The following is a 115,343-nucleotide window of genomic DNA, read 5'->3' on the forward strand; positions in this document are numbered from 1 at the left end:
CTCGATCGGACAGTTATCGATGAAATCGGCGATCCGCTCGTCCACTTAATTCGAAATGCGCTAGATCATGGCATTGAGAGTCCTGAGGAGCGTATTGCGAAAGGTAAGCCGGAAGAAGGCACTGTTACGCTGAGGGCTTATCATTCAGGGAACCATGTATTTATTGAACTGGAAGATGATGGTGCCGGAGTGAATCGTGAGCGCGTATTAGGCAAAGCGATCGAGCGAGGAATTGTAAGTGAAGAAATCGCGCCTACTTTATCCGACCGACAAGTAGCAGAACTGATTCTGGCATCTGGTTTCTCAACTGCTGCAGCGATTACAGACGTCTCGGGACGCGGAGTTGGTTTGGATGTTGTGAAAAGCACAATCGAGTCACTTGGTGGCCATATTTCGATTGATTCCAAAGAAGGTAAAGGCTCGTTATTCCAAGTTCAATTACCGCTAACACTATCAATCATTTCCGTAATGCTAGTGGAATTAGATCAAGAGATATATGCAATCCCTCTCTCTTCAATCATTGAAACGGCAATCGTTCAAAAATCAGATATCTTGAACGCTCACAATCAGCCAGTCATTGATTTCAGAGGAACTATCGTGCCATTGGTGGATTTAAAAGAGATTTTTGAAATGGAAGATCGTCGCGAAGAGGAAGATTTCCAATCCATCGTAATTGTGCGCAAAGGAGAAAGTCTAGCAGGCTTGGTCGTAGATTCATTCATCGGGCAACAAGAAATTGTTTTGAAATCGCTTGGAAACTACTTGCAGAGTGTTTTTGCAATATCAGGCGCCACCATACTCGGAAACGGCCAAGTGGCATTAATTGTCGACTGTAATGCACTGATTAAATAAATCGAGGTGACTAGAAGCATGGCAAAAGCTGTTGAAGTAAGTGATATGAAAGTAATTGTCTTCCAACTGATGAATAAGGAATATGCGATTGGTTTGGATGTGGTGGAATCAATTGAGAAATCTTTATCCATTACACGGGTTCCTAGAATGCCTTCATATGTTAAAGGTGTGTTGAATTTGCGAGGTGTCGTGACGCCAGTAGTAGATTTACGTGAACGCTTTGATATGGAACCAAAAGAATTTGATGAATCAAGCTGCATTATTATCGTTTCACATGCTGATTCGGAAGTTGGTTTAATCGTGGACGACGCCAATGATGTCATGGACGTACCTACAAGCGTGATTGGACCTCAGCCGGAAGTAGTCGGTTCTGTAGAATCAGAATTCATTTCTGGGGTGGCTAAAGTGGATAAACGTCTGCTCGTCATGTTGAATTTAGAAAAAGTGCTTCAACCGATCAAAAAGGTGAATGCAGATGAACTCTGACAATGAAATTACTGAAATGCATCTCGATGTGTTAAAAGAAATCGGCAACATAGGGGCAGCTCATGCAGCGACATCTTTGTCTCAGCTGCTAGGGCATAAGATTGATATGCGGGTCCCAAATGTAGAGTTGGTTTCCTTTGATGAAATGTTCGAACTTGCAGGAGGCACTGAAAAGATTGTTGCTGGGATTTTCTTGCGAATTGAAGGAGATTTGACTGGCAGTATGTTCTTCGTGTTGACGATTGAATCCGCTACAGAGTTTATTCGTAAATTGATCGGCGATCCAACATTTATGTTTTCCCAAGTAGAAGATTTAGGTTTAGGTGCTTCTGCATTGCAAGAATTAGGTAATATTCTTTCAGGTTCTTATTTATCTGCACTTTCCGATTTCACTTCTTTGAATATTTATCCAACCGTGCCTTCTTTGAGTGTGGATATGGTTGGTGCGATCGTCAGTTTTGGGCTGATTGAAGTATCTCAGTACAGCGATGAAGTCATTGTCATCGAAACTGAAATTTTGCAAGAAGGGGAACAAGGTATTTCGAGTTTAGCGGGACATTTTTTCTTATTACCCGACCCACCCTCGTATCGCACGATTTTCAGTTCTTTAGGTGTTTTGTAAATGCTGAATACAAAAACAGTAGTACGTGTCGGGATTGCGGATATGAATATAGCCAAAACACCCCAGACAATCCGTACGTCCGGTCTGGGCTCGTGTGTAGGCGTAGTGCTATACGATAAAACAAAACAAATTGCAGGCATGGTCCACGTCATGTTGCCTGATAGCCAATTAGGAAAATCCACAAAAATAAACGCCGCTAAATTTGCGGATACCGGGATTTACGCCATGATGGAAATGTTAAAAGCCAAAGGAGTTCGGCCATTTAGTCTGAAGGCGAAAATTGCTGGCGGCGCACAAATGTTCCAATTTGGTTCCAATGACACGATCAGAATCGGTCCAAGGAATGTAGAAGCGGTAAAAGCAGAATTGAAAAGACTTTCCATTCCTATTGTGTCAGAAGATACCGGGGGATCGAGCGGACGAACGATTGAATTTGATCCGGAAACTTGTATTCTCCATGTACGTACCGTTAACGCGGGTACGCAGGAAATCTAAGCGTTCAATGTAAAACAGAGGCGGCTATTTCATTAGTCGCCTTTCTTTATGGAGATTTGCTATACTACTAGATAAGAGATAAAAGTAGACAGACGGTAGCTGACAGGAAAGGCGTGAATTCGATGACAAAGCAAGAAACGACTGAACGGCATCAGTGGAAGTTATGGCTCGAAGACCGTGATCCTGATGCAGGTGACGCACTAGTCCAACTATACACACCATTAGTGAACTATCACGTTCAACGAATTAGTGCGGGATTGCCGAAAAATGTCTCGCGAGATGAAATTAAATCTCTAGGCTATCAAGGCCTGTTTGATGCTTTAACAAAATTTGACCCGACCCGAGATTTGAAATTCGATACGTATGCATCCTTTCGTATCCGAGGAACAATTATAGATGGCTTGCGTAAAGAAGACTGGCTATCGCGTTCTTCCAGAGAAAAGTCGAAAAAGTTGGATGAAGAGATCAGCAAACTCGAACAATCTTATTTACGGTCCGTGACGCCTGAAGAAGTCGCAGATCATCTTGGCGTGACAGCGGATGAAGTTTACCAGACTGTTCATGAACAGTATTTTGCTAACGTTTTGTCGATTGATGAAAAGATGAACGATGACGACGAGCAGAATGACCAAACGTTTGTCTTACGGGATGATCACACAAAAACACCAGAACAGTTAGCTGTCAAAGAAGAATTAATTAGGGATCTGGTGATAAAAATTAAAGAGTTGAATGAAAATGAACAGCTTGTTTTAAGTTTATTTTATCAAGAAGATATGACACTAACGGAAATAGGTGAAATTTTAAGTTTATCAACTTCTAGAATTTCTCAGATTCATTCGAAAGCTTTGTTTAAATTGCGTTCATTGTTGGCAGCTGAGATTACGGATGGAGGGATTTTATGAGCTTGAAAAGTATCGAATTGCAAATTGCCATACCTAAAACGTTTGAAGCAGGTAAAATTGCTGAGCAAAAACAGCAACAATCACAAATTGCACAGCAACATGCCAATACGTCGATGGAAAAACAAGTGATTAAAAACCAAGAAACTGTCCTTGAATCCGATCCATATGCCAAGCTGGATGCTGACGACTCCCAACCTGATGAGCAATCTGAACAGCAGAAGAGAGAAAAACAGGAGAAAGCGGAACAGCGAGTTAAACATCCTTTTAAGGGCTCGTTTTTCGATTATAATGGGTGACATATCATGGGAATCGTAGTAGCTATTTTATTTATTTTACAAATCATTAGTTTTATGATTATGACCTTACTGTATATGAAAGTCTCCAAATTCAATAACTTGGAGAAAAAACAGCAAAAACTTATGCACGAGATGGATCAGTCTATCATGGCTTATTTGGCAGAAATCAAAGAAGAAAATGATCGGTTGATTGAACAGTTGAATAAAAGACCGGTGAATAAACCGTCATCTAAGGTTGCTTTTCCACAGACTCATTCACAGAATGAAGAAACTGCTGCTGAACCAGAAAAAGTTCAGCAAAAATCACATCCAGTCCCTGTTCAATTCGCATTGCGTTCGTATCAGAAGAATGCTGCCACGACAGATTCTTTAGAAATGGCTCCATTAAGTGATCGGGACAAGGCGAAACAGCTTCTTGCAGAAGGTAAGTCGGTACAGGAAATTGCAAAGGAGCTTGGAAAAGGTCAGACTGAGATCGAATTATTATTGAAATTTGGCTAAAACAATTGGCTTCTGTTGCAAAAGGTTTATATCTGTGTTATTTTAGTAGATGGTATTACTACACACGTGTGCGGAAGAAAGAGTTGGTGCCATTATGGTCGCTTTTTCGCAGGAAGTACACGGAGGACAAAAACCAATAGGAGGAATTACCATGTCAGTAATCTCAATGAAGCAATTACTAGAAGCAGGTGTTCATTTCGGACACCAAACACGCCGCTGGAACCCGAAAATGAAGAAATACATTTTTGTGGAGCGTAACGGCATTTACATCATCGATCTACAAAAGACGGTGAAAAAATTAGAGGAAGCTTACAACTTCATGCGCCAAGTCGGTGCTGATGGAGGAAAAGTCCTTTTCGTAGGTACGAAGAAACAAGCACAAGAAGCGATCAAAGAAGAAGCAGAACGTGCAGGAATGTACTACATCAACCAACGTTGGTTGGGTGGAACATTAACAAACTTTGGTACAATTCAAAAGCGTGTAGCACGCATGAAAGCTATTGAGAAAATGGAAGAAGACGGCACATTCGACGTACTTCCTAAGAAAGAAGTTTCTCAATTAAATAAAGAACATGATCGTCTGGTGAAATTCCTAGGCGGTATCCGTGATATGAAAGGATTGCCAGATGTAATTTTCATCGTGGATCCACGTAAAGAGCGTATCGCGGTAGCTGAAGCAATCAAATTGAATATTCCACTCGTTGGAATCGTAGATACTAACTGTGATCCGGACGAAATCGACTATGTCATCCCGGCGAACGACGATGCAATCCGCGCAGTACGTTTACTTACAAGCAAAATGGCAGATGCTTTGATTGAATCCCGTCAAGGTGAAGACGATGAAGCGACTGCTGAAACAGCGAACGAAACAGAAACTGTAGCTGCAGACTAATGTAAATGATGAGACGATAAGCGGCGTACCCCTTATCGTCTTTTTTTAAAGTAATATTTGTAAATGAATTTTATTAGGAGGAATTCTCAAATGGCAACAATTACAGCCCAAATGGTTAAAGAACTTCGTGAAAAAACAGGCGCAGGTATGATGGACTGCAAAAAAGCACTAAGTGAAGTTAATGGCGATATGGAAGCAGCTATCGATTTCTTGCGTGAAAAAGGTCTTTCAAGCGCAGCGAAGAAAGCAGATCGTATTGCTGCTGAAGGTGTAGCGAATATTTTAGTTCAAGGTAACGAAGCAGTAATCCTTGAAGTGAACGCTGAAACAGATTTCGTAGCGAAAAACGAAGGATTCCAACAATTAGTTAAAGAACTTTCTGAATTCTTGCTTGCAACTAAGCCGGCAACAGTTGAAGAAGCGAATGAAGCTAAAATGGACAGCGGTTTGACGGTATCTCAACATATCTCTAATGCAGTAGCTAAAATCGGAGAGAAAATCACTCTTCGTCGTTTTGAAATTCGTACAAAAACAGATGCAGATGCATTCGGACCTTACTTGCATATGGGCGGACGCATTGCGGTTCTAACTGTTCTTGAAGGATCAACAGATTCGGACGCAGCGAAAGATGTAGCGATGCACATTGCAGCGATGAACCCTAAATACATTTCACGCGATCAAGTGTCTGAAGAAGAAGTAGAGCATGAGCGTAAAGTATTGACTGAACAAGCGTTGAATGAAGGTAAGCCTGAAAACATCGTAGCGAAAATGGTTGAAGGCCGCCTTGGAAAATACTTCGAGGAAATTTGTGTGCTAGACCAAGCTTTCGTTAAGAACTCTGATCAGAAAGTCCGCGATTTCGTTAAATCAACAGGCGGAACATTAATCGAGTTTATTCGTTATGAAGTGGGCGAAGGTATTGAGAAGCGTGAAGATAACTTTGCTGACGAAGTAATGAGCCAAGTTAAAGGAAACTAAGTCTAAAACCAATCGTACAGAGGGGCACATCCATTATGTGTTCCTCTTTTTTGAGAATAGGGAATTGCAGGAGGGTCTAAATGAGTAATCCAAGATATAAACGGATCGTGTTAAAGTTAAGTGGAGAAGCATTAGCAGGAGAACAAGGGTATGGTTTGTCTCCGGAAGTTGTAAAATCAGTTGCCAGTCAGGTAAAAGAAGTCGTAGAACTAGGCGTAGAAGTTGCTGTAGTTGTGGGCGGAGGTAACATATGGAGAGGTAAAGTCGGAAGTGAGATGGGTATGGACCGTACGACTGCCGACTATATGGGGATGCTAGCTACGGTAATGAACTCTCTAGCATTGCAAGATGCTCTTGAAAAGCTTGGACCTGAAACGCGCGTAATGTCCTCCATTGACATGAGACAAGTGGCAGAACCTTACATACGCCGAAAAGCTATCCGTCATTTGGAGAAAAACCGTGTTGTTATTTTTGCTGCCGGAACAGGAAATCCGTATTTTTCTACTGATACGACAGCCGCTTTACGTGCTGCAGAAATTGAAGCAGATGTTATTTTAATGGCGAAAAATAATGTAGATGGTGTGTACTCAGCAGATCCAATGAAAGATGCTAATGCGACAAAATATTTAGAGCTATCCTACTTAGAAGTGATCAGTCAAGGTCTGGAAGTTATGGACTCAACAGCTTCAACCTTATGTATGGACAATGATATACCGCTCGTAGTATTCTCAATTATGGAAAATGGTAACATTAAAAAAGCCGTGCTTGGAGAAGACATTGGTACGGTGGTCAGGAGGAATAAATAATGACAAAAGAAATTATGAATCAAACGAGTGAACGTATGGAAAAAGCACATAGTGCGTATACAAGACAATTGGCATCGATCCGAGCTGGAAGAGCCAATGCTAGTTTATTGGACAGAATTTCTGTCATCTATTATGGTGCACCGACGCCTCTAAACCAAATGGCTGGGATTTCAGTACCTGAACCACGCCTTATTGTTGTTCAGCCATACGATAAAACGACGATTGGTGAAATTGAAAAAGCAATTATGAAATCTGATATCGGTATCACACCATCAAACGATGGATCAGTGATTCGTTTAGCTGTTCCCGCGTTAACAGAAGAGCGCCGTAAAGAGCTTGTGAAAGAAGTTAAGCGTGAAGCAGAAGACGCAAAAGTAGCTATTCGTAATGTCCGTCGTGATAGTAATGAAGAACTGAAGAAGATTGAAAAAGACGGAGAAATCACAGAAGATGAGTTACGTCGTTACAATGATCAAGTACAGAAAATGACGGATGACTTCATCGAGAAAATCGATCAGACTGCAAAAGATAAAGAAAACGAGATTTTAGAAATTTAAGTATAGAACTTTCTATAAGGAGGAGCGTCCTACTTTTAGGACGCTCTTTTCTGTCTTTTGCATGCTATTTACTATGCAATTTGGTAGGATAGGCTGTAGGAGTATCCGAAAAGAGCCAAGTGGAGGAACGCTATGCTTAGAAAACTAATGCGAAAAAAAACGGCAAACATTCAGTTATTGGATGAACGAATCGACGCCGTAAAAAAAAGACAGATTCCTCTCCATGTCGCAATCATCATGGATGGAAATGGAAGATGGGCGAAGCAAAGGAAAATGCCACGAATTGCTGGTCATCATGAAGGGATGAAAACTGTCCGTCAAATTACCAATTTCGCAAATGAACTGGGTGTTAAAACTCTGACTCTCTATGCATTTTCTACCGAAAATTGGAAACGACCTAAAATTGAAATCGACTTCTTGATGAATCTTCCCGGCGAATTCCTTAATACATATTTACCTGAGTTAATGGAAAAAGGAATAAAGGTAGAAATGATCGGAAATATGGATGCACTTCCTGGACATACTAGAAAAGCCATCACAAAAGCGATCGAAATAACGAAGGATAATAAAGGACTTATATTGAATTTTGCCATGAATTACGGTAGTAGATTAGAATTGGTTCATGTTATGAAGCAGCTTGCACAAGAAGTAACAGACGGCGCATTACAAACGGATGATATAGATGAAAATCTGATCAACTCCAGATTAATGACAGCTCACTTACCTGAACCGGATTTATTAATCCGCACGAGCGGAGAAGTTCGTCTGTCCAATTTCATGTTATGGCAACTTGCATATGCAGAATTTATCTTTACTGATGTGCTGTGGCCAGATTTTAATGAAGAAAGTTTGTTACAAGCGATTGAAGAGTTCCAACATCGAGATCGTCGATTTGGAAGCTTGGAAGGAGATCAGAAGGGATGAAACAAAGAATCATAACTGCAATCGTAGCACTTGCATTTTTTGTCCCAGTCGTCGTAATGGGAGGATTGCCTTTTATTATTGCGATCTATGCAATTTCTACGATTGGTTTATATGAGTTACTTCGCATGCGGAATATGTCCATTTTCTCGGTTCGTGGCTTTCTAGCATGGTTGCTATTACTCGTCATCTTATTGCCTTCCAAATGGACTGAACAAGTGGAAGGCAATCTTCATTTAGAGAAGTTGGAAATGGTATACGTATTGGTCTTATTGCTGTTGGTCTACACGGTGCTAGTGAAAAACCGTTCAACTTTTGAAGACGTCGCATTTTCTGCAATGAGTGCTTTATATGTAGGGATTGGTTTTTATTATTTAATCGAAACGCGTTTATTTGGTTTGGAGTACATCGGTTATGCGTTGTTGATCATCTGGTCGACCGATTCCGGCGCATATTTTGTCGGGCGCAAACTTGGTAAACGTAAACTGTGGCCGGAAATCTCTCCGAACAAAACGATTGAAGGATTTATCGGCGGAATTATATGTGCGGTTCTCTTAACACTTATCTACAATCTATTTTATCCTATCGCAAATTCCTACGTGACGTTCATTCTAGTTACCGTTGTGGCATCTATTGTAGGTCAGATTGGGGACTTGGTAGAATCAGCATTGAAACGATATTATGATGTGAAGGATTCAGGTACTCTATTACCTGGACATGGCGGAATTATGGATCGATTTGACAGTTTGCTGTTCGTCTTGCCATTACTTCATTTTGTTCAGTTCGTAGGTTAATGGAAAGGAAGTTAGAGAAATATGAAGAAAATCAATTTGCTTGGGGCGACTGGTTCGATCGGTACCCAAACACTCGATATTATTGGAGCCAATCCAGAGTTGTTCACATTGGTTTCAATGTCTGCAGGAAAGAACATGGACAAAGTGAGAGAAATTATTGCACAGTTCAAACCAAAGTTGGTATCGGTGTTAGAGCAAACAGATGCAGAGCGTTTACAAGCTGAATTTCCCGATGTAAAGATCGTTTTCGGTGAAGACGGTTTAATCGAGGCAGCAGTAGGTTTTGAAGCGGATGTATTGCTGAACTCTGTAATTGGCAGTGTTGGGCTTAAACCTACACTCGCTGCAATTGAAGCAGGTATGACAATCGCGATTGCCAATAAAGAAACATTGGTTGCTGCAGGGGATCTGGTCGTACAGGCAGCTAAACGCCATAATGTACCTTTGGTGCCTGTAGATAGTGAACACTCTGCATTATTTCAAGCATTGAATGGAGAAAATCCAAAACGTATTACTAAATTGATACTAACCGCTTCTGGCGGCAGTTTCCGAGACTCTACTAGAGATCAACTTCAAAATGTGACGGTTGAGCAAGCTTTGGCACATCCTAACTGGTCGATGGGGAATAAATTGACGATTGATTCCGCAACAATGATGAATAAAGGATTAGAAGTGATCGAAGCGCATCACCTATTTGCAATGCCGTATGATCAGATCGAGTGTTTACTGCATAAGGAAAGCATTATCCACTCGATGGTGGAGTTTGAAGATACGAGTGTCATGGGCCAACTCGGCTCACCAGATATGCGTGTGCCGATTCAATATGCATTGACCTATCCGGACCGTATTCCGATGGCGAATGCAAAGCGTCTTCGATTAGATGAAATCGGTAAACTTCATTTTGAAAAAATGGATTATGAGAGATTTAAGGCCCTAGCTTTTGCATATGATGCAGGTAGGGAGGGGGGCACTATGCCGACAGCGATGAATGCGGCAAACGAAGTGGCTGTTCAGTTGTTCATGGGGGGACATATCTCCTTCATGCAAATCGAAGACATCATTGAACAAATGATGGAACAACATGAGACGATAAAAGAGCCGAATTTAGAAGAGATTTTGGAGACAGATCGCATTACTCGAAAAAAAGTGTATGGTATAGTAAAGTAACGAGATTAATTTTAGGCTGTGATGGCCGATGAAGGTGGTTACTGAATGGAAACCGTTATTGCGTTCATTGTAATATTCGGGACACTTGTAGCATTTCATGAGTTTGGACATTTTCTCTTCGCTAAAAGAGCAGGGATCATGGTACGTGAATTCGCTATAGGGATGGGGCCTAAAATATTAGCGATTCGAAAAGGGGAAACACAATATACCATTCGCTTGCTTCCGCTTGGTGGATATGTGCGGATGGCAGGAGAAGACTTTGATACAGTCGAATTGCAGCCAGGCTTTCGAGTTGGCTTGTTGCTAAATGCACAAGACGAAATAGAAAAGATTTATTTAAATCGCAATGTGTCCAATCCGAATATTTTGAATCTGGAAGTAGAAAAATCAGATTTGGATAAAGAGTTATATATTGAGGGATACGATGAAGATGGAAAATTAGTACGTCTAAAAATTGCTAGAACTGCTATGATTATAGAAAAAGGACAAGAAACATTAATTGCTCCTTATGATCGGCAATTTGAATCCAAGTCACTTGGCAGCAGAGCGATGGCTATTTTCGCAGGACCGCTTTTCAACTTTATTTTAGCGTTCTTTATCTTTCTGGCACTTGGTTTACTGAATGGTGTGCCGACCAATGAACCGATTATTTCTGAAGTGAAACCTGATACGCCAGCACAAATGGCAGGTTTAAAAAAGGATGATCTAATAACAGGTGTCGATGGGAAATCAATAGACTCATGGACAGAGTTTTCTGAAGCAATTCAGGAAAGCCCTGGTGTTCCTATGGCTTTGGAAGTGGAAAGGGCCGGAGAAACAGTTTCGTTAGAAGTAATTCCGGAGACAATTGAAGATGCAGGACGTGAATTCGGTCAAATAGGTGTGATTTACTCTAGTCCTTTAGAAAAAGGTATCATTAAATCTGTGGTGTTCGGAGCAGAACAGACTTATACATGGACTGTGAAAATATTTGAGTTGTTAGGCATGCTCGTAACAGGTCAATTTACAATTGATGCATTGTCAGGACCAGTCGGCATTTATAAAGCGACTGAAGAAGTAGCACAGTATGGTATTTTCAATTTAATGAATTGGGGAGCCGTATTAAGTATCAATTTAGGGATTATGAATTTACTCCCGCTGCCAGCTCTTGATGGTGGAAGATTATTGTTCTTCTTATTCGAAGGCTTACGTGGAAAACCGATCGACAAACAAAAAGAAGGCATGGTGCATTTTGTCGGTATTATGTTGCTGATGGTCTTGATGCTTGTTGTGACATGGAATGACATTCAACGATTTTTCTTCTAAAAAAGGTGGAAGCATATCATGAAACAATCGAAAACATTTATACCAACGATGCGAGAGACCCCGGCAGATGCAGATATTCGTTCCCATCAATTGCTCCTGCGGGCAGGATACATCCGACAGAATGGGAGCGGTATCTACACATATTTAACGCTTGCTCAAAGAGTCTTTCGCAAAATCGAAAAGATCATACGTCAAGAAATGGAAGCGATCGAAGGAGTTGAAATTTCCATGCCCGCGTTGCAACGAGCGGAATTATGGAAAGAAACCGAACGCTTAGATTCATTTGGAGATGAATTATTTCGACTTCGAGATCGACATGATAAAGAATTTGTTCTCAGCCCCACAGATGAAGAAGTAATCATTTCTTTGTTGCGTGATGAAGTAAGATCCTACAAAAAATTGCCTTTGACACTATTTCAAATTCAAACGAAATTCCGCGATGAGGATAAGCCGCGTTATGGCTTGCTTCGTAACCGGGAGTTTATTATGAAAGATGCTTATTCATTCCATGCTACACAAGAAAGCTTGGATGAAAAGTATTTAGAGGTAATGCAGGCGTACACGAATATATTGACGCGCCTAGGTATGCATTTCAGAATGGTCATCTCGGATGGCGGCGAAGGAGCGCATGAATTTATTGCCTTGGCTGAAATCGGTGAGGACAAGATTGCTTATAGTGATAGTTCGACATACGCTGCCAATATTGCAATGGCAGAGGTCAATGTAGAATATGAGACATCAGAGGAAAAACTGAAAGAAACAACTAAGATTGCAACGCCGAACCAACGGACAATTGAAGAATTAATTGAGTTTCTTGCTATCGATCCTGAGTTAATTCTGAAATCGTTAGTTTATAAAATTGACGAAGAACTTTCGGTCGTTGTGTGTCGTGGCGATCATAGTATTAATGAACATAAATTAAAAAAAGCACTGAATGTAGAAAAGGTAGAGTTGGCATCTGAACAAGAAATCGAGGAATTGCTTGGCTGTCATGCGGGTTCAATCGGGCCGGTAAAACTTCCGGTGGGTGTCAAGGTGTTTGCGGACCATGCTGTAGCATCTGTTGTTAATGGAGTAGCAGGTGCCAATGAAGATGATTATCATCTCATTAATGTTAATCCGGAGCGCGATTTTGCTATCGATGATTATTTAGATATCCGCTATCTCCAAGAAGGAGAAGCATCTCCAGATGGTATGGGCTCTATTAAATTTGCAGAAGGTATTGGGATTGGCCACATATGTAAACTGGGCACTTCTTACAGTGAGCAAATGAAAGGGAACTTCTTAAATGAGCATGGAAGAGCTAAACCTTTCATCATGGGAAGTTACGAGCTAGGGATATCTCGTTTAATCGCAGCCATTGCTGAACAGTTCAATGATGAATACGGTTTGAAATGGCCAAAACATCTAGCTCCATTTGATATCCATCTGGTAACAGTCAATGTTAAAGATGAAGTTCAAAAACAACTGGCGGATGAATTGTATGCGGTATTGGAATCCTATCGATATGATGTGCTGTACGATGACCGTGCCGAAAGAGCAGGCGTAAAATTCGCAGACTCTGACTTGATTGGTTTGCCGGTACGAATTACAATTGGTAAAAGAGCCGCTGAAGGAATTGTAGAAGTGACATTCCGTCAGAGCGGAGAGTCTATAGATTGGCAAAAAGAAGAAGTCTTAGAAAAGTTGCAATCCTTCTTCAGTGCAGATTAAAAAGGAAGGGGAGTCCGTTAACGGAACTTCCCTTCTTTTCGCGATAGATTGGAGGAATTTATATTGGATGCTGGAAAGAAGTTTTTAACTTTGTTGCAGCAGTCAGGCTTAACGGATGATCAATTAATGCCTTATTTTCAAAATGGAGAACTGAACCGTGTGACGGTACATAAGAAGTCGAGAGTGTGGAAGTTCAATATCACACTGGATGAAGTGTTACCTCTTGATGTTTTCCGTTTAATGCAACAGCGTGTTCACGAAGCATTTGCATCAATAGCAAATGTCCATCTACAAATAGAAAGCCGTAAAACATCCGCGGATGAGCAGTTGATCAAAGCCTACTGGCCGCTTGTAGTGGAAGAATTGGCTGATATTTCACCGCCCCTTCGTCAATGCTTAGTGGAGCAACTGCCGACGTTACACGGTGAAAAATTATTGATTAATTGTCAGAGTGATTTGGAATGCCAGACATTGAAAAATAAATATGTAGCACCTTTAGCGAATCTTTATCAACAATTCGGGTTTCCTCAATTGACAGTTGATGTGACTATTGAAGAAAATCAAAATGCTAAAGAAGAGCTTCAGCAATTTCTTTCTCAAAAACAACAAGAGGAAGAAGAACTGTCAAAGAAAGCATTTGAACAGTTACAGCAACGTGAAACGATGAAGAGCGAACAAGGAGATTCCGACCGTCCGTTAATACTGGGTACTCCAATTAAGCAGGGCGAGGCGATTGTACCCATTCATGAAATTCAAGATGAAGAACGCAGGCTGATCATTGAAGGGTTTGTATTTGACGCTGAGATTAGAGAACTTCGGAGTGGCCGCTCGCTATTGACGCTAAAAGTAACAGATTATACCGACTCAATTTTAGTGAAGATGTTTTCGCGTGACAATGAAGATGCGGAATTAATGAAATCCTTTAAAAAGGGAATGTGGGTACGCGCAAGAGGAAGTATTCAAAATGATACATTCGTTAGAGATTTGATCATGATGGCGCAAGATTTAGCTGTTATATCTTCGATTGAGCGAAAAGACAAAGCCCCTGAGGGACAAAAACGCGTGGAATTGCATGCCCATACATCGATGAGTCAAATGGATGCTGTCGTGTCAGCTCAAGCCCTAGTCGCGCAAGCCGCCAAATGGGGGCACACCGCGATTGCAATTACGGATCATGCGAATGTTCAGTCCTTTCCCGAAGCTTACAATGCAGGGAAAAAGCATGGAATTAAAGTGTTATTCGGGTTAGAAGCCAATCTTGTAGACGATGGAGTACCGATTGTTTACGAAGAACAACATAGACTGTTAGAGACGGATACGTATGTAGTATTTGACGTGGAAACCACTGGATTATCTGCAGTGTATGATACGATTATCGAGCTTGCCGCAGTCCGTGTACGGGGCGGAGAGATTATTGATCGTTTTGAACGTTTTGCTAATCCCCATCATCCCTTGTCGTCGGTTACAACAAACTTGACAGGTATCACGGATGATATGGTCAAAGATGCGCCTGAAGTATCCGAAGTTATGGCGGATTTTATTGAGTTCATCGGCGATGCTGTGCTAATTGCCCACAACGCTTCATTTGATATGGGCTTTTTCTACGCTTCTTGTAAACGAGCGAAAATTGAAACGCCCGCATATCCAGTGATCGATACATTGGAGCTTTCACGTTTTCTTTACCCGGAATTGCGTAATCACCGTTTGAACACACTCGCTAAAAAGTTCGATATCGAATTGACGCAGCATCACCGGGCGATTTACGATACAGAAGCTACTGCGTATCTTTTCTTAAGATTATTAGCAGACGCGCAGGAAAAAGGAATTGAATGGTTGGATGACCTGAATAAAAACATTGGTGAAGGCGATGCCTATAAACGTTCACGCCCATCTCACTGTACGTTGATCGCAACTGATAATGAAGGGTTGAAAAACTTATTCAAGTTGGTTTCCATTTCACATATGGATTTCTTCTATCGTGTCCCGCGTATCCCGCGTTCTTTATTAGTGAAGCACCGCAACGGGCTATTAGTAGGATCAGGATGCGACAAAGGCGAAGTATTTGAAGGGTTAATGCAAAAACCAATGGAAGAAGTCGAAGAAATTGCAAGTTTTTATGATTACTTAGAAATCCATCCGAAACCTGTCTACTCGCATTTACTGGAACTAGATTTGATTCGTGACGAATGGAACTTAGAAGATATTATGCGTAAAATGCTTAAGCTCGGTAAAAAGACCGGCTTACCGGTTTGTGCCACTGGCAATGTTCATTACTTGGATGAGACGGATGCTACGTATCGTAAAGTCTTGGTTCGCTCGCAAGGAGGCGCCAATCCGATGAACCGTCATTCACTCCCGGCTGTTCATTTCAGGACAACAGATGAAATGCTGAAGGAATTCGAATTTTTAGGTGAAGAAGCGGCGAAAGAGATTGTCGTAGAGAACCCGCTGAAGATTGTAGAGCGTGTTGGTGAAGTTAAACCGATAAAAGATGATTTATATACACCTACGATAGAAGGCGCTGACGATGAAGTCCGTGAGTTGACGTACTCAATGGCTCGACGTATTTATGGAGACACGCTGCCGGAAATTATCGAGGCGCGTATTGAAAAAGAATTGACCTCCATTATTGATAATGGATTTGCGGTTATTTATTTAATTTCGCATAAACTTGTGAAAAAGTCTTTGGACGATGGCTATTTGGTCGGTTCACGTGGATCGGTAGGATCTTCATTCGTCGCGACCATGATGGAAATTACAGAAGTAAATCCGATGCCGCCTCATTACGTCTGTCCTTCGTGCAAAACGAACGAGTTTTTCGATGATGGTTCTGTAGGATCGGGTTATGACTTACCGGATAAAGAATGCGAAAAATGTGGAACGATGTTTAAAAAAGACGGACAAGATATTCCATTCGAAACGTTCCTCGGGTTTGCTGGGGATAAAGTTCCGGATATTGACTTGAACTTCAGCGGCGAATACCAAGCGCACGCACACAACTATACAAAAGAATTATTCGGCGAAGATTATGTTTACCGAGCAGGAACAATCGGGACGGTTGCTGAAAAGACGGCCTATGGGTATGTTCGCGGTTATATGAACGATAATGATTTGCAAATGCGCGGCGCGGAAATCGACCGGTTGGTGCAAGGCTGTTCAGGCGTAAAACGAAACACAGGACAGCACCCCGGCGGAATTATTGTTGTTCCGGATACGATGGACATTTTTGATTTTACGCCCATTCAGTTTCCGGCAGATGATATACAATCCAGTTGGCGCACGACGCACTTTGACTTTCATTCGATCGATAATAACTTATTGAAACTGGATATTCTCGGACATGATGATCCGACGATGATTAAAATGCTGGAGGATTTATCCGGTATTGATGCTAAAACGATTGCGCCAGATGATCCTGGTGTCATGGCATTGTTCAGCGGAACGTCTTCACTCGGCGTAACGGAAGAGCAAATCGATTGTAAGACGGGAACGCTTGGCGTGCCCGAGTTCGGAACGCGCTTTGTTCGACAAATGCTTGAAGAGACCAAACCGTCAACTTTCTCTGAGTTGATTCAGATATCAGGTTTATCCCACGGTACGGATGTATGGCTAGGAAACGCTCAGGAATTGATTCAGAATAAAACTTGTCAGCTTTCCGAAGTAATCGGTTGTCGGGATGATATTATGGTCTACTTGATTTATCAAGGACTGGAACCTTCGCTTGCCTTTAAGATTATGGAGTCTGTGCGTAAAGGAAAAGGGCTGACGCCTGAATTCGAAGCGGAGATGAAAGCGAATAAAGTACCTGGCTGGTATATCAGTTCGTGCAAGAAGATTAAATATATGTTCCCGAAGGCGCACGCAGCTGCATATGTATTGATGGCACTCCGTATTGCGTATTTTAAAGTGCACCATCCAATTATGTATTATGCTACCTATTTCACTGTGCGAGCAACGGACTTTGATTTGATGACGATGTCAAAAGGCTCTGCTTCAATCCGTGCAAAGGTTAAAGAAATAAACGATAAAGGTTTGGATGCCCCACCAAAAGAAAAGAACTTGGTGACCGTCCTGGAAATTGCGCTGGAGATGGTGGAACGTGGATTTACATTTGCAAAACCAGATTTATATAAATCGGATGCAACGCAATTCATCATTGAAGACAACCAATTGATTCCGCCTTTTAACGCGATTCCTTCATTGGGAACGAACGTAGCGAAGACGATCGTGGAAGCACGCAAAGATGGAGAGTTTTTATCCAAGGAAGATTTTCAGAAGAGAGGCCGAGTTTCCAAAACAATTGTCGAGTACTTAGATAATTTTGGCTGCTTGGAAGGAATGCCAGAAGCGAATCAATTATCGTTGTTCTAACGCTTGTAAATGGCTACATCATTTGCATTGTAAATAGCGTTGTGATACGATTGAGACAACTTTTGCTATACGTCTTACGGAAAAGAGTGGGGCTTCCCGCTCTTTTCTGTTGTTTATCTGAATTCAGCAGTGGAAATGCAAGTGTTTTTTTGTTCAATGGGTTTTCAAACTCCGGCTGAATCCAGATAAAGCCTCCGGCGGGTGTCATCAAAGGCGGAGATGGCTGTTTAGCCCCGACAGGCGTTGGAAAGCTAGCAATAAAGGCGCTTTTTGCCTTTACTGCTTAGTCTGAAACGTCCCGAGGGTCTAGCCGTTGCAACTGGATGTCATCAAAGGCGGAGACGGCTGTTTAGCCCCGACAGGCGTTGGAAGGCTAGCAATAAAGGCGCCTTTTGCCTTTACTGCTAGTTTGAAACGTCCCGAGGGTCTAGCCGTTGCAGCTGGATGTCACGGATTTTGTAAGGAGTTAATTGTGCAAGCACAATTCAAAGTCCGGACACAATCACGCCGAGGCGTGATTGATTTTAATTTCGGGAGGGATACATTTGAGTAAAATTACAGAGGAAGTCGAACAGTTGACAAGTCCGATTGTAGAAGAATTGGGCCTTGAACTAGTAGACGTTGAGTTCGTAAAAGAGGGTCGAGATTGGTTTTTACGTGTTTATATTGATACGCCAGAAGGAAATATTGACATCGATCAATGTGCGGCGGTCAGTGAAAAATTGAGCGAGGAACTAGATCGCGTAGACCCGATAACACAGAATTACTTCCTTGAAGTGTCTTCTCCCGGAGCGGAAAGACCATTGAAAAAAGATGAAGATTTTGAAAAAGCAGTCGGCCAATATGTATTCATCAAAACTTATGAACCCATAGATGGTATGAAAGAATTCGAAGGGTATTTACTTGGATACGGGCCAGACTTCGCAAAAGTGGAAATACGAATCAAAACACGAAAAGTCTTAGTAGAAATTGATAAAACCAAAATTGCACTAGCCCGTCTGGCAATTGACTTTTAACTTAAAAGTGGAAGACGCCGTTTAGCCCCGTTAAGAATCGGTACTAAGATTTTTCAAAGAGTTCCATCACTATAAAGTGGCGGGATGATAATAGAATGTAGGAGTGATGAACATGAGTAGTGATCTACTCGAAGCACTGACAGCTCTTGAACAGCAAAAAGGTATTTCAAGAGATGTGTTGGTGGATGCGATTGAAGCGGCGCTTGTAACAGCGTATAAGCGGAATTTTAATCAGGCACAAAATGTCCGTGTTGATTTGAATTTAGATAAAGGTACGATGAAAGTCTATTCACGAAAAGATGTTGTAGAAGATGTGGAAGATGAACGTCTGCAAATTTCATTGGAAGATGCACAAGTCATCAATCCCGTATATGAAATCGGAGACATTGTAGAAGAAGAAGTCACTCCGCGCGACTTCGGACGGATTGCTGCACAAACAGCGAAGCAAGTCGTCACCCAACGTGTGCGTGAAGCAGAACGCGGCTTGATATACGAAGAGTATATCGATCGAGAAGAAGACATCGTGAACGGAATTGTAGAGCGAATGGATGCCAAGAACCTATTTGTTGGTTTAGGTAAAGTAGAAGCAGTCCTGCCTTCTAGCGAGCAAATCCAGACAGAAACGTATGCACCGCACGATCGGATTAAAGTATATATTACAAAAGTTGAGAGAACAGCAAGAGGACCTCAAGTATTTGTATCCAGAACACATCCCGGCTTGCTGCGTCGTTTATTTGAATTGGAAGTACCAGAGATTTATGATGGAACTGTAGAGATCAAATCCATTGCTAGAGAAGCTGGCGACCGTTCTAAAATTTCGGTGTACACGACAAATGAAGAAGTGGATCCAGTCGGTTCTTGTGTAGGTACTAGAGGTGCTCGGGTACAATCTATTTCCAATGAATTGAATGGCGAAAAAGTCGACATTGTTGAATGGTCTGAAGACCCTGTAGTGTTTGTAGCGAATGCATTAAGCCCATCAAAAGTACTCGATGTTCAAGTAGATGAGGAAGAGCGTTCCACAACTGTTGTTGTTCCGGATTATCAATTATCTTTAGCCATCGGTAAAAGAGGTCAAAACGCAAGATTGGCCGCAAAATTGACTGGCTGGAAAATTGATATTAAGAGTGAAACAGATGCAAGAGAGTTGGGGGTCTATCCTCGCACTGAAGAAGAATTGAACGCATACAGTGTAGAGGAGCCAGACGGGGACACTGAAGATACAGGTGACTATCTGGAAGCATATGAGTATGAAGAAGAAACACCTGTCGAAGAGACAGAAGACTATGATTTATACGCAGATGTAGATACCAAAGAAGATTGATTGGAAAGGATTGCATGCTCATGTCGAACAATCGGAAAATCCCTTTGCGTAAATGTGCAGCTACAGGTGAAATGCTACCTAAAAAAGAAATGATCCGGATTGTCCGTACGAAAGAAGGAGAAGTTTCCGTTGATCTGACCGGAAAAAAGTCAGGCCGTGGTACATACGTATCCAAAACGGAAGATGCGGTAGAAAAAGCACGAAAACACCACTCAATTGAACATCAATTGGGTGCGAAAGTTCCTGAGCAAGTGTACGATGACCTCTTACATGCCATTCGGCGAGAGGCGATCAAATGACAGATCCAACGAAGATCTATCAGCTGCTCGGTATGGCAGCCCGGGCACGGAAAATTGTGACGGGTGAAGACTTAGTCGTACGGGAAGTCCGTTCGGGACATGCAGAACTTGTCATCCTGTCAAAAGATGCATCTGCTAATACAATGAAGAAACTTACGAATAAATGTAATACTTACAACGTTGAGAAGCATGATTTCGGGAGTCGTGAAGACCTTGGGCATGCGATTGGTAAAGAAGCGCGAGTGGTCTTGGCGCTAACGGATAAAGGATTCGCCAAAAAATTATCCGAGCTCCTCAACGAATATAACCGGGGGTGGGCTAATGACGAAAATACGAGTACATGAATATGCCAAAAAGGTAAATAAATCGAGTAAAGATATTATTAATGAATTAGGGAATATGAAAGTGGAAGTCACCAATCATATGTCCGTAATTGATCCAGAAACAGTTACGAAGCTGGACAAGAAGTTCTCTGGCAACTCCAGAAACACGACTGGAACGACAAATAAGACAAACAACAACCAAAAATCCGACCGTCCGGCACAACGTCCTGCTGGAAATCGTCAAGGTGGAAATAACGCAGGTAAAAGTGCACCACTGCAATCGAATTCAGGACAGACAGCAGCGATAGGCGGTGCGAACCGTACACAACAGCCTGCGAACCGTTCGAATCAAAATTCAAATCAAAGCAACAACACAGGAGCGAAACGCCCGGCAGGAGCTGGTAACCGAACACAAGGCGGTCAGCAAGCAGGCACAAACCAACAGCCAAAACAAGGTCAAGGTGCGAATCAAGCACGTTCAGGCGGTGGAGCTCGCGGTCGTGGAGGAAGACCACCTGCACGTGGAATTAACCAAGGACGCCGCAGATATCGTCCGGCAGTTCCAGCTCAAAAGATTGAGAAGCCACTACCAGAGAAAATTACTTTCTATGAGTCGCTATCAGTTGGCGAATTAGCTCAAAAACTGGGCAAGGAACCTTCTGAAATCATTAAAAAACTATTCATGCTTGGTGTCATGGCGACAATTAACCAAGAGCTTGATAAAGACGCAATCGAGTTAATCTGTGCTGAATACGGCGTAGAAGTGGAAGAAGAAATCAGAATTGATGTTACGGATTTGGAGATTTATTTTGAAGATCCGGATGAAGAAGAACAGCAGCCGGTCAATTTAGAAGAAAGACCTCCAGTTGTTACAATCATGGGTCACGTTGACCATGGTAAAACGACTTTGCTTGACTCCATTCGCGATACGAAAGTTACGCAAGGTGAAGCAGGCGGTATTACACAGCATATCGGGGCTTATCAAATCAAAGAAAAAGGTAAGAAAATCACTTTCTTGGATACACCAGGCCACGAAGCATTCACTACAATGAGAGCACGCGGAGCTAAAATCACTGACTTGACGATTTTGGTTGTAGCAGCAGACGATGGCGTCATGCCTCAGACGATTGAAGCAATCAATCATGCAAAAGCAGCCGAAGTACCGATCATCGTTGCAGTTAATAAGATGGATAAACCAACAGCAAATCCGGATCGTGTGATGCAGGAATTGACTGAACACGGTTTAGTATCTGAAGACTGGGGCGGCGACACGATCTTTGTTCCGATTTCTGCCTTGAAAGGCGAAGGGATCGACCAGCTTCTGGAAATGGTGCTGTTAGTTGCTGAAGTCGGAGAATTAAAGGCAGACTCTTCGATCAGAGCAAGAGGTACTGTAATTGAGGCACAGCTCGACAAAGGTAAAGGATCAGCTGCAACACTGCTTGTACAAAATGGTACATTGCATGTTGGAGACCCTATAGTAGTCGGGAACACGTACGGTCGTGTACGTGCTATGGTCAGTGACCTGGGACGCCGAGTGAAGGAAGCGGGTCCATCTACACCTGTAGAAATCACTGGTTTAAGCGACGTACCGCAAGCTGGCGACCGTTTTGTCGTCTTTAAGGACGAAAAGACCGCACGTCAAATTGGTGAAGCACGGGCAGGGGAAGCTCTTCAAGAGCAGCGCGTAGAAAAAACACGTGTAACCCTCGACAATTTGTTTGATCAAATGAAGCAAGGCGAAATGAAAGAATTGAACTTGATCGTTAAAGCAGACGTTCAAGGTGCTGTAGAAGCAATGGCGGCATCCCTGATGAAAATTGAAGTGGAAGGCGTTAACGTTAAGATCATCCATACGGGAGCAGGAGCAATCAATGAATCCGACATTTCATTGGCAGCTGCTTCAAATGCGATTGTGATTGGATTTAATGTACGTCCAGATACCAATGCGAAACGTGCTTCTGAAGCAGAAGGTGTCGATATCCGTCTGCACCGCGTCATTTATAAAGTGATTGAAGAAATCGAATCTGCTATGAAAGGATTACTTGATCCTGAGTATGAAGAGAAAGTAATCGGTCAGGCTGAAGTTCGTGAGACATTTAAAGTGTCTAAAATTGGTACGATTGCGGGATGCTATGTGATAGATGGTAAGATTACTCGAGAATCCGGAGTACGGGTGCTGCGTGACAATATTGTCATCTTTGAAGGAGAGCTTGATACGTTGAAGCGATTCAAAGATGATGCAAAAGAAGTAGCAAAAGGTTATGAATGTGGTATCACGATTAAAAAATTCAATGATATCAAAGAAGGAGATATTATTGAAGCGTATGTAATGGAAGAGATTAAGCGAGTATGATTGTATACGCGGAATGTTCGTTTTTCATACCGACAGCCGCTTCTTTGAAAGAGAAACGTGCCGTTTTAAACCGGATGAGAGATCGGGTGAAAAACTCCTATAATGTCTCGGTAGCGGAAATTGATCACCAGGATTTATGGCAAAGAACTACTTTCGCATTAGTGGCGGTGGCATCTTCTAATGATGCTGCTGAACGCGAAGTGAGAAGAGCGATCCGTCTGTTCGAATCCAATCCAGATTGGGAAATGACCGCGTGTACAGTCGATTATCTATGAGATGATCAAATAGTTAATAATGGATAGAGGTGAATTTCCATGTCAGTGCGTGCAAATCGAATAGCCGAACAAATGAAGAAAGAACTGGGCGATATCATCGGCCAAAAATTAAAAGATCCGCGGATCGGATTTGTTACTGTTACCGGTGTAGATGTAACAGGAGACCTACAGCAGGCGAAAGTATTTATCTCTGTTCTAGGTACAGCTAAGGAACGCGAAGACACGTTAATTGGCCTCTCAAAAGCAAAAGGGTTTATCCGTACGGAAATCGGTCAGCGAATTCGTTTGCGTAAAACACCAGAAATCGAATTTGAGATGGATGAATCGGTTGCGTATGGTAATCATATTGAGAGCTTAATCCGTCAAGTGAATGATGAGAATGATGAGAACGAGCAGTAAAAATGAGGAGGAAGTTCATTGTCGCTTTGGCGTAATGACTTCCTCTCTTCTTACATATATCACTAATTTTGAATGGACTTATAGAAAAGAGGAGTAAGATGAACGGCATTCTTCCTTTATGGAAAGAGAAAGGGATGACCTCCCATGACTGTGTCTTTAAATTGCGAAAAATTTTACGCACAAAAAAAGTAGGTCATACAGGAACGCTGGATCCTGAAGTAGAAGGTGTTCTTCCAATCTGTATTGGCAAGGCTACGAAAGTCGCTTCATATGTGACCGATGCAGGAAAAGAATATATCGCGAAAGTGTCGATCGGTCGCTCCACTGAGACGGAAGACGCCCAAGGCGATACAGTAACTAGCGATGACACATATAAAGAATTTAGCAGATCACAGATCCTGGAGGCGCTGGAAAAGCTGACAGGAGAAATTATTCAAATCCCACCCATGTATTCTGCGGTTAAAGTAAATGGGAAGCGATTGTATGAATATGCGAGGAAAGGCCAGGAAGTTGAAAGACCAGCTCGTAAAGTACTGATCGAGCAAATTGAGCTCTTAAATGAAGGAGAAACTTTTTGTGGTGAAGAAGTTACTTTTTCTATTCGAGTACGTTGTGGGAAAGGTACATATATTCGAACTCTGGCAGTTCAAATTGGCGAGCAACTCGGTTTCCCTTCACATATGGAATCATTGGTTCGTACTGTGTCCGGTAACTTTCAACAAGCACAGTGTAAAACATTATCCGAAGTGGCTGAGTTGATGGAAGAAGGCAATATTGATTCAATCTTACGTCCAATTGAAGAGGTCTTGACCGATTTCCCTAGAGTGGAGATTGCTCCGGATTTATTGGAGAAGATCCAAAATGGACAAGTACTGCCGGCAGATCCATTGCTGATAACCTATCCGTCAATTAGTATGACGCATGAAGGCCGTGTGTTGGCTATCTATCAAAACCATCCAACGAAGCCAGGGTTGATGAAACCTGAAAAAATGCTACTGCCTAATGAGTAAGGAGAGATAGAAATGGAAATCTACAGATTACGATATCCTGATCAACTGAACATCCAATTGCATCATGCCTATTCCATGGCTATTGGGTTTTTTGATGGCGTACATAAAGGGCATCAGGAAGTTATCGATTCCACAAAGAAAAAGGCGGATGAGTTAGGAATACAAACAGCTGTCATGACATTTGATCCTCATCCGTCACAACTTTTTTCCGGTAGAAATGTAGGCTACATTACGCCGTTAGAGGAAAAGATTCGGCTCCTGGAAGCGCTTCAAGTCGATACTCTTTTCATCGTTAGTTTTGATTGGGATTTAGCCAGCTTATCCCCACAGCAGTTTATCGATATTTTTGTTAAAGGATTAGGTGTCAAGCACGTGACCGCTGGATTTGACTTTACTTTTGGTATGAAAGGTTCCGGTACGATGAAAGAGATGCATGACCTTTCTGAAGGTTTGTACGGTACGACGACGATTCAAAAAGTCACATATGATCATGATGGCAAAGTATCCTCCACTAAAGTGCGTCAACTGCTGTCAGAAGGTGATGTCGAGGAAGCTGCGCTGTTACTCGGACGACCTTTCCGTACGTTTGGTGAAGTTGTACATGGAGAGAAACGCGGTCGTCAGTTAGGTTTTCCGACCGCCAATATTCAAACAGATGAGGAGAATATCGTGCCTGCCAACGGTGTCTACGCAGTATATTGTTTGGTAGACGGGAAGTGGCATCCAGGCGTTTGCAATCTGGGTGTCAAACCGACTTTTCATAACCCGGAACACCGCGTGGCCACAGCAGAAGTTCATCTCCTAAATGCGAACATGGATCTCTACGGTAAGCAGGTGGCGATTGAATGGCTGCATCGGATTCGGGCAGAGCGGAAATTTGAGTCGCTTGAGGCGTTAAAAGAACAAATCGGCAAAGACAAACAAACCGCCATGGACTTGTTAAATGGCTAGAGTTGAATGTTGCAACTGACAGAATGGCGTGATATGATAAAGTAGTGTTAATGACACAAACCGCTTCTTGGCAATGCGAATCACCAACGATTGCTCGGGAGATGGGGATACTTTTAATTAGGAGGTGAAAAGGATGGCTATTACACAAGAGCGAAAAGCTGAATTGATCAACGAATTCAAGACTCATGAAAATGATACTGGATCTGCTGATGTTCAGATTGCTATCCTTACTGAAGAGATCAATAACTTGAACAACCACTTGCGTACGCACAAGAAAGACCACCACTCACGTCGCGGTCTTTACAAAATGGTTGGTACACGTCGTCGTCTTTTGAGATATTTACGTGAAACTAACGTTCAACGTTACCGTGATCTTATTGCAAAACTTGGCTTACGCCGTTAATAAGACTAAAAAGCGGGCATTGCCCGCTTTTTTCTATGGAATTAAGATGAAAACTTTCGCATAAATGTATCTGGTTTGATACACTACTACTAATTACATACAACTATGATGTACCAAGTTTCACATTAGAGAGGAGTTCTACAATGTCAGAACAGAAAAATGTTTATACACTCGATTGGGCAGGACGTCCGCTGACAATCGAAGCAGGACAACTTGCAAAGCAAGCAAACGGCGCTGTATTGGTTCGTTACGGCGACACAACAGTATTATCCACAGTAACCGCTTCTAAGAAACCAAAACCTCTGGATTTTTTCCCACTTACAGTCAACTATGAAGAACGTTTATATGCAGTCGGTAAAATTCCTGGTGGATTCATCAAGCGTGAAGGCCGACCGTCAGAAAAAGCGGTATTGACAAGCCGGTTAATTGACCGTCCGATCCGCCCGTTATTTCCAGATGGCTTCCGTAATGATGTACAAGTAATTTCACTTGTTATGTCAGTTGATCAAAACTGTTCATCTGAAATTGCTGCTATGATCGGCTCTTCTTTAGCACTGTCTATTTCAGATATTCCGTTTGATGGACCAATCGCAGGTGTGCAAGTTGGACGCATTGATGGAGAGTTTATCGTCAATCCAACACCTGAGCAACTGGAAACATCAGAGATCGATTTAGTCGTAGCCGGTACTAAAGATGCCATTAACATGGTAGAAGCAGGAGCGAAAGAAGTTTCTGAAGAGATCATGCTTGAAGCGATCATGTTCGGTCATGATGAAATCAAGAAATTGATTGCGTTCCAAGAAAAAATTGCTCAAGAAATTGGCAAGGAAAAGTTTGAAATTGAACTATTCGAACTAGACCCAGAAATCAGTGCAGAAGTGAAAAACTTCTGTGAAAACGACTTGATTTCAGCGATTCAAACTGAAGAAAAGCACGCTCGTGAAGAAGCAATCAATGAAGTAAAGACTGCTGTGCTTGATCGTTATATCGCGAATGAAGCTGATGAAGATACGATGAAACAAGTGAAGGCTGTTTTGGAGCAAATGGTGAAAGATGAAGTTCGTCGATTGATTACGGTGGATAAGGTGCGTCCAGACGGCCGTGCGTTGGATGAAATTCGTCCATTGTCATCAGAAACAGGTCTGTTGCAACGTGCTCACGGTTCATCCCTGTTTACACGTGGACAAACACAAGTGTTGAGTGTCTGTACATTGGGTGCGCTCGGCGAAGTTCAAATCATTGATGGATTAGGCTTAGACGAATCTAAGCGCTTCATGCATCATTATAATTTCCCGAACTTCAGTGTCGGTGAAACAGGACCGATCCGAGGACCGGGACGCCGTGAAATCGGACATGGGGCATTGGGTGAACGTGCATTGCTGCCAGTCCTTCCGAATGAAGATGAATTCCCGTATACAATGCGCCTTGTAGCGGAAGTATTAGAATCAAACGGTTCTTCTTCACAAGCATCGATCTGTGCGTCTACAATGGCTATGATGGATGCTGGTGTTCCAATCAAGTCTCCTGTAGCAGGTATTGCAATGGGATTGATCAAAAAAGAAGAAGATTACTCTATTCTAACGGATATTCAAGGAATGGAAGACCATTTAGGCGATATGGACTTTAAAGTAGCTGGTACCGAAAAAGGAATCACAGCCCTTCAAATGGATATCAAAATTGACGGACTTTCTCGTCAAATTCTTGAAGAGTCACTCGCACAAGCCAAAATTGGCCGTATTAAAATCCTTGAACATATGATGACTACAATTTCTACAACACGTGAGGAACTGTCTGAATACGCTCCGAAAATTGTTGTAATTCATATTAATCCAGATAAGATCCGTGATGTCATTGGACCTGGAGGAAAAGTTATCAATAAAATCATTGAGGAAACTCAAGTTAAAATTGATACAGAACAAGATGGTACGATTTACATCGCATCACCGAATTCTGAAATGAATGCGAAAGCTAAGAAGATGATCGAAGACATCGTTCGAGAAGCGAAAGCTGGTGAATACTACTTAGCAAAAGTGAAACGCATTGAAAAGTTTGGTGCGTTCTTGGAAATCTTCCCTGGCAAAGATGGATTGCTTCATATTTCTGAAATTCAAGAAGGCCGCACAAAAGCGGTTGAAGATGAATTGAAACTTGGTGACGAACTATTTGTCAAGGTCATTGAAATTGATAAGCAGGGTCGAGTGAACCTTTCCAGAAAAGTAGTGATCCAAGAAGAAAAAGAAGCACAAGAAAAAGCAAACAAAGAGTAATGTAAAAGCGAACGAGCCTCTTCCTGCACAAGTTGCGGCGAAGGAGGCTTTTTGTACTTTTAGAAGGAGTGAAGTCGATGATTCAAAAATATATTTGTTCAAATGGTGTACGGATCGTTCATGAAAAGATGCCCTATGTAAAGTCAGTAGCTGTAGGATTATGGGTGCATGCAGGATCTGCAGATGAAACAGCAGAACAAGAGGGAATTGCTCATTTTATTGAGCATATGTTGTTTAAGGGAACAGAAAGCCGAAATGCCAGGATGATTGCTGAACAATTCGATCAAATTGGCGGAGATCTTAATGCGTTTACATCGAAAGAAATGACGTGTTACTACACAACCGTTTTAAGTCATCACGCGTCATACGCGTTGACGATTTTATCGGATATGTTTTTCCACTCAGTATTTGATGAAGAAGAAATGGAGAAAGAAAAATCCGTTATTCTAGATGAAATCTCTTCAGTAGAAGATATGCCGGATGAAGACGTCGATGAAAGACTTTGGGCTGCGATGTTCCCAGATGATTCAATCGGTAAACCAGTAGGTGGACGAAGCGAGACGATCAAGCGTTTCACCAAGGAAATGGTAGACGAATTTATGGCGCGAAATTATGGGCCCGATAAGTTGGTCATCTCCATCGCGGGTAATTATGATGTTCGGCTTATTAAGCTAATCGAAGCGCATTTTGGTACGTATCAGAGTAAAAATTCAACAATTGGACCAAATGAAATGCATTTGCCAAATTTTGCAGCAAAACAGACGATCAAAACAAAAGATATTGAACAAGCCCATATTGCCTTTGGTTACCCATCTCTTCCAGCAACGCATGACCGAATTTATGAATTAAGTTTGTTCGACAGTATACTTGGCGGGACAATGTCTTCAAGACTATTCCAAGAAGTACGGGAAAATCGGGGATTGGCCTACTCTGTCTATACGTATTACTCCGCATATGAGAATGCAGGCGGCTTTGTCATATATTGCGGAACCTCCCCTGAGAATTTTCAAGAGACGTATCAAACGATCGAACAGGTCATCGCGGAACTATTGCATGATGGCTTGACGGATAAAGAATTGCGCAATGCAAAAGAACAGCTAAAAGGCAGTTTTGTTCTAGGACTGGAAAACTCAGAGTCCCGCATGTACCGAAATGGCCGCAATGAATTAGTACTGGGTATGCATCAAACAATTGAAGAAGTTGTGGAGCGTATTGATTTAGTGGAGAAAAGAAGTGTTTATCGTCTTGGCCAGCAAGTTTTGACGAGTGCTCGCTCCACATCAATTGTTGCCCCTGAAAAAAACATTCTCCAATTTAAAAACCTGCTCAATTAAGTAGTCGACTTCTCTCTTTCTATACATATGATGATAGAAGATCATAAGAGAGGGTGGATTGTTATGTTGTTATCAGAGCTGGCACAAAAAGAGCTGATTCAAGTGGAGGAAGGTATGCGCTATGGATTTCTTGCGGATACCGATCTCCTTTTCAATCACAAAACGGGTGAGATCATTGGATTTGAAATCCGGAAAAAGCTTGGAAAAAATCTGTTCCGTCAAAAAGATCATGACATTGTCGAATATATTCCATGGCATGAAATTGTGCTCGTAGGAGAGGATCGAATTTTATTCGGCAAAACACATGAACTGGACAGGAAGGATGTGTCTGAAGATGACTAAATGGCTTGTAGTGGGGAAGGATCAGCGGCTGAAGATGGCCAATGATATATTGCTTGAACAAAATTATAGCAGCCGATATGTTGCTGCGGATGCATTCAATGAAGAACTGAAACAGGTGTTGACTGAATGGCAGCCAGATCAAATCATACTTCCGTTATTACCGATGAAAGACCCCATTCCTCCTGAATTACTTGGACCATCAATGAAAGTATTTACTGGCCAGGCTTCACAAGAGTGGCTGAATCAGTTGGATGAAAAAAAAGTACAACACGCAAATTATTTGCACTATGAACCGTTTATTTGGCAAAATGCCCGATTGACAGCGGAGGCTTTTGTCCAAGTGTTTTATGAACAAACGAAGCGGCAAATTGCAGGGAAGCATTTTTATGTAGCTGGCTTTGGCAGAGTAGGAAAGGCTGTGGCACAAGTCTTACGAAACTTACAAGCTACCGTAACCATTGCCGCCAGATCTGATGAACAGCTGGCGGAAGCGGCCATTGCGGGTTATGAACCTTTACGATTAACAGAACGTACAGTATTCTCGAACGGTTACTTAGTAAACACCATACCCTCACAATGGCTTGACCCCGAAAAAAGCGGTGAAACACGTATTTTTGACCTTGCTTCTGCTCCAGGTTGCCTAAAGCCCTCTTATTCTTCTGAATACTATACGATACACCTCAAATTGCCCGGAATTCATTTTCCAGTGGACGCAGCAGCTGCTCTGGTTGAGGCGATTTTGAGAATGGACATAGAAGAAAGGGGAGTTACATGCTTGAAGGAAAACGAATCGGATTAGGAATTACGGCTTCACATTGCACTTATGACCAATTGCTTCCGATGATTAGCTCTCTGCAAAAAGAGGGAGCGACAGTAGTACCGATTATTACGCATTCCGTACTCCATGCAGCCACGCGTTTTGGTACTGGAGAAGAATGGATTAAGCGAATTGAAGAGGCGACAGGTGAAAAAGTTGTGTCTAGTATTGTTGAAGCCGAGCCATTCGGCCCAACAAATCCGCTAGACTGCATGGTTATTTCACCGCTTACTGGTAATTCCATGAGCAGATTTGCAAATGCATCTACAGATTCACCTGTATTGATGGCAGCAAAAGCTACACTGCGCAATGAAAAACCAGTTGTGCTTGGCGTATCAACAAATGACGCCTTAGGGTTGAACGGCATGAATTTAATGAAGTTATTAAATATGAAAAATGTTTATTTTATACCATTCGGACAGGATGACTGTATAAAAAAACCGAACTCATTAATCGCTGATTTCTCTTTACTGCCAGAAACGACAGCGTCCGCTATACAAGGCAAACAATTGCAACCTTTATTAATCCTTCATAAAGATGCATAAAAATAGATTTTTAAATATCGCAAAATATGTTATAATTCGTTCAATAACAATTAACGAGTTCGGAGCAATCTAGATGGCTCCAAATAATTACTTGTTAATCATTGAAAGGAAGAGAGAAATGAAGAATGTAAATGTTGCAATTGTCGGAGCCACCGGGGCGGTAGGAACAAAAATACTTGAAAAATTGGTGGAAAGAAACTTCCCAGCCAAATCCATCAAGTTACTTGCATCTAAACGTTCTGCAGGCAACGAAATCAAAGCTGGCGGCAACACGTACATTGTACAGGAAACAACACCTGAAGCTTTTGAAGGTATCGACATTGCATTCTTTAGTGCGGGTGGAAGTATCTCTGAAATGTTTGCCCATGAAGCAGTGAAAAGAGGCGCGGTCGTTATTGACAACACAAGTGCCTTCCGTATGGATAAAAACACACCGCTTGTCGTACCAGAAGTAAATCCAAAAGAATTAACAAAGCATTCCGGAATAATTGCCAACCCAAACTGCTCTACAATTCAAATGGTGGCGGCGTTGAAACCAATAAAGGATCAATACGGCTTGAATCGAATAATCGTATCAACCTACCAAGCAGTTTCTGGTGCAGGCGTGGAAGCGATTGATGAGTTGTCTGAACAAAGCAAGCAATTCTCTGACCGTAGTGAAATCCAAGCGGAAGTATTGCCTTCTGCTTCTGCAAAACGTCATTATCCCATCGCATTTAATGCAATCCCACAAATCGATTCGTTTGATGAATCTGGATATACTCTTGAAGAATTAAAAATGATCAATGAAACAAAGAAAATATTTAATGATTATGAAATGTCGGTAGCGGCGACTTGTGTGAGACTGCCTGTCGTATCCGGTCATTCAGAATCTGTATATATTGAAATCGATCAGGACAATGTCACGACAAGCGAAATCCAAGCTCTCTTGGAAAAGGTACCTGGAATCGTTCTACAAGATGATCCGACTGCACAGCTCTATCCTATGCCGCTATACGCAGAGGGCAGGGACGAAGTGTTTGTCGGGAGAATTCGCAAAGATTTAAATCATCCAAAGGGCTTCCATTTGTGGGTTGTGTCGGATAACTTGTTAAAAGGCGCTGCATTGAACTCTGTGCAGATTGCCGAAGAATTGATCAACTGATTTGTCGTGTGTTATGAATGAATAAGAAAAGGGATGATCAACGTGGAACTAGGAAATATAGGTACAGCAATGGTTACTCCTTTTTCTCCAGATGGTACCATCAGTTATGAAAACACCGGAAAATTACTTGAACATCTAATCGCAAATGGGACAGATTCTATAATTGTCAGTGGTACGACAGGCGAATCGCCCACACTCACAGTTACGGAGAAAAGAGAATTATTGGATTTTGTCGTGAAAGTTGTGAATAAACGGGTACCTGTAATTGCAGGAACAGGTACAAACAATACAGCGGAATCGATTGAATTGACGAAGGCTGCTGAGTTATCTGGTGCTGACGGCATCATGCTGGTGACTCCTTATTATAATAAACCGGATCAAAAAGGTATGTATGCGCATTTTTCAGCTATAGCAAAAGAAACATTTTTACCGATTTTACTCTACAATATTCCGAGCAGATCGATCGTCAATCTGCTGCCGGAAACGGTCATTGCGTTATCAGAAATTGCTAACATTAAGGCCATTAAAGAAGCGAGTGGAAGTCTTGAACAAATGGCTGCGATCGTTGAAGGAACAGATGATGATTTCCAAGTGTACAGCGGGGACGACAGTATGACGCTGCCACTTCTCGCGATCGGCGGAAGAGGAATTGTCTCTGTTTCGGCTCATGTAGTAGGAAATGAAATGCAAAAGATGATCAAAGCATTTCAAAACGGACAGACGAAAGAAGCTGCAAAGCTACACCGTGCTCTATTGCCTGTATTCAGCGCCTTGTTTTCTTCACCGAATCCAATCCCTGTTAAATATGCACTTGAAAGGTTGGGTATCCCAACAGGCGGCGTACGTTTACCACTCATAGCAATGGACGCAAGTCAATCTGAGCTGATCGATTTGGCACTTGAAAATTTCAGTAAAACACAATCTGTTGCGGAATAAAGTAAAGCCGGATGATGAATCCGGCTTTTTTTGTTTGTACTAGAAGCCCACTATCTCGTATAATGGATTTTAGTCGTTGTGGACGGGAATATATTATAAGATGAGTTAAAGTTTTCATATCAATACTAGACAGCTCGCTAAGAGCAAAAGAAAACTTAGTTGATTGGAATGGAACGCGGTAAAATACAAAGAAGTGCTCACAATGCTTCGCTTATGTCAGTAATAGTGGCTCTCTGCTACAACTTATTCTCATTGATTAGCGTTAGAGAACCGTGCAGGGAGCGAAGTAAATGAGGAGTGGTCCGCCTTCAACGGATATCAACGGAGCATATCTGTACGTTGTATGTAGATTTTATCTCATTATTTATAGATCATTAGGAGGAAACAATGTGACCAAAATACAAAATGAATTAATTAGAGTAATCCCGCTGGGCGGGGTAGGAGAAGTTGGTAAATCCATGTACGTCGTTGAAATTGACGACGAACTATTTATAATGGATTCAGGGCTGATGTTCCCTGAAAACGAAATGCTCGGTATCGACATCGTTATTCCGGATATGACCTACTTAGAAGAAAATAAAGATCGAGTTAAAGGAATCTTCTTGACTCACGGTCATGAAGATGCGATTGGTTCCATTGCGTACTTGTTACAAAAAGTACAAGCGCCTGTCTATGGAACAAAATTAACGTTAGCTCTCGCAAAAGAGCATTTGAAAAAGATGCCGGCACCTTCAAATGTGCGATTCTTTGAAGTGACCAATCGAAGCCGAATGAATTTCAAGCGTACACATGTAACATTCTTTTATACGACGCACAGCATTCCCGACTCATTAGGGATCGTCTTCCACACGAGTGAAGGAGCAATTGTCAATACGGGTGAATTTAAGTTCGATCAGGCAGCAAAGGGCAAATACCGTCCTGATATTGCGAAAATGGCGACGCTAGGTGAAGAAGGTGTCTTCATTTTAATGTCGGATTCGACGGAAGCAGAACGTCCTGGTTATACGACATCTGAATCTGTTATCGAAAAAAGACTATCCAAAACGTTCCATGAAGCGGAAGGGCGAATTTTGGTGGCATTATATGCATCGAATTTCATCCGGATTCAACAAGTTCTGGACCAAGCTGCTGCAAAGGATAAAAAGGTCGCTGTCATCGGCAAGAGCTTGGAAAGTTATTTTGAAGTGGGCTTGCGTCTAGGATATTTGCAAGTAAAAGAAGACATCGTCGTTCCTGTAAAAGATTTGGATCGTTATGACGACCAAGATATCGTGCTCATCATAACAGGTAACCAGGGCGAGCCTCTTGAAGCGTTGGAGAAAATCGTCCGTAAGCATCACAAAGAAATTAATATTAAAGAGACAGATACAGTATTGATCACATTTACTCCGTCACCTGTCATGGAAATTTCCATGTACCAGATGATGAATGAATTGGCGAAGGCAGGCGCAACAGTTTTAACTTCAACTAGAAATGTTCATGTTTCGGGTCATGGTTCGCAGGAAGACTTGAAGATGATGCTAAATTTGATGCGTCCTAAATACTTTATTCCGATTCAAGGAGAATACCGTATGCTCATTGCGCATTCAAAATTAGCGCAAGAGGTAGGTTTGCCGAAAAACCGAATCTTTATCGCGGACAAAGGCGATATTGTCGAATTTAAAAACGACAAACTGCGAATGAGCGGAAGAGTGCAGGCGGGCAATGTCCTTATCGATGGCATCGGTGTAGGCGACGTAGGGAATATCGTGTTGCGAGATCGTAAACTGTTATCTCAAGATGGGATTTTCACTGTCGTCGTGACGTTGAACAGAAAACAAAAACGTATCGCTGCAGGACCTGAAGTCGTTTCGCGGGGCTTTGTCTATGTCCGTGAGTCGGAAGAGTTGTTTGAAGAAGCGACGAAGTTAATTCGCAAGATTGTGGAGAAATACGTTAGTAAGGAAACATTCGAATGGACAAACATTAAACAAGAGATTCGTGAGACGTTAAGTTCTTATTTATATCAACAAACGAAAAGACGTCCAATGATTATTCCAATCATTATGGAATACTGATCGATTGTTTCCGGATTTTTTGAGTTCGCTCGAAAAGCTTCCTTAAAAATCTACAGGATTTCCATGCCGCACAGGCTGGAAATCTTTTTTTCAGAAAGGGGGTAAGCTTATGGCGAAAAAGAAAGGGAAGAAAAAGACCACAGCCAAGAAAAAACAGCAGCAAAAGCAGCAAAGTTCAACGCAGCCGCTCTGGTTCGAAATTCTGGGTGTGGTATTGATTGGCATCGCCATCATCATGATATTTGAATATGGCGTTATCGGCAGAGGATTAGCAGCATTTGCCCGATTTTTATTAGGTAATTGGCATGCCGCCCTGCCATTCTTAATCATCATGCAGGCACTAATATTTATGATAAAAAGGCAAGTGGGGGGATATAAACATCGAATCGTGTTAGGCTGTTTGTTCATTTTAAGCAGCATGCTGTTATTCAGTCATATCCACCTTTTTCAAACGCTCTATGAAAGTAAGGTACTGATGTCCAATTCGGCCTTGAAAGAGACGTGGAAAGTCCTGGTGACAAGCGGTGGAATCTTCAATCAATCAGGAACGCTTGGTGGCGGTATGATCGGAGCTGTACTATTTGCGATGTTCCATTCGTTAGTGGACTCTGCAGGTGCGACAGTGGCGGGAATTCTTTTATTGCTGATCGGGATAATTCTGTTAACAGGAAAAGCACTGATTCCTTACTTAGTCGAGCAAACTCCTTTATTGATGGAGAAAATGAAAGAAAAGTGGACAGCACGAGAGAAAAAAGTCGTTCCGTCACCCGAAGAAAACAGAAAAGAATTGTCACGAAGAAACCGTAAGCAAAAGCCCAAAGCCGAAACTGTGGAACTTGCTGACGAAATGATACATTGTGAAGAGCCGGACGAACAACCAATCATTTCAACCTTCACTTCGAAAATCGAACAGGCACCTGTACCAGAGAGAGTGGAAACAAAAGCGGCGGACGCAAAAGCTTCAGCCTCAGCAGCGAATGAACAACCGGAAGGAACTGCTGATTATCCGGTGATGGGCGGAGAACAGGAAAATGAATCATATATTCTTCCGTCCACCAGTCTGCTTGAACCTCCCGTTGCGAGTGATCAGTCAGGTGACTATGACCTGATTCAAGCAAATGCTAAAAAGTTAGAAAAGACCTTTCTCAGTTTTGGTGTGAAAGCACGTGTGACACAAGTCCATTTAGGTCCCGCTGTGACAAAATATGAAATTTTGCCGGACTCCGGTGTGAAAGTAAGCCGTATTGTCAGTTTAGCTGATGATATTGCATTAGCTTTAGCGGCTAATGGAATTCGTATTGAAGCACCGATCCCCGGAAAATCAGCCGTAGGGATTGAAGTGCCGAATAATGCGGTCGCAATGGTCAGTTTGCGGGAAGTGTTGGAATCTAAAGAAAACAATCGTGCTCAGTCCAAATTACTTGTCGGTCTAGGCCGGGATGTAACCGGACAAGCGATGATGACGGAACTGAATAAAATGCCACATGTACTTATTGCCGGTGCGACAGGAAGCGGGAAAAGTGTCTGCGTCAATGGAATTATCATGAGCATTATCATGCGTGCAAAACCGCATGAAGTGAAAATGATGATGATTGACCCGAAAATGGTGGAGCTCAATGTCTTTAATGGCATCCCTCATTTATTGGCACCGGTTGTCACGGATCCCCGGAAAGCAGCACAGGCATTGCAGAGGGTGGTCTCTGAGATGGAGAGACGATATGAGTTGTTCTCTCACACAGGTACCAGGAATATTGAAGGATACAATAACCATATTGAACAATGGAATGAAGACCATGATGAAAAACATCCACGCATGCCGTATATCGTAGTCATTGTAGATGAGTTGGCGGACTTGATGATGGTCGCTTCCAATGAAGTGGAAGATGCCATCACACGCTTGGCGCAAATGGCTAGAGCAGCGGGTATTCATTTGATCATTGCCACGCAAAGGCCGAGTGTGGATGTTATTACAGGAATAATTAAAGCAAACATTCCTTCAAGAATTGCATTTGCCGTTTCGTCTGCAATTGATTCACGTACTATTTTGGATGGCAGCGGAGCAGAAAAGTTGTTAGGGCGAGGCGATATGTTATTTCTTCCGGCGGGTGCATCCAAACCGACCCGTGTGCAAGGCGCTTTTGTATCGGACGAAGAAGTCGAAGCAGTTGTGGACTTCATTATCGAACAGCAAAAAGCGCAATATCAAGAAGAAATGATCCCTACGGAAGTGGAAATTGTTCCACCGCATGAAGAAACAGATGATTTATATGATGAAGCGGTCCAGATGGTTGTAGAGATGCAAACAGCTTCTGTTTCAATGATCCAGCGCCGTTTCCGGGTAGGCTATGCGCGTGCTGCTCGTATAGTGGATCAAATGGAAGCGCGAGGAGTAGTAGGACCGCCTGAAGGCAGTAAGCCAAGACAAGTCATGATTGGAAAATCAGATCTAGAATCTTGACGTAAAATTGTTGAAATCGACTGAAATATAGAATTTTATTCGTAAGCTTAACTAGATATTTCCTTCTTCTTAAGAAGATGATATAGTTAGGACAGAACGTAATCAGATGTCTGACGTCTGGGGAGGTGGCTAAATGTTCGTGAAGAAAGATCCGCGACATTTATATGTTCAGGTCATCGAGCGATTAAAAAAAGATATAGAATCTGGGCTATTTCAAGAACATGAACGGCTTCCCTCAGAAGCGAAATTATCAGAGTTACTGGGGGTTAGCCGTGCGACACTGCGCGAAGCGCTAAGGGTACTGGAAGAAGAGAAAGTGATCTTCAGAAAGCATGGAGTCGGCACATTCGTCACTTCACAGCCTATGGTGTTGTCAGGAATTGAGCAGCTTTCAAGTATAACGACGATGATCCACAATGCGAATATGGAGCCTGGCACCATTGTTCAAAATTTGTCTATCATCCCATTGACTGAAGAGTTAACTGAACGTTTTAAAACAAATGATAAAAAGATTGTCCAAATCAAACGAATTCGAACAGCAGATGGTGAACCTGTTGTATATTGTGTGGATCACGTGCTGTTGGAATGTTTGCCGGACGGTTTAGAAAGTCAGCTCGACGCATCATTATTCGATACAATTGAGCGGTCCGGAATGACCCGGATTGGACAGGCTGTAGCTGAAATAGAGCCGATTAGCTATCATCCGGAAGCGTTTAAAGCGCTATCTTGTGATACCTCTCAATCCCTTTTATCGCTTTCCCAAGAGCATTTCAGCGAGGAAGGGAAAATGGTTCTTTATTCTGAGAACTATTTTCGTGCAGATAAATTCAAGTTCCATGTAGTGCGAAGAAGGGTATAAGACGTATAACGTCCTGATTTCATACCAAAATTATCAAAGGGGAGGTCATTATTGATGAAGAAAAGAAAATTTGGTTTGGCCATGTCTTTGGTTTTAGCCGCAGGTACGATGTTGGCAGCATGCGGTTCAAACGATAAGGACAATAATGACGCAGGGGAAAAACCTGCAGCCGGAAATGATACCGAAAAGAGTGAATTCTCGATTGCCATGGTTACAGACGTTGGCGGGGTAGATGATAAATCGTTTAACCAGTCAGCTTGGAAAGGCGTCAAAGAATTTGGGGAAGAACAAGGTTGGGCAAAGGGAACTGGCGGATTTGATTATCTTCAGTCTACAGACCCAGCGGATTACACAACTAATTTGAACAACTTGGCTCGTCGTGACTTTAATTTAATATTTGGTGTAGGTTTCTTGATGGAGGATGCAATCGCTGACATTGCAGCACAGCAAAAGGATACTGAATTTGCTATTATCGATGGTGAAGTAGACGCTCCAAACGTCACAAGCATTCTTTTTAAGGAACAAGAGGGCGGATACCTTGCTGGAGTTGCGGCTGCATTGATGACAAAATCAGATAAAATTGGATTTATCGGCGGTATGGATATTCCAGTAATTGAGCGCTTTGAAGCTGGTTTCTTGGCTGGAGTTGCAGCAGTAAAACCAGAGATCAAAGTAGATACTAAATACACTGGGGCATTTGATAAAGCAGAACTTGGTAAAGCAGAAGCTAGCCGTATGTATTCTTCCGGCGTTGATATCATTTTCCACGCTGCCGGCGGTACAGGTAACGGTGTATTCTCTGAAGCGAAAGAACGTAAACAAGCAGATAAAGATGCATATGTTTGGGTAATTGGAGTGGACTCCGATCAGTATGACGAAGGTAAAGTTGGCGATGATAACATCACTTTAACTTCAATGCTGAAACGTGTTGATGTCGCAGTTAAAGATATTGCTCAACAATCTATGGATGGTAAATTCCCTGGTGGCGAAACGAAAGTTTACGGTCTCCATGACAACGGTGTGTCACTTGCTGATTCACGCGGTGCCATTCCACAAGATGTGCTAGATCAGATTGATGAATATGCACAAAAGATTGCTGATGGCGAAGTAGAAGTACCTGAGTTCGTAGAAAAGAAGAAATAATCTTCTGAATAAGATAGAGGCCGGTTTATTGTCCGGCCTTTATTTGATTAAAGTTTGTGAAATAAAGGCTCCTTGATTATTGTACTGGAGCTTTTATTTTATTAATTTTATATTGAATTGAATTTGCATACAGTTTGGCGAAAAGACGACTTGTACGAATAGTAGTAGTGGTAACGCTTACAGATTCATTGTTCTGCAATCGCCTTATACGTGAAGTTAAATCTTAGGAAGAAGCTAATGAACATTCTGCTTTGTGCTCTTGAACTCTATTACTGGCAAGGAAGTGATTGGATTGGATTATGTAATTGAAATGCTGGATGTCTCGAAAAAATTCGGAAACTTCTATGCTAATGACCGCATTACACTGCAACTTGAAAAAGGTGAGATCCATGCACTCTTAGGAGAGAATGGAGCTGGTAAATCCACGTTAATGAATGTGTTGTTCGGTTTGTATCAGCCAGACGGTGGTGAAATTCGTGTAAGAGGAGAAAAAGTAGCGATTACCGATCCGAACGTGGCCAATGATCTTGGGATTGGAATGGTTCACCAGCATTTTATGCTCGTTGAAAACTTAACGGTCACAGAAAACATTATTTTGGGAAGCGAACCGACTAAATCCGGTATGCTCAATATTAAAGATTCCGCTAAAAAGGTAGCGGAGATTTCAAAGGCATATGGGCTGGATGTAGATCCTCATGCGAAAATAGAAGATATATCGGTTGGTATGCAACAACGGGTGGAGATCTTAAAAACTCTTTATCGGGGAGCGGATATTTTAATTTTTGATGAGCCGACAGCTTCACTGACTCCTCAGGAAATTGAAGAGCTTCTCAATATTATGCGCAAGCTCGTTGCGGAAGGTAAATCCATCATTATAATCACTCATAAATTGCAGGAAATCATGAGTGTCTCAAACAAAGTAACCGTCATTCGTAAAGGAAAAGGAATTGGGACTGTCATTACAGCAGAAACGAATCCGGAAGAATTGGCGACGCTGATGGTCGGTCGGCAAGTGACTTTCAAGACTGAAAAAGGACCTTCTAATCCAACAGAAGAAGTATTGAAAGTGGAGGACTTGGTTGTCAATGATTATCGCGGGGTTGCCAAGCTAAAAGGGCTCAACCTCTCCGTACGCCGAGGTGAAATTGTCGGTATTGCCGGGATTGATGGCAATGGACAGTCTGAATTAATCGAAGCTATTACAGGGTTAACGAAAGTGAAGAGTGGTAAAGTCTTGATTAATTCTGTAGATGTTACGAACAAAAAACCAAGAAAAATTACAGAAACAGGGATTGGTCATATTCCGCAGGATCGTCATAAACATGGCCTGATACTGGATTTCTCAGTCGGTTATAATGCCGCATTACAATCCTATTATCATGAGCCATTTTCAAAAAAAGGAATAATGAATTATAAAGAAGTGAATGAAAAGGCTAAAAGTCTAATTGAAGAATTTGACGTAAGAACTCAAGGCGTAGACGAATTGGCAAGAGCGTTGTCCGGTGGAAACCAGCAGAAATTGATCATTGGTCGTGAAATTTTGCGTAACCCAGACTTGCTGATCGCTGCTCTGCCTACAAGAGGCCTGGATGTCGGAGCCATTGAGTTTATTCACAGACGTCTGATTGAACAGCGTGACAGTGGTAAAGCCGTTCTTCTCATAACCTTCGAGCTTGATGAAGTAATGAATGTGTCAGATCGAATTTCTGTCATCTACGATGGAACAATTGTGGGCACTGTGACACCGCAAGAAACAAATGAACAGGCGTTAGGCTTAATGATGGCGGGCCATTCGAAAGATGCGGTATCGAAAGAACAGATAGCTGCTCGGAAAGATGGTGATGAACATCATGTCGAATAAAATGATAAATATATTGGTTCCAGTGATATCTATTATTTTAGGACTGTTAGTTGGCGCTGTCGTGATGCTCATCAGTGATTACAACCCAGTTACAGGCTATATAGCATTGTGGAATGGGATCTTCGGGGATTCTTATGTAATCGGTGAAACGATCCGTCAGATCAGTCCTTATATTCTTGCCGGATTGGCAGTCGCTTTCGCATTCCGGACAGGTCTTTTTAATATCGGAGTAGAAGGACAGTTGATTGTCGGCTGGTTTGCGGCTGCCTATGTCGGAATGGCGTTTGAACTACCTAAAATCATTCACTTACCGCTTGCGTTATTAGCGGCTGCAGTTGCAGGAGCGTTATGGGGGCTGATCCCGGGTATTTTAAAAGCAACATTGAAAGTGCATGAAGTTATTGTGACGATCATGATGAACTATATAGCGCTGCATGTAGTCAATGCATTGATAAAAACCATTTCCGGCGGCGGGTTCAAAACGGAAAGGATCCATGAAACAGCATCACTGCGATCTGAATTTTTGTCCAACCTGACCGATTACTCTACATTGCATTATGGAATTTTTGTGGCCTTAGCGATGGTTGTCGTCATGTGGTTTATTTTAGAGAAGACTAAATCTGGATATGAATTGAAGTCAGTTGGGTTTAATGAAAATGCCTCTCAATACGCGGGGATGAATGTTAACAAAAACATCATTTTAGCAATGGTTATTTCAGGTGCATTTGCCGGTTTAGGCGGTGCGATGGAAGCACTTGGAACATTCGGTAACATGTCCTCTATGGGTGGCTTTACGGGCATCGGTTTTGACGGAATTGCCGTAGCGCTTTTAGGTGCAAATACGCCGCTTGGAGTTATTTTCGGGGCTACATTGTTTGGTTCATTGAAATACGGAGCAAACAACATGCCGAATGCTGCAGGGATTCCAGTAGAAATTGTTTCGATCATCATAGCACTAGTTATTTTCTTTGTTGCCTGCGGGTATATTATCCGTGTCGGATTAATTCGTTTACGTAATAAGAAGGAGGCGAAGTAAGATGTTAGATGTGTTATATTTCATCGTACCTATAACGATTGCTTCTGCCGCCCCTCTTATATTTACAGCAATTGGCGGTGTGTTTTCTGAACGTTCTGGTGTAATTAACATCGGATTGGAAGGTCTTATGGTTATGGGCGCGTTCATCGGGATTCTATTTAACTTATTTTTTGCAGAGTCTTTAGGTGCTTGGACCCCATGGATCGCCTTGCTGGTAGCCATGCTGGTATCCGCTTTATTTGCTACATTACATGCTGTAGCGTCTATTTCATTCCGTGCAGATCAAGTAGTATCAGGTGTAGCGATTAACATGCTTGGTCTCGCAATTGCCTTATTTTCTGTTAAAATGATTTTCGGTAAAGGACAGACGGATTTCATTCAGGAGAAAATTCCGAGATTTAACATTCCGTATTTGCAAGATATACCAATCATCGGACCGATGTTTTTTAAACTGGTATATGGTTCTTCGATCATAGCGATTGCTGTAGCATTTATTGCTTGGTTCGTTATTTACAAAACACCATTCGGCTTGCGTTTGCGTTCTGTAGGTGAGCACCCTATGGCAGCAGATACGATGGGAATCAAGGTGACGAAAATTCGCTATATTGCAGTGATTATTTCGGGTGGACTTGCGGGAATCGGCGGTGCAGTCTATTCACAGACTATCACAAATGATTTCGGGCATGCTACGATAAATGGACAAGGCTTCATGGCGCTTGCCGCAATGATTTTTGGTAAATGGCATCCGCTTGGTGCTATGGGAGCCGCTTTATTCTTTGGTTTTGCACAAGCATTGGCAATCAGTTCGTCGAGTATTAAGATTTTAGCTGATATACCAGCTGTTTATTTCCACATATTCCCTTACGTCTTGACGATCTTGGCGCTTGCTGGATTTCTTGGGAAATCTAGCGCACCGAAATCGCTTGGTAATCCGTACATTAAAGGTAATCGATAATAGTTACGAAAAGCTATCTGGGGAAGTCACTCTTCAGATAGCTTTTCTAGGTTTGTTGAGGCTGGACGGCGCATTCAGCACTTGGTTCATCCGGCTTCGAGCGCCAGCCTCTCGGGGTCGTTTCAGAACTGCCAAAAAGGCAAGGAGCGCCTTTCTGTCATTTCTTCCAACGCCTGTCGAGGCTAACCGGCGCTCTCAGCACTTGGTTCATCCGGCTTCGAGCGCCAGCCTCTCGGGGTCGTTTCAGAACTGCCAAAAGGCAAGGAGCGCCTTTCTGTCATTTCTTCCAACGCCTGTCGAGGCTAACCGGCGCTCTCAGCACTTGGGGTTGCGTTTTATTTTCTATTTCAAAAGCTAAAATGTATAGTGAGGATAGGAATTCATATAATAAGGTAAACGAGAGGTGTTTGTATGTTCAATAAAATAAAGTTACAAGACGGCGTTAATTTGTATATACGAAAAACTGAACAATTTAAAACAGTGAATGTCACGATTAAATGGAAGGCTCCGTTAGAACAGAGTGCTGCTTCAGAAAGGACAGTGCTTGCGAATGTATTGGAAGAGTCTAATGAGAAATATCCTACGCAAATTGCGATGCGTAAAGCGTTAGATGAGCTATACGGTACTGTGTTGTATACAGACGTTTCCAAAAGAAGCTCTCAGCACATCGTTTCTTTGTTTGCTGAATGTGTGAACGATGAGTTTTTTGCAGGTGAAGACGTTCTTAAACAGCTTTTCGAACTTATCCGTGCGGTCGTTTTCGAGCCAAAAGCTTCAGAAGATGCATTTGATCAAACGGTTGTAGAAAGAGAAAAGCGTACAGTACGTGATCGAATCCGTTCAGTTTACGATGACAAGACAAGATATGCTCAAAAGCGTATGCTGGAAATCATGAGACCGGATCAACCGGCTTCTATCTCCGCCTACGGTACAGAAGAAGCTGTTTCTGCTATCACCAATAAAAGTCTTCATCAAGCGTATGAAGACATGATTCAGAATGACTTGATCGATATTTATGTAGTCGGAGACATGGATGAGCAAGATATTGTCACGAAAATTAAAGAATCCTTGCCGTTCAAGGCTCGTAAGGTGAATGAACGGCTTGAAGAAAAGCATGCAAATACTTCTGAAGACGTAAGAACCGTCAGAGAACGTCAGGATATGAAACAAGGTAAGCTGCATTTAGGCTTTAGTACGCCAGTGACATTCCGTCATCCGGATTACAATAAAATGCAAGTGATGAACGGAATTTTTGGCGGCTTTGCGCATAGTAAATTATTTATGAATGTACGTGAAAAAGAAAGTATGGCGTATTACGCAAATAGTGCGTTTGCTTCCCAATATGGTATTGTCTACGTGACAGCAGGAATTGATGCAGAACTTGAAAAAAAAGCAGTTCAATTAATTGTTGAGCAGTTAAAGGTGATGCAGCAAGGTGATATAACAGAGTTGGAATTGAACCAAACGGTTGCATTGCTAGAGAATAGTATTCGCAGCTCCAATGATTCTGCACGCAGTCAAATTGAAATATATGACCAATATAAAGAGTTAGACGAGAATTTCACTGCAGACGAACTGATCAGCAAATGGCATTCCGTTACATTGGAAGACGTGAAGGAAATGGCGAACACGATCCAGTTAGAAGTGGTCTATCTGTTGTCAGGCAAGGAGGATGATTCCAAATGAAAGAAGTAGTATTTGATGAATTACAAGAAAAAATTTATACAGAAACATTAGAAAATGGTTTGAAAGTGGTCATTCTACCGAAACGGGGTTATTCTAAAACATTTGTGACGTTCACAACAAAATACGGTTCAATTGATAGAACGTTCAAACCGCATGGCAAAAACGAATTCATAACAGTGCCTGACGGGATTGCACATTTTCTTGAGCATAAAATGTTTGAAAAAGAAGATGGCGATGTGTTCCAGAAGTTTGGTCTAAATGGAGCATCTGCAAATGCTTACACGACCTTTGGAAGGACTGCATATCTATTTTCAGCAACGAATAAAATCAAGGAAAATACTGAAGTGCTTTTAGATTTTGTCCAAGAACCTTATTTCACTAAGGAGACCGTGGATAAAGAGAAGGGGATTATTGCCCAGGAAATTACGATGTATGACGATCAACCGGATTGGCGTTTATACTTCGGTACAATAGAAAATCTCTATAAAGAGCATCCAGTGAAAATTGATATTGCAGGAACAGTAGAATCGATTCAAGATATTACGGCAGAGCATTTATATACGTGCTATGAAACCTTCTACCATCCGTCCAACATGTTGCTATTCATTGTAGGGGCAGTTGATCCTGAAGAAATGATGGCTTTCGTTAAAGAAAACCAATCTAAGAAATCCTTTGATCAGCCTGAGCCGATCGAACGCCAATTTTCAACTGAAACAAAAGGAGCGGATATTCCGAAACGCACGCTTACGATGGATGTATCAAAGCCAAAGCTCAATGTAGGCATGAAATGTACATCTACAGACCAGCAGGGTCAAGAGATGCTTGAGTCTGAGCTATCTGCCAATTTAGTGTTGGACAGTTTATTTGGGCGTACTTCTCCGTTTTATGAAAAGGCATATGAAGAAGGTTTGATTGATGAATCATTCTCTTATGAGTTTTCAATGGAAGAGGGCTATGGATTTGCAATGGTCGGATCAGATACGGAGGAGCCTGAACGATTAGAGAAGTTAATTCGTCAAACGATTCAAGATTCGAAAGAATACTGGCCTGTCAAAGAGGAAGATTTAGAGAGGATGCGTAAAAAGAAAATCGGACAGTTTATGCGTTCACTGAATTCTATAGAATTTATTGCGAATCAATATACTCGCTATGAGTTTAACGAAATGAATTTATTCGATGTAGTGCCGACGTTGGAAAAGCTCTCTATGGATAAATTAAAGCAAGCCTTTTCTATGTTTTCGGATGACAGCAGCTATACAGTATTTGAAGTAAAGCCAGCAGACAACAAATGAACGAAGCGCGTTTTGCACTCGTCTTAGGGGCATCAGGTGGGATAGGGGAAGCGGTTTGCCGACAGTTGGCGGCCGCTGGTTGGTCTCTTTACTTACATTATAATTCCAATAAGCAACAACTGGCTTTATTGTTGAAGGATTTGCAAAAGGACTATCCTAACCTAGAGTTTCTCAGTGTGCAGGCTGATTTTAGATCAGAGCAGGCGGCTGCTGAGCTAGCCTCGAAAATACAAGGATTACAAGCAATTGTCGTGGCAAATGGGCAAGCGGTCGTTAAGTTATTGTCCGATACGACGGATGTGGAAATGGCTGAGTTATGGAGGGTGCATATGCAAAATCCCGCTCGGCTCGTTTCCTTATTATCTGCTAAGTTGCGTAAACATACGGTCTCTTATGTGCTGTTTATTGGGTCGATCTGGGGCAGCGCAGGTGCTGCGGGAGAAGTGATGTATTCAGCGGTCAAAGGTGCACAACATGCTTTTGTTAAAGCGTACGCCAAAGAAGCCGCTTATTCAGGTGTCAGGGTTAACGCCATCGCACCCGGCTGGATCGATACACGGATGAATCAGGAATTTTCATCAGAAGAACGGCAAATGGTCTTGGAACAAATTCCCTTGCTGTCGGTTGGTACTCCGCAAGAAATAGCGAATATGGTCGAATTCTTGCTCAGTGGAAAAGCCGATTATATGACGGGAGAAATCGTTCAGATCAACGGCGGCTGGTATATGTGATCTCGAGAGAGAAGGACGGTTCGTGAAGTCCTTTTCTTTTTTTCTTTTCTTCACTCCGGCTATCCGTTATTATAGAACTAAGTGCAGACTTATGCGTCCTATATAAAGAAGTCAAACGAGGAGAGTGTCGAATGGGAGAATGGTATGTCGAATATGAGATTCAAGTCAATCGGCCCGGCTTGCTTGGAGATATTGCTTCCCTGCTCGGCATGTTGCGAGTGGATATTGTCACCATCAATGGAGTAGATGGCAGATATCGCGGTATGCTTGTACAAACGGATCACGACCAGCAAATTAAACGCTTTGAATTAATTGCTTCCACTATGGATACGATTGTAATCCATAAAATCAGGGAACCTAAATTGAGAGATGTGTTGGCTGTGCGTCACGGACATTATATCCAGCGCGGCACGGATGATCGGAAAACGTTTCGGTTCATTCGAAGTGAACTTGGGATTTTAGTGGACTTTTTAGCCGAAATTTTTAAGCAAGAAGGTCACAAGCTAATCGGTGTACGCGGGATGCCACGTGTAGGTAAAACGGAATCAGTGGTTGCGGCTAGTGTGTGTGCGAATAAAAAGTGGGTGTTTTTATCTTCCACTATGATCAAACAAACCGTGAGAACGAGTATGATGGGCGAAGAATTTTCAAGCGATAATATCTTTATCCTGGATGGAATTGTGACTCGAAAATCATCGGATGAACGTCATATGCAATTAGTGCGTGAAATGATGAGTTTACCTACGATAAAAGTGGTAGAACATCCAGATATGTTCGTGAAGCAATCCGAGTACACAATTGATGACTTTGATATCATTATTGAATTGCGGTCTAGTGTAGATCAAGAAATTACATATGAGATTCTGGAGAAAAACGACCAGATGTCTGATCGCGGTTCAATGGGCGGATTTAATATGTTCAACTAAAGTAAAATGACTTGACGAATTAGGTAGGTGTTAAAATTGACCGGATTAGGTGCTCGCTTGAAAGAAGCGAGAGTAGCGAAAGGGTATACGTTGGATGATTTACAGGGAATCACAAAAATCCAAAAACGTTATCTTTCGGGAATTGAAAGTGAAGATTATAGTATGATGCCCGGTACATTCTATATCCGTGCTTTTATCAAACAATATGCGGAAGCAGTTGATTTGGATGCGGATGAAATGCTGGCTCTCTATAAAGAGGAGTCAGGCGATACTCCAGAAGAAGAGCAAGAAAATATTGCGCCGCCGACACTTCAGCGCAGCGGCGGACTAAAGAGTAACAGCAAGTTAAAAGAAATCATGCCTAAAGTGATTGTAGCTTTGTTCATTGTGATGATTATCGTCATTGTGTACATTTTATTTAGAGAAAAAGCTGCAGAAACACCATTAGAAAAAGATACACCAACGCAAAATGTTCCACTGATCAAAGAAACACCAGGGCAGCCAGATACTGAGAAACCGGTTGACGAAGATAAGAATGCTTCTGAGGAAACACCAGAGGAGCCGGAAGAGCCGATAGAAGAAACAGAACAGCAGCTGGAATTGGAGTCCAGCGCCGGAGAAACTTCCACTTTTACGTTATCTAATTCTGCTGAGTTGAAGTTGGTCATTAAAACAACGGGCGATTCTTGGATTTCCGTTACCGATCAGTCCGGTACAGAAAGAATGCCAGCGCCTGGAGGTAGAATTATGACAGCCGGCGAAACCATTGAAATTGATGCAACTGAAGCGGTAAGTGTGCGAATCCGGGTAGGACGGACAAATTCTACAGAACTGATCGTGAATGATCAAGTGCTCGAATATCCGAATGAACGTCTTACTCAAAATATTATTATTAAAAAACCGTAGCAAAATAGTCATCCCTAGAGATGACTATTTTGTTATTCACAAGAAATTATGACGCTACAGCTGGAAAGGTGGAATTTTTATGAATTTGCCTAATAAAATCACGTTATCAAGAGTATTGATGATACCGATTTTTATCGTTTTCATGGCAGTTGATTTTGGGTGGGGAATTATTAAGATCGGCGGAGTAGAACTACCGATTGAACATTTAGTGGGCGCGATTATTTTTATTATAGCCTCAACGACAGATTGGCTCGACGGTTATTTAGCAAGAAAAAATAACTTGGTAACCAATATGGGGAAGTTTTTAGATCCGCTTGCGGACAAGTTACTCGTTTCCGCAGCATTTATTTTGTTGGTTGAGATGGGAACAGCACCTGCATGGGTTGTAATTATCATTATAAGCAGGGAGTTTGCAGTGACCGGTCTTCGATTAATCTTGGCTGGCGGTGGCGAAGTTGTAGCTGCGAATCAGTTAGGGAAAATAAAGACGGTTACACAGATCTTGGCTATTTCATTTCTACTATTACACAATATATTCTTTGAAGCGATCGGCGTTCCATTCGGTACAATTATGCTGTATATCGCGCTGCTATTTACCATTTGGTCTGGCGTAGATTATTTTATTAAGAATCGTAAAGTATTAGTGGAGTCAATGTGAGGAGTGGAGTGTATTCATGAAAGCTGAAATCATTGCAGTAGGTTCAGAGCTTTTATTAGGACAAATTACGAATACCAATGCAAAGTTCATCTCTGCTAGATTGGCTGAAGCGGGTATCGATGTATATTATCATACCGTCGTAGGGGATAATCCAGAACGTCTGGCTCAATCCATAAGACTTGCACAACAACGAGCAGATATCCTCATTTTCAGCGGTGGGCTGGGACCAACGAAAGATGATTTAACAAAAGAAACGATTGCTCGTGAATTGGGGCGAGAACTGGTTTCTGATGAAGAAGCACTGGAGACGATTAAGCAGTATTTCAAACAAGTCGGAAAAACGATGACTGAAAATAATAAGAAGCAAGCTCTTGTTCTAGCCGGCGCGACAGTTTTGCCGAATCGTCATGGCATGGCACCGGGAATGGGAATTGAAAAAGATGGCAAGCAATATGTTTTATTGCCTGGTCCTCCTCATGAGTTGGAGCCGATGTTTGAGAATGAAGCCATACCTTATTTATTAGGTGTCTATGGCAAACAAGATATTATCTTTTCTAAAGTTTTGAAACTGCAGGGGATTGGAGAATCTGAATTAGAAGTTCGTATTCAATCATTACTGGAAAATCAAACGAATCCTACTATTGCTCCGCTTGCTTCACCGGGCATGGTCAAGTTGCGAATCACTGCAAAAGCGACATCGGAAGAAGAGGCTGAGCAATTGATCTTGCCGGTAGAACACCAAATACGTTCTATCGTGGGCGAGTATATATACGGAGTCGATGAGGATACATTGGCATCGAAAACTACTGAACTTTTACTGCAAAACGATTGGTCTATTTCTGCTGCTGAAAGCTTAACTTCGGGTATGTTTATGGCAGAACTGGGATCAGAGCCTGGAATTGGCAATGCTTTAAAAGGCGGTGTTGTAGTTTATAATAAAGAGATGAAAATTGAACAGCTCGGTATTTTACCGTCTCTACTCGAATACCACGGAATCGTCAGTTCGGAATGTGCAGAAGCTTTGGCTGAAAGCGTTAGAGAACGATTTGCTACTACATTTGGTGTCGGACTGACAGGTGCAGCCGGACCAGAACCACATGACGGTGAGCCGCCAGGAACTGTCTGGATCGGCATTGCAACTGAAGGTATGGCGACTGAATCTTATAAGCTGCAATTATCCGGCTCGCGCAATTCAAATCGTAAGCGTTCCGTGCAGTTTGCATTGCATTATTTAATACAGAAAATGAAAGAGAAAAAAGAATTGAAGTATTGATTTTTGAGGTCTATTTCTCTGTTGAAAATTAATTTCGCCTCGGTTATACAGACTGTTTTTCAATTTCTGACAACAAATTATCGAATACGCGTTCGTTTATTTGTTGTGTATTCTAACGAAAAAAGGTATAATAGAAATAGAAAAAGAGTTGAGGAGGAATTTTAATTGAGCGATCGTAAAGCGGCTTTAGATATGGCATTAAAACAAATAGAGAAACAATTTGGTAAAGGTTCTGTTATGAAACTTGGAGAGAAAACTGACCGTCAAATTGACACTTCATCTTCCGGGTCATTGGCATTGGATGCAGCACTCGGAATAGGTGGCTATCCACGCGGACGGGTGATTGAAGTCTACGGACCTGAAAGTTCAGGTAAAACGACAGTTGCTTTGCACGCTATCGCAGAAGTTCAAGCGAATGGCGGACAAGCGGCTTTCATTGATGCAGAGCACGCGCTTGACCCTGTGTACGCGCAAAAACTAGGCGTCAATATTGACGAATTGCTATTGTCTCAACCAGATACGGGCGAGCAAGCCTTGGAAATCGCGGAAGCTTTAGTACGCAGTGGCGCTGTAGATATTATCGTAGTAGACTCGGTTGCTGCGTTGGTTCCTAAAGCTGAAATTGAGGGTGAAATGGGAGACGCGCATGTCGGTTTGCAGGCACGTTTGATGTCTCAAGCATTGCGTAAACTTTCCGGTGCAATCAATAAGTCCAATACGATTGCAGTATTTATCAACCAGATTCGTGAAAAAGTCGGTGTCATGTTCGGTAACCCTGAGGTGACTCCTGGCGGTAGAGCGCTTAAATTCTATTCTTCTGTGCGCCTTGAAGTGCGACGTGGAGAAGCGATTAAGCAAGGAAACGACATTATGGGGAATAAGACTAGAATCCGGGTAGTGAAAAACAAAGTAGCACCGCCTTTCAGAACAGCAGAAGTCGATATTATGTACGGTGAAGGAATTTCAAAAGAAGGTGAAATTCTAGATCTAGGTGCAGAATTAGAAGTTGTCCAAAAAAGTGGTGCTTGGTACTCTTACGAAGGCGAGCGCCTAGGCCAAGGACGAGAGAATGCGAAAATATTTTTGAAAGAAAATCCACAAATGCGTTCGGAAATCGCGAGTAAGATTCGGGAAACATACGGCTTGGACAAAACCGATTATGTTATTGCGGCTCATGATGAAGAGGACGAGTTAGAAGAGCTTCTCTTGATTCCTGACGAAAAATAATTTTGCAGCTAGAGTCCGCCAATGAAAATTGGCGGATTTTTTCTGCTCCATTATCTAGCCTATTCCCTAGATTCATATGAAATGAAAGAAGCATCGCGGCGCAACTATTGCAAAATAGTTCAGAACCCCCTTCAATTTCCTTCATCATTCCTTGACACAATAAAAATACAACTATACAATTAAAGTGGCGTATTATATATGCCCTACATTGATCAAACCAATGAATTGTTTTTTTGGCAGTATGTTGATTTTAACTTAATTCAGCAAACACTTTGCTCATCTGAAAAGCAGTAAACTGAATGCCAAACAGTCCCGAAACAGCAGGCTTAAACCTGTTGGATTAAGTTAGTGCCTTCGGCGTTTTCACAGTTAATAGGGACATTACTTATCCAGTAAAATTGGTGATGTGAACACAGCCGCCATGGCAAAATTGATAATACGAGCCGACTGAAAAGAAAAGAATAAGCAGGAGGAGGTGACCTCAATGGGTGTTGAAATACTCATCTCCGTTTTGCTAAGTCTCATCGTCGGTGCAGTTGTTAGCTTTTTTATATTGAAAAATGTGAACGATTCAAAAGTGACTGGTGCCAAGCAAACAGCGAATCAAATCGTCGAAGAGGCGAAGCGTGAAGCGGAGTCAGTGAAAAAAGAGGCACTATTAGAAGCGAAAGATGAAACTCACGAACTGCGAATTGAAGCGGAAAATGAAGTCCGTGAGAGAAGAGCGGAATTACAGAAACAAGAAAACCGTCTCTTACAGCGGGAAGAAAACCTTGATCGCAAGGATGATGCGCTCAATAAACGAGAAGCGAGTCTAGAACGCAAAGAAGATGCGCTTTTAGAAAGACAACAGCATATTGAACGAATGGAACGCAAAGCGGAAGAACTTGTTACCGTTCAGAAGACCGAGCTTGAAAGAATTTCTTCCCTTACAAGAGATGAGGCGAAACGTATCATCTTGGAAGATGTGGAGGATGAACTATCCACTGATATTGCGGTCATGACCAAAGAATCCGAACAGCGGGCAAAAGAAGAATCCGAACGTAAAGCGCGGGAAATTCTGTCCCTAGCATTGCAACGATTTGCAGCAGATCATGTTGCAGAAACTACAGTTTCGGTCGTCAATTTACCAAATGACGAAATGAAAGGCCGCATTATCGGTAGAGAAGGAAGAAATATCCGTACACTTGAGACTTTGACGGGCATCGATTTAATCATCGATGATACACCGGAAGCAGTCATTTTATCAGGATTTGATCCGATACGGAGAGAAACAGCTAGATTAGCGCTCGAGAAACTTGTACAGGATGGAAGAATACATCCTGCGCGTATCGAAGAAATGGTAGATAAGTCTAGAAGAGAAGTGGACGAGCTAATTCGTGAAAAAGGTGAACAAACTACTTTTGACGTAGGCATCCACAACTTACATCCGGATCTTATCAAAATACTGGGACGTCTGCATTTCCGTACAAGTTATGGCCAGAACGTCTTGAAACACTCGATTGAAGTAGCTTATTTATCAGGCTTACTAGCGGCAGAACTCGGAGAAGACGTAACCCTCGCAAGACGAGCAGGCTTGCTGCATGATATCGGTAAAGCAATCGATCATGAAGTAGAAGGCAGCCACGTTCAAATTGGCGTGGAGCTGGCAACGAAATATAAAGAACATCCAGTGGTTATCAACAGTATTGCTTCACATCATGGTGATGAAGAAGCGACTTCTGTCATTGCCGTACTCGTCGCTGCAGCAGATGCACTTTCAGCCGCAAGACCAGGTGCTAGAAGTGAGACATTGGAGAATTATATTAAACGTCTGCAAAAGCTTGAAGAAATCTCCGAATCGTATGAAGGCGTTGAAAAGTCATTTGCAATCCAAGCGGGACGTGAGGTTCGTATCATTGTCCGTCCGGAGCAAATCGATGATATTACAGCACATCGTCTGGCGCGAGATATTCGAAAACAGATCGAAGAAGAATTGAACTATCCTGGGCATATTAAAGTAACGGTCATTCGGGAGACCCGTGCAGTAGAGTATGCGAAATAAAGAATAACTAAGTAAACAGCTTCCGGTTCGATTGGAAGCTGTTTTCATTTTGGAAAGAGGTTTTTTTGATGAAAGTAATTTTTATTGGGGATATTGTAGGGTCGATGGGGCGAGAAATGGTAATAGATTATTTATCTCGCCTGAAAAGAAAATACCAAGCAGATGTGATTATTGCAAATGGTGAGAACGCAGCTTCCGGAAGAGGGATTACGAAAGCAATCTATCATGATCTATTGCATGCAGGCGTGGATGTGATCACGATGGGTAACCATACATGGGATCAAAAAGAGATTTTTGATTTTATTGATGAGGTCGATTATTTGATACGCCCCGCTAACTTTTCGGAGCAAGCACCCGGCAAAGGCATGACCACAATAACCAAGAATGGTGTAACGCTTTCGGTTATTAATTTACATGGCCGAACATTTTTACCTCCCCATGACGATCCGTTTACCAAAGCGGATGAATTGGTAGAAGAAGCTCTAAATTTATCTCCATTAGTCTTCGTCGATTTCCATGCGGAAGCTACAAGTGAGAAAATTGCTATGGGCTGGCATCTGGATGGCAAAGCATCTGTTGTAGTCGGCACACATACCCATGTGCAAACTGCAGATGACCGAATCTTACCAGGTGGCACAGCGTATTTGACAGATGCAGGGATGACTGGACCATATGATGAAATACTGGGCATGAGAAAAGAAGACGTACTCTATCGCTTCCATACAAATTTACCTACTCGATTCGAAGTTCCGAAAAAAGGAAGACCGCAACTCAATGGCTTATTTGTGGAACTGGATGACAAGACAGGAAAAGCTCTTAAAATCGAACGAATCCGGATTAACGAAGACCATCCATTCATAAACTAATCTGAATGGTGTCTAAATCCTCTTTACCTATCATAGGATGACTTATGGAATACACTCTTTCCATAGACATTGCAAAATAAGGAGGAAATATCGTGAGTCCCTTGAAAGTATCTTCCCGATCAAATCCGAACTCTGTAGCAGGTGCGTTAGTTGCTGTGATTCGTGAACAAGGCTATGCAGAAATCCAGGCAGTAGGAGCAGGTGCATTAAACCAAGCAATCAAAGCAGTTGCTATTGCAAGAGGATTTGTCGCGCCAAGCGGTGGGGATCTAATTTGCGCCCCTGCCTTTACTGATATCGAAATCAATGGGGAAGGGCGGACTGCGCTTAAACTTCTCGTTGAAAAAAAGACTCGTTAATAGAATTTCCAGAAGATCATGGCTAAGTCGCCATGGTCTTTTTTTCATGACAAACAAGCAACAATTTGGCCCTTTACTGTCATATCCGCCAAAAGTTCAGTATAATAACATCATGTATGCTTATTTCCCGATAAGTAATAGAAAGGGGCTACTGCAATAATGAATGAAGAACAGCGCTTGCAAGCTGGACTCGCAACAGAAGACGCGCCATCAGGCAAAACAACTGAAAAAGACTATAGTAAATATTTTGAGTCTGTGTATAGTGCACCTTCTCTGAAGGATGCAAAAAAACGCGGGAAAGAAGAAGTGGAATATCACGATAATTTTCAAATAGAGCAACGTTTTAAAGGTATGGGTCAAGGACGTAAATTTTATATCCGTACGTACGGCTGTCAAATGAATGAACACGATACAGAAGTAATGGCCGGTATTTTCATGGCGCTCGGCTACGAGGCAACTGATACCGTAAAAGACGCAGATGTGATCTTGCTTAACACGTGCGCTATCCGAGAAAATGCAGAAAATAAAGTGTTTGGTGAGTTGGGACATCTAAAACCATTGAAACTGGAACGCCCCGATTTATTGATTGGCGTCTGTGGTTGTATGTCACAAGAAGAATCAGTAGTGAACAAGATTCTTAAGACTTACGACCAAGTAGACATGATCTTTGGTACGCACAATATCCACCGCCTGCCGCATATCTTGCACGAAGCGTATATGTCAAAAGAGATGGTCATTGAAGTGTGGTCAAAAGAAGGCGATGTCATTGAGAACTTGCCGAAAGTACGTCATGGCAAAATCAAGGCGTGGGTCAATATTATGTACGGCTGTGACAAGTTTTGCACATACTGTATCGTGCCTTATACCCGTGGGAAAGAACGTAGCCGCAGACCGGAGGATATCATTCAAGAAGTCAGACAGCTAGCAGCGGAAGGCTATAAAGAAATCACATTACTCGGTCAAAATGTCAACGCGTATGGTAAAGATTTTGATGACATTACGTATCGTCTAGGCGATTTGATGGATGATCTTCGAAAAATCGATATCCCGAGAATCCGCTTTACGACGAGTCACCCGCGAGACTTTGATGATCATTTGATAGAAGTGCTTGCAAAAGGCGGCAACTTGGTTGATCACATTCATTTGCCTGTACAATCAGGGTCTAGTGACATGCTGAAAATTATGGCTCGGAAATACACACGAGAAAGTTATTTAGAGCTCGTCAATAAAATCAGAACAGCTATCCCGACAGCTTCACTGACAACGGATATTATCGTAGGATTTCCAAATGAAACAGATGAGCAATTTGAGGAAACCATGTCGCTTTATCGCGAGGTAGGTTTTGACATGGCCTTTACGTATATTTATTCTGCACGTGAAGGGACGCCGGCTGCGAAAATGCAGGATAACGTACCGATGGAAGTGAAGAAAGAAAGACTGCAGCGCTTAAATAAGCTTGTGAACGACATGTCTGCAGAAGCAATGAAGCCTTATAAAGGACAAGTTGTGAAAGTGCTTGTGGAAGGCGAAAGTAAAAAGAATCCTGATGTGCTTGCAGGTTACACTGAGAAAAGCAAATTGGTGAATTTCAGAGCTCCAAGATCTGTGATTGGCGAGATTGTTGAAGTTCGAATCAAAGAAGCGAAAACATGGTCACTCGATGGTGAATTCATCGGAGTAGTTAAAGAAGAAAAGGTGATGTCATAATGGAAAAACTATATACAAAAGACGAAATCATTGCTAAAGCACGAGACTTGGCACATATGCTTGCGAACACGGAAGAAGTGGAATTTTATAAACGTGCAGAAGCACAAATTAACGAAAACCAAAAAGTGCGTGAAAAAATAGCAAGCCTGAAATCGCTTCAGACACAAGCTGTGAATTTCCAGCACTATGAAAAAGAACGTGCACTAAAGAATATTGAAAAGAAAATCGAACAAGTACAAGGGGAGATCGATGAAATTCCATTGGTTCAGGAATTCAAACAATCTCAAGTTGAAGTGAACGATTTGCTTCAGCTCGTTTCAAATACGATCGCTAACAGCGTAACAGATGAGATTATCGAATCTACAGGCGGCGATGTATTACGCGGCGAAACAGGTTCATACGTTGAAAATACAGCACGCAAATCACTTTCCTAATAAAAAATGTCGGCTAAGGAGAAATTCCTTGCCGATTTTTTTCACTTTCTGGGCTGCTGTTGCATAGGATGGATAGAAGCCTAAGAAGGAGGAAGAAAACTGAAAAACTTACGACAAATTGTGACGAAAGCTGTTATTGCCAAAGGGAAGCATCGATCGGATTCTACTGTAACGTTAAAGCCGCCAAATCGCCCTTCCAGCATTTTGGGTTGCTGGGTGATCAACCACACGCATCAAGCGAAGAAGGTTGGAAACCATGTAGAAGTGACAGGGAGCTTCGATGTAAATGTATGGTACTCTCATCACGATCATTCCAAAACGTCGGTCTTTACTGAGTCCATACCATACAAAGATAAAATTGCTCTGCATTATCGAGATGAGCCTACGTCAAGCAAAGAAGAGACGATCGTAACGGTATTGCAACACCCGAATTGCACGGAAGCGAGTATTTCGGAATGTGGCCAGAATTTCTCCATCTCAATTGAAAGGGAATTGCTTGTTGAAATGGTAGGAGAAACGAAAGTATCCGTGACGATTCATCCTCATCCATATGAAGAAGAGTGGCCGATAGCTGAAGCAGAATCATCTTCTGTTGTGATGGAAGATAAAAAGGCCAATGAACCGCATGCTAAAGAGCCGTCACCTCATCCAGTCAGAAGAAAAGATTCACCCTTTTAAAAGCCGGTTTTTCACCGGCTTTTTAATTTTGACCTTATCATGGAAAGAATGAATTTCTTAGAGAGGTGGCTCCTTTTGATTCGTTAACTCCGGATAGGTTTGTTATAATGAAAAGAAAATGAGCGAATAAATGAGGGTTTTACATGTCACAACATACACCGATGATTAAGCAATATTTACAAATTAAAGAACAATACACCGATGCTTTTTTATTTTTCCGATTAGGTGACTTCTATGAAATGTTTTTTGAAGATGCAGTGAATGCATCTTCCATTTTAGAGATCACATTGACGAGCAGGGACTCAGGGGCTAAGGACCGGATTCCGATGTGCGGTATACCTTATCATTCCGCTACCGGCTATATTGAAACACTTATCCAAAATGGCCACAAAGTTGCGATTTGCGAACAGATGGAAGATCCAAGATCAGTCAAAGGCATCGTAAAGCGTGAAGTGGTAAAAGTGATCACACCTGGTACGCTGACAGAAGGCAAAACAATTGATACGGAAGCGAACCATTTTATTGGCGCGATCGACAGCTTAGGAGATCAACGGTTTGCACTCGCTTATCTAGACGTCGGAACAGGCGAAGGGAAAGTAGAATTAATCGAGGGAACTGAGCGCTCGCTGCTAGCGGAAATCGAATCTCTCGGAATGAAGGAAATTGTCGTAGATCAAACACTGCATTTAACTCTCCATGAAATGTTTGAGAATCGTGAAATTATGCTGTCTATTGAAGATGCAGAGCAAAATGCCTCTATTGCAAAAGACACGTATGGACACCTTCCCAATGAACTACAAGAAGCTTGCAATAAGCTACAGTCGTATTTGATGCGCATGCAAAAAATGGTGTTCGGCCATATCCGTCCTTTTGTTTATATTGAAAAGGACGCGAAACTGTCAATTGACGCGAACTCCATGCGGAATCTAGAACTCGTCCAGACGATTCGTTCAGGCAAGAAGGAAGGTACATTATTTTGGGTATTGGATGAAACGGTCACCGCAATGGGTGCAAGAAAACTGAGAATGTGGATCCATCAGCCATTGGCACAGCGTAAAGCAATTGAAGAGCGATTGGAAACTGTCAGTAATTTAGTCGATGAGTTTTTCCTGCGTGAAGAACTAGTAGAGGAATTGAAAAATGTCTATGACTTAGAACGGCTTGCCGGTAGAATCTCAATGGGCAGTGCAACTGCACGAGACTTAGCACAACTGCGAAATTCATTGACACATATTCCTAAATTGCAAAAAATATTAAGTGAATCCAAGCGGCCGATGCTTCAGCAAATTGCGGATAAAATGGACCCATGCGAAGATACGTATCAATTACTAGCGGATGCAATTGCCGAAAATCCACCTTTAACGAGTAAAGAAGGCGGTCTGATCAAAGATGGTTACAACGAAAAATTAGATCAACTGCGTGATGCGTCTCGTAACGGCAAAAGTTGGCTGGCGCAACTTGAGCAAAAAGAACGCCAAGCAACTGGGATTAAAACATTGAAAATCGGGTATAACCGAATATTTGGATACTACATCGAGATAACGAAATCCAATGTTCATTTAGCGGATTTAACACGATATGAACGAAAACAAACATTGGCAAATGCGGAGCGATACATAACGACGGAATTGAAAGAGAAAGAAGAGTTAATATTGAATGCAGAAGCTGATGGTCAAATACTTGAAACGAACTTATTTTTGGCGATCCGCGAACAAGTGAAAGAGGAAGTACAGCGTATCCAGAAACTCGCGTCTGTTGTAAGTGAACTGGATGTGTTGCTGGCATTCGCTGTGGTATCGGAAAGAAATCGTTATATACGTCCAGAATTTCATGACGGACGAGCGCTGGATATCCAAAACGGCAGACACCCTGTCGTTGAAAAGATGATGAATCACTCGCTTTATATACCGAACTCTTGTGAATTAGCCGACTATAGCAATATGTTACTGATCACAGGACCGAATATGTCGGGGAAAAGCACCTTTATGAGGCAAGTTGCCTTAACTGTCGTAATGGCACAAATCGGTTGTTTCGTACCATGCGAAAAAGCAGTGCTGCCGATTACAGACCAAATATTCACACGGATCGGTGCGGCAGATGATGTCGCGTCTGGCCAAAGTACGTTCATGATGGAAATGATGGAGTCACAATATGCGCTCGCTCATGCAACATCCCGAAGTTTATTGCTGTTTGATGAAATTGGCCGTGGTACTTCTACGTATGATGGAATGGCTCTTGCGCAGGCAATGATGGAGCATATACATGAGCAGGTCGGAGCGAATACATTATTCTCTACGCATTATCATGAATTGACGAAGCTCGAAGATGTACTCGCACGCTTATTAAACGTGCATGTCGCCGCAAAAGAACAAAACGGCAAAGTAGTATTCCTACATAAAGTATTGCCTGGCGCTGCGGATCGAAGCTATGGAATACATGTGGCAGAACTCGCAGGATTGCCGGCCGAATTGGTAGAGCGGGCGAAAAAACTATTGCAGCGATTTGAGGAAGAAAGTGCTGCCAATGAATCCACCAGCGTGTCTGAGCAATTGGCGCTATTTGATACTTCAATTGAGTCAGCGACGTCCTTAGAACAACAAAAACTTCTGGATGAAATCAAAGTTGCAGATGTACTGAATATGACACCACTCCAAGCGATGCAGAAAATTGCGGAATGGAAAGAACGTGTATCCGCAGAAATGAAAGGTTGAGGCGAATGAATCACATTCATATTATGGAAGATACACTTGCCAATAAAATTGCAGCAGGAGAAGTCGTCGAGCGGCCTGCTTCCATCGTCAAAGAATTAGTGGAAAATGCGATCGATGCACAAAGCACCCAAATTGAAGTGACTCTTGAAGAAGCGGGACTGACATCCATACGTGTAACAGATAACGGCAAAGGCATGTCTGAAGAAGATGCGATTCGCTGTTTTGAACGACATGCTACGAGCAAGATTTCCAATGAACATGATTTGTTTCGTATCCGTACACTAGGATTTCGTGGGGAAGCGCTGGCAAGTATCGCTGCTGTATCTAAAGTTTCATTATGGACATCCGATGGTGAGGACCAAGGAACCGTCGTAGAAATCGAAGGCGGTAAAGTATTGAAGCATGAACCGGGAGCTTTACGTAAAGGTACTGATTTCACGATCCAACAATTGTTTTTCAATACACCGGCTCGCTTAAAATATATGAAGACGATTCAGACAGAACTTGGCCACACGATTGATTTGCTGAATCGGCTTGCTTTAAGTCATCCGGATATCGCCTTTACATTAACGCATGATCAACATCAAATTTTGCGGACTTCAGGTTCAGGTAATTTATTGAGAGTTCTGTCTGATATTTACGGAGTATCGGTTGCCCGCAAGATGATTCCTTTTGAAAAAGAAGACGCAGATTTCAAGGTTAATGGTTTCATAACATTACCTGAACTGAACAGAGCATCGAAGAATTATGTTTCACTTCTGATGAATGGACGGTGGATAAAGAGTTACCCCGGTACTCAAGCTGTGATCGATGCGTTGCATACGTATTTGCCGATAGGCCGCTTTCCAATTGCGGTTGTAAATATCATGGCGGATCCAATCCTAACCGATGTCAACGTCCATCCAGCTAAGCGCCATATTCGAATCAGTAAGGAGAGTGAATTGTTTACTTTAATAAAAGAGGCAATCAGAGAGGCGATCCAAAAAGCTTCGATTATTCCGGATGCAATTAAAAAAGAGAAACTAACGAAAACAGATTCTGAGCAACAAACGATTTGGTCGCCTTCGTTCCGTCGCCAAGAAGCTCCCGCTCGTCAACAACAAGTTCAAGAGCCTGTCGTCCCTGCAAAACCTGTTCAAAATCCTTTTTCAGAAATAACCGAACCTGAATTTCCAGAGGCTATTTTCGAACAACATGACGAGCCGCCAACAGAAGAGCCAATTCACAATGAAACAGAGACGGAAACCAGTTTGTTTCCTTCCATCGTACCGATCGGACAAGTACATGGTACATATATTGTTGCTCAAAACGAGGATGGCTTTTATATGATTGACCAGCATGCTGCGCAAGAACGTATTAAGTATGAGTATTTCAAAAAGAAATTAGGTCAAGTGAGTGCGGATGAACGACAACAGCTTTTATTGCCGCTTGTTTTCCATTATTCTGCGGATGAGCAGGTGAAAATTGAAGAATGTAAAGAAGCACTTGAACGAGTAGGGGTTTTTTTAGAAGCATTTGGACCCGCTACGTACACAGTCAAAGAATATCCGGCGTGGTTCCCTGACGGCCAAGCAACTGCGATTATTGAGGAAATGATCGAGCAAGTGCTACATAGCCGTAAGGTAGATGTAGAAAAACTAAGAGAAGAGAGTGCCATCCTAATGAGTTGTAAACGTTCCATTAAAGCGAATTATTATTTAACTCAAGCCGATATGGAACGGTTACTCGATGACTTAGGAAAGTGTCACAATCCATATACATGTCCGCACGGCCGTCCTGTATTGATTCATTTTACGACGTATGAATTGGAAAAAATGTTTAAACGAGTGATGTAGCAAATCAGAGAGGAGCAATCAGATGTTTTCAACTATTGAAAGAGCAGACAGTATTGAGGATTTAAAAAGATTTTCATTTGATCTGTTAATAGTAGGTGGCGGAATAACAGGTGCAGGGATTGCGCTTGATGCAGCGACTAGGGGATTTTCAGTTGCTCTCATTGATATGCAAGATTTCGCGGCGGGAACATCCAGCCGTTCGACGAAATTAATTCATGGCGGTTTGCGTTACTTAAAACAGTTGGATGTCAAAATAGTCGCGGAAACTGGGAGGGAACGTGAAATCGTCTATCGGAATTCACGGAACATCACGAAGCCGAGACCGATGCTGTTGCCGATTTATAAAGATGGGACATTTGGAAAATACTCTACCTCAGCCGGGCTGTTGGCATATGATCTTTTGGCTGGTGTAAAACATGCGGAACGCCGTGAAATGTTGAATAAAGAAGAGACGCTGGAGCTGGAACCGCTGCTTAAGAAAGAGCGGTTACAAGGTGGCGGGCACTATGTGGAATACCAGACAGACGATGCGCGTCTGACAATCGAAGTTTTGAAAAAGGCTGCGGAATATGGAGCGCTTTGTGTTAATTATACAAAGTGCGAGCAGTTTAATTTTGAAAAAGATGATGTTGTCGGTGCGGTGCTGAAAGATCAAATATCGGGTGAAAAATTTTCGGTTGCTGCGTCTATGGTCATCAATGCAACCGGTCCGTGGGTGGACGATCTGCAGCAAAAAATCAACAGCAAACCGAAAAAACAGCTTCATATCTCAAAAGGTGTCCATATTGTAGTAGACCAATCTGTATTTCCTTTACAGCAAGCGATCTATTTTGATCATTCGGATGGTCGAATGCTTTTCGCGATTCCAAGGGGAAATAAAACGTATGTCGGTACGACGGATACATTTTATTCAGCGAACAAACAGCATCCAACAGCTACAGAAGAAGATATTCAATACATCATTGGAGCAGTTAATGAAGTCTTTCCTAGCGTGCAATTAACGCGTAGGGCTGTCGAGTCAACTTGGGCAGGATTACGTCCATTAATTGCGCAAGAAGGAAAGGATGCTTCAGAAATTTCAAGACGCGATGAAATATGGGAAATGGTTCCGGGGTTACTGACAATTGCTGGAGGGAAGCTGACGGGATACCGTCAAATGGCAGAAGTCGTCGTCGATAGGGTTTCTGAAAAACTGAAGCATCCTAATATTCTACCGTGTCAAACGAAAAAAATTGCCGTCTCAGGAAGTGATTTTGTGGACGATCAATCACTGCAACACTATATCGATGAGCAATCGGTGAGAGCACCACACTACGGTTTAACTGTACAGCAAGGTGCTCGGATTGCTTCATTTTATGGGAGAAATAGCGATAAAGTATTTCAGTTTGCCCACTCTATTTCTGCGGAAACGAATAGCTTGCCAATTAGTTTACGGGCAGAAATTCTATATGGCATTCATTATGAAATGGTCACATCACCAAGTGACTTCTTTATTCGCCGAAAAGGCGATTTGTATTTCCAAATCGATGTCGTGGAGACTTTTGCGGAGCAAGTAACCGACTATATGGCAAATTTGCTGCATTACACGGATAATGAGAAAACGGTATATGTAAATGATCTGATGAATGCAATTGCGGAAGCGAAAGGAAGTGGCGCTAATTGGAAGAGTATTGGATAGAGGCGAGAGACGGGACAAAACTGTATAGTAGCTTCCATAAGTCTGCTGAATCCGGAAAAGCACGTGTACATCTTATACATGGAATTGCAGAGCACAGCGGACGATATGGAGAGTTCATTAATTATTTAGTAGAACAGGGCTATGTTGTGGTGATACATGATCAAAGAGGGCACGGCAAAACAGCTGGAGGAAATAAGCTGCCATACGGTGATCTTGGCGATCAAGTCTCTTTTGATCATTTAATTGATGATGTGTTTGAAGTCATCCAGTTTTATCAGCACGAATATCCCGACCTTCCAGTAGTTCTTTTTGGACATAGTATGGGGTCATTTGTAGCCAGACGTTTTATTCAGTTGTATGGAAATGTAGTGGATAAAGTGATCTTATCCGGAACTGGAAGTAATTCGAAAATCATCAGTTACGCCGGAAAACTGCTGGCTGAGTGGAGAGAAGATCATTTGCCGAATAAACAACCGGATGAATTCTTGAATCAATTGGTTTTCGGCAACTTTTCGAAACCATTCGCTGAAGACGGTTCATCATTTGCTTGGTTATCAAGGGATCGTGAAACAGTCAGAGGATATGAACAGGATGAGGCTTGTGGTTTTGTTCCCACTTCACAATTGTTTCGCGTTTTATTGGAAGGTTTGAATACAATTGAAGATCAAGAATCCGTACGAAATATCCCGAAGGAGCTGCCGATTTTATTGGTATCCGGTACAGACGATCCAGTAGGTGATCGAGCGAAAGGTGTTTGGAAAGTGGCAAAGCAGTTCAACGAGGCGGGGCTGCAATACGTGACTGTTCAGCTATATGAAGGCGGACGCCACGAAATGCTTCAGGAAACGAATCGCCTTGAAGTATTCCAGAATATAATTGGATGGATGAAACACTATGAATGAATCAATTGACGTAATTGCAGTGGTAGGCCCGACCGCATCCGGTAAAACTGCATTGAGTACAGCTCTTGCGCTTGCTCTTAATGGAGAAATCATCAATGGCGATGCGATGCAAGTCTATAAAGAATTAAATATCGGAACCGCAAAGATCCACCCTTCTGAAATGAGAGGAGTACCACATCATTTTTTTGATGTGAAAGAACCGACAGAAAGTTTTTCCGTAGCGGAATACCAAGAAGCCGTTAGAGAGTGGATTGCGGATATCCAGTCACGAGGAAAATTGCCAATTATCGTAGGTGGCAGCGGAATGTATATACAAGCAGTCTTATTTGATTATCGTTTCACGGAGCAGGCAGCCGATCCAGTAATTCGTCAAAGGTTGGAAGAGGAATTGGAATCGTCCGGGTCAGATGATTTATATGCCAGGCTGCGAATGTTGGATCCGAAAAGTGCAGAAAGTATCCATCCGAATAATCATCGACGATTAATTCGTGCGCTTGAAATAGTGGAGGTCACTGGCCGAACAAAGCAAGAGCACGAACAGCAACAGGGAAATCAGCCAATGTACCGTGAGTTGCTGATCGGGTTGGATTTACCTCGAGAACAGTTATACGAACGGATTGACCGACGCGTTGACTTGATGGTGGAGGCGGGATTGTTTGCGGAAGTCCATGCTTTATGGGAGCGCGGAATCAGGGATACACAAGCGGTTCAGGCGATCGGTTATAAAGAGTTGATCGCGCATTTTAATGGACAGCTAACGAAGGAACAGGCGATTGAAGCCGTCAAAAAAAACACTCGGAACTATGCTAAAAGGCAATTGACATACTTCCGCAATAAATTACCTATCCAATGGGTCGAAGCGAATCAATCGAATGATGAAATTTTCAGAAGAACCTCTAAAATAATAGAGGATTTTCAGAAGTGAGTATGGAATAACTAGATAACAGAGACAGGGAGGCAATTGAATGGCACAAGGAAATATGCAAGATACGTTTTTGAATGCATTACGCAAGAACAACACATTCGTTACAATTTTTTTGTTAAACGGTTTTCAACTGAAAGGCCTTATTAAATCCTATGATAATTATACGGTCTTACTTGAATCGGAAGGCAAGCAGCAGCTCATTTACAAACATGCAATTTCAACATTTGCTCCTGCGAAACCCGTAATTTTAAAAGATGAACAATAAACAGGCGCTTGCCTGTTTTTTTGTGGTCTTTAGTAGGTCAACTGCAGTCCTTCTGTTAAACTAGATGATGAACAAATTGAAAAGAGGTACTACAAATGCAAATAGCACCAATTAATGATGAATTACTCATGAAATCTCAAGAAGCAGAGCAGTTGATTGCACCGTATGTAAAGGAAGTAGAAGACATTGCGTTCTACAATCAACGAAAGGTTCTTCAGGCTTTCAAGCAAAACCGTGTCAGTGATTTTCATTTATCTGGATCAACGGGCTATGGGTATGACGATAGCGGCCGTGACGTACTGGAACAGGTATACTCAGATGTCTTCGGCGCTGAAGACTGTCTGGTCAGGAATCAAATCATCTCTGGGACCCATGCGATCACGATCAGTTTATTCGGGATTCTGCGTCCGGGCGATGAGTTAATTTATATTACGGGTAAGCCTTATGACACGTTGGATTCCATCGTGTCAGGAAACGGAAAAGATACTGGATCACTGGAAGATTATCAAATTTCCTATCAGCATATTGACTTGCTGGAAGGCGGTGCTGTTGACTATGTCAAGGCTAAACAAGCAATTTCATCAAAAACCAAAGTGGTTGCGATTCAGCGCTCAAAAGGCTATTCGAGCAATCCATCCTTCCGTATACATGAAATAGAAGAAATCATCAAGGAAATCCGCAAAATAAAAGAAGACGTCGTGATATTTGTAGACAACTGCTACGGTGAATTCGTCGAGAAACAGGAACCGACTGAAGTAGGGGCGGATCTGATGGCGGGTTCACTAATAAAAAATCCAGGCGGCGGACTAGCTAGAACGGGCGGCTATATTGCAGGCAGGAAAGAACTCGTTGAAAAATGTGCATATCGCATGACATCACCGGGACTAGGGGCAGAAGCAGGGGCTTCATTGGATACGCTGTTGGAAATGTATCAAGGTTTCTTTTTAGCGCCGCACGTAGTCAGCCAGGCCGTTAAAGGAGCTTTGTTTACAGCTGCATTTTTCGAGCAGTTTGGAATGGATACTACACCGCATTATAGTGAACGGAGAACTGATCTCATTCAATCTGTCAACTTCTCATCAGCAGAACAAATGATCAAGTTTTGTCAGATGATCCAGGATAACTCACCGATCAACGCGCACTATGCTCCTGAACCATCTTATATGCCCGGCTATTCGGATGATGTCATCATGGCTGCAGGCACATTTATACAAGGCTCCAGTATTGAGCTGACAGCTGACGGTCCGATTCGACCTCCTTACACCGCTTACATTCAAGGCGGTTTAACGTATGAGCATGTAAAAACAGCTGTACTCACTTCCATGGAACAATTATTAGAGCGAAAATTAATCTAAAGAAAAAAGTGTATCAAGAACCTATAGGGGTTCTTGATACACTTTTTTTAATGGATCATTCGGTAAACACCGACGACTTTACCAAGTATGGACACATGATTCACGATAATAGGATCCATGGAAGAATTTTCAGGCTGTAAGCGGAAGTAATCTTTCTCTTTAAAAAAACGTTTTACAGTAGCTTCATCTTCCTCTGTCATCGCCACCACGATTTCTCCATTGGAAGCTGTATGTGTTTGTCTGACGATGACACGGTCGCCATTCAAAATACCTGCCTCGATCATACTGTCACCGACGATTTCCAACATGAAGATCTCATCATCTGAAGAACCGAACGTATCTGGTAATGGAAAATATTCTTCAATATTTTCTACAGTTGTAATCGGAGTCCCTGCTGTAACTTTACCGATCAAAGGAACATGCATGACGCCGCTCTTTAATTCGTCTAGTCCTTCCGGGTCTAAGACTTCTATTGCACGCGGCTTAGTAGGGTCCCGGCGAATAAACCCCTTGTTTTCCAATCGAGATAAGTGACCATGTACAGTGGAGCTAGATGCCAGTCCTACTGCTTCCCCGATTTCACGCACGGATGGCGGATATCCTTTTAGCCGTACTTCATCTTTAATAAAAGCTAATATTTCTTCTTGTCTTTTAGATATTTTCTTCAATCTATTCACCTCTTCAAATTGTTTACTAATAAATAGAGATACAGCTCAAGTATTTTGAATATAGTATAACATGTGTTCGATTAGTAATCAAACAAAGGTTCGAATTCTGCTTGACAGCCAATCGTACGTTCTCTTATAATAGAGAACAAGCATTCCGAACATGCATTCTAAAAAGTAGACTACTAGGGGGATTTATCATGAAATTTCTTAAAGAAAATTATTACTTTATCGTACTATTAATCGTTTTTCTTAGTGTTGCAGCTTATCAATTGGACAAACTGTCTGAAGAAGATAATTATCTAGAAATTGTCATCAATGACGGGGACACATTATGGGGGCTGGCAACCAACTATTCAGATGGAACACCTGCGCACCATTGGATTGAACAAGTTAAATCATTAAATGAATTGCAGACTGATCAAATTAATTCGGGTGAATTATTACGCCTTCCTGTTAAAATGAACCCACAAGCTGAACATCGTGTGGCTGAGATGGGGGAGGAAGCGGATGAATAAAAAAAAGTGTGTAATTTATTGTCGGGTCAGTACCGAAAAGGAGAGTCAAGAACAATCTATTGTCAGACAGCAGGAAGAGCTGGAAATATTGGCGGCAGAAATGTTTTATGAATGTGTAGGTATATTCACTGATCGCCAGAGCGGTTATGATATGGACCGTGAAGGTCTGTTGAATTTATTGGATCGTATACAAGCAGAACCAATCGATGCTGTCTTTATTCAAGATGAGACAAGATTAGGAAGAGGCAATGCGAGGGTGGCCATCCTGCATGTCATTGCTAAATCGAACACAGCTGTTATTTCAAACCATACAAATGGAGCACTGGAGTTAAATGAAATGGATACGATGCTGCTGGAGATTTTAGCGATTGTAGAAGAATACCAACGGAAACTCCATAATGCCAAAATACGAAGAGGAATGAAAAGAGCGGTTCTAAGAGGTTACGACCCTTCCCGTAACTTGCATAATATCGACCGGGGCCCAGGAAGAGAACGACTCGAATTGCCTATTGAAGAAATTGTCGCGTTGCGCAACAAAGGAATGACATTCGATGAGATTTCGAGAGTATTGAACGGACTTGGCCATTCGGTTAGCAAAGCAACTGTCCATAGAAGATATAAAGAGTTTCAAGAGCAGGAACACTAATCGTTTGCACTTTTCCTTCAGGTTGTTTACATTTTAGTAAATGAAGAAATTTTGGAGGGTGTAAAGATGTTATCTGAAAAAAAGATTAAGCGTATTAATGAGTTGGCAAATAAATCCAAGACTACAGGGTTATCTATTGAAGAGGCAAAAGAACAAACTCAATTGCGTAAAGAATACTTGGAAACTTTCCGTTCAAGCATGCGTGAAACAATTGAATCTGTAAAAGTGATCGACGCAGAAGGAAATGATGTAACTCCTGAAAAGGTCAAGGAAGCAAGAGAGAACCAAAAGCCGTTAAATTAAGTCTCAACTGCTGATTAATATTGTAATTCATTAAGTAATTGACTACACTATAGAAGGAATACTTATAAAAATAATCAGAAGAGACAGGACGGAAAGGATGTACAGAATGACCGGAAAAATCGATCAACTGGCAATAACAACAATCCGAACATTATCAATCGATGCGATTGAAAAAGCAAATTCAGGTCACCCGGGATTACCGATGGGTGCGGCTCCAATGGCTTATACCTTATGGACAAAGTTTTTACACCATAATCCAACAAATCCGCAATGGTTTAACCGAGATCGCTTTGTGCTATCTGCTGGTCACGGCTCTATGCTGTTGTATAGTTTACTGCATTTAAGTGGCTATGGCTTAACGATTAATGACATTAAGAATTTCAGACAATGGGATTCTAAAACACCTGGACATCCAGAATACGGCCATACAGTAGGTGTGGAAGCGACTACTGGTCCATTAGGTCAAGGTATCGGAATGGCTGTGGGAATGGCTATGGCGGAAAAACATCTAGCCGCAACTTACAATAAACCTGGTTTTGATATTGTTGACCATTACACATATGCGCTTTGCGGAGATGGTGATTTAATGGAAGGCGTTGCTGCCGAAGCGATCTCATTAGCTGGTCACTTACAATTAGACAAGCTGATTGTACTTTATGATAGCAATGATATTTCTCTTGACGGCGATTTAGGTATGTCCTTCTCTGAAAATATTAAGAAACGCTTTGAATCCTACGGTTGGAATTACTTGCGTGTGGATGATGGCAATGACACCGATTCACTATCTGAAGCCATTAAAGAAGCTAAAGGAAAAACGGGCGGTCCTACAATTATCGAAGTGAAAACGGTCATCGGCTATGGTTCACCGAATAAATCTGGTAAAGCAGATGCGCACGGTGCACCGCTTGGCGAAGATGAATTAGCATTAACAAAAGAGTACTATAAATGGACATTTGATCAAGACTTCCATGTTCCGGAAGAAGTATATGACCGTTTCAAAGAAGCGTCCGAAGAACTGGGTGTTAAACAAGAACAACAATGGAATGAATTGTTTGATCAATATGAGAACGAACATAAGGAATTGGCAACACAGTTGAAAAAAGCAATTGCCAATGAACTTCCCGCTGACTTGAAAGAAAGCTTGCCTATCTATGAGGCAGGAGCTTCCGTAGCTACTCGTTCAGCTTCAGGAGAATCCATTAATGCGCTGGCTTCAACTTTACCATCTTTATTTGGCGGAAGTGCGGACCTTGCAGGATCAAATAAAACATCTATCAAAAATGCAGGAGACTTCTCTTCTGAGAACTATGAAGGTCGCAATATTTGGTTTGGTGTTCGGGAATTTGCAATGGGAACTGCATTGAACGGTATGGCTTTACACGGCGGAGTTTCTGTTTTTGGTGGTACGTTCTTCGTATTTAGTGACTATGTAAGACCGGCAATTCGACTGTCTGCGTTAATGGGCTTGCCTGTAACGTACGTTTTCACACATGATAGTGTGGCGGTAGGCGAAGACGGTCCTACACATGAACCAGTCGAGCAGTTGGCTTCATTACGCGCTATGCCAGGGTTATCAATCATTCGTCCTGCTGATGGTAATGAAACGTCTGCAGCTTGGTATGCAGCCGTCTCTTCAAAAGACACACCAACGGTTCTAGTACTATCTAGACAAAACCTGAAAGTGTTGCCAAAATCTAAAGAACTGGCTATGGACTCTGTACAAAAAGGTGCATACATCGTATCGCCAGCTTCTAAAGAACAAGCGGACGGTATTTTGATTGCGAGCGGTTCCGAAGTCAGCCTCGCGGCAGAAGCACAGCAAGTGCTGAAAGAACAAAACATTGACGTCAGCGTAGTCTCCATGCCGTCTTGGGATCTGTTTGAGAAACAAGATCAGGCTTATAAAGATTCCGTGCTTCCAAAGCAAGTGAAGAAAAGATTGGCTATCGAAATGGGAGCTTCCCTTGGATGGCATAAGTATACAGGCGACGAAGGCTCCGTTTTGGCAATCGATACATTCGGCGCAAGTGCACCTGGTGATCTAGTTATTGAAAAATATGGCTTTACTGTTGACAATGTTGTGAAGCGAATGAAAGAATTGCTAGATCAATAAGTAAAGCACTCCACACATCTCTTAGTTATCTGACTGAGAGATGTGTTTTTTGTTTTATATCGCCAAATTCAATTCGTAACTTTCCGACAATAATAGTGAGGAAGTTTTCCGCAATGTGACATGATTTTGAAGGGACAAGCTCTATCATAGGTTCTAGGAGGTGTTCGCTATGAGGAAATATGAAATTTTTAAGATTAAGGCAGAATATCAATCCTTCATAATGGGACGTGAACGCTTATTGTTTGATTTGTTAGCCATGGGTCCTTCGACGAACTATCAAGAGATTGAATATTTATGTGACCGGCTAAATGAAATGGAACTGGATCAATTGATCCAACGTAAATTGGGAAAAAGTTTCGATGAATTGGACTCCTATCATAATGAATATCGATTGACACATCTAATTAAAGGCGAAGTTTTCATTAAAATGGGCACTCACTGCATACAGGTTTACTGTCAAGGCTCCAGGATGTTAGATTTAGATTTATTTGTTGCGCTTTCTAGTTCGACGGATCGATTTTTCGCGGTAATGAATGAGCAAGAGGAATGTGGATGGCTGAAGCCGGTTAAATATTCAGAGCGTATGCTCTTAGAAGATGTCGTAATGTAAAAATTTCCGCATAATTTATGAAGAGTCATTGCTATTCACTGCTGCTATGTTGTATAATCCTTCTTGGTAGTATGTAATCGAACTATTTTTAGTGAAGGAGGTATAGCAGCAATGAATTTAGTACTAGCGATTGTCTTAATCGTCGTCGCATTGATAGGCGGGGTAGCACTCGGCTTTTTCATCGCTCGTAAATATATGATGAATTATTTGAAGGAAAATCCACCGATCAATGAACAAATGCTACGTATGATGATGATGCAAATGGGACAAAAACCTTCACAAAAGAAAATTAATCAAATGATGGCTCAAATGAACAAAGTACAAGACAAGCCTGATAAAAAAAAATAAGCAAAAACTCCGTTGCTGGCTCTATGGCCCTCTTATACGGAGTTTTTTTATTTTTATTCAGCAGAAGACCACCTCAAAAGGTTGCGAGCTGAATGTAGTTTTATATTCTGCTCAGTGGATGTTCAAACGACCGCTGAACGAAGAGAAAGATTCAAGTTCGGTCAAGAAAGTCGGAAACGATTCAGGAATGTCTGGACAACACGCAAGTATTCTTCAGGATTGTCATTATAAGATTTCGCATGTGCACCTTTCTCAAATAGTTTCATCATTTTATCGCCCTTTTTTAACGCATACAGTTCTTCCGTCATATGAGGGAGGATAAATTTATCTTCTAAACTGTGTATAAATAACACGGGTTTATCGATATACTTCATGACTTCTCGTGGCGATACTGCAGCCGATGTGTAACCGTCGCGTATTTTTAAGAATAGGTTGGCAATACGCAAACTCATCGCTGTTTTAAGAGGTAATTCCGTTCGAATGATATGCAATAGCTGTTCAGAGAAATCTGAGAAAGGGCAATCGGAGATATAGAAATCTGCCTCATCCTCATAAGTCCCAGCGTATAAAAGAGTCGTTGCCGCACCCATGGATTCACCATGGATGCCGACCAATGCACGCTTGCCTACGCGCTTTCGTACAGCAGCTACTACTTCCTTTAAATCAATTTTTTCATAAAAGCCAAAGCTAGTCGTCTTGCCTCCAGAATCGCCATGCCGTCGATGATCAAAAATCACCGAATTAAAACCGAGACGCTCAAAAAGTCGAGCGTATTTTATGGAATTTACTTTGTTTTCAGTGACGCCGTGGCAAATTACGACAGTTCTCGTTGTGTCCAAAGGGCGTAAGAAGACTGCCCGTAAATTGTAGCCATTCGGCGAAGGGATCCAAATATCATCTTTCCGAACGGTTTCGTACCATTGTCGGTCAAAACGTTTTGCCAGCGTTTCCCGCTGCAAAATGAATTCGGAATCTTTTATTTTGAGATACATCATCCGGTTGGTTACCAAGATGCCAAAAACAGTAAAGATGGCCGTGAAAATGCTTGAGACAATACCTGTAATGTACATGACTCTCCGTTTCAACAAAATTACTCCTTTCTTTCTAACTGTTCCCTTTTATATAATTGATACATAGCCGTTTCAATTGGCCGTGAAAGATAGGGAGCTACTTCATCTACAGCTAAGCAAATTCCAGTCAAATCTATTCCTGTTTCGATGTGTAAAGACTGCAGCAAATATAAAACATCCTCAGTCGCTACATTACCTGTAGCTCCAGGAGAAAATGGACAGCCACCCAGCCCGCCCGCAGACGTATCAAAGCGGTCAACGCCTGCTTGTAGAGAAGCATAAATATTCGCGATACCCATTTTTCGCGTATCGTGAAAATGAGCAGTGATCAGTACTTCAGGGAACTGCGTTTTCAGATTACTGAATAATGAATGACTAGCCAACGGGTTCGCCATCCCATCTGTATCGGCCACACTCAATTCATCGACACCCATTTCAACAAATTGTCTACATAGCGCGACTGTTTGTTCAGGTCGTATGAAGCCCTCATACGGACAGTGAAACGCAGTCGAGATGCAGGCCCTGACATAATGCCCATCTTGCTTTACTTGCTGAATTAAAGGTCGTAGCGCAGTCACACTCTCGCTAGTGGAGCAATTAATATTCTTCTGATTGAATGTATCACTGACACCAACAAAGACAGCCAAACTTTCAGCACCGGCATTGATTGCAGCGTGAATACCTTTTTTATTGGGAGTCAGAACGAGCTGCCGGCCATTCTTACTTACTCGCTGTACTATTTCTTGTGCATCCTTCATCTGCGGTACCCATTTGGGAGACACAAATGAGGTGAGTTCCAATTCCTTTATCCCAGCTTCATGAAGCGCCTGGATAAAGGTTAATTTCACTTCTGTCGGGATATTGTTTTTTTCATTTTGTAAACCATCTCGCGGTCCAACCTCGATTAGTGTAACGTTTTTTGGTAAACTAAACATAAACATCCCTCCCTTATCTTATTGTACGTAATAAAGAAGATATAGGGCAATCCATAAACCTTAGTAATTTTACAGCTGCGTAATAGCAAGTGCAAATTACATAAAAAAGAGAAAGCAGGGTTAACTATGGCTAAAAAAAGAAATAACGTTCAACCGAAACAGCAAAAAGCGGATACAGAAGCAGTAGGCACATCCCTTTCCGACTTAGTGAGTGAAGACATGCTGGCGAAATTAAAAAGTGCCAAGCAAGAACTTACAGCAGCGGAGCAAACGAAAAAAGAGCAAGATAAAGAAAAGAGAATTCAAGAACGCAAAGAGCGTGAAAAGAATAAAAGCTTTGAAGAGCTACTTGAAGAATATGGTGACCAAGGAACTAAGTATTGAAAAGTAATATAAACTTGAGCAGTCTGCTGTATAATTAGTGTACAGGCACTGTATAAATTATTTAGTGGGTTGATCTATAATCTTCTGTTTGAGGAGGCGTACTGTGAAATTCTTACACATTGTTTATGCTGATAAAAGCGAAATGAGGGGCCGCCGAACTTTAGGGAAAAGTCTTGGAGAAGTTCATCGAGCTCCAATTGAACACCCGATTGTAGACTGGATCAGGAAGAATTTAATCCCTGTCGCAGAGCAAGGGCAGATTCATTATTTTGATCTTCCGAAAGAAAAAGTCGAACTTCTTAACAATTTATTGAATGAAGCTCATGCTGAGAAATCAAAAGATACACCGCGGCCTTGGAAGTATCTACCTATTCCTGATGATGAACATTATCCTTTTATGATCGCGCAATATGAAAAAGAGTACGGAACTATTTACTATGAGTCTTTATATAAATATGTCACTGCACTTGGAGTGATTTTGAATATTTTTGACTTTGAAAAAAACCGCTTACTCGTATTTATTCAATGAACAAATTCTTCTAAAAAGGAGAAGTTAAAAGTATAACGAGAACAGCAGTGGAGGATATAGAATGAAAGAGATTGATGTTAAGCTGTATGAATACTTATTGTCTGAATTTCCAAATATAACTGAGTCGTGGCTTGCGATGAGAAAAGTGGAGGAAGGCTCCGTTTATTCTTTAAGCGCCAGTCAGTCAATGGAAGAGACGCTTCGGGAACAAAACAGATTAACCAATTTGACGGTTACCAGCAGTCTGTTGGATGACAAAGAGATATTTCTGAAAAATAAAAAACAGTGGGCAGCAGTAGTTGCACCGAGCAGGGTCAATAGTAAAACGCCAATTGAAGATGTATTAGATGCATTAAGCAAAGTACGCCTAACTTATTGGGGTGTAATTAAAGAATTTTACGTCGCTAATGAGGAAAGCATAACAATTGAAGATTATGTACGTTGGAGCGAGACAATTAACAGTGCGTTTGATCAGATTTATGTTGATTTTGCTGAGACATATAATAAATTTGTTAACAGTAGATTTGATATGCAGCAAAGTTTGATTAATGAATTGAGTTCTCCTGTGATTAAATTGACGGATCAGATTGGAGTCGTTCCATTGATTGGAGATATGGATGAACTGCGTGCTCAAATCATGTTAGAAAGCATACCAGAAAAATGTATGGAAACCAATATCCTTCATTTATTTATTGATTTATCAGGAGTATCAGTTATCGATACATTGGTTGCGCAACAGATTTATCAAATTACACAAGTGTTGGCTTTGCTTGGTACGAAGTCTACTATTACTGGAATTCGTCCAGAAATTGCGCAAGCATCGACAGAACTAGGTCTTGATTTTAGTAATGTCGAGACCTTCAGTTCTCTGCAACAAGCATTTTCAAAGGAATTCAGTGTAGTCCTCAATTAGAAAACCAGGTCACTCTTATATTAGAGTGCCTGGTTTTTTAGTATTATTGATTTTTCGCTTGAAAGTTTAACATGAATTGCTGTAATGCTTGGCAAGCTGCGAACGGCACTGCATTGTATGCAGAAGCACGGCATCCGCCTACGGAGCGGTGTCCATTCAGCCCAACGAAACCTGCCTCTCTTGCTTCCTGTAAAAATTGTTTTTCAAGCTGTTCATCAGCCAAACGGAATGTAATATTCATAAGTGAACGGCTGTCTTTTTCAGCATGTCCTGTATAAAATCCATTACTTTCATCGATGACGTCGTAGATTAGCTTAGCTTTCGCTTCATTATTTTTAGCGATTTGCTCAAGGCCGCCTTGCTGCTCCATCCAGCCTAAAACTTCACCTAACATATATATACCGAATGAAGGCGGAGTATTGTATAGTGAATTGTTTGAAGAATGCGTGCTGTATTTTAGGATAGCAGGAATTTCTACATTCGCATTTTCCAATAAATCTTTACGGATAATTGCAACTGTTACGCCGGAAGGACCGAGATTCTTTTGCGCCCCTGCATAGATCATGCCGAATTTGCTGACGTCTATAGGTCTTGAGAGAATATCACTCGACATATCCGCAATCAATGGAACATCTCCAGTGTCAGGAAACTCTTGGAATTGTGTACCGAAGATCGTGTTGTTGGATGTGATATGAACATATGCATCCTTGTCATCAAACTGGATGTCCGCAAGGGATGGTACTCTATTGTAGTTTGTTTCTTTAGTGGAAGCAGCTTCAAACACATCGCCGATTGTTTTACCTTCTTTTAATGCTTTGTCAGACCAAGCTCCTGACATAATGTAGCCGGCTTTTTTTCCGGAAGTAAGAAAGTTCATTGGAATCATAGCAAATTGAAGACTTGCTCCGCCTTGCAGCAAAAGAACTTCATAATTCTCAGGTATAGCGAAAAGTGATCTCAAGCGTTGGATTGCTTGATTATGTACTTCTTCATAAGCCGCGCTGCGGTGACTCATTTCCATAATGGACATTCCGGAATTTTTAAAATCCACTAGCTCTTTTTGTGCTTTCTCCAACACTTCACGTGGAAGAGCTGATGGACCCGCGTTGAAATTATATACAGACTTCTGACTAATCAACAAAATCACTCCTTCATAAATGTAAGACACTATTATAAAGTATATATGAAAAAATGAACATGTGAAATAGATAACAGTCAATTATCAATAATTTCATCATAATCTGGTGCAGCCGCCTTGTTTGTCTCCTTACCAATTTGGGTATGTTGAAATAAAGTGCAAGTACATGCTCATTAAGCCTTCCACTAAACTGGAAGAACGAGTGGAGGAGATGTCATGAAGACAGATGGACGCAGGAAAAGTTCCAATGTGGAGGATCGAAGAGGTAGAAGCGGTGGCGGCGCGATTGCATTAGGCGGTGGTGGCCTAGGTATCGTGGGAATCATCTTATTTTTATTGCTGGGTGGAAACCCGACTGATTTACTGGATAATGCATCCGTGTCTGAACCCGAGCAACCGTATGTTGAGACGGAACAAGATAAAGAATTGGCGGATTTTGTATCGGTCGTATTAGCCGATACGGAGGATATTTGGACAGAGCTATTCCAGCAACAAGACCTTCAATATGAAAATCCTACGCTTGTCCTCTTTACCGGTCAAGTACAGACTGCATGCGGCTTTGGAAGTGCTGCGGCAGGTCCGTTCTATTGTCCAGGAGATCGTAAATTATATATTGATTTAGAGTTTTACGATGAATTGCAGAGTTCTTTCAAAGCTCCGGGAGATTTTGCGATGGCTTATGTTATAGCGCACGAAGTCGGTCATCATGTACAAACTTTACTTGGAATATCGGATCAAGTTATGCCTTTACGTCAAAAAATGAGTGAAACAGAATTCAATAAATACTTAGTAAGATTTGAATTACAAGCCGATTATTTTGCTGGCGTATGGGCGCATCATGCACAAGGTCTTGGCTACTTGGAGCAAGGAGATTTACAGGAAGCGATTACAGCAGCTGGTGCGGTTGGAGACGACACGATCCAAAAACGTGCGAGAGGCTATGTAGTACCGGAAAGCTTTACGCACGGAACTGCAAAGCAGCGGATCTATTGGTTTGAACACGGATTTGAACTTGGCACCATCAAAGGCGGAGACACGTTTAGTGAAACGGAAAGATAAAATAGCGCATCTCATTCAGAATTCATGAATGAGATGCGCTTTTCATTATTTCGTAGCCGCTATTTGTGGAACTGCGGATGGATCGATTCCAGCTTGTTCATTACGCAGTCGCTTCATGTCAACACGAATCAAAAGAGAGATTACAAATGCCACAACGAATAATCCGGCGAAAAATAATAAACTGCTTTCGTAACTGCCAGTAGTATCCTTCATCCAAGCCGCAAACATCGGGCCTGCTACTCCGGCAGCGGACCATGCTGTTAAAATATAGCCATGGATCGCTCCGAGTTGCTTCGTTCCAAAAATATCACCGATAAATGCCGGGATGGATGCGAAACCACCACCGTAACATGTATAGATGATTGCTAAAATCACTTGGAAAATGATCGCGTTTGTTGTAAATGGCAACACTGAGAATAATATAAGCTGAACGACAAAGAATGTAGTATAGGTATTCGGACGGCCAATATAGTCTGAGATTGCAGCCCAGCCCAGTCTTCCGGCCCCGTTAAATACTCCAAGTACTCCAACTAAAGCGGCTGCCTGAACGGTAGTCATTCCGATGCTATCAATCGCCAGCGGTTTAGCAGCGGACAGAATCGCAATTCCACAGGTGACATTAATAAATAACATGAACCATAAATAATAAAATCGCTTCGTTTTAATAGCTTCGTTCGCTGTTAGCTGTGCAAGATCTTTTTTGATTTCAGTTTTTCCAGAACGAACTTTTTCGATAAATCCAGGTGGTGCCCATCCTTCTTCAGGTTTTTCAAGATAAAGAGAAGAAAGCAACATGATGATAAAATAAGAGATTCCAAGAATATAAAAAGTGTTTTGCAGCCCCACATTGACAATTAAATATTCCATAATCGGACTGCTGACCGCAGCCGCGAAACCGAAGCCCATAATTGCCAGTCCAGTTGCTAAGCCTCTTCGGTCAGGGAACCATTTAACAAGTGTAGAAACAGGGGCTATATACCCGACGCCCAACCCAATTCCACCGAGCATGCCGTAAGAAATATAAAGCAGCGGCAAAGAAGATAAACTAACTGCGAGACCGGCTCCGGTAACTCCGACACCAAAGAAAGTTGCTGCCAGCAACCCGGCTTTTCTAGGACCATACTTTTCTACGAAGTGTCCGAGAAAAGCAGCTGACAATCCTAGGAATAAAATAGCGATACTGAACGTCAGTTGTACTTGGCTTGTTGTCCAGCCGAATTCATCGATCAATGGATTGGTGAAGTTACTCCAAGCATAAACCGATCCAATGGAAATATGAATCCCAACTGCAGACAATGCGATCAGCCATCTGTTCTTTGTCTTTTTCATTCATAAACCTCCCTTTTTTACTGATAAATTCAGCGAGCGGTTTCTGTGATGTCTAATAAGCCACGTAACATGTGCAAGAGCCCAGTGTCTCGTTCTTTGTCGAAAAAGCTAATTTTACAGCTTTTCTGCCATGTTTATTACAGAGGTCTTTACAAATTTTTCATAGATAAAGAACGTGATTTGGGATTAAGCTGTATATTATTATCAATTCACATTATTGTCAATATTAATTTTTGTCCGCTCTTGAAAAAAGGTTTTTAATTATTTAAGACAATTCTTTCCGGATGTGTGTATAGGTTGAATGAATTTCCTCGGATAAAACCTACGGTAGTAATACCGAGTTCTTCGGCTAATGTCAGTGCCAACTCAGTTGGAGCCGACTTCGATAAAACGATTTCACAACCGATTTTTGCCACTTTCAATAAAATTTCGGATGAGATCCGCCCACTGAAAACAATAATTTTATTTCTTACGGAAATTTTATTTCTTAAACAGTGTCCGTAAATTTTATCTAAAGCATTATGCCTGCCGATATCCATTCTAGATAGCAATAAACGGTCTGGCGCGCAAAGGGCGGCATTATGGACGCCGCCTGTATGCCTAAACATGTCCGCTTGCTCTTCCATTTCGTTCATCAGCGAAAAGATTTGTTCGGTTGTTAACTGCACGGAGACACTGCTCATTTTTTTTGCGGTCAAAACGTCACTAGCAAAGACAAAGCCTTGTCTGCTCATACCACAACACGAAGTGATATAGCGCTTGTTCTGTAATTGCTCGAAAAAGGGATAGATAGTGTCTGTTTGCACATGAATAAAACCATTTTCTGTGTCCAAGTGAATATCTTTTATTTGCTCCCATTTCGGGACAATGCCTTCAGACGCTAAAAACCCCACCACCATATCCTCGATATACTCTGGTGTGCAGACAATCGTTGCGAATTCCTTTTCATTCAGTTTAATGGTAATTGCATATTCTACTGCCACCAGATCTTTTTTTTGAGTAAAATGCCCATTTTGAAAACGAATGATCGGCCGCTGATGTTGCTGTTCCATACTATTTTCCCCCTTTCAATCAATCGAACGATCAAATAAAAAAACCGATACAGCAATATCATCATCAATTTTAAAATCACTGAACAAGTGTAAAAATTTAGCTTCCATCAATTCTTCAAGCCCTTCGGGGGGGGCCTTTGCGTATACAGCTTGAATCATTCCTGTACGCGCCCTGTGAACCATTTCTTTTCCTTCAGGCGTGCTGGCGATAAATTTTTCTGTGGGAGTAAGATTTCCATAAAGCGTCGACACAGCCATATTGTCAACAAATATTGTATGAATTCTTTCGGGCCCTTTGCCGAATAGGTCTTTTCGTAACTTCCTGATAATATCATTGAACATGTGGATTTTTTTCATATCATTTCCTCGATTCATTTAGCAGAATAGTCTAACATTTTTATTACAGGCATTGTATTACATGCTATTTTACTTTATACTAAAGTAAGAATTGATGAGATTCTAGTACGTGATTGCTAGGTTCTTATCGCCTACATGTAATAGTAAGTATGGATTGGTTCTTTAGCAAGTCCTGTTAAGAAACTATTCCACCATGAAAATTGCCGCTTACGCCGGTTTTTTTCATGGTGGATTTTTATCTTTGTTTAAGAAAGGGGACGTGAATATGTCTATTTCAATTAACGGCAAGCCCTTTGACTTCGCAGAGGGGTCAACATTAATCCAAATTATAAATGCGAATAAAATAGAACATCCGCAAATATGTCATTTGCCAGAAGTGGATCCAATTGAAACTTGTGATACATGTATCGTGGAAGTAAACGGTGAATTAATGCGAGCCTGTTCTACAAAAGCAAGAGACGGTATGAATATAGAGCTGGCTTCACCGCGTGCAAAAGAAGCACAGACAGAAGCGATGGATCGGATACTCGAAAACCATTTACTGTATTGCACCGTATGTGACAACAATAATGGCAACTGCAAGGTGCACAATACAGTTGCACTGATGGAGGTCGAGCATCAAAAGTATCCTTACGAGCCAAAATGTTCAAAGGACGCAGTGGATTTCACCCATCCATTTTACCGGTATGATCCGAATCAATGTATCGCCTGCGGTCAATGTGTGGAAGTCTGCCAGAACTTGCAAGTGAACGAGACGTTATCAATTGACTGGGAACGGGATCGCCCAATTGTTCTTTGGGACGGCGGAGCAAAAATCAATGAGTCTTCATGCGTTGGCTGTGGACATTGTATAACAGTTTGTCCATGTAATGCTTTGATGGAAAAGACGATGCTCGGAGAAGCCGGCTTTATGACGAAAATGGATGACGAATTGATGGAACCAATGATTGACTTGATCAAAGATGTGGAGCCTGGCTATAGCAGCATTATGGCAGTATCCGATGTAGAGGCCGCAATGAGAGAGTCTAAAATCAAAAAAACGAAAACCGTCTGTACATTTTGCGGTGTCGGCTGTTCATATGAAGTATGGACGAAGGATCGTAAAATATTAAAGATCCAACCGGTTTCTGATGCGCCGGTGAATCAAATTTCCACATGTATCAAAGGGAAATTTGGTTGGGACTTCGTTAATAGCGAGGAACGGATTACATCGCCGCTCATTCGAAAAGGTGATGAGTTTGTCGAAGCTTCTTGGGAAGAAGCATTAGACTTGGTCGCCTCAAATTTAGGGAAAATCCGTAAGAAGCATGGCCGAGATGGTATTGGTGTGATTTCTTCTTCGAAAATTACCAATGAAGAAAACTATGTTATACAGAAATTTGCACGGCAAGTATTCAAGACGAATAACGTAGACAATTGCTCTCGTTATTGTCAGTCACCTGCGACAGACGGATTGTTCCGTACGGTCGGAATGGGTGGGGATGCAGGAACGATTAAAGATATTGCGGAAGCCGGACTTGTCATTATTGTCGGGGCAAATCCCGCAGAAGGTCATCCCGTTCTTGCTACGCGTGTCAAACGAGCACATAAATTGCATGGTCAAAAACTGATTGTCGCGGATCTTAGAAAGCATGAAATGGCGGAGCGCGCGGACATCTTCATGACGCCGCAGCAAGGAACAGACCAAGTGTGGTTGATGGCTGTTACGAAATATTTAATCGATCAAGGTTGGCACGATCAGAAATTTATTGATGAAAACGTCTTGCATTTTGAAGATTTTAAAGAAGTGCTCGACCGATATACTTTGGATTATGCTGTAGACGTAACCGGTATTTCGAAAGAAGTATTGATAAAAACAGCCGAAATGATCCGTGATGCAGATGGAACATGTATATTGTGGGGAATGGGTGTTACACAAAATACAGGTGGCTCTGATACATCAGCAGCGATCTCGAATTTGCTGCTCGCATCAGGAAATTATCGACGTCCGGGAGCAGGGGCTTATCCTTTGCGCGGTCATAATAACGTGCAAGGTGCATGCGACATGGGAAGTTTGCCAGGTTGGCTGCCGGGTTATCAGCATATTACAGATGACGCAGCGAGAGAAAAATTTGAACGTGCTTATGGCGTGGAAATAGAAGGCAAGCCAGGCCTCGATAATATTCAGATGCTTCATTCGATTGATGAAGGCGTTATGAAAGGTATGTATATTGTCGGAGAAGATATGGCACTTGTTGACTCCAATGCGAACTATGTGCACGATGTATTATCAAAGCTGGATTTCCTGGTAGTACAAGATATTTTCTTCTCACGAACAGCGCAATATGCCGATGTGATTTTACCGGCTGTTCCTTCACTTGAAAAGGACGGAACATTTACGAATACGGAACGACGTGTTCAGCGTCTATATAAAGCACTGCCGAATAAAGGTGACTCGCGTCAGGATTGGTGGATCATTCAAGAGGTAGCAAATCGTCTAGGCGCAAACTGGAATTATACGCATCCTAGCGATATTTTTGAAGAAATGACGAGCTTGAGCCCGATTTTCGCTCAAGCGTCTTATGAAGAGCTAGAAGGATGGGGAAGTTTCCTTTGGGGCAGCCTGGATGGGGAGAGTACACCTTTGTTATATACAGATGGATTTAATTTTCCGGATAAAAAAGCCCGTTTTGCTTTATCCGATTGGGTAGTGCCGGTTAAGTTCCCGGATGAATATGATCTTCATATTAATAACGGACGGATGTTGGAGCATTTCCATGAAGGGAATCTGACGAATAAATCAGAAGGAATTCAAGAGAAAGTTCCGAATATTTACGTTGAAGTATCACCAGAATTAGCGAAAGACCGCGGCGTGGTATCCGGTACATTTGTACGTCTCATTTCACCGTATGGTGCGTTGAAGCTACCGGCACTTGTCACAGATCGAGTACAGAAAAATGAGCTGTTCCTGCCGATGAACTCTGTAGAGAAAAAGTCTGCCATCAATTTTCTAACTGGTCCGGCAACCGATCAACGGACGAATACACCAGCTTACAAGCAGACAATGGTACGTATGGAAGTTTTACCTCAAGAAGGTGAGAATCCATTGCCGAAGAGCAATCACCGTGATAAGAAAAGGCATCCGCAAAACGGAGTGGAAGTAGAGCGTAAGTGGAAAAGGCCGGGGTATGTGCAATTAACAGATCAATGAATCGGGAGGTGAATGGGAATGGCAACACCGATTACTTCTATTAAACAAACCGAACGGACGGAAATTGAAGTTCAAGAAGAAAAATTAGCTGAACTGCAAAAGTTACTAGCAGAGCAAGAAGATTCTATCCAGAAAATAATGGAAATCACCGGTGAATTGCATGATATCGGTGCCTTAGATGCTTTGCAAGCCATGCTTCAAGCAAAAGAAAAAATTGCAGGGATAGCGGTCGGTCAAGTGTCTAGAGAGCCGGTCACCAATATGTTGAATAACTTAATGGCCGCAGCCGGCACTCTAACTGCAATTGATCCGGCCACGATCCAAAAACTATCTCAAAGCGTGCAACGTGGTTTGCATGAAGCAGAGTTGGGTAATGGAGAAAACCAAAAAACCGGAGCCTTGCAATTAATGAAGTCCTTAAACGATCCCGACATCAACCGTGCCCTGACATTTGGCATGAACTTCCTTAAAGGAATGGGAAAAGGATTGAATGAACCAGCCGAATAACAAACCTTTGCGAAAAAGCGCCGAATCCTTCATACTGTAAAGAAGAGTCACGCTTCATTAGAATAGGTTTTCGAAAACTATACGAAGCAAAAACCTTCTCCAACTTTCTTTTATTAGATGGTTGGAGAAATTTATTGATTACAGGAAGTTGGATTGAAACCATTTACAAAGCTATACAACAACCTAGTTGATTTATCGTTGAGAGCAGCGACTTCAACGGGATTAGCGTGACAGGTGAGCCCTCCAGAAGCGACGAGGAGGCTAACCGCATGCCCCCGTGGAAAGCGTTCACTTGCAACGGAAATCAACGGTTTTCAGCAGCAATTCAACGTATCAAATCAACTTATCAAGTAGGAGATGGAGAATACATGTCAACAAGAAGTAGAATGTCAACACACCTAGCAGAACAATCATCTGCACTACAAAATATCGGAAGATTGCTCGTCCAATGCTCCGACAGACCCGGAATCGTTTCAGCGGTCTCTACATTTTTGCTGAATCATCAAGCAAACATCGTGGAATCCAGCCAATACTCGACCGACCCTGAAGGCGGAACGTTCTATCTTCGCATCGAATTCCATGCAGATAATCTCTTGGAGAAAAAGCAGGAATTAGAAAAAGACTTTCAAAAGATCGCCGATGCGTATGAGATGGAATATCGTTTTTCATACGCCGTAGAACTTAAACGCACAGCTATTTTCGTCTCGAAAGAACCTTACTGCTTGATGGAATTGCTCTGGGAGTGGCAAAATGGCGACTTAAACACGGACATTGTCGTCGTGATCAGTAATCATGAGGATGCACGAGAAATGGTCGAAGCGCTCGGAATTCCTTTTCACTACATTCCGGCGAATAAAGACATTCGTCAAGAAGTAGAGCAGCAGCAGATTCAGTTAATGGAAGAATACGACGTCGACGTCCTCGTGCTAGCGCGTTATATGCAAATATTAACACCGAACTTCGTCAGTCACTTCCCGAATCAAATCATTAATATCCACCATTCATTCTTACCTGCCTTCATCGGTGCCCGTCCTTACGAAAGAGCTTTCGGGCGAGGAGTAAAATTGATTGGCGCAACGTCACATTATGTCACAAACGATTTGGATGAAGGTCCGATTATTGAACAGGACATCGAACGCGTAGATCATCGTGATGACACAGTCCAATTAAAGAAAATTGGTCGCCAAATCGAAAGACGTGTTCTTGCGCGTGCTGTGAAATGGCATCTTGAAGATCGTATTATCGTTGAAAACAATAAAACGATTGTCTTCCATTAATAGATGAAACAACCTCTCCGGAATTTTTCGGAGAGGTTGTTTCTATTATATAGAAGGTACTTGTTAATGAATCGCCGATTTGAATGTGGCTCCATGCGTTTCTTGAGTATTCATGATGGTCAAAAATGCAGAGGGATCGATATCTTGTGCGATTTGCTTGAGCTTTGAAATCTCCAGTCTGGTCACCACAACATAGATGACATCTTTTTCATTGTCTGTATAGCCGCCTCGACCATGCAGCTTCGTAATACTTCTGCCCAGTCTCAATCGAATCGCTTCACCGAGTTCCTCATATTCATCAGAAATAATGATGACTGCTTTTGTCTCATCCAACCCTTGAATAACAATATCGATTGCTTTGGACGCGATATAGTAAGTAATGATCGAATACATCGCTTTCTCAGGACCAAGCACAAAACCAGCCCATGTAAAGATAAAGAGATTGAAGGACATAACAAATTCCCCGACGCTGTACGGAATCTTTTTCGTCAATAAAATCCCCAGAATCTCTGTACCATCCAAGGCTCCTCCATTCCGAATAATCATTCCAACACCTGCACCCAATAGTAATCCACCGAAAACAGTAGCAAGCAACGGATCCGTGACGAACGGACCGATAGTCTTTAGCGGGAACTCCACAATTGCAAGTAACGCGATGGCAAACGATGAAGAAATGAAGAAGTTCCTCCCGATATGCTTGTAGCCGAAAAATAAAAACGGAAGGTTACAGATCAATATAAGAACTCCAAATGGTACGCCTGTCAAAAAGTTCAATATGAGTGCTATACCAATAATCCCTCCATCAATGACGGAATTTGGTATGAGAAATAAATCCAATGCGACAGCGGTCAGCACAACGCCAATTGATATAAACAAATATCTCCTGATCAAATGGCCGGCTGCTTCTTTTTTATGCTGCTTGTTCATAAAATTCCCCTTTTCCGTAACTTATACTTTCTATTTTAAAGGAATCTAAAAAAAGAACAAAGTATGAAATCAAGTAAATTTATTTTTCCTCGTTCCAACGATAAGAATCATTTTTCTTCTACGGGCATACGATAATACATCATAGCCTAATTGGAGGAGAGACGTTGGATATTATTAATCAATTGCATAATTATCGCAGAGAAGAAAATGAGTTGAAGTGGGAAGGGACGTTCAAGGAATACTTGGAATTATTGAAGGAACGTAAAGAAGTTGCGCAGACTGCTCATTCACGAATTTATGAGATGATCGAAAGTGCAGGAGTTGAAAAACAAAATGGACGGAAAGTCTATCAGTTTTTCAATGAAGAATTATTTGGTTTAGAAGAGTCAATTGAACGGCTGGTAGAAGAGTATTTTCATCCGGCAGCTAAACGTTTGGACGTTAAGAAGCGTGTACTATTATTGATGGGACCAGTCAGCGGGGGGAAATCGACGATCGTTACAATGCTTAAACGCGGGCTTGAGCAATATTCACGCACGAACGAAGGAGCTGTGTATGCGATCAAGGGCTGTCCGATGCACGAAGACCCACTGCATCTCATTCCAATGCCATTGCGTGATTCATTTTTTGAAGAATACGGTATACGGATTGAAGGAAGCCTATCCCCGTTGAATAGCTTGCGTCTTGAAGAGGAATATGATGGCAAGGTTGAAGATGTTATAATAGAAAGAATTTTATTATCCGAAGATAAAAGAGTAGGAATTGGTACGTTTACACCATCCGATCCTAAATCACAAGATATTGCGGACTTAACAGGAAGCATTGATTTCTCCACAATCGCAGAATTTGGTTCTGAATCCGACCCTCGAGCGTACCGGTTTGATGGTGAATTGAATAAAGCAAATCGAGGAATGATGGAATTCCAAGAGATGTTGAAGCTTGATGAAAAGTTCCTCTGGCATTTATTGTCTTTGACGCAGGAAGGAAACTTCAAAGCAGGACGTTTTGCGTTGATCAGTGCAGATGAATTAATTGTTGCGCATACGAATGAAACGGAGTATCGATCATTCATTAGCAATAAAAAGAATGAAGCATTACATTCTCGACTCATCGTCATTCCAATTCCATACAATCTAAAAGTGAGTGCGGAAGAAAAAATTTATCAGAAAATGATTCGTGAAAGCGATATGGCGCATGTCCACATTGCGCCTCATGCGTTGCGTGTTGCCGCGATTTTCTCTGTGTTGACTCGTTTGAAAGCTTCTAAAAAGCAAGGGATTGATCGCTTGAAGAAGCTGCGTCTTTACGATGGACAGAGTGTAGAAGGCTTTAACGATGCGGACACAGAAGAATTGAAAAATGAATTTATGGATGAAGGAATGGATGGGGTCGACCCACGTTATGTGATCAACCGAATTTCCTCCGCCATTATTCGTAAAGAAGTACCTAGTATCAATGCGCTTGACGTACTGCGGTCATTGAAAGACGGATTCGATCAGCACGCGTCAATTTCTGCCGAAGACCGTGATACGTATATGAATTATATTTCCATGGCGCGTAAGGAATATGATGAAATTGCCAAAAAAGAAGTGCAAAAGGCATTTGTGTATTCTTACGAAGAGTCGGCTAAAACGCTGATGGATAACTATTTAGACAATGTTGAAGCCTATTGCAATAAAAATAAATTACGTGATCCATTAACTGGAGAAGAAGTAAATCCGGATGAAAAATTGATGCGCTCGCTTGAAGAGCAAATCGGTATTTCTGAGAATGCCAAAAAAGCATTCCGTGAAGAGATTTTAATTCGCATTTCCGCTTATGCAAGGAAGAATCAGCGCTTTGATTACCGTTCGCACGACCGCTTACGGGAGGCTATACAGAAGAAGCTGTTTGCTGATTTAAAAGACGTCGTCAAGATCACAACGACTTCTGCTACGCCAGACGAGACGCAGCTCAAGAAGATGAACGAGGTAGTGGCTCGACTGATTGATGAGCATGGGTATAATTCAGTTTCCGCCAATGAACTTTTGCGTTATGTAGGCAGTTTGCTGAATCGTTGACGAAAGAAACAAGGTCCCAGAAATAGGGACCTTGTTTTTTAGTCAATATTCAAACTTCTGCCGCATATGATAGGGAAACAAATTGTTCGAGAGATAGGCGGGGATTCGAATGGAAGAAAACCAGAAAAGTCGTTTTGTTGTCACTGAGGAAAATTGGTCTCTCCATCGCAAAGGGCATCAGGATCAGCAACGCCATCTAGATAAAATTAAAGAAGTGTTGCAAAGTAATTTGCCTGATTTAATTAGTGAAGAAAATATTATTCTTTCGAATGGAAAAGACGTAGTGAAAATACCGATTCGTTCATTGGATGAGTTCAAAATTCGTTACAACCATGAGAAGTCCAAGCACGTTGGACAAGGAAAGGGAGACAGTAAAGTTGGAGATGTCGTGGCGCAAGGAGAGCAAAAGCAAGCACAACAAGGCAACGGCAAAGAAGCGGGAGACCAACCAGGGCAAGATATCTATGAAACTGAAGTGTCGATGGAAGAGTTGGAAGAGCTTTTCTTCAAGGAGCTGGAGTTACCGGATTTGGAACAAAAAGAACAATCCGTGACGACAATTGAAGATATTGACTTTACGGATATTCGAAAAAAAGGATTGATTGGCAATATAGATAAAAAACGTACTTTACTATCTGCCATTAAACGAAATGCGATGAAAGGGAAAGCGGAAATTGCTCCGATCATAGAAGATGATTTGCGGTTTAAAACGTGGAATCCTGTTGAGAAGCCCCAATCAAAGGCAGTCGTACTTGCGATGATGGATACGAGTGGTTCGATGGGGAAATTTGAGAAGTATATGGCGAGAAGCTTTTTCTTCTGGATGACAAAATTTCTACGCACAAAATATGAAACAGTCGAAATCGAATTCATTGCACACCATACTGAAGCAAAAGTTGTGACGGAAGAGAATTTCTTCAATAAAGGAGAGAGTGGCGGGACGAAATGCTCTTCAGCTTATGAAAAAGCTTTGCAAGTGATCAAAGAATCGTATCCGCCAGCCAGCTATAATATTTATCCGGTACACTTTTCAGACGGAGAAAACATGACAAGCGATAATAGGAAATGCCTGGAGTATGTAGACGAATTACTGTCGATATCTAATATGTTCGGCTACGCAGAAGTGAATGAACACCGTAGAATGTCCACGTTAATGTCCGCGTATAAATCGATAGAGCATCCGAAATTTAATTATTACATTTTACAGAAAAACCGAGATGTTTACTTTGCACTTAAGAAGTTCTTTGAAAAGCGAACGGAGGGATTACGCTGAATGATCAGCTAGCATTAGAGCGAGCAATTGAAGAAATAACCGAGATTGCCAGTGGATTTGGTTTAGATTTTTATCAGATGCGCTATGAAGTGTGTCCTGCAGATATCCTTTACACATTCGGGGCATACGGCATGCCGACCCGCTATACGCATTGGAGTTTCGGAAAGCAATTTCATAAAATGAAACTCCAATATGACATCGGATTAAGCAAGATTTATGAGCTAGTGATTAATTCGAATCCGTGTTATGCATTTTTATTAAATACGAATAGTTTGATTCAAAATAAGTTGATCATTGCCCATGTGCTGGCTCATTGTGATTTCTTTAAAAATAATATTTATTTTTCCAAGACGCGTAAAGACATGGTGGAAAGTATGGCAGCGACAGCAGAGCGCATCGCGGAATATGAAATACGCTATGGTAAGCAAAGAGTTGAAACGTTTTTGGATGCCGTATTGGCTATCCAGGAGCATATTGATCCAAGTATCGTACGCGACATTAAACCATCCTCTTCCTCATTTGATGAGCCTATTGCGAGACGAACAGCTTACGATGACTTATGGAATTTAGATCAGCATCCTGTCCTTGGACAGCAAGCGATCGAGATGAATAAAAAGTTTCCCGAACAGCCGGAGAAGGATGTACTGCTTTTCATATTGGAAAACAGCAGAATTTTAACAGATTGGCAAGCTGATATTTTAACGATGTTGCGTGAGGAAATGCTATATTTCTGGCCGCAGCTGGAAACAAAAATCATGAATGAAGGATGGGCTTCTTATTGGCATCAACAAATACTTCGGGAAATGGATTTGACGCCCTCTGAGACGATTGAATTTGCAAAGTTGAATGCTAATGTTCTCCAACCTTCCAAGACTTCCATCAATCCATATTATCTTGGAGTGAAAATTTTTGAGGATATTGAAAAGCGATATGATTTACTTGCGCAAGGAGCAGATGGAAAAGGTGAACGTCCTATGACAGGGCGAGAAAAGATTTTTGAAGCGAGGGAAATAGAGAATGACACATCGTTCATCCGCAATTATTTGACCGATGACTTTATTAAGCAAGAGAATATGTATGTCTTTCAGAAACAGGAGAATATGTACAAAGTTTCGGATCTGCAGGCAGAGAATGTCCGAAATCAGTTGATCGGGATGCGGGTGAATGGAGGGTTTCCGTATATCGTAGTGGAAGATGGCGATTATATGAAAAATGGTGAGTTGTATCTTGTGCATCGTTACGAGGAGACGGAGCTTGATCTGCCCTATTTAGAGCACGTCCTCCCGCATATCCACCGGCTGTGGGGCCGCATTGTTCATATGGAGACGGTACTTGAGAACAAGTCACTCATATTTTCATATGATGGGCATAAAGTGTTCCGGCGATCTAAATAACGCGGAAGAGAATAGACGGACGTCTATTCTTTTTTCTATGATTAATTTAAATTTAGTAAAGTAGGGGCTTTTCATTTCGGATATCTAATGGTATTTTAGTAATACGTTAATTCTTTAGCGTATTAAAGAGAGAAAGAAAGAGGGGAAATAACATGAAGAAGTCGTTCATATTCCTGTTCGCCGTCTTACTACTAGTTATGGCAGGCTGTTCGGACAAGTCCGCTGAAGGGGATAGTCCTGCAACAAGTGCAGACACAGGGAAAGACAAAGAAGTTAAAGAGATCATCATTGGCGTGGATGATAAATTTGCACCAATGGGGTTCCGAGATGATAAAAATGAGCTAGTAGGATTTGATATCGATATGGCAAAAGCAGCGGCTGAGCATATGGGAGCTGAGGCGAAATTCCAGCCAATCGACTGGAAAACGAAAGAAACCGAATTAAGCAGTGGACGAATTGATTTAATTTGGAATGGTTATACGATTACTGATGAGCGAAAAGAAAAAGTATTATTTACAAAGCCGTACTTGGATAATAACCAAGTGGTTGTAACATTAGCGGATTCAGATATTGGAAAAGTAGAAGAGCTAGATGGGAAAGTAGTTGGCTTGCAAGCTTTGTCTTCAGCAGGACCGGCACTGGAGAGTCACCCGATCCATGAAAAATTAAAAACCGTAACCGAGTTTGCAGATAATGTATTGGCACTGACAGACCTTAAAACAGGCCGTCTCGACGCGGTCGTACTTGACGAAGTTGTCATCGACTACTATATGACAAAAGAAGAAGGAGTCTTCAAGAAACTAGATGGTTCTTTAGCGGTTGAAGAGTACGGAATCGGTGTCAAGAAAGGCAATGAAGAGTTACTCGAAAACTTGCAAAAAGCTTTAGATACGATGAACGAAGATGGCACTTCCGCTGACATCTCCACTGAATGGTTTGGAGAAGATAAAGTGCTTCGTTGATTCGAAATTATATATGTTGTATTAAAGTTTTTATATGAGTTTGCTCAGAAATCAACGGGTTCTACGTTGTACTTTGAGTGTAAGTTATTTATTTTAGCGTATATAGCAAAAAAATAGTGTATCAACTGTGTTGCAGAAATTTGAGAGTACTGACTTTCTGCAGCATTTTATAATGGAAGTCCAAGAGTTTTTAACTGTGTTTTTGGAGGAATTAAACGATGAATTTTGACTATTTTATGTCTATGCTGATCCCAATGCTCGAAGGAGCTAAAGCGACCGTCCTATTATTCGTGCTCGCTATCGTTCTTTCGATTCCACTTGGTTTTTTGCTGACACTTGCCGTAAGAAGTAGTATGAAACCAATTTCTTTTTTAGCGCAAACTTATATTTATATCATGCGTGGGACCCCATTGTTATTGCAGCTATTGTTTTTTGTCTTTGGTTTGCCACTTCTTCCGGTAATTGGGGAGTTTCTCGTGTTAGACCGGTTCGTCGCTGCCACATTGGCGTTTATTTTGAACTATGCGGCCTACTTTGCTGAAATCTTTCGCGGTGGCCTCCTATCCATTGATAAAGGACAGTACGAAGCTTCGCAAGTCCTCGGATTATCAAAATGGCAAACGACTACGCGTGTCATTCTACCGCAGATGTTCCGAGTGACGTTACCACCGATTGCTAATGAGTCTGTCTCCTTAGTAAAGGACACAGCCTTATTGTATGCAGTGGCGGTACCCGAGCTGCTCCACTACGCGCAGACCGTGGTCAATCGAGATTTTACGATCATTCCATTTTTCATTGCAGCGGGGATCTATTTATTGATTGCCTTTGCATTGACGATTGTTTTCAAGTATTTAGAGAGAAAGCTGCAATACGATTGAGGAGAGAAAATTATGTCTTTCATTGAAGTACGTAACTTAAAGAAATCATTTGGACCATTAGAAGTATTGAAAGACTTAACTTTTAATGTAGAGAAAAATGATGTTTTGGCAATCATCGGACCTTCAGGTTCAGGTAAGAGTACAATGCTTCGAAGTTTGATTCAGTTGGAGGAAGTAGAAGGGGGCAGTATTGCTGTGGATGGCGATCATCTAGTGAAGGATGGTCTTTATGCTAAATCGGCAGACAGTAAAAAAATCATCGCGAAAATGGGAATGGTATTTCAGCAATTCAACTTATTTCCGCATTTGACAGTCAAACAAAATTTAGAATTGGCACCGAAGCTTGTAAAAAAAGAACAAGCGAAAGAATATAGTGATAGAAGCATTGAATTATTAGAGAAAGTCGGTCTGGCTGACAAACGAGATGAGTTTCCTTCTAGGCTTTCGGGAGGCCAAAAACAACGTGTGGCCATCGCGAGAGCTTTGATGATGAATCCGGATATTTTATTGTTTGATGAACCGACGTCTGCATTGGATCCGCAGCTGACAAAAGAAGTACTGCAAGTAATGAAAAAGCTTGCGGAAGAACATATGACGATGATAGTTGTTACTCATGAGATGGAATTCGCGAGCAATGTCGCAAACCGAGTGATTTTTATGGATAAAGGATTGATTGTCGAAGAAGGGAACCCACAGAAAGTTTTAAAATCGCCAAAGGAACTGCGCACGAAACAATTTTTAAACTATGAATTAAGTGAATAAAAGATAAGAGTAATTTTTTTGTTTAGCCAAGCGAGGTAACTAGCGCTTGGCTAATTACAGTTTAATTATCTCTCTGCTTCTATAATTTTCTTAATTAATACATAATAATGACAAGAAGATCTTCGATTTATGGGAATTTACTTAAAATATCGAATAATGCATTGACGGATAACTTAGTAGAGTGTACGATAACGTATAATTATTGCCTTTTCTGAATATATCGACAAGGTAATAGAGAGAAAAGTATAGGGGGATTTTCTATGAAGAGACGTTGGATGACTTATGCAGCAGCGCTATTTAGTATCGTGCTCATCTTAGCTGCATGTGGAGGGAAAAAGGAGTCATCAGGTTCATCGGCAAACGATCAAAATGATGATAATGAAAAAGAGGGAGAAAAATACACGATCGGCGTGACACAAATTGTTGAACACCCATCTTTAGATTCTGCACTAAAAGGTTTTGAAAAAGCGATTGAAGATGCAGGGTTAGATGTTGAATACGATAAACAAAATGCGCAAAATGACAATAGTTCAAACTCTACGATTGCTAATAACCTGGCAGGAGCTGGAGTAGATTTGATTTTCGCCAACTCTACACCAAGTGCTCAGGCAGCGGCAAGCGCTACACAAGATATCCCAATTGTCTTTACATCTGTTACGGATGCAGTAGCGGCAGAACTGGTTGCTTCCAATGAAGAACCTGGTGGAAATGTGACGGGCACAATTGATAACCATCCTGATGCAATCTCGAACACAATGAAATTTTTGAAAGAACAAATTGGTGCCAAAAAAGTAGGTATGATCTTTAACTCTGGAGAGCAGAATTCACGTCTTCAAGTAGATCAGGTGAAAGAAATTTTGAAAGATATGGACATGGAAGTAGTCGAAGCTTCTGTTGCTACATCTGCTGACGTGAAACAGGCAGCTGAGTCATTGGTTGGTTCAGTCGACTCACTGTATATCATTACAGACAATACAGTAGTTTCGGCTTTGGAATCCGTCGTTTCTGTTGCAAATGATAATAAGATTCCGATGATGGTTGGGGAATTCGATTCAGTTGAAAGAGGAGGCCTGGGGGCTTACGGCTTCGAATACTACGATATCGGTTATGAAGCGGGTGAAATGGCAGCGAAGATTCTAAAAGGGGAAGCAACTCCTGATTCTTTACCTGTACAAGTTCCCCAGAATTTAAAATTAGTAGTGAATAAGAAGACTGTTGAAACAATCGGTCTTGAAATCCAAGACGATTGGAATGCCGAAACGGTAGAATAAGTTAGGAGATGATCTTGCATGTTTTCAGCTGTATTTGGCTCAGTTGAGCAGGGCATCATCTATGCGATCATGGCGCTCGGAGTGTATCTTACATTCCGAGTGCTTGATTTTCCAGATTTGACGGTGGACGGAAGTTTTGTGACAGGAGCAGCAGTGGCGGCCACGATGATTGTATTTGATTACCATCCACTCGTTGCAACACTAACCGCAATTGTCGTCGGTTTTTTTGCGGGATGTATAACAGGCTTATTACATACCAAAGGAAAAATCAATCCACTTTTATCCGGAATCCTCATGATGATAGCTCTCTACTCGATAAACCTTCGGATAATGGGACTGACTACTGAAAGTTCAGTAGGACGCCCGAACATCCCGCTCTTGAATGCAGAAACGATTTTCAGCAAGTTCCAAGGTTTTTGGAGCGACCTTGGAATTGATGGGGCTATAAATGGCTTCCTGTCAGGCCTGGGTATTGAACATTTACCTGCGACATGGGGCACTTTGTTCTTGATGATCTTGGTGACGATCCTGATTAAATTGATTGCCGATTGGTTTTTGCAGACGGAAGTCGGATTGGCTATACGTGCGACGGGAGATAATAAAAAAATGATTCGCAGCTTTTCCGCGAATACAGATACTCTCGTAATTTTAGGATTAGGAATTTCCAATGCATTGGTGGCATTTTCAGGCTCATTGATAGCCCAGTATGGTAAGTTCGCTGATAATGGAATGGGAATTGGAATGATCATCATAGGTTTGGCTTCTGTCATAATTGGTGAGGCGATATTCGGAACAAAAACAATTTTCCGTACGACATTGGCGGTCATCTTCGGAGCTGTCATTTATCGAATTGTGTTAGGTCTTTCCTTGCGAGTGAAGTTTCTTGACTCCGGCGATATGAAATTGATTACTGCGATCATTGTGATCGCGGCATTGATTATCCCGCAAATTTTAGAAAAGAGACGGGAAAAAGCCCGAAAAGCACGTAGACAAGCCGAGCGAATGGAAATGAAAGCAGCACAAGGGGGTCATAGGATTGTTGAAACTGGATCAAATCAATAAAACGTTCAATGAAGCTACCCCAGACGAAAAAGTGGCGCTCGACCAGATTAATCTTCATTTGCATCCTGGTGATTTTGTTACAGTAATCGGGAGTAATGGAGCAGGGAAGTCCACGATGATGAATATGATATCAGGTGCATTGACGCCTGACTTTGGTAGTATTTTCATCAACGGTAAAGACGTAACGAGATTAGCCGAGTTTAAGCGTTCGAAAATGATCGGGCGGGTGTTTCAAGATCCGATGGCAGGCACGGCGCCGACAATGACGATAGAAGAGAATTTGGCGATGGCTTATTCACGTAATAAACGTCGTTCGCTTCATCGCGGTGTAGACAAAAAGCGGAAAGAATTGTTCCGTACGTCTCTTGAAACATTGCACTTGAATTTAGAAAACCGAATGTCCGCTAAAGTGGGATTGTTATCTGGCGGGGAGCGGCAAGCGCTGTCGCTGTTAATGGCTACGTTTACTCAGCCGTCAATTTTATTGCTGGATGAGCATACGGCGGCACTAGACCCTTCTCGTGCAGAGTTGATCACGGATTTGACGAAGAGGTTAGTCGAGCATGATAAGTTGACAACTTTGATGGTAACGCATAATATGCAGCAGGCCCTGGACCTTGGAAATCGTTTGATCATGATGGATAAGGGACAGATCATATTAGAAGTGGAAGAAGAAGAAAAGCAAGGCTTGACAATTGCGAAGCTGATGGATGAATTCCAACGAATTCGTGGTGAGCAGTTGACAAGTGATGCTGCGTTGCTATCTGTATAAATAAGAAATAGCCCCTATCCATGGATAGGGGCTATTTCAATCTTGGTCAAGCAAGTTGAGCAATATGTTTTTTGATTTCGTAGACCCAATTGAAAGGATCGTTTTCTTTGCCTGTTTGGATATTTGTCAGTGTGTCGTACAGTTTTTTTGAAAGCTCTCCAGTTTCTCCATTGCCGATGATCATTTTATAGCCATCCCAATTCAGTTCGCCTACTGGAGAGATGACAGCGGCTGTTCCAGTACCGAAAACTTCTTCTAGCTGCCCATTTTCATAGGCATTTCGAATTTCGTCCATCGAAATTTTTCGTTCGGCCACAGGTACATCCCAATGACGCAGTAGCTGTAGGATAGACTTCCGTGTGATACCTTCCAGAATACTGCCGTTGATTGCAGGCGTCACGACTTCTCCATTGATTTTGAAGAAAATGTTCATGCTGCCGACTTCCTCTACGTACTTACGTTCCACACCGTCTAACCAAAGCACTTGTGAGTAGCCTTGTTGGTCGGCTACTTCTTGCGCTTTTAATGCGGAAGCATAGTTGCCCGCTGTTTTCGCGCTTCCTGTTCCGCCTTTTGTGGCGCGAACAAATTCATTTTCAACCAGAATCTTTATAGGATGGATTCCCTCTTTATAATAAGAACCTACCGGAGAAAGAATCATGAAAAATTGATATTTCTTTGCCGGTGCTACGCCAAGGAAAGCTTCCGTTGCAATTACAAATGGTCGAATATATAATGAAGTCCCATCGAGAGTCGGAATCCAATCTTTGTCGATTTGCAGAAGCTGGTTTAGTGCGTATAGGGCATTCTCTTCATCGATTCGCGGCATGCACAAACGATCCAATGAATAATTGAGGCGTTTCATATTTTCTTCAGGACGGAACATACGGATCGTTCCTTCTTCCGATTTATATGCTTTCATTCCTTCGAAAACTGTTTGCCCATAATGGAAGACGATAGCTGCAGGATCAAGCGTCAGTGGTGCATAGGGTACGATACGGTGACTGTGCCAGCCTTTGCCTTCCTCGTAATCTACGATGAGCATGTGATCCGTAAATGTTTTCCCGAAAACTAAAGTTGCTGGATCTGGCTTTTCTTTTTTGCTTTGTGTAAGTTGTATTTGCATAGGTACTCTTGTCATAATCATCAGATCTCCTCTGGATGTAGAATATTCCGAAAAATCTTTCGAATAGAATCATTATACTGCTTTTTCAGAAAAAATAAAGTGAAAAATTTGTCGAATTTGAAAAGTATATAAAAAGGAGTTAATTTAGTATGAAGAAAATCATTATTATCGGTGCGGGGATCGTCGGAATTTCTGCTGCGTATCATCTATCCAATCAAGATGTGGAAGTCATTGTAATCGATCGACAGGAACCAGGGCAAGCGACGAGAGCGGCGGCAGGCATTATCTGTCCTTGGGCTTCGCAGCGACGAAACAAGGCATGGTATGCACTAGCAACAGCAGGAGCAGCCTATTATCCCGAGTTGATTCGATCACTGGAAGAGGAAGGAGAAACTGAAACAGGATATAAGAAAGTTGGAGCCTTGGCTATCCATACCGAGCGTGAACGTTTACATAAGAAAATAGATTTATTGGAATGGCGCAAAAAATCATCTCCCGAAATCGGAGAAGTGGAGTTATTGGACATGACGCAAACGGCGAAATATTTCCCTGCGCTCTCAGACGAATATAGTTCTGTTAGAATCACAGGGGCTGCCAAAGTGGATGGCCAGGCGTTGCGCGAAGCCTTAGAGCGAGTCGTGGTAAAAAGAGGGGTGCAGTTGATTAAAGGTTCTGCCGTTCCTTACATGACAGGTGGGAGTGTCAGTGGTGTCATCGTTAGAAATCAGATAATCGAAGGGGATCAAGTCATTTTAGCTGCAGGTGCATGGGCCAGTGAATTTACAGAGCCTTTAGGGAAGAAGCTGCTAGTCTATGGCCAGAAAGCGCAAATCCTTCACTTGCAGACATCATACAAATCATCAGGGGATTGGCCGGTCATCATGCCACCTGCCACACAATATATCGTGCCTTTTGAAGATGGGAAATTTGTTGCAGGGGCAACACATGAAAATACAGACAATTTTGATACTCGGCCAACAGCTGGTGGTATACTAGAAGTATTGACGAATGTTTTACCGGTGGCGCCGGGTTTGAAGGAAGCTGAAATTGCTGAGGTTAGAGTTGGAATTCGACCACACACACCGAATTTCATGCCGGTCATTGGCCGATTGCCCGATCATCCGATGATTTGGGTAGCCAACGGACTCGGGTCTTCAGGCTTAACAGTGGGCCCGTTCGTCGGTAAATTGTTGTCCCAGTTGGTGTTGGATCAACCGACGGGATGGAATCTGGAAAGCTATCAGGTCGAACAAATCATTGCTGAAGAACATTGAACAAATGATAGAGTATGTTTATCTTTGGTATGGGGGGTAAAGTTATTGAACGGTAAAGGGGGAACTCAGATGAGAAGATATGTATCTTATTCGGAAGAAGTCAAAGAAGCGATGAAATATGGCAAACCTTTAGTTGCGTTGGAGTCGACAATCATCACATATGGAATGCCTTATCCAGAAAATGTGAAAGCTGCACGTGAGGTTCAGCAGATTATTCGTGAAAACGGAGCAGTACCTGCCACGATTGCAATCATGGACGGCAAGATTAAAATAGGGTTGTCGGATGAAGAGCTGGAACGTTTCGGAGATAGCAAAGGGGTTATCAAAGCGTCCAGAAGAGATATAAGTTATCTTATCGCTACCAAGCAGCCTGGCGCTACGACTGTAGCAGCATCTATGTTTTTCGCGGATTTGGCGCGTATACGTGTATTCACGACAGGTGCAATTGGTGGGGTTCATCGTGGTGTCGAGGAGACGATGGATATTTCTGCGGACTTAGAGGAATTTGCCTGTACGAGTGTAGCGGTCGTTTGTTCAGGGGCTAAATCTATACTTGATTTAGGTAAGACACTCGAATACTTGGAGACTAAAGGAGTACCAGTAATGGGCTACCGTACGGATATTTTTCCTGCTTTTTATACGAGAGGCAGCGAACATCGTGTAGACTATCAAGTGGACGATATCGAATTAATGGCGGAAATGCTGCGTGTCAAATGGAATCTCGGTCTAGAAGGCAGTGCGATAATTGCCAATCCAATTCCGGAAGAATATGCGATGGATCAGCTCCATATGGATCAGCTTGTATCGAATGCGTTGATTGAGGCGAAACAATTAGGCATAAGCGGTAAAGAACTTACCCCGTATATGTTGAAGAAAGTCCAAGAGTTGACGGACGGAAAAAGTTTGGATGCGAATATCGCATTGGTGAAATCGAATGCGGCACTGGCTGCAAAATTAGCTGTTAGTTTCAATGGCAATTAAATTAGATAGGTTGTGTAAAGTTGAAAGTAGTATCTTGGAATGTCAATGGCATACGGGCTTGTGTGAAAAAAGGCTTCAATGACTTTTTTGAGCAAATAGAAGCGGATATTTTCTGTGTCCAGGAAATCAAATGCCAGGAAGGGCAAATTGAACTGCCGTTTGAAGGATATGAACACTATTGGAATTATGCGGAGAAAAAAGGGTATTCCGGTACGGCTGTTTTTACGAAGCAACGACCGCTTTCTGTCCAATATGGATTGAATGGGAAAGATAGCGAAATGGAAGGCCGTGTACTGACGCTAGAGTTTGAAGAGTTTTACTTAGTAAACTGTTATACTCCGAATTCACAGAGAGACTTGGCACGTCTTTCCTACAGATTAAAATGGGAAGATGAAATGCTCGCTCATTTAACAGAACTTGACGCACAGAAACCTGTTATTTACTGTGGGGATTTGAATGTTGCACACGAAGAGATTGATATTTGCAATGTGAAATCCAACTATGGCAATTCAGGGTTTACGAAAGAAGAGCGTGCGAAGATGACACGTTTGCTTGATTCGGGATTCATTGATACGTTTCGCTATTTGCACCCTGACCAAGAAGGGGCTTATACGTGGTGGTCCTATATGCGGGATGTCAGAGCCCGTAATATTGGCTGGCGAATTGACTATTTGCTCATTTCAAATCGTCTTCAGTCCGCTCTTCAAACTAGTGAAATCCATGCAGAGATCTTAGGAAGTGATCATTGTCCAATTTCTGCAGAGTTTGTATTTGAATGAAAAAAGAGCAAGTGCAACAGCACTTGCTTTTTTAGTCATGAAGTCTTTGGATCTTGAGATATGATTCGATTTTTTCCTGCATACATTCCGCTTACGAATACCAAGAATGCGATAAACATGAATGCATAGAGCGGAGTTGTCCAAGATCCTGTCCAGTCGTGCAAATAACCGAAAAGAACAGGACCGACCGCTGCAAGTAGGTATCCGACGGACTGTGCCATGCCGGAAAGAGAAGCGGCTTCTTCTGGTGTGCTGGTCCGCAATGTGAAGAACATCATCGATAGACCAAATGCGGAGCCTCCACCTAGTCCGATGAAAATCATCCATAACGCAGTCAAGTTTTCGCTGCCAAATTGCACGCCGGCATATCCGATAAAATAACATGCAAATATAGCGACGACAAGCACGCGTTGATTTTTCAATCTATCTGCAATCATCGGTATGATAAACAACATAGGTAACTGTGCGAATTGGACCAGAGACAGCATCCAGCCGGCTGCTTCGTTCGATAAGCCGGTCGTCTGAAGAACCACGGGTATCCAGGAGGAAGTTGTATAGAACAAAAAGGATTGGAAGCCCATGAAAAAAGTGACGCTCCAGGCAATTGGCGAACGCCAAAGCGGAGTTTTCGGACGTGCATTCAAGTCATTCGTTACTTCTTTTTCGGTTTCCGGTTTTTTTCGGATTTGCGGAATCCACACGATGATAGCTATAAATGTAATGACACCCCAGATGCCGAGCGCACCTTGCCATCCATATGTAGTGTTATTGGCAATGGGTGCAGCGATCCCGGACGCGAGTGTTGCGGATATATTCATGGAAACGGAATACAAGCCTGTCATCAATCCGATATGTAATGGAAAACTCAGTTTCAGCAAGCCGGGAAGTAGAACATTCGCAAAAGCGATGCCTACACCTATTAAAAATGTACCAATTAGTAGTAAGCTGCTAGATCCTACAGAGCGCAGAGTAATACCTGCCATTAGTACAATCAACGAATAAAAAAGAGTGGGCGCCATGCCGTATTTTTTTGATATACGAGGCACGAATGGTGAAACAATAGCAAAAGCGAGCAACGGAATCGTTGTCAAGAAGCCCGCTAGCGAATTGGATATTTGCAATTGGTCTCGAATGGTCCCGATAATAGGTCCTACAGATGTCAGTGGTGATCGAATCGTTGCGGCGATAAATAGAATGCCGGCTAACAGGATCCACTGACTCTTTGGAAAATGTAAATGTTTGTTCGGTCGTACGTTTTTTGAATTCAAAATAGTGAAGCCTCCTATTAATGAAGATCGATCCAAGAAGTATATGGCTATAAGAACAGAAAGGAGATCTCCTAGTGGAATATTTACTCATAGTCTTCGTAAATGTTATCACACCGATGCTAATTTTATTAGCAATTGGGGTTGTTTTGCAAATAAAATTTACTTTTAACGTTAAGGCGTTAGGGAATATCTTAACGTATTGTCTCATCCCGGCTGCTGTATTCATGAATTTATACCATACGGTGATCAATGTGAAAGTCTTGCTGGATGTTTTATTTTTTGTTGTATTATTCAGTACTTCGCTGATTGTCATAGGTCATCTATTCAGTAAAATGCTGCGTCTAAACCGCCAGCAATCCGCAGTAATGAAAAATAGTATTGTCCTCATTAACTCTGGTAACTATGGATTGCCGGTCAGCCAATTGGTTTTCCATGCAAATCCGCTCGGTGTCTCAATTCAAATTGTCTTGATCGTCTATCAAAATCTCCTGACGTATTCCTATGGTTTATATAATCTAGTTTCTGCGACACAATCAGGAGCGGCCATTCTGAAACAATTTATTAAGATGCCGATCATTCATGCACTTTGGCTCGGGGGATTTCTGAACTTGGCAAACATCCAATTACCTCTCTTCGTTGAATTGCCGATCGAACATTTATCCAACGCGTTCATCGCGATTGCGCTCATTACATTAGGCGCACAATTAGCGCAAATAAAAGTGAAGGCGCTATGGAATCGACTGATTTTCCTTAGCGCATTTGGGCGCCTCATTCTTTCACCGACTGTTGCGCTTCTTTTTATCTTACTGTTGAAGATTGACGGTGTCACAGCCCAGTCTTTATGGATCGCAAGTTCATTCCCGACGTCAAGGAACAGTTCCACTCTGGCATTGGAGTATGACATAGAGGCTGAACTGGCAGCGCAAATTGTCTTGTTCACTACTGTGATCAGCAGCTTTACAGTCGGCTTGGTGATTTATTCGTCCTCTATCATTTTTATTTGAGTAATGGGAAAAAAGAGAGTGGAATAGCAGTCATTGCTTTTTGTTACGCCTCGACTGAAGTTATGATACATATTTTTTTGACAGGAATATGTCCAAGCTCCAAAAGGAAAGGATCCAATGAGTTTAATTGGAAGAATTAAGTATTGAAATGTTGTCGAATCATGCTATACTATTACCATTCAGTTAAATAGAACTCATATAATCGCGGGAATATGGCCCGCAAGTTTCTACCGATCTACCGTAAATGGGTCGCCTATGAGGAGTATGAAAAGCAGATTTCTTTGTCGTTCGACAGGAAAATGCTTTTTCATCTTTAAAAGCGTAGATGCCGCTCTCTCATAGTTTATATGGGGAAATGGCATGTACGCTTTTTTTATTCGTACATTTGAAGGGAGCAAAACACAAGTGGAGTTGTTAAAAGAAAAGATTCGACAAGAAGGTAAAGTATTATCGGAAGAGGTATTGAAAGTCGATTCGTTTTTAAATCATCAAATCGATCCAGTACTGATGCAGGAAATCGGGAAGGAATTCGTTGCGCGGTTTAGTGACCAGAACATCACAAAGATCGTCACGATTGAATCTTCAGGAATTGCTCCTGCCACGATGGCTGGCCTAATTTTAGGTGTACCTGTCGTCTTTGCGAGAAAACGAAAATCTCTTACATTGACGGATCATCTCTACTCCGCAAAAGTACATTCATTCACGAAAAATGAATCAAATGATATTTCGGTTTCTAAAGATTTCATTTCCAATGAAGACACCGTGTTGTTGATCGATGATTTCTTAGCGAATGGACAAGCAGCACTCGGATTAATAGATATTGCAGAACAAGCAGGCGCAAAAATCGCTGGTGTAGGTATTGTCATTGAAAAAGCATTCCAACCAGGCGGGGAATTAATACGTAAGGCCGGGATTCGACTGGAATCATTGGCGGAACTACAGTCCTTGCAGGATGGAAAAGTGCAATTCGTCGGGGAGGAAACCTTCTAATGAAAACTACCTTGCTTGGTTTTCAACATTTACTAGCTATGTATGCTGGAGCTGTATTAGTCCCTCTGATCGTTGGGAACGCTATCGGTTTGACACCAACACAGCTGACGTATCTCGTGTCGATTGATATTCTGATGTGCGGAATTGCAACGATTTTACAAATTTCGCGTAATAAATATTTCGGTATTGGCTTGCCTGTTGTGCTCGGCTGTACGTTCACGGCAGTCGGCCCAATGATTTTGATTGGAAATGAATATGGGATTTCGGCTATTTACGGTGCGGTCATCGCTTCTGGAGTGATTATCTTTTTCATCAGCCGGTTTTTTGGAAGCTTAGTTCGTTTCTTCCCTCCAGTTGTGACAGGTTCGGTCGTGACAATTATTGGAATTACATTGATTCCAGTTGCGATAAATAATATGGGTGGCGGTCAAGGGGCTGCTGATTTTGGCTCACTGACGAATATTGGTTTGTCATTTGGTACCTTGTTGTTTATCGTGCTGATGTATAGATTCTCTACAGGTTTCTTGCAGTCGATTGCGATCTTGCTTGGATTGGTAGGAGGTACTGTGGCGGCTGTATTCTTAGGCATCGTGGACTTTTCAAATGTACAAGATGCTTCCTATGTGCATATGGTGCTTCCGTTTTACTTAGCGACACCAACTTTTCACTTGTTGCCGATTGCAATCATGACGTTGGTTGCAATGGTTTCATTAGTAGAGTCGACAGGTGTGTATTTCGCGCTTGGAGACATTTGTGATGAAGAGATTGATAAAAGTAAACTGGAAAAAGGTTACCGTGCAGAAGGATTGGCTTCTGTCATCGGTGGAATTTTCAATGCCTTTCCATATACGACGTTTTCACAAAATGTTGGTTTAATGCAGTTGTCAGGTGTCAAATCACGCCGCGTCATTTTAGTGACAGCGGTCATGCTGATTTCATTGGGCTTCTTACCGAAAGTTGCAGCACTTGCTACAATCGTCCCGAATGCTGTCCTTGGAGGGGCGATGGTTGCGATGTTCGGAATGGTGGTCGCTCAAGGAATTAAAATGCTGAGCCCAGTCATATCGAAATCTCAGGACAATGCGATGATCGTTGCGTGTTCGATTGGAATTGGTCTAGGGGTCTCAGTTGTACCGGATCTGTTTGCAAAATTGCCAGACAGTGTGCAAATTTTAACGAGTAATGGGATTGTGTTAGGGAGTTTAACTGCGATTTTCTTAAATATCATCTTCAATATGGTGCCTTCGGGAAAGAAGCAGACAAAACAGAAAGCTAGTGAAACGAAGACACAGCCAGTTACGATGAAAGAAGGTCCTTCTTCCGTATTGGTAAGTGCTTCTGTTCAAAGTGAATAAGTGAAAAATGTATAACCAATAAAAGAGGCTGGGACAAAAGGGTTCAAAACGATAAAAAACCGAACAATTACAAAACATTCCAACGAAGTTTTGTAAAATTGTTCGGTTTTTTCTAATGCAAAGGTATTGCAGACTTGGAGCTGCCTATGGGATTTCCGCTGCGGGCAGGGACGCTTTCCGCGGGGCGCAGGTGAGCCTCCTCGTCCGCTTCGGAAACCGGTGCTCCTAACGCTTCGCTTATACTCGCAAAAGCCGTTCTTCGTTACGGCTTTTCCTGCGGGGTCTCACCATTTGCGCTACATTCCGCAGGAGTCGCCCTGCCCTCCGCTTCAATCCCGATTTTTCGTGTACAAGGCAGTTTGATAGCAATTTTACATAATTGTAAACCCTGAAATACGGAGTAAGCACCGAGTTTCTATGCTTTATAATTGAACATAGCCAAACTTTCTGTATTTGGGACAAAGGCAACTGCCCTACCGAACAAAACGTAGGATTTGCCCGGAAGGCAGGGCGACTCCGGGAGGATCAGCGTGTGTCTTGAGACCCTGGACTGAGCGAAAGCCGTAGCGAAGGACGGCTTTTGCGAGTAAAAGCGAAGCGTTAGGAGCACGTGCTGTATAATTTCTGCAAAGAAGCGCAGAAATTATACAAATCGAACCCTTCGCTGTTCGATTGGCTCAAGCCACGCCCTCCGGAAAGCGTCCCGGCCTGGAGGGCAAATCCCTAACCGCACACTAAGTAACCCGAACCTTTTTGTGTTTTTTGCGATCGTTCGTCTTTCATTATGAACAAATTAGTTTTGTCCCAGCCCCTTTTTTATTGGTAAAAATATCAGGGGGGTAAGTGGCTGGTATGGTATAATTATGGAAAGGTTCGACTTTTGAATTAACTTCTGTCTTTCCTTAGGACTAAAGCAGAGGAGGATGAAAATGGAGGATATAAATTGGTTGAAACAAGCTATCTCTAAATTAGATGAGCAAGAAGCAAAGGCGCTATTGCATGTGTTGCTAGTGCGTTCTGAACAGCATGAAGAAAATGAACTGAGCGAAATACTGCAGTCGGTGAAAGAATCATTGCGTCGTCTTTCAAAAAATGATGGGAAAATAGAAGGTCTGGAGACTGTACATATTGTGTTCGGAGATTCTACGGGAGGGAGTTTAAAAGCTTCATTTCGTGAAACTTCATACGAATTAACAGAGGAGATTATCGTATTGTCCGACAACTTTTCGGTCGGTCCTATAGAATCCCTTCATACAAGAAAAGGGCTTGAATCTCGTTTTCAATGGTTTAAGGAGAATTATCATCCGTTCTTCGATGATTTTGAACAGTATAAAGCAGGTATGGTAAAAGCGGTTGAGAAAATAAAAGCAATAACACCTGATCAACAGGTCGTTATTTGGACCGGTGAGAACGCTGCAGAGCAAACAGGGTTACGCATCGTACTTTATTTATTGGACAAGAAACCAAATAAAGTCCTAGAGCTCAATACATTTAAAGCTTTCCATGAAAACTTTATGTATTCGCAACTTGAAGAGGAGTTGTTTCCTCGTACATCTGGCGAACTGACTCCCGAGCGACTTCTGCTATTCTATGAACAATTTGAACTTAGACCAATGCGTTTAGCGAAACGGCATGCGCTTTGTGACGAAGGGAAGAACTTATTGCGAATGGAAAGTCTTTTGAGAACATGGGAGCATGGGGAACTGTGGCACTCAAATGTCGATCGAGACGATGATATCATTATTCGTTGTGCAAAGTACCTGCATAAAGAACAAAGTACATATAATTTTATGAAATCAGCTCGCTTGATTGGCGAAGTGATCGGTCATATGCAGCAATATACGGGAGATGAGTGGATAGAATTTCGACTCCGAGCGTTGATTTCCAAAGAAGTTTTTGTATACAGAGGGGATCTTCAGGCAATGCGGCTATATGAAGTAAAATTAAATGAAGAGTTCCTGCGTTGAGTTTCATAAAGTACTGAATTTTTTTAATACGAAATAATTAGGAGGAAATATCATGACAAAACATAAGATTTATACAATGAGTGTTGCAAAGGTCTATCCCCATTATATTGTGAAAGCGGAGAAAAAAGGGCGTACCAAATCAGAAGTCGATGAAATCATTCGTTGGTTGACAGGATACAGTCAAGAAGAGTTTGAAGTACAACTGGAAAACCAGACAGACTTTGAGACCTTCTTCGCGGAAGCTCCTCAATTGAATCCTGCAAGGGCTTTGATCAAAGGAGTAATCTGTGGTATTCGAGTGGAAGAAATTGAAGAACCGATAATGCAGGAAATCCGCTATTTGGATAAGTTAATCGATGAGTTGGCAAAGGGAAAAACGATGGAGAAGATTTTGCGGAAAGGATAATTAAAAGCTAGGGATAGTGATTTTTAATTGTGCTTTCTTTTGTTAGGAATACAGGATCTGTAAAGAAGTAACGTCATATTTTATGAAAATTATTAAAATCGAAAATGACTGAGGTGAAAATTATGGTGTTTAAAAAAGTTTCACTCCATATGATATGGCCAACCTTATTTTTTATCGTACTTGTTTCCAACTTTGCATTATACCGTTCTTCTTTGGGAATCAGCATATTGCCGGCTAATACCAATCCTGTGGTTCTTGGTTCACTAATTGACCTAACCATTGTAGCCCCGATTTTATTTTTAGCTTGGCAACGAAAATTAAGTTGGAAGTCTCTTCTTACCTTGATGGCAGGAGGACTGATCGTCGCACGATTTATGATTCCGATGCAATATCTAGCCCCCTTTAAGACGCTTACACTAGTAGGTTTTGTTATGGAGGGTGCGATCGTTTTACTCGAGGTATTATTGTTGTTCACTCTCTTTAACTATTTACCTGAAATCATCCGCATTGTAAAGAAGAATCCAATTCCGCTTTTATTCTCTTTTTCAAATGCGGTAGAGCAAAAAGTAAGAAAACATCCGATTATACAAGTTATATGTTCCGAAATGCTTATGTTCTATTATGCTTTTAGTCTTTGGAAAAAAGAACCTAAGTATAAAGAAAATACGTTTACTCTCTATAAAAATTCAAGTTTAATAGCATTTCAAGTGATGATGATCCACGCCATCGTGGTGGAAACACTGGGTGTTCATTGGTGGTTGCATGATAAATCTTTGATTTTATCGCTAATATTGTTAGTTTTAAATATATATTCTGTTGTTTTATTTTTAGGCGATATTCAGGCAATGCGCTTTAATCCCCTGCAAATTGAAAATGATCGTATGTATGTTTCATTGGGATTAATGAAACGTATGGAAATAAGGTGGGAGGACATCGAAGAGGTAATAGAAGATCGTTCTATATTGGAAAAAAAGCTGTCAAAGAACACTATTGATTTTGTGGCCCGCGATTTTGAGAAGACTTATCCAGATGTCATAATAAAATTAAAGCATCCAGGAGAAGCAACTTTGCTAATGGGCATAAAGAAAAAATATGAGCAAGTTGCTATACGAGTGGATGACTCAGTCAAATTTAAAGAAGTATTAAGAACAAAATTATAAGCCAAAAGCATTAATACTGATCTGCCGGCGTTTCCGAGATAATATATTTAACTGAACTTAAAACTATGAACTGTAGATGCGGTAGTAAATCTCCCGCAAATGGTCGTGCTTGTTGGACAAAATTATACCTGAAGCGGATCGGAGTACAATGTTAATCTAATCAAGAAAGGATTGATTAACGATGAGTGTTCACCTTTTTAATTTCTTGTTTTATATTTTCCCGACAATCATTTTTGTCATTGCTTTAATTGGGATTGGATGGAGTGTGAGGAAAAGTAAGAGATATTTGATCGGTTATATTCTACTCTTGCTAGGTGCGGGAACCCATTACTATGGGTTACTAATCGTGCGGGCATGGGATGGGATGGCAATATCCCTGTTTTTGGGGGGTGGCTCTATTTTACTTGGTTTGTTAGTTCTTTTTATAACTTTAATTTATACGAAACTGGCAGCTAAACTAGTTTAAAATAAAATCCTCGTTCAACAGTAGTATCTGTGGCAGATCATTGGTCAAATATTTGTGGGTAGTTTCATCCTTTTATTATGTAGTGCAAAATTTATTAGGAAAGGAAACTGCGTAATGAATCTAATCATCGTGTTGTTCAGCTCCATACCTAGCTTGTAAGTAGCTCTATAATCCTTTGAGGCACCTTGCAAGCTTGGGTTGATCAAAGGAGCTGAATATATGTGAAAGACCGGTCAAGAGCGTATACTCGCCACCAACGCGAGCGAATTATTAAAAAGAAAGTATCGATTTTACGGGATATTCTTGGATACGAAGAACGGCATTTGCCCATTCGGGGGACCTTAAGCAAAGGAAAAGTACACTGTTCATGCAAGCTTTGTCGATATGAGCAAGTTCATGGTATACCTAAAGCCAAACATCGGGTGATATGGGAGGCGATGGAGAAGGAAATGGACATCTAGTCAATAAAGAACTGCCCGAAAAGTCAGGTAGAACCGACCGTTCGGATAGTTCTTTTTATTATTATCTTAACTTTCAACTCTATGCTGTTCATATCGATGCTGTGCCGTCGCGCGCGTCAGTTCATCTAGCAATTGCGGGTCAATTACTGTCTCATAGGCATTCAGTGTTTGCTGTAGTTGCTCAGGAGTTCGAGCGCCAATTAATGCAGAGGCTACAGCTGACTGCTTCAATGCAAAAGCAATAGCGGCTGCATGCAGATCCGTTGTTTTTTCAGAAAGCGCCTGCACAGTCTTCTGAAGATCCGTTTCTGAATAGGACGCGAAACCATTCATCTTTTCAGCTCGTGCATTGCCTTCATCTGTCAACAAGCCTTTCGCAATTGTACCTCGTGTAATTACGGATGCACCGTGCTGTTCAATCATCGGGAAATATTCTTCAGGTCTACGGTCCAGTAGGCTGTATTGCATCATAACAGAGACTGCACTGCCCTGTGCCAGAAACCGCTGAATGACAGTAGGGCGTATGGAAGAAATGCCGTATTCCCGAATGATCCCTTCTTTTTTCAACATCTTGAACGCTTCAATCGTTTCTTCCACGTTGTCTTCCATCGTGCCTCCATGTAGTTGGTACAAATCAATATAATCGAGTTGTAAACGCTGTAGGCTTTGCTTTACTGCTTTCATGATATGTTGCTTTGATGGATCCCACTTCCAGCCTTCCTCGCCTGCTGTCCATTTATTACCCGCTTTCGTCGCAATAATCAGATCTTTTCGTCTTTCTTTTAAAATAGTTCCTACAAGTTCTTCATTTGTTCCTTTATCATACAGATCTGCCGTATCGAAATAGTTGATGCCATTATCAATGGCAGCATCGAGTACCGATTGAGCCGCTTTCAGGTCAGTAGGTAATGACATACAGCCGAGTCCAAGTTCGGAAACTTGTAAATCACTGGAACCTATTTTTCGCTTCTTCATTTGCATCCCTCCTATACCTTTCATGGTACAATGAATTCGAGATAGAAAACCAATGGAAAGGGTTGAAAGTTTTGAAGTTTGAAGAACGCACCCTATCGACAGAAAAGATCTTTACAGGTAAAGTGATTTCAATGCAAGTGGATGAGGTCGAACTGCCTGACGGAAAAATTGCGAAAAGAGAACTGGTGAAACATCCGGGCGCTGTCGCGATCATCGCAATTACCGCAGAACGTAAACTGGTCTTAGTGGAACAGTTCAGAAAAGCGCTGGAACGAACGATGCTTGAAATCCCGGCAGGAAAAATCGAGCCAGGAGAAAAACCGGAACTGACAGCGATCAGGGAACTGGAAGAAGAAACTGGCTACCGTGCGAATTCATTTAAATATCTCCAAACCTTTTCCACCTCACCGGGCTTCGCGGATGAAATTATTCATTTATACATAGCGGAAGATTTGGAAAAAGTCGATCAACCTGCTGCAGGTGACGAAGATGAATTTATCGATGTACTGGAAGTGACAGTCGAAGAAGCAGAAGAATTGATCGCGAACGAACGAATCTATGATGCTAAAACGGTTGTCGGGGTTTGGTATGTAAAAAGTCTTCAATTTGATTAAAATTGAGCTAATTTAGGACGGACAAGCATATGTTGTAAAAACGATGCGGAGGTGTCCTAATTATGGCTCGATCATTGTCTTTTATTTATTTATTCGTTATACTCGCAATCAGTTATATTGGAGGGGCGTTGTTATTCAGGGAGTGGCCGATCAATGCATTGGAAACAATCGTCGGATTATATGATCAGCGAGTAGTGAAAGGGGCAGAAGCGTCCATCTGGTCTCCTATAATCGTGACGTTTACTTTCATTACGTTGATCATCATTCTGTCTAAATATAAGAGAGTCCGTTTTATCCTTCCGTTGATCGGGGCAACGAAGTGCGTACTCTTCGGCCTTTCCTCTACATATTTACTGTCGACTGGCATGAAGCTTATAATGTATGCCGTTTGGTGGTTCCCGTTTCAATTGGTCGGTTGCTTTCTTTACCTTATCTTATGCACCGTATTGAACCCGCCATTCTTTGTTGCACCGGCACTCAAGAAAGATCGTCCGCTTTCTGCTATTCCGTTGCTGATCGGATTGCTTTTAATCATCCAGCTATTGGAACTATCGATCTTTTATTTTATAAAATAAGCTCTATTAATAACCAGATAGAACTGATCATTTCCTTTCTATTGTCAACTTGAAAGACAGTTTGGTATAATGGAGACAATTTGAGGGGGGCGTCGTATGGAAAGCCGAATCGAACGGATCAAGAAGCAATTGCACGGGGCCAGCTATAAGTTGACGCCTCAGCGTGAAGCGACTGTAGCCGTTCTTCTTGAGAATAAAGAAGACCATTTAAGTGCGGAGGATGTATTCCTCTTAGTAAAAGAGAAAGCTCCAGACATTGGGCTTGCTACTGTTTACCGCACGTTGGAATTACTGACTGAATTAAAAGTTGTCGATAAAATTAATTTTGGCGATGGCGTGGCACGCTATGATTTGCGGGAAGAAGGCGCAGCGCGTTTCCATCACCATTTGATTTGCCTGGAATGTGGCGTCGTTGATGAAATTCAAGAAGACTTACTTGGTGAAGTGGAAAAAGTAGTGGAGAGCCGTTATGGATTTACGGTGAAAGACCACTGGCTGACCTTCCACGGAATTTGCAAACGTTGTAAAGATACAGAAAAGAAGAAAGAGGACGATGGGATGGCATAAGTGCTATCCTTTTTTACTTTTTCATTAGAAAGGGGTCACCTTTTATGAAAGAAGCACGGTTTGCGCTGGAAGACTATGTACACTTTTTGACAGTGGAGCGTCAGCTAGCACAGAATACAGTGAAATCCTATCAGCGAGATCTGACTTCCTACATACGCTATCTAGAAAGTTTACAGTTGGAAACGCTTAATTCGATTGAACGTTCCACTGTTTTACAGCATATAAAAAAGCTAAAGGAAAGCGGCAAGTCTTCTCGCACACTTTCACGACATATTTCTTCAATCCGTTCGTTCCATCAATTTTTAGTGAGAGAACAACTCACGACACATGACTGTACCATCCATTTGGAACTTCCGAAAATTGAACAGAAGTTGCCGGATGTCTTGTCCATCCCAGAAATAGAGCAGCTGATGGATGTAGTGGATTGTACTGCACCCCAAGGATTACGAGATTTAGCACTTCTGGAGTTGTTATACGGGACCGGAATGAGGGTAAGTGAATTGATAGCGATTGATTTGGCTGATCTTCATTTGACAATGGGATTTGTCAGGGTCTTTGGTAAGGGAAGCAAAGAACGGATTGTGCCATTGGGACGTTCTGCAATTGATGCTTGTGGCAGTTATTTGAATGACGCGCGCCCGAAGTTTATTGGAGCCGGGCAGGACCCGGATGCTTTATTCGTCAATATGCATGGAAAGCGATTGACAAGACAAGGCTGTTGGAAGATTCTCAAGGATGCGGGGCAGAAAGCGAATATTCAAAAGGTGATTTCTCCGCATTTGTTGCGCCATTCATTCGCCACTCATTTAATCGAAAATGGAGCAGATTTGAGGGCAGTCCAGGAA

Annotated in this window: 110 protein-coding genes and 1 riboswitch (2 of these 111 running past the window's edge); of the genes, 99 read left to right on the plus strand and 11 right to left on the minus strand. The window is 41.9% G+C overall.

Annotation, left to right across the window (positions count from 1 at the left end):
• From MKY93_RS06240 to MKY93_RS06550, 63 genes are all read left to right on the plus strand, one after another.
• Window positions 1-852, plus strand: the 3' portion of a protein-coding gene (locus tag MKY93_RS06240) for a chemotaxis protein CheA (RefSeq protein ID WP_340758554.1). It extends 1,224 nt beyond the left edge of the window; only the last 852 of its 2,076 coding nucleotides appear in the window; its start codon lies beyond the left edge, outside the window; it ends in the stop codon at window positions 850-852.
• 18 nt (window positions 853-870) lie between these two features.
• The gene (locus MKY93_RS06245) at window positions 871-1,338 is read left to right on the plus strand and encodes a chemotaxis protein CheW (RefSeq protein WP_221836061.1); all 468 of its coding nucleotides are present in this window, start codon (window positions 871-873) and stop codon (window positions 1,336-1,338) included.
• Entirely contained in the window at window positions 1,328-1,960 is a 633-nt protein-coding gene (locus MKY93_RS06250) for a chemotaxis protein CheC (protein WP_340758555.1), read from the plus strand. Before MKY93_RS06245 ends, MKY93_RS06250 begins: the two co-directional genes overlap by 11 nt.
• Entirely contained in the window at window positions 1,961-2,455 is a 495-nt protein-coding gene (locus tag MKY93_RS06255) for a chemotaxis protein CheD (RefSeq protein WP_340758556.1), read from the plus strand.
• A 122-nt stretch (window positions 2,456-2,577) separates the two neighbouring features.
• Complete coding sequence (locus tag MKY93_RS06260; RefSeq protein ID WP_340758557.1) at window positions 2,578-3,357, plus strand: FliA/WhiG family RNA polymerase sigma factor; 780 nt, start codon at window positions 2,578-2,580, stop codon at window positions 3,355-3,357.
• The gene (locus tag MKY93_RS06265; RefSeq protein ID WP_009497372.1) at window positions 3,354-3,653 is read left to right on the plus strand and encodes a hypothetical protein; all 300 of its coding nucleotides are present in this window, start codon (window positions 3,354-3,356) and stop codon (window positions 3,651-3,653) included. The genes MKY93_RS06260 and MKY93_RS06265 overlap by 4 nt, the downstream gene beginning before the upstream one ends.
• 6 nt (window positions 3,654-3,659) lie before the next feature.
• Window positions 3,660-4,154, plus strand: coding sequence for a YlxL like protein (locus tag MKY93_RS06270; RefSeq protein WP_009497371.1), 495 nt, complete (start codon window positions 3,660-3,662; stop codon window positions 4,152-4,154).
• Between the two features lie 151 nt (window positions 4,155-4,305).
• Window positions 4,306-5,046, plus strand: coding sequence for a 30S ribosomal protein S2 (rpsB, locus tag MKY93_RS06275; protein ID WP_040758243.1), 741 nt, complete (start codon window positions 4,306-4,308; stop codon window positions 5,044-5,046).
• A gap of 90 nt (window positions 5,047-5,136) precedes the next feature.
• Window positions 5,137-6,024, plus strand: a complete 888-nt coding sequence (gene tsf / locus MKY93_RS06280) for a translation elongation factor Ts (RefSeq protein ID WP_340758558.1) — start codon at window positions 5,137-5,139, stop codon at window positions 6,022-6,024.
• Window positions 6,025-6,104: 80 nt separating this feature from the next.
• Window positions 6,105-6,830: a UMP kinase gene (gene pyrH, locus MKY93_RS06285; RefSeq protein WP_221836048.1), complete on the plus strand. Its 726-nt coding sequence runs from the start codon at window positions 6,105-6,107 to the stop codon at window positions 6,828-6,830.
• The gene (gene frr, locus MKY93_RS06290; protein ID WP_009497367.1) at window positions 6,830-7,387 is read left to right on the plus strand and encodes a ribosome recycling factor; all 558 of its coding nucleotides are present in this window, start codon (window positions 6,830-6,832) and stop codon (window positions 7,385-7,387) included. Before pyrH ends, frr begins: the two co-directional genes overlap by 1 nt.
• A gap of 132 nt (window positions 7,388-7,519) precedes the next feature.
• Window positions 7,520-8,311 carry an isoprenyl transferase gene (locus tag MKY93_RS06295; RefSeq protein WP_009497366.1) on the plus strand — a complete coding sequence of 264 codons (792 nt, stop codon included), beginning with the start codon at window positions 7,520-7,522 and terminating at the stop codon, window positions 8,309-8,311.
• The gene (locus MKY93_RS06300) at window positions 8,308-9,102 is read left to right on the plus strand and encodes a phosphatidate cytidylyltransferase (protein WP_221836047.1); all 795 of its coding nucleotides are present in this window, start codon (window positions 8,308-8,310) and stop codon (window positions 9,100-9,102) included. Before MKY93_RS06295 ends, MKY93_RS06300 begins: the two co-directional genes overlap by 4 nt.
• 21 nt (window positions 9,103-9,123) lie before the next feature.
• Window positions 9,124-10,269 carry a 1-deoxy-D-xylulose-5-phosphate reductoisomerase gene (gene dxr, locus MKY93_RS06305; RefSeq protein ID WP_340758559.1) on the plus strand — a complete coding sequence of 382 codons (1,146 nt, stop codon included), beginning with the start codon at window positions 9,124-9,126 and terminating at the stop codon, window positions 10,267-10,269.
• A 45-nt stretch (window positions 10,270-10,314) separates the two neighbouring features.
• Window positions 10,315-11,574, plus strand: coding sequence for an RIP metalloprotease RseP (gene rseP / locus MKY93_RS06310; protein ID WP_009497363.1), 1,260 nt, complete (start codon window positions 10,315-10,317; stop codon window positions 11,572-11,574).
• Between the two features lie 18 nt (window positions 11,575-11,592).
• Complete coding sequence (locus tag MKY93_RS06315; protein ID WP_340758560.1) at window positions 11,593-13,287, plus strand: proline--tRNA ligase; 1,695 nt, start codon at window positions 11,593-11,595, stop codon at window positions 13,285-13,287.
• Between the two features lie 60 nt (window positions 13,288-13,347).
• On the plus strand, window positions 13,348-17,658 hold the full coding sequence (locus MKY93_RS06320; protein ID WP_445683506.1) for a PolC-type DNA polymerase III: 4,311 nt from the start codon (window positions 13,348-13,350) through the stop codon (window positions 17,656-17,658).
• Between the two features lie 313 nt (window positions 17,659-17,971).
• Complete coding sequence (locus MKY93_RS06325) at window positions 17,972-18,211, plus strand: hypothetical protein (protein ID WP_078817734.1); 240 nt, start codon at window positions 17,972-17,974, stop codon at window positions 18,209-18,211.
• Window positions 18,204-18,674 carry a ribosome maturation factor RimP gene (gene rimP / locus MKY93_RS06330; RefSeq protein ID WP_009497359.1) on the plus strand — a complete coding sequence of 157 codons (471 nt, stop codon included), beginning with the start codon at window positions 18,204-18,206 and terminating at the stop codon, window positions 18,672-18,674. Before MKY93_RS06325 ends, rimP begins: the two co-directional genes overlap by 8 nt.
• 112 nt (window positions 18,675-18,786) lie before the next feature.
• Complete coding sequence (nusA, locus tag MKY93_RS06335) at window positions 18,787-19,998, plus strand: transcription termination factor NusA (protein ID WP_040758240.1); 1,212 nt, start codon at window positions 18,787-18,789, stop codon at window positions 19,996-19,998.
• 20 nt (window positions 19,999-20,018) lie between these two features.
• Window positions 20,019-20,297, plus strand: a complete 279-nt coding sequence (rnpM, locus tag MKY93_RS06340) for an RNase P modulator RnpM (protein WP_040758238.1) — start codon at window positions 20,019-20,021, stop codon at window positions 20,295-20,297.
• Window positions 20,294-20,641: a YlxQ family RNA-binding protein gene (locus MKY93_RS06345; RefSeq protein ID WP_009497356.1), complete on the plus strand. Its 348-nt coding sequence runs from the start codon at window positions 20,294-20,296 to the stop codon at window positions 20,639-20,641. The genes rnpM and MKY93_RS06345 overlap by 4 nt, the downstream gene beginning before the upstream one ends.
• On the plus strand, window positions 20,619-22,976 hold the full coding sequence (gene infB, locus MKY93_RS06350) for a translation initiation factor IF-2 (protein WP_340758562.1): 2,358 nt from the start codon (window positions 20,619-20,621) through the stop codon (window positions 22,974-22,976). Before MKY93_RS06345 ends, infB begins: the two co-directional genes overlap by 23 nt.
• Window positions 22,973-23,251 carry a DUF503 domain-containing protein gene (locus MKY93_RS06355; protein ID WP_009497354.1) on the plus strand — a complete coding sequence of 93 codons (279 nt, stop codon included), beginning with the start codon at window positions 22,973-22,975 and terminating at the stop codon, window positions 23,249-23,251. The genes infB and MKY93_RS06355 overlap by 4 nt, the downstream gene beginning before the upstream one ends.
• A 39-nt stretch (window positions 23,252-23,290) precedes the next feature.
• Window positions 23,291-23,650 (plus strand): 30S ribosome-binding factor RbfA, encoded by a 360-nt coding sequence (rbfA, locus tag MKY93_RS06360; protein WP_340758563.1) that lies wholly within the window; start codon window positions 23,291-23,293, stop codon window positions 23,648-23,650.
• A 98-nt stretch (window positions 23,651-23,748) separates the two neighbouring features.
• Window positions 23,749-24,660: a tRNA pseudouridine(55) synthase TruB gene (gene truB, locus MKY93_RS06365; RefSeq protein ID WP_340758564.1), complete on the plus strand. Its 912-nt coding sequence runs from the start codon at window positions 23,749-23,751 to the stop codon at window positions 24,658-24,660.
• Window positions 24,661-24,672: 12 nt separating this feature from the next.
• On the plus strand, window positions 24,673-25,611 hold the full coding sequence (ribF, locus tag MKY93_RS06370) for a riboflavin biosynthesis protein RibF (protein ID WP_340758565.1): 939 nt from the start codon (window positions 24,673-24,675) through the stop codon (window positions 25,609-25,611).
• Between the two features lie 133 nt (window positions 25,612-25,744).
• Complete coding sequence (rpsO, locus tag MKY93_RS06375; protein WP_009497350.1) at window positions 25,745-26,014, plus strand: 30S ribosomal protein S15; 270 nt, start codon at window positions 25,745-25,747, stop codon at window positions 26,012-26,014.
• Between the two features lie 143 nt (window positions 26,015-26,157).
• Window positions 26,158-28,281 carry a polyribonucleotide nucleotidyltransferase gene (pnp, locus tag MKY93_RS06380; RefSeq protein ID WP_009497349.1) on the plus strand — a complete coding sequence of 708 codons (2,124 nt, stop codon included), beginning with the start codon at window positions 26,158-26,160 and terminating at the stop codon, window positions 28,279-28,281.
• Window positions 28,282-28,358: 77 nt separating this feature from the next.
• Complete coding sequence (locus MKY93_RS06385) at window positions 28,359-29,615, plus strand: M16 family metallopeptidase (RefSeq protein ID WP_340758566.1); 1,257 nt, start codon at window positions 28,359-28,361, stop codon at window positions 29,613-29,615.
• Between the two features lie 27 nt (window positions 29,616-29,642).
• On the plus strand, window positions 29,643-29,957 hold the full coding sequence (locus tag MKY93_RS06390; protein ID WP_009497347.1) for a YlmC/YmxH family sporulation protein: 315 nt from the start codon (window positions 29,643-29,645) through the stop codon (window positions 29,955-29,957).
• On the plus strand, window positions 29,950-30,756 hold the full coding sequence (locus MKY93_RS06395) for a dipicolinate synthase subunit A (protein WP_340758567.1): 807 nt from the start codon (window positions 29,950-29,952) through the stop codon (window positions 30,754-30,756). Before MKY93_RS06390 ends, MKY93_RS06395 begins: the two co-directional genes overlap by 8 nt.
• Window positions 30,729-31,319, plus strand: a complete 591-nt coding sequence (locus MKY93_RS06400; RefSeq protein ID WP_009497345.1) for a dipicolinate synthase subunit B — start codon at window positions 30,729-30,731, stop codon at window positions 31,317-31,319. Before MKY93_RS06395 ends, MKY93_RS06400 begins: the two co-directional genes overlap by 28 nt.
• A gap of 118 nt (window positions 31,320-31,437) precedes the next feature.
• Complete coding sequence (locus MKY93_RS06405) at window positions 31,438-32,463, plus strand: aspartate-semialdehyde dehydrogenase (protein ID WP_340758568.1); 1,026 nt, start codon at window positions 31,438-31,440, stop codon at window positions 32,461-32,463.
• A gap of 42 nt (window positions 32,464-32,505) precedes the next feature.
• Window positions 32,506-33,399, plus strand: coding sequence for a 4-hydroxy-tetrahydrodipicolinate synthase (dapA, locus tag MKY93_RS06410; RefSeq protein ID WP_445683480.1), 894 nt, complete (start codon window positions 32,506-32,508; stop codon window positions 33,397-33,399).
• A 389-nt stretch (window positions 33,400-33,788) separates the two neighbouring features.
• The gene (locus MKY93_RS06415; RefSeq protein WP_040758229.1) at window positions 33,789-35,456 is read left to right on the plus strand and encodes a ribonuclease J; all 1,668 of its coding nucleotides are present in this window, start codon (window positions 33,789-33,791) and stop codon (window positions 35,454-35,456) included.
• Between the two features lie 109 nt (window positions 35,457-35,565).
• On the plus strand, window positions 35,566-37,914 hold the full coding sequence (locus tag MKY93_RS06420) for a DNA translocase FtsK (RefSeq protein WP_340758570.1): 2,349 nt from the start codon (window positions 35,566-35,568) through the stop codon (window positions 37,912-37,914).
• A 133-nt stretch (window positions 37,915-38,047) separates the two neighbouring features.
• Window positions 38,048-38,773, plus strand: coding sequence for a GntR family transcriptional regulator (locus tag MKY93_RS06425; RefSeq protein WP_009497337.1), 726 nt, complete (start codon window positions 38,048-38,050; stop codon window positions 38,771-38,773).
• A 54-nt stretch (window positions 38,774-38,827) separates the two neighbouring features.
• Entirely contained in the window at window positions 38,828-39,916 is a 1,089-nt protein-coding gene (locus MKY93_RS06430) for a BMP family lipoprotein (protein WP_009497335.1), read from the plus strand.
• 292 nt (window positions 39,917-40,208) lie between these two features.
• The gene (locus MKY93_RS06435; RefSeq protein WP_078817728.1) at window positions 40,209-41,777 is read left to right on the plus strand and encodes an ABC transporter ATP-binding protein; all 1,569 of its coding nucleotides are present in this window, start codon (window positions 40,209-40,211) and stop codon (window positions 41,775-41,777) included.
• Window positions 41,767-42,813 (plus strand): ABC transporter permease, encoded by a 1,047-nt coding sequence (locus MKY93_RS06440; protein ID WP_340758571.1) that lies wholly within the window; start codon window positions 41,767-41,769, stop codon window positions 42,811-42,813. The genes MKY93_RS06435 and MKY93_RS06440 overlap by 11 nt, the downstream gene beginning before the upstream one ends.
• A gap of 1 nt (window position 42,814) precedes the next feature.
• Window positions 42,815-43,768, plus strand: coding sequence for an ABC transporter permease (locus tag MKY93_RS06445; RefSeq protein ID WP_009497329.1), 954 nt, complete (start codon window positions 42,815-42,817; stop codon window positions 43,766-43,768).
• A gap of 411 nt (window positions 43,769-44,179) precedes the next feature.
• Window positions 44,180-45,454 carry an EF-P 5-aminopentanol modification-associated protein YfmF gene (yfmF, locus tag MKY93_RS06450; protein ID WP_340758572.1) on the plus strand — a complete coding sequence of 425 codons (1,275 nt, stop codon included), beginning with the start codon at window positions 44,180-44,182 and terminating at the stop codon, window positions 45,452-45,454.
• Window positions 45,451-46,746, plus strand: coding sequence for an EF-P 5-aminopentanol modification-associated protein YfmH (gene yfmH, locus MKY93_RS06455; RefSeq protein WP_340758573.1), 1,296 nt, complete (start codon window positions 45,451-45,453; stop codon window positions 46,744-46,746). The genes yfmF and yfmH overlap by 4 nt, the downstream gene beginning before the upstream one ends.
• Entirely contained in the window at window positions 46,743-47,477 is a 735-nt protein-coding gene (gene ymfI, locus MKY93_RS06460) for an elongation factor P 5-aminopentanone reductase (RefSeq protein WP_009497321.1), read from the plus strand. Before yfmH ends, ymfI begins: the two co-directional genes overlap by 4 nt.
• Window positions 47,478-47,608: 131 nt before the next feature.
• On the plus strand, window positions 47,609-48,403 hold the full coding sequence (locus tag MKY93_RS06465; RefSeq protein ID WP_009497318.1) for a DUF3388 domain-containing protein: 795 nt from the start codon (window positions 47,609-47,611) through the stop codon (window positions 48,401-48,403).
• Between the two features lie 36 nt (window positions 48,404-48,439).
• Window positions 48,440-49,309 carry a helix-turn-helix domain-containing protein gene (locus MKY93_RS06470; protein WP_050804631.1) on the plus strand — a complete coding sequence of 290 codons (870 nt, stop codon included), beginning with the start codon at window positions 48,440-48,442 and terminating at the stop codon, window positions 49,307-49,309.
• A gap of 79 nt (window positions 49,310-49,388) precedes the next feature.
• Window positions 49,389-49,967 (plus strand): CDP-diacylglycerol--glycerol-3-phosphate 3-phosphatidyltransferase, encoded by a 579-nt coding sequence (gene pgsA, locus MKY93_RS06475; protein WP_009497314.1) that lies wholly within the window; start codon window positions 49,389-49,391, stop codon window positions 49,965-49,967.
• Between the two features lie 16 nt (window positions 49,968-49,983).
• Window positions 49,984-51,240, plus strand: a complete 1,257-nt coding sequence (locus MKY93_RS06480) for a competence/damage-inducible protein A (RefSeq protein WP_340758574.1) — start codon at window positions 49,984-49,986, stop codon at window positions 51,238-51,240.
• Between the two features lie 165 nt (window positions 51,241-51,405).
• Window positions 51,406-52,467: a recombinase RecA gene (recA, locus tag MKY93_RS06485; RefSeq protein ID WP_009497310.1), complete on the plus strand. Its 1,062-nt coding sequence runs from the start codon at window positions 51,406-51,408 to the stop codon at window positions 52,465-52,467.
• Between the two features lie 484 nt (window positions 52,468-52,951).
• Window positions 52,952-54,511: a ribonuclease Y gene (rny, locus tag MKY93_RS06490; protein WP_078817724.1), complete on the plus strand. Its 1,560-nt coding sequence runs from the start codon at window positions 52,952-52,954 to the stop codon at window positions 54,509-54,511.
• Window positions 54,512-54,579: 68 nt separating this feature from the next.
• Window positions 54,580-55,377 (plus strand): TIGR00282 family metallophosphoesterase, encoded by a 798-nt coding sequence (locus MKY93_RS06495; protein WP_009497306.1) that lies wholly within the window; start codon window positions 54,580-54,582, stop codon window positions 55,375-55,377.
• A 92-nt stretch (window positions 55,378-55,469) separates the two neighbouring features.
• Window positions 55,470-55,736 carry a stage V sporulation protein S gene (locus tag MKY93_RS06500; protein ID WP_009497304.1) on the plus strand — a complete coding sequence of 89 codons (267 nt, stop codon included), beginning with the start codon at window positions 55,470-55,472 and terminating at the stop codon, window positions 55,734-55,736.
• 159 nt (window positions 55,737-55,895) lie between these two features.
• The gene (miaB, locus tag MKY93_RS06505) at window positions 55,896-57,443 is read left to right on the plus strand and encodes a tRNA (N6-isopentenyl adenosine(37)-C2)-methylthiotransferase MiaB (protein WP_009497302.1); all 1,548 of its coding nucleotides are present in this window, start codon (window positions 55,896-55,898) and stop codon (window positions 57,441-57,443) included.
• Window positions 57,443-57,877 (plus strand): RicAFT regulatory complex protein RicA family protein, encoded by a 435-nt coding sequence (locus MKY93_RS06510; protein ID WP_009497300.1) that lies wholly within the window; start codon window positions 57,443-57,445, stop codon window positions 57,875-57,877. Before miaB ends, MKY93_RS06510 begins: the two co-directional genes overlap by 1 nt.
• 120 nt (window positions 57,878-57,997) lie before the next feature.
• Window positions 57,998-58,555: an outer spore coat protein CotE gene (cotE, locus tag MKY93_RS06515; RefSeq protein ID WP_009497298.1), complete on the plus strand. Its 558-nt coding sequence runs from the start codon at window positions 57,998-58,000 to the stop codon at window positions 58,553-58,555.
• A 143-nt stretch (window positions 58,556-58,698) separates the two neighbouring features.
• Window positions 58,699-61,266 carry a DNA mismatch repair protein MutS gene (gene mutS, locus MKY93_RS06520; RefSeq protein WP_340758575.1) on the plus strand — a complete coding sequence of 856 codons (2,568 nt, stop codon included), beginning with the start codon at window positions 58,699-58,701 and terminating at the stop codon, window positions 61,264-61,266.
• 5 nt (window positions 61,267-61,271) lie between these two features.
• Window positions 61,272-63,101: a DNA mismatch repair endonuclease MutL gene (mutL, locus tag MKY93_RS06525; RefSeq protein WP_340758576.1), complete on the plus strand. Its 1,830-nt coding sequence runs from the start codon at window positions 61,272-61,274 to the stop codon at window positions 63,099-63,101.
• A gap of 22 nt (window positions 63,102-63,123) precedes the next feature.
• The gene (locus MKY93_RS06530; protein ID WP_340758577.1) at window positions 63,124-64,779 is read left to right on the plus strand and encodes a glycerol-3-phosphate dehydrogenase/oxidase; all 1,656 of its coding nucleotides are present in this window, start codon (window positions 63,124-63,126) and stop codon (window positions 64,777-64,779) included.
• Window positions 64,761-65,681 carry an alpha/beta hydrolase gene (locus tag MKY93_RS06535; protein WP_009497290.1) on the plus strand — a complete coding sequence of 307 codons (921 nt, stop codon included), beginning with the start codon at window positions 64,761-64,763 and terminating at the stop codon, window positions 65,679-65,681. Before MKY93_RS06530 ends, MKY93_RS06535 begins: the two co-directional genes overlap by 19 nt.
• Complete coding sequence (gene miaA, locus MKY93_RS06540; RefSeq protein ID WP_009497288.1) at window positions 65,674-66,606, plus strand: tRNA (adenosine(37)-N6)-dimethylallyltransferase MiaA; 933 nt, start codon at window positions 65,674-65,676, stop codon at window positions 66,604-66,606. The genes MKY93_RS06535 and miaA overlap by 8 nt, the downstream gene beginning before the upstream one ends.
• A gap of 40 nt (window positions 66,607-66,646) precedes the next feature.
• A complete protein-coding gene (gene hfq, locus MKY93_RS06545; protein ID WP_009497286.1) occupies window positions 66,647-66,871 on the plus strand; it encodes an RNA chaperone Hfq in 225 nt (74 codons plus the stop codon).
• 95 nt (window positions 66,872-66,966) lie between these two features.
• Window positions 66,967-68,226 (plus strand): methionine gamma-lyase family protein, encoded by a 1,260-nt coding sequence (locus MKY93_RS06550; RefSeq protein ID WP_009497284.1) that lies wholly within the window; start codon window positions 66,967-66,969, stop codon window positions 68,224-68,226.
• A gap of 47 nt (window positions 68,227-68,273) precedes the next feature.
• On the opposite strand, the gene lexA is transcribed toward MKY93_RS06550, so the two are convergent.
• On the minus strand, window positions 68,274-68,894 hold the full coding sequence (gene lexA, locus MKY93_RS06555; RefSeq protein WP_040758222.1) for a transcriptional repressor LexA: 621 nt from the start codon (window positions 68,892-68,894) through the stop codon (window positions 68,274-68,276).
• 197 nt (window positions 68,895-69,091) lie between these two features.
• Between lexA and yneA the strand changes: the two genes are divergently transcribed.
• From yneA to MKY93_RS06585, 6 genes are all read left to right on the plus strand, one after another.
• Window positions 69,092-69,409 carry a cell division suppressor protein YneA gene (gene yneA / locus MKY93_RS06560; protein ID WP_009497280.1) on the plus strand — a complete coding sequence of 106 codons (318 nt, stop codon included), beginning with the start codon at window positions 69,092-69,094 and terminating at the stop codon, window positions 69,407-69,409.
• The gene (locus MKY93_RS06565) at window positions 69,402-70,055 is read left to right on the plus strand and encodes a YneB family resolvase-like protein (RefSeq protein ID WP_340758578.1); all 654 of its coding nucleotides are present in this window, start codon (window positions 69,402-69,404) and stop codon (window positions 70,053-70,055) included. Before yneA ends, MKY93_RS06565 begins: the two co-directional genes overlap by 8 nt.
• A gap of 66 nt (window positions 70,056-70,121) precedes the next feature.
• Window positions 70,122-70,358, plus strand: a complete 237-nt coding sequence (locus MKY93_RS06570; protein WP_009497277.1) for a DUF896 domain-containing protein — start codon at window positions 70,122-70,124, stop codon at window positions 70,356-70,358.
• A gap of 106 nt (window positions 70,359-70,464) precedes the next feature.
• Window positions 70,465-72,471 carry a transketolase gene (tkt, locus tag MKY93_RS06575; RefSeq protein ID WP_340758580.1) on the plus strand — a complete coding sequence of 669 codons (2,007 nt, stop codon included), beginning with the start codon at window positions 70,465-70,467 and terminating at the stop codon, window positions 72,469-72,471.
• Window positions 72,472-72,640: 169 nt separating this feature from the next.
• On the plus strand, window positions 72,641-73,081 hold the full coding sequence (sirA, locus tag MKY93_RS06580; RefSeq protein ID WP_009497273.1) for a sporulation inhibitor of replication protein SirA: 441 nt from the start codon (window positions 72,641-72,643) through the stop codon (window positions 73,079-73,081).
• Window positions 73,082-73,192: 111 nt separating this feature from the next.
• Entirely contained in the window at window positions 73,193-73,429 is a 237-nt protein-coding gene (locus MKY93_RS06585) for a YneF family protein (protein WP_009497271.1), read from the plus strand.
• A gap of 161 nt (window positions 73,430-73,590) precedes the next feature.
• Here the strand turns inward: MKY93_RS06585 and MKY93_RS06590 are convergent, their stop codons facing one another.
• Entirely contained in the window at window positions 73,591-74,514 is a 924-nt protein-coding gene (locus tag MKY93_RS06590) for an alpha/beta hydrolase (RefSeq protein WP_040758220.1), read from the minus strand.
• 5 nt (window positions 74,515-74,519) lie between these two features.
• Window positions 74,520-75,434, minus strand: a complete 915-nt coding sequence (locus MKY93_RS06595; RefSeq protein WP_340758582.1) for a hydroxymethylglutaryl-CoA lyase — start codon at window positions 75,432-75,434, stop codon at window positions 74,520-74,522.
• A gap of 126 nt (window positions 75,435-75,560) precedes the next feature.
• Between MKY93_RS06595 and MKY93_RS06600 the strand changes: the two genes are divergently transcribed.
• The 3 genes from MKY93_RS06600 to MKY93_RS06610 all read left to right on the plus strand — a co-directional run bounded on the left by MKY93_RS06600 (window position 75,561) and on the right by MKY93_RS06610 (window position 77,260).
• Window positions 75,561-75,818 carry a YqkE family protein gene (locus MKY93_RS06600; protein ID WP_078817719.1) on the plus strand — a complete coding sequence of 86 codons (258 nt, stop codon included), beginning with the start codon at window positions 75,561-75,563 and terminating at the stop codon, window positions 75,816-75,818.
• Between the two features lie 103 nt (window positions 75,819-75,921).
• The gene (locus MKY93_RS06605; protein ID WP_340758583.1) at window positions 75,922-76,347 is read left to right on the plus strand and encodes a hypothetical protein; all 426 of its coding nucleotides are present in this window, start codon (window positions 75,922-75,924) and stop codon (window positions 76,345-76,347) included.
• Window positions 76,348-76,408: 61 nt separating this feature from the next.
• Window positions 76,409-77,260, plus strand: a complete 852-nt coding sequence (locus tag MKY93_RS06610; protein WP_078817717.1) for an STAS domain-containing protein — start codon at window positions 76,409-76,411, stop codon at window positions 77,258-77,260.
• Window positions 77,261-77,303: 43 nt separating this feature from the next.
• Here MKY93_RS06610 and serC read toward each other — a convergent pair whose 3' ends face one another.
• A complete protein-coding gene (serC, locus tag MKY93_RS06615) occupies window positions 77,304-78,401 on the minus strand; it encodes a 3-phosphoserine/phosphohydroxythreonine transaminase (RefSeq protein WP_445683481.1) in 1,098 nt (365 codons plus the stop codon).
• 213 nt (window positions 78,402-78,614) lie between these two features.
• Here serC and ypfJ point away from each other — a divergent pair, with 213 nt between their 5' ends.
• Window positions 78,615-79,457, plus strand: a complete 843-nt coding sequence (gene ypfJ, locus MKY93_RS06620; protein WP_340758584.1) for a KPN_02809 family neutral zinc metallopeptidase — start codon at window positions 78,615-78,617, stop codon at window positions 79,455-79,457.
• 45 nt (window positions 79,458-79,502) lie between these two features.
• Here ypfJ and MKY93_RS06625 read toward each other — a convergent pair whose 3' ends face one another.
• From MKY93_RS06625 to MKY93_RS06635, 3 genes are all read right to left on the minus strand, one after another.
• Entirely contained in the window at window positions 79,503-80,786 is a 1,284-nt protein-coding gene (locus MKY93_RS06625) for an L-lactate MFS transporter (protein ID WP_078817714.1), read from the minus strand.
• Between the two features lie 257 nt (window positions 80,787-81,043).
• Window positions 81,044-81,838, minus strand: a complete 795-nt coding sequence (fdhD, locus tag MKY93_RS06630; protein ID WP_078817713.1) for a formate dehydrogenase accessory sulfurtransferase FdhD — start codon at window positions 81,836-81,838, stop codon at window positions 81,044-81,046.
• 15 nt (window positions 81,839-81,853) lie between these two features.
• Window positions 81,854-82,195 carry a DUF2294 domain-containing protein gene (locus tag MKY93_RS06635; protein WP_078817712.1) on the minus strand — a complete coding sequence of 114 codons (342 nt, stop codon included), beginning with the start codon at window positions 82,193-82,195 and terminating at the stop codon, window positions 81,854-81,856.
• A 265-nt stretch (window positions 82,196-82,460) separates the two neighbouring features.
• On the opposite strand from MKY93_RS06635, the gene fdhF reads away from it, so the two are divergent.
• From fdhF to purU, 3 genes are all read left to right on the plus strand, one after another.
• Entirely contained in the window at window positions 82,461-85,385 is a 2,925-nt protein-coding gene (fdhF, locus tag MKY93_RS06640; RefSeq protein WP_340758585.1) for a formate dehydrogenase subunit alpha, read from the plus strand.
• A gap of 18 nt (window positions 85,386-85,403) precedes the next feature.
• Complete coding sequence (locus MKY93_RS06645; RefSeq protein ID WP_340758587.1) at window positions 85,404-85,892, plus strand: DUF1641 domain-containing protein; 489 nt, start codon at window positions 85,404-85,406, stop codon at window positions 85,890-85,892.
• Window positions 85,893-86,278: 386 nt separating this feature from the next.
• The gene (purU, locus tag MKY93_RS06650; protein ID WP_050804657.1) at window positions 86,279-87,169 is read left to right on the plus strand and encodes a formyltetrahydrofolate deformylase; all 891 of its coding nucleotides are present in this window, start codon (window positions 86,279-86,281) and stop codon (window positions 87,167-87,169) included.
• Between the two features lie 63 nt (window positions 87,170-87,232).
• Here purU and MKY93_RS06655 read toward each other — a convergent pair whose 3' ends face one another.
• Window positions 87,233-88,096, minus strand: a complete 864-nt coding sequence (locus MKY93_RS06655) for a YitT family protein (RefSeq protein WP_340758588.1) — start codon at window positions 88,094-88,096, stop codon at window positions 87,233-87,235.
• Between the two features lie 164 nt (window positions 88,097-88,260).
• On the opposite strand from MKY93_RS06655, the gene MKY93_RS06660 reads away from it, so the two are divergent.
• From MKY93_RS06660 to MKY93_RS06700, 9 genes are all read left to right on the plus strand, one after another.
• Window positions 88,261-90,156, plus strand: a complete 1,896-nt coding sequence (locus MKY93_RS06660; RefSeq protein WP_009497237.1) for a PrkA family serine protein kinase — start codon at window positions 88,261-88,263, stop codon at window positions 90,154-90,156.
• A 109-nt stretch (window positions 90,157-90,265) separates the two neighbouring features.
• On the plus strand, window positions 90,266-91,429 hold the full coding sequence (gene yhbH, locus MKY93_RS06665; protein ID WP_009497235.1) for a sporulation protein YhbH: 1,164 nt from the start codon (window positions 90,266-90,268) through the stop codon (window positions 91,427-91,429).
• Window positions 91,420-92,823, plus strand: a complete 1,404-nt coding sequence (locus tag MKY93_RS06670) for a SpoVR family protein (RefSeq protein WP_340760912.1) — start codon at window positions 91,420-91,422, stop codon at window positions 92,821-92,823. The genes yhbH and MKY93_RS06670 overlap by 10 nt, the downstream gene beginning before the upstream one ends.
• A gap of 152 nt (window positions 92,824-92,975) precedes the next feature.
• Complete coding sequence (locus MKY93_RS06675) at window positions 92,976-93,785, plus strand: amino acid ABC transporter substrate-binding protein (RefSeq protein WP_340758590.1); 810 nt, start codon at window positions 92,976-92,978, stop codon at window positions 93,783-93,785.
• A gap of 218 nt (window positions 93,786-94,003) precedes the next feature.
• Window positions 94,004-94,663 (plus strand): amino acid ABC transporter permease, encoded by a 660-nt coding sequence (locus MKY93_RS06680; RefSeq protein ID WP_340758591.1) that lies wholly within the window; start codon window positions 94,004-94,006, stop codon window positions 94,661-94,663.
• 12 nt (window positions 94,664-94,675) lie between these two features.
• Complete coding sequence (locus MKY93_RS06685; RefSeq protein WP_340758592.1) at window positions 94,676-95,425, plus strand: amino acid ABC transporter ATP-binding protein; 750 nt, start codon at window positions 94,676-94,678, stop codon at window positions 95,423-95,425.
• Window positions 95,426-95,685: 260 nt separating this feature from the next.
• Entirely contained in the window at window positions 95,686-96,696 is a 1,011-nt protein-coding gene (locus MKY93_RS06690; protein ID WP_340758593.1) for an ABC transporter substrate-binding protein, read from the plus strand.
• Between the two features lie 18 nt (window positions 96,697-96,714).
• On the plus strand, window positions 96,715-97,758 hold the full coding sequence (locus tag MKY93_RS06695) for an ABC transporter permease (RefSeq protein ID WP_078817708.1): 1,044 nt from the start codon (window positions 96,715-96,717) through the stop codon (window positions 97,756-97,758).
• Entirely contained in the window at window positions 97,733-98,530 is a 798-nt protein-coding gene (locus tag MKY93_RS06700; protein WP_340758594.1) for an ABC transporter ATP-binding protein, read from the plus strand. The genes MKY93_RS06695 and MKY93_RS06700 overlap by 26 nt, the downstream gene beginning before the upstream one ends.
• A gap of 46 nt (window positions 98,531-98,576) precedes the next feature.
• Here the strand turns inward: MKY93_RS06700 and MKY93_RS06705 are convergent, their stop codons facing one another.
• Complete coding sequence (locus MKY93_RS06705) at window positions 98,577-99,677, minus strand: branched-chain amino acid aminotransferase (RefSeq protein WP_445683482.1); 1,101 nt, start codon at window positions 99,675-99,677, stop codon at window positions 98,577-98,579.
• 128 nt (window positions 99,678-99,805) lie between these two features.
• On the opposite strand from MKY93_RS06705, the gene MKY93_RS06710 reads away from it, so the two are divergent.
• From MKY93_RS06710 to MKY93_RS06720, 3 genes are all read left to right on the plus strand, one after another.
• Window positions 99,806-100,930, plus strand: a complete 1,125-nt coding sequence (locus tag MKY93_RS06710) for an NAD(P)/FAD-dependent oxidoreductase (RefSeq protein ID WP_340758596.1) — start codon at window positions 99,806-99,808, stop codon at window positions 100,928-100,930.
• Between the two features lie 69 nt (window positions 100,931-100,999).
• Window positions 101,000-101,911 (plus strand): pseudouridine-5'-phosphate glycosidase, encoded by a 912-nt coding sequence (locus tag MKY93_RS06715; protein ID WP_340758597.1) that lies wholly within the window; start codon window positions 101,000-101,002, stop codon window positions 101,909-101,911.
• A gap of 20 nt (window positions 101,912-101,931) precedes the next feature.
• A complete protein-coding gene (locus MKY93_RS06720; RefSeq protein WP_340758598.1) occupies window positions 101,932-102,690 on the plus strand; it encodes an exodeoxyribonuclease III in 759 nt (252 codons plus the stop codon).
• Between the two features lie 35 nt (window positions 102,691-102,725).
• Here the strand turns inward: MKY93_RS06720 and MKY93_RS06725 are convergent, their stop codons facing one another.
• Entirely contained in the window at window positions 102,726-103,958 is a 1,233-nt protein-coding gene (locus MKY93_RS06725; protein ID WP_340758599.1) for a CynX/NimT family MFS transporter, read from the minus strand.
• A 74-nt stretch (window positions 103,959-104,032) separates the two neighbouring features.
• Here MKY93_RS06725 and MKY93_RS06730 point away from each other — a divergent pair, with 74 nt between their 5' ends.
• The 7 genes from MKY93_RS06730 (at window position 104,033) to MKY93_RS06760 (ending at window position 111,306) form a co-directional block, all read left to right on the plus strand.
• Window positions 104,033-104,962 carry an AEC family transporter gene (locus MKY93_RS06730; protein ID WP_340758600.1) on the plus strand — a complete coding sequence of 310 codons (930 nt, stop codon included), beginning with the start codon at window positions 104,033-104,035 and terminating at the stop codon, window positions 104,960-104,962.
• A 174-nt stretch (window positions 104,963-105,136) separates the two neighbouring features.
• A riboswitch (purine riboswitch) is annotated at window positions 105,137-105,238 on the plus strand.
• Window positions 105,239-105,322: 84 nt separating this feature from the next.
• Window positions 105,323-105,952 carry a xanthine phosphoribosyltransferase gene (locus MKY93_RS06735; RefSeq protein WP_445683483.1) on the plus strand — a complete coding sequence of 210 codons (630 nt, stop codon included), beginning with the start codon at window positions 105,323-105,325 and terminating at the stop codon, window positions 105,950-105,952.
• Window positions 105,952-107,307 (plus strand): nucleobase:cation symporter-2 family protein, encoded by a 1,356-nt coding sequence (locus MKY93_RS06740; RefSeq protein ID WP_340758601.1) that lies wholly within the window; start codon window positions 105,952-105,954, stop codon window positions 107,305-107,307. The genes MKY93_RS06735 and MKY93_RS06740 overlap by 1 nt, the downstream gene beginning before the upstream one ends.
• 929 nt (window positions 107,308-108,236) lie before the next feature.
• Window positions 108,237-109,274: a DUF1835 domain-containing protein gene (locus MKY93_RS06745; protein WP_340758602.1), complete on the plus strand. Its 1,038-nt coding sequence runs from the start codon at window positions 108,237-108,239 to the stop codon at window positions 109,272-109,274.
• Between the two features lie 52 nt (window positions 109,275-109,326).
• The gene (locus tag MKY93_RS06750) at window positions 109,327-109,680 is read left to right on the plus strand and encodes a DUF2200 domain-containing protein (RefSeq protein WP_340758604.1); all 354 of its coding nucleotides are present in this window, start codon (window positions 109,327-109,329) and stop codon (window positions 109,678-109,680) included.
• 122 nt (window positions 109,681-109,802) lie between these two features.
• Window positions 109,803-110,840, plus strand: coding sequence for a beta-carotene 15,15'-monooxygenase (locus MKY93_RS06755; protein ID WP_340760914.1), 1,038 nt, complete (start codon window positions 109,803-109,805; stop codon window positions 110,838-110,840).
• A gap of 181 nt (window positions 110,841-111,021) precedes the next feature.
• Window positions 111,022-111,306, plus strand: a complete 285-nt coding sequence (locus MKY93_RS06760; RefSeq protein ID WP_009497196.1) for a hypothetical protein — start codon at window positions 111,022-111,024, stop codon at window positions 111,304-111,306.
• Window positions 111,307-111,833: 527 nt separating this feature from the next.
• Here MKY93_RS06760 and MKY93_RS06765 read toward each other — a convergent pair.
• On the minus strand, window positions 111,834-112,742 hold the full coding sequence (locus MKY93_RS06765) for an aldo/keto reductase (protein ID WP_340758605.1): 909 nt from the start codon (window positions 112,740-112,742) through the stop codon (window positions 111,834-111,836).
• A 62-nt stretch (window positions 112,743-112,804) separates the two neighbouring features.
• Between MKY93_RS06765 and MKY93_RS06770 the strand changes: the two genes are divergently transcribed.
• The 4 genes from MKY93_RS06770 to xerD all read left to right on the plus strand — a co-directional run.
• The gene (locus MKY93_RS06770) at window positions 112,805-113,356 is read left to right on the plus strand and encodes an NUDIX hydrolase (RefSeq protein WP_009497193.1); all 552 of its coding nucleotides are present in this window, start codon (window positions 112,805-112,807) and stop codon (window positions 113,354-113,356) included.
• A gap of 62 nt (window positions 113,357-113,418) precedes the next feature.
• The gene (locus MKY93_RS06775; RefSeq protein ID WP_340758606.1) at window positions 113,419-113,931 is read left to right on the plus strand and encodes a hypothetical protein; all 513 of its coding nucleotides are present in this window, start codon (window positions 113,419-113,421) and stop codon (window positions 113,929-113,931) included.
• A 96-nt stretch (window positions 113,932-114,027) separates the two neighbouring features.
• A complete protein-coding gene (gene fur, locus MKY93_RS06780) occupies window positions 114,028-114,498 on the plus strand; it encodes a ferric iron uptake transcriptional regulator (protein WP_009497191.1) in 471 nt (156 codons plus the stop codon).
• A gap of 44 nt (window positions 114,499-114,542) precedes the next feature.
• Window positions 114,543-115,343: the 5' portion of a site-specific tyrosine recombinase XerD gene (gene xerD, locus MKY93_RS06785; RefSeq protein WP_221836751.1), read on the plus strand. 99 nt of this gene lie beyond the right edge of the window; 801 of the gene's 900 nt are visible here — the first part of the coding sequence; its start codon is at window positions 114,543-114,545; the stop codon falls past the right edge of the window.

It is taken from the genome of Sporosarcina sp. FSL W7-1283 (genome assembly GCF_038003105.1).
Taxonomy (GTDB): domain Bacteria; phylum Bacillota; class Bacilli; order Bacillales_A; family Planococcaceae; genus Sporosarcina; species Sporosarcina newyorkensis.

What these genes read in the sequence shown, in the direction of transcription:
- MKY93_RS06245 (WP_221836061.1), top strand. Translation starts at nt 871, where the DNA reads ATGGCAAAAGCTGTTGAAGTAAGTGATATGAAAGTAATTGTCTTCCAA.
- MKY93_RS06250 (WP_340758555.1), top strand. Translation starts at nt 1,328, where the DNA reads ATGAACTCTGACAATGAAATTACTGAAATGCATCTCGATGTGTTAAAA.
- MKY93_RS06255 (WP_340758556.1), top strand. Translation starts at nt 1,961, where the DNA reads ATGCTGAATACAAAAACAGTAGTACGTGTCGGGATTGCGGATATGAAT.
- MKY93_RS06260 (WP_340758557.1), top strand. Translation starts at nt 2,578, where the DNA reads ATGACAAAGCAAGAAACGACTGAACGGCATCAGTGGAAGTTATGGCTC.
- MKY93_RS06265 (WP_009497372.1), top strand. Translation starts at nt 3,354, where the DNA reads ATGAGCTTGAAAAGTATCGAATTGCAAATTGCCATACCTAAAACGTTT.
- MKY93_RS06270 (WP_009497371.1), top strand. Translation starts at nt 3,660, where the DNA reads ATGGGAATCGTAGTAGCTATTTTATTTATTTTACAAATCATTAGTTTT.
- rpsB (WP_040758243.1), top strand. Translation starts at nt 4,306, where the DNA reads ATGTCAGTAATCTCAATGAAGCAATTACTAGAAGCAGGTGTTCATTTC.
- tsf (WP_340758558.1), top strand. Translation starts at nt 5,137, where the DNA reads ATGGCAACAATTACAGCCCAAATGGTTAAAGAACTTCGTGAAAAAACA.
- pyrH (WP_221836048.1), top strand. Translation starts at nt 6,105, where the DNA reads ATGAGTAATCCAAGATATAAACGGATCGTGTTAAAGTTAAGTGGAGAA.
- frr (WP_009497367.1), top strand. Translation starts at nt 6,830, where the DNA reads ATGACAAAAGAAATTATGAATCAAACGAGTGAACGTATGGAAAAAGCA.
- MKY93_RS06295 (WP_009497366.1), top strand. Translation starts at nt 7,520, where the DNA reads ATGCTTAGAAAACTAATGCGAAAAAAAACGGCAAACATTCAGTTATTG.
- MKY93_RS06300 (WP_221836047.1), top strand. Translation starts at nt 8,308, where the DNA reads ATGAAACAAAGAATCATAACTGCAATCGTAGCACTTGCATTTTTTGTC.
- dxr (WP_340758559.1), top strand. Translation starts at nt 9,124, where the DNA reads ATGAAGAAAATCAATTTGCTTGGGGCGACTGGTTCGATCGGTACCCAA.
- rseP (WP_009497363.1), top strand. Translation starts at nt 10,315, where the DNA reads ATGGAAACCGTTATTGCGTTCATTGTAATATTCGGGACACTTGTAGCA.
- MKY93_RS06315 (WP_340758560.1), top strand. Translation starts at nt 11,593, where the DNA reads ATGAAACAATCGAAAACATTTATACCAACGATGCGAGAGACCCCGGCA.
- nusA (WP_040758240.1), top strand. Translation starts at nt 18,787, where the DNA reads ATGAGTAGTGATCTACTCGAAGCACTGACAGCTCTTGAACAGCAAAAA.
- rnpM (WP_040758238.1), top strand. Translation starts at nt 20,019, where the DNA reads ATGTCGAACAATCGGAAAATCCCTTTGCGTAAATGTGCAGCTACAGGT.
- MKY93_RS06345 (WP_009497356.1), top strand. Translation starts at nt 20,294, where the DNA reads ATGACAGATCCAACGAAGATCTATCAGCTGCTCGGTATGGCAGCCCGG.
- infB (WP_340758562.1), top strand. Translation starts at nt 20,619, where the DNA reads ATGACGAAAATACGAGTACATGAATATGCCAAAAAGGTAAATAAATCG.
- MKY93_RS06355 (WP_009497354.1), top strand. Translation starts at nt 22,973, where the DNA reads ATGATTGTATACGCGGAATGTTCGTTTTTCATACCGACAGCCGCTTCT.
- rbfA (WP_340758563.1), top strand. Translation starts at nt 23,291, where the DNA reads ATGTCAGTGCGTGCAAATCGAATAGCCGAACAAATGAAGAAAGAACTG.
- truB (WP_340758564.1), top strand. Translation starts at nt 23,749, where the DNA reads ATGAACGGCATTCTTCCTTTATGGAAAGAGAAAGGGATGACCTCCCAT.
- ribF (WP_340758565.1), top strand. Translation starts at nt 24,673, where the DNA reads ATGGAAATCTACAGATTACGATATCCTGATCAACTGAACATCCAATTG.
- rpsO (WP_009497350.1), top strand. Translation starts at nt 25,745, where the DNA reads ATGGCTATTACACAAGAGCGAAAAGCTGAATTGATCAACGAATTCAAG.
- pnp (WP_009497349.1), top strand. Translation starts at nt 26,158, where the DNA reads ATGTCAGAACAGAAAAATGTTTATACACTCGATTGGGCAGGACGTCCG.
- MKY93_RS06385 (WP_340758566.1), top strand. Translation starts at nt 28,359, where the DNA reads ATGATTCAAAAATATATTTGTTCAAATGGTGTACGGATCGTTCATGAA.
- MKY93_RS06390 (WP_009497347.1), top strand. Translation starts at nt 29,643, where the DNA reads ATGATGATAGAAGATCATAAGAGAGGGTGGATTGTTATGTTGTTATCA.
- MKY93_RS06395 (WP_340758567.1), top strand. Translation starts at nt 29,950, where the DNA reads ATGACTAAATGGCTTGTAGTGGGGAAGGATCAGCGGCTGAAGATGGCC.
- MKY93_RS06400 (WP_009497345.1), top strand. Translation starts at nt 30,729, where the DNA reads ATGCTTGAAGGAAAACGAATCGGATTAGGAATTACGGCTTCACATTGC.
- MKY93_RS06405 (WP_340758568.1), top strand. Translation starts at nt 31,438, where the DNA reads ATGAAGAATGTAAATGTTGCAATTGTCGGAGCCACCGGGGCGGTAGGA.
- MKY93_RS06420 (WP_340758570.1), top strand. Translation starts at nt 35,566, where the DNA reads ATGGCGAAAAAGAAAGGGAAGAAAAAGACCACAGCCAAGAAAAAACAG.
- MKY93_RS06425 (WP_009497337.1), top strand. Translation starts at nt 38,048, where the DNA reads ATGTTCGTGAAGAAAGATCCGCGACATTTATATGTTCAGGTCATCGAG.
- MKY93_RS06430 (WP_009497335.1), top strand. Translation starts at nt 38,828, where the DNA reads ATGAAGAAAAGAAAATTTGGTTTGGCCATGTCTTTGGTTTTAGCCGCA.
- MKY93_RS06440 (WP_340758571.1), top strand. Translation starts at nt 41,767, where the DNA reads ATGTCGAATAAAATGATAAATATATTGGTTCCAGTGATATCTATTATT.
- MKY93_RS06445 (WP_009497329.1), top strand. Translation starts at nt 42,815, where the DNA reads ATGTTAGATGTGTTATATTTCATCGTACCTATAACGATTGCTTCTGCC.
- yfmF (WP_340758572.1), top strand. Translation starts at nt 44,180, where the DNA reads ATGTTCAATAAAATAAAGTTACAAGACGGCGTTAATTTGTATATACGA.
- yfmH (WP_340758573.1), top strand. Translation starts at nt 45,451, where the DNA reads ATGAAAGAAGTAGTATTTGATGAATTACAAGAAAAAATTTATACAGAA.
- ymfI (WP_009497321.1), top strand. Translation starts at nt 46,743, where the DNA reads ATGAACGAAGCGCGTTTTGCACTCGTCTTAGGGGCATCAGGTGGGATA.
- MKY93_RS06465 (WP_009497318.1), top strand. Translation starts at nt 47,609, where the DNA reads ATGGGAGAATGGTATGTCGAATATGAGATTCAAGTCAATCGGCCCGGC.
- pgsA (WP_009497314.1), top strand. Translation starts at nt 49,389, where the DNA reads ATGAATTTGCCTAATAAAATCACGTTATCAAGAGTATTGATGATACCG.
- MKY93_RS06480 (WP_340758574.1), top strand. Translation starts at nt 49,984, where the DNA reads ATGAAAGCTGAAATCATTGCAGTAGGTTCAGAGCTTTTATTAGGACAA.
- rny (WP_078817724.1), top strand. Translation starts at nt 52,952, where the DNA reads ATGGGTGTTGAAATACTCATCTCCGTTTTGCTAAGTCTCATCGTCGGT.
- MKY93_RS06495 (WP_009497306.1), top strand. Translation starts at nt 54,580, where the DNA reads ATGAAAGTAATTTTTATTGGGGATATTGTAGGGTCGATGGGGCGAGAA.
- miaB (WP_009497302.1), top strand. Translation starts at nt 55,896, where the DNA reads ATGAATGAAGAACAGCGCTTGCAAGCTGGACTCGCAACAGAAGACGCG.
- MKY93_RS06510 (WP_009497300.1), top strand. Translation starts at nt 57,443, where the DNA reads ATGGAAAAACTATATACAAAAGACGAAATCATTGCTAAAGCACGAGAC.
- mutS (WP_340758575.1), top strand. Translation starts at nt 58,699, where the DNA reads ATGTCACAACATACACCGATGATTAAGCAATATTTACAAATTAAAGAA.
- mutL (WP_340758576.1), top strand. Translation starts at nt 61,272, where the DNA reads ATGAATCACATTCATATTATGGAAGATACACTTGCCAATAAAATTGCA.
- MKY93_RS06530 (WP_340758577.1), top strand. Translation starts at nt 63,124, where the DNA reads ATGTTTTCAACTATTGAAAGAGCAGACAGTATTGAGGATTTAAAAAGA.
- miaA (WP_009497288.1), top strand. Translation starts at nt 65,674, where the DNA reads ATGAATGAATCAATTGACGTAATTGCAGTGGTAGGCCCGACCGCATCC.
- hfq (WP_009497286.1), top strand. Translation starts at nt 66,647, where the DNA reads ATGGCACAAGGAAATATGCAAGATACGTTTTTGAATGCATTACGCAAG.
- MKY93_RS06550 (WP_009497284.1), top strand. Translation starts at nt 66,967, where the DNA reads ATGCAAATAGCACCAATTAATGATGAATTACTCATGAAATCTCAAGAA.
- yneA (WP_009497280.1), top strand. Translation starts at nt 69,092, where the DNA reads ATGAAATTTCTTAAAGAAAATTATTACTTTATCGTACTATTAATCGTT.
- MKY93_RS06565 (WP_340758578.1), top strand. Translation starts at nt 69,402, where the DNA reads ATGAATAAAAAAAAGTGTGTAATTTATTGTCGGGTCAGTACCGAAAAG.
- MKY93_RS06570 (WP_009497277.1), top strand. Translation starts at nt 70,122, where the DNA reads ATGTTATCTGAAAAAAAGATTAAGCGTATTAATGAGTTGGCAAATAAA.
- tkt (WP_340758580.1), top strand. Translation starts at nt 70,465, where the DNA reads ATGACCGGAAAAATCGATCAACTGGCAATAACAACAATCCGAACATTA.
- sirA (WP_009497273.1), top strand. Translation starts at nt 72,641, where the DNA reads ATGAGGAAATATGAAATTTTTAAGATTAAGGCAGAATATCAATCCTTC.
- MKY93_RS06585 (WP_009497271.1), top strand. Translation starts at nt 73,193, where the DNA reads ATGAATTTAGTACTAGCGATTGTCTTAATCGTCGTCGCATTGATAGGC.
- MKY93_RS06595 (WP_340758582.1), bottom strand. Translation starts at nt 75,434, where the DNA reads ATGTTTAGTTTACCAAAAAACGTTACACTAATCGAGGTTGGACCGCGA.
- MKY93_RS06600 (WP_078817719.1), top strand. Translation starts at nt 75,561, where the DNA reads ATGGCTAAAAAAAGAAATAACGTTCAACCGAAACAGCAAAAAGCGGAT.
- MKY93_RS06610 (WP_078817717.1), top strand. Translation starts at nt 76,409, where the DNA reads ATGAAAGAGATTGATGTTAAGCTGTATGAATACTTATTGTCTGAATTT.
- ypfJ (WP_340758584.1), top strand. Translation starts at nt 78,615, where the DNA reads ATGAAGACAGATGGACGCAGGAAAAGTTCCAATGTGGAGGATCGAAGA.
- MKY93_RS06625 (WP_078817714.1), bottom strand. Translation starts at nt 80,786, where the DNA reads ATGAAAAAGACAAAGAACAGATGGCTGATCGCATTGTCTGCAGTTGGG.
- fdhD (WP_078817713.1), bottom strand. Translation starts at nt 81,838, where the DNA reads ATGGAACAGCAACATCAGCGGCCGATCATTCGTTTTCAAAATGGGCAT.
- MKY93_RS06635 (WP_078817712.1), bottom strand. Translation starts at nt 82,195, where the DNA reads ATGAAAAAAATCCACATGTTCAATGATATTATCAGGAAGTTACGAAAA.
- fdhF (WP_340758585.1), top strand. Translation starts at nt 82,461, where the DNA reads ATGTCTATTTCAATTAACGGCAAGCCCTTTGACTTCGCAGAGGGGTCA.
- MKY93_RS06645 (WP_340758587.1), top strand. Translation starts at nt 85,404, where the DNA reads ATGGCAACACCGATTACTTCTATTAAACAAACCGAACGGACGGAAATT.
- purU (WP_050804657.1), top strand. Translation starts at nt 86,279, where the DNA reads ATGTCAACACACCTAGCAGAACAATCATCTGCACTACAAAATATCGGA.
- MKY93_RS06655 (WP_340758588.1), bottom strand. Translation starts at nt 88,096, where the DNA reads ATGAACAAGCAGCATAAAAAAGAAGCAGCCGGCCATTTGATCAGGAGA.
- yhbH (WP_009497235.1), top strand. Translation starts at nt 90,266, where the DNA reads ATGGAAGAAAACCAGAAAAGTCGTTTTGTTGTCACTGAGGAAAATTGG.
- MKY93_RS06675 (WP_340758590.1), top strand. Translation starts at nt 92,976, where the DNA reads ATGAAGAAGTCGTTCATATTCCTGTTCGCCGTCTTACTACTAGTTATG.
- MKY93_RS06680 (WP_340758591.1), top strand. Translation starts at nt 94,004, where the DNA reads ATGAATTTTGACTATTTTATGTCTATGCTGATCCCAATGCTCGAAGGA.
- MKY93_RS06685 (WP_340758592.1), top strand. Translation starts at nt 94,676, where the DNA reads ATGTCTTTCATTGAAGTACGTAACTTAAAGAAATCATTTGGACCATTA.
- MKY93_RS06690 (WP_340758593.1), top strand. Translation starts at nt 95,686, where the DNA reads ATGAAGAGACGTTGGATGACTTATGCAGCAGCGCTATTTAGTATCGTG.
- MKY93_RS06695 (WP_078817708.1), top strand. Translation starts at nt 96,715, where the DNA reads ATGTTTTCAGCTGTATTTGGCTCAGTTGAGCAGGGCATCATCTATGCG.
- MKY93_RS06705 (WP_445683482.1), bottom strand. Translation starts at nt 99,677, where the DNA reads ATGATTATGACAAGAGTACCTATGCAAATACAACTTACACAAAGCAAA.
- MKY93_RS06710 (WP_340758596.1), top strand. Translation starts at nt 99,806, where the DNA reads ATGAAGAAAATCATTATTATCGGTGCGGGGATCGTCGGAATTTCTGCT.
- MKY93_RS06715 (WP_340758597.1), top strand. Translation starts at nt 101,000, where the DNA reads ATGAGAAGATATGTATCTTATTCGGAAGAAGTCAAAGAAGCGATGAAA.
- MKY93_RS06735 (WP_445683483.1), top strand. Translation starts at nt 105,323, where the DNA reads ATGTACGCTTTTTTTATTCGTACATTTGAAGGGAGCAAAACACAAGTG.
- MKY93_RS06740 (WP_340758601.1), top strand. Translation starts at nt 105,952, where the DNA reads ATGAAAACTACCTTGCTTGGTTTTCAACATTTACTAGCTATGTATGCT.
- MKY93_RS06745 (WP_340758602.1), top strand. Translation starts at nt 108,237, where the DNA reads ATGGAGGATATAAATTGGTTGAAACAAGCTATCTCTAAATTAGATGAG.
- MKY93_RS06750 (WP_340758604.1), top strand. Translation starts at nt 109,327, where the DNA reads ATGACAAAACATAAGATTTATACAATGAGTGTTGCAAAGGTCTATCCC.
- MKY93_RS06755 (WP_340760914.1), top strand. Translation starts at nt 109,803, where the DNA reads ATGGTGTTTAAAAAAGTTTCACTCCATATGATATGGCCAACCTTATTT.
- MKY93_RS06760 (WP_009497196.1), top strand. Translation starts at nt 111,022, where the DNA reads ATGAGTGTTCACCTTTTTAATTTCTTGTTTTATATTTTCCCGACAATC.
- MKY93_RS06765 (WP_340758605.1), bottom strand. Translation starts at nt 112,742, where the DNA reads ATGAAGAAGCGAAAAATAGGTTCCAGTGATTTACAAGTTTCCGAACTT.
- MKY93_RS06775 (WP_340758606.1), top strand. Translation starts at nt 113,419, where the DNA reads ATGGCTCGATCATTGTCTTTTATTTATTTATTCGTTATACTCGCAATC.
- fur (WP_009497191.1), top strand. Translation starts at nt 114,028, where the DNA reads ATGGAAAGCCGAATCGAACGGATCAAGAAGCAATTGCACGGGGCCAGC.